The organism is Chromohalobacter nigrandesensis (genome assembly GCF_023061285.1).
In the GTDB taxonomy this organism is placed as follows: Bacteria; Pseudomonadota; Gammaproteobacteria; order Pseudomonadales; family Halomonadaceae; genus Chromohalobacter; species Chromohalobacter nigrandesensis.
Genome location: NZ_JAKGAM010000005.1, coordinates 57,672 through 170,263 on the forward strand (window position 1 = coordinate 57,672; position 112,592 = coordinate 170,263).

Consider the following 112,592-nt stretch of genomic DNA (forward strand, 5'->3'; position numbering starts at 1 on the left):
GGCAAGCGCGTCGAGTGCCGTTTCCCCGACCCGACTGCCAACCCGTACCTGGCCTTCTCTGCGCTGCTGATGGCGGGTATCGACGGCATCAAGAACAAGATCCATCCTGGCGATGCGATGGACAAGAACCTCTATGACCTGCCGCCGGAAGAAGGCAAGGCGATCCCCACCGTGGCCGAGAGTCTCGACCAGGCGCTGGAGGCACTGAACGCCGATCGCGCCTTCTTGACTGAGGGCGACGTGTTCACCGATAGCATGATCGACGCCTACCTCGAGCTCAAGCAGGAAGAAGTCGACCGCCTGCGCATGGCGACGCACCCGGTCGAGTTCGACCTGTACTATAGCTGCTGATCCTGCGCGATAGCGCCTTATCAAGGCAGCATCGCTGACCGAGGCCCCGTCCGATGTGACGGGGCCTTTTACGTAGGGCGTATCGTGATTGAGGCATGTTGTGGTTGAGGCGTGTCGTGGTTGAGAAAGTTCAAGGTGCGCTAGACTGAGCGTTCGGTACTGGCTCGAGGAGAACGGCATGCGCCGAGAGGAAAACGCGTTGGCCTTGTTGAAAGGCGCTTGGGCGCTACTTATGGCCGGGGTGTTGGGCATCTCGGCGGCGCAGGCGACGCCGGTCTATCGCAGCGTCGATGCGCAAGGCAACGTGACCTTTTCCGACCGCCCGGTAGGGGAGCAGGTGAACGTCGGCACGGTGAACACGGTGCCCAGTCAGGCGCGTGAGGAGCGCGATCGCCAGGTAGCGGACGCTGCGATCGAGGCGGAATCGGATGCCGAATCGTCCTTCACCGATTACGAGCGTCTCGCCATCGCGGCCCCCGGCGATGAATCGACCCTGCCCACCGGTGCGGCGGGCGATACCCAGGTACGTGTGGCGATCTCTCCCGAACTGCGTGAGGGGCATAGGCTACGCATCCTCGTCGATGGTGAGGCGAGTGGGGCGGCCCAGCACGCGACCACCTTCTCGGTCACCGAACTAGTGCGCGGGGAGCATACCCTGCGCGTCGAAGTCGTCGATACCGAGGGGCGTGTGCGCCAACGTAGTGCTCCGATTACGCTTTATGTACAACGCGCCAGCCGTTACCTGCCTGCCAATCCCAACAATCCCCGCAACAACGGTGACAACGGTAGCCAGTGAGCCGATTTGGCGCCTGGCGCTGTCTACCTCTCTCTTTTTGCACTATTTTGGTGCGTTAGTGATATATGTACCGATGGCTGCACTGCTCTATACCGGGCGGTATCAGACTGGCGCGCTTTTTGCACTGATAACGTACATGGACGATGGATAATGGATGGCACATGCCGGAACCTCCTTTGCCACACTCTGCGCTCGAACCACCATATTCGGTCGAACCAAAACGACTGCTGGAACACCTGACGACGGCGGTAGTGCTGCTCGATGGTGCCCTGAATGTGCGTTGGATGAATCCGGCCGCCGAGTCGTTGCTGGCGACTAGCCGGGTACGTGTCATGGGCCAGCGACTGGAAAGCCTGGCGGGGGTCGACGGCTGCGTCGAGGCGGTGTTGCTCAAGGCGCGTGATGAGCTGCATCCCTTCACCCAGCGTGAGGCGAGTCTCGCGTTGCCGTCCGGCGAGTCGGCGACGGTGGATTTCACCGTGACGCCGATGTCCGCGGATGAGTTGTTGATCGAGATCGAGCCGCGTGACCGGTTGCTGCGTATTTCCCGCGAGGAGGCGCTGATCGCGCGTCAGGAAACCATCAAGGTACTCACCCGCGGGCTGGCGCACGAGGTCAAGAATCCGCTGGGCGGCATCCGTGGCGCGGCGCAACTGCTCGAGCGCGATCTGCCCGACCCGCAGCTCGCCGAGTTCACGCGGGTCATCGTCGAGGAGGCGGACCGCCTGCGCGACCTGGTCGATCGCATGCTGGGGCCCAACAGCATGAGTCGTCACGAACCGCTCAACATCCACAAGGTACTCGAACGCGTGCGGACCTTGCTGGAGGCCGAGCATCCGCGCACCCGGTATGTCCGCGACTATGACCCCAGCCTGCCGGAGCTGGAAGGCGACGAGGCGCAGTTGATCCAGGCGGTGCTCAATGTCGCCCGCAACGCCGTTCAGGCGATGGAAGAGCATGATATCGACATCCCGTGTCTGACCCTGCGCACTCGGGCGCGGCGGCAGTTCACGTTGGGTGCCGAGCGTCATCGGCTGGTGTGCGAGCTGGGCATCATCGATAACGGCCCCGGCATCCCCGAGACGCTGCGCGAGACGCTGTTCTATCCCATGGTTTCGGGGCGCGCCGAGGGCAGTGGCCTGGGGCTTTCCATCGCGCAGTCGATCCTGCATCAGCATCAGGGTTTGATCGAGTGCGACTCGGCGCCCGGGTGCACCGAATTTCGTTTATTGATTCCGCTTGAGAGCCATCATTGAGGCTCGGGAGGCCCCATGACTGACGTCGCACGCATCATGATCGTCGACGATGACCGCGCTATTCGCTGGGTGCTGGAGCGCGCGCTGGCGCAGCCGGATCTCGAGGTGCAAAGCTTTGAGCGCGCCGATACCGCGCTGGAACAGATCCTGCGTCAACCGCCGGATGTCCTGCTGACCGATATTCGCATGCCGGGGCTCGACGGGCTGGACCTGATGGCGCGCATTCGCGAAAGCCACCCGGACTTGCCGGTGATCGTGATGACCGCGCATTCCGACCTCGATAGCGCCGTGGCCTCGTATCAGGGCGGCGCCTTCGAGTACCTGCCCAAGCCGTTCGATGTCGACGAGGCCTTGGCGTTGGTGCGCCGCGGCGTGGCGCATGCCCGCGAGCGGCGTGCGCCGGCGGCGGTACCGGAAGGCCTGTCGGCGGAGATCATCGGTGAAGCGCCGGCGATGCAGGAGGTCTTCCGCGCCATCGGGCGGCTCTCGCAATCGCATATCACGGTAATGATCAACGGCGAATCGGGGACCGGCAAGGAGCGTGTCGCCCAGGCATTGCATCAGCATAGCCCACGGCATGGCGGCCCCTTTATCGCGCTGAACATGGCGGCGATCCCGAAGGACTTGATGGAATCCGAACTCTTCGGCCATGAAAAAGGCGCCTTCACCGGGGCGACCTCGCAGCGTCACGGGCGTTTCGAGCAGTCCGATGGCGGCACGCTATTCCTCGACGAGATCGGCGATATGCCCGCCGAGACCCAGACCCGCTTGTTGCGCGTACTGGCCGATGGCGAGTTCTACCGGGTCGGCGGTCATATGCCGGTCAAGGTCGACGTGCGTATCATCGCCGCGACCCACCAGCACCTGGAGCGCCTGGTCGAAGACGGCCGCTTCCGCGAGGATCTGTTTCACCGCCTCAACGTGATTCGTATCCATCTACCGCGTCTTGCCGAGCGGCGTGAGGACATTCCACGCCTGGCGCAGCATTTCTTGGCCGAGGCCGCCAAGGAGCTGGCCACCGAGCCCAAGGTGCTGACTCAGGACGCCGAACAGCATCTCACGCAATTGCCATGGCCGGGTAACGTGCGCCAGCTCGAGAATACCTGCCGTTGGCTGACGGTAATGGCGTCGGGCCGTGAGGTGCTGGTCGAGGACCTGCCGCCGGAGCTGCGTGATATTGAGGGTACCGAAAGTGCCGGCGGCGACTGGCGCGGCGCCTTTCGTGAGTGGGCCGACCGTGCTCTGGCGGCGGGGCATACGCATCTGCTTGAGGAGGCAGTGCCGGATTTCGAGCGCATCCTCATCGAGACCGCGCTCAAGCACACCGGTGGCCGCAAGGGCGATGCCGCTGAGCTGCTCGGTTGGGGTCGAAATACTTTGACGCGCAAGCTCAAGGTGTTGCTGCCGGCGTTGGCGGACGAATAGTCCCGGCTGCTCGGCTGGGGCCGCAATACCCGCTCTCGACAAGGGCGGGGCAAACTCAAGGTGTTGCTGCCAGCGCTGGCGGACGACTGAGCGCCACGCGATGGGGCAGATCTGTCGTCTGATCGTCATCGTATCGTCATCCAAGCGTCGCGGGATTGTCATCCGTGGGGGCGAACAATGAAGAGGTGTTCATTGTTCGCAACCAGGTGACAATTCATGTTGACGCAGACGCTTCCCTTGGGTCGCCCCTTTCTGGGGCTGACGCTGACCATTGCCGCGCTTGCCGCAGGCATTTCCACTGCCCAGGCCGATTTCAAGCTCAGCGATCGTTACACTGACAACGATGGCGATCTTGTTGCCGATATTCCTGAAAACGAGGCCCAGCAGCGCGATCCGGATACGCTGGTTTTCGCGTACACGCCGGTGGAAGATCCCGCCGTCTACAAGGATGTGTGGGCTGGCTTCCTCGAGCATATGGAAGACGTTACCGGCAAGAAGGTGCAGTTCTTCCCCGTGCAGTCCAACGCCGCCCAGATCGAGGCGATGCGCGCCGGACGCTTGCACGTCGCCGGTTTCAATACCGGCTCCAACCCGCTGGCGGTGGCCTGCGCGGGCTTTCGACCCTTCGCCATGATGGCCGCCGACGATGGCTCCTTCGGCTACGAGATGGAGATCATCACCTATCCCGGCTCGGGTATCGACGAGGTCGAGGATATCAAGGGTCACACGCTGACACATACCTCCGAGACCTCGAATTCCGGCTACAAGGCACCCACTGCGCTGCTGGCTTCGGAATTCGGTATGAAGCCCGGTGAGGACTACGAGGTCGAATTCTCCGGTAAGCACGATAACTCGGTGCTGGGCGTCGCCAATCAAGACTACGAAGTCGCCACTGTCGCCAACTCGGTCAAGAACCGCATGATCGACCGGGATGTGATCGATGCCGACCAGCTCGAGGTGATCTACCAGTCGGATACCTTCCCGACCACGGGGTACGGCGTGGCGCATGACCTCAAGCCTGAATTGCAGGAGGCCATCAAGGAGGCGTTCTTCAGCTTCGACTGGGAAGACTCCGCGCTGGCCGAGGAATTCGGCAAGAACGGCGAATCGCAGTTCATCCCCATCACCTTCAAGAAAGAATGGTCGGTGATCCGGCAGATCGACGACGCCAACGGTGTGAAGTACCAGTGCTCGTGAGCCGACGGGTGGCGGGCAGCGTTTATAGCGCCGTTCGCTGCTTGGAGCCAAGGGGATGACATGCTAGAACTCCAGCAACTTTCCAAGACCTATGCCACCGGCGATGCGGCGCTGCGCGATGTGTCGTTCATGGTGCCACGCGGTCAGGTGGCGGGCTTGATCGGGCCTTCCGGCGCCGGCAAGTCGACGCTGATTCGCTGCATCAACCGCCTGGTCGATCCCAGTGCGGGCCGTATCTTGCTCGGTGAGACCGACCTCGCTCAGGTGGGGCGCGCTGAGTTGCGTCGCCAACGGCGGCGCATCGGCATGATCTTTCAGGAATATGCCCTGGTCGAGCGCCTCACCGTGATGGAGAACGTGCTCTCCGGGCGCCTGGGTTATGTGCCGTTCTGGCGCAGTTTCACGCGGCGCTTTCCGGGACACGATATCGAGAATGCCTATCGCCTGCTGGATCGTGTGGGGTTGCTCGAAAAGGCCGACAAACGCGCCGACGCCTTGTCGGGCGGCCAGCGCCAGCGGGTGGGCATCGCCCGTGCCTTGGCGCAGGAGCCGGCGTTGCTGTTGGTCGATGAGCCGACCGCGAGCCTGGACCCCAAGACGAGCCGTCAGATCATGCGCTTGATCATCGAGATCTGCGATGAGCGCGAATTGCCGGCCATCGTCAATATTCACGACGTGCCGCTGGCCCAGCAGTTCATGCATCGCATCATCGGCTTGCGCGAGGGGGCGGTGGTCTTCGACGGGGCACCGTCGGCGCTCGATGAAGCGGTACTCGGCGATATCTACGGTGCCGAGGACTGGACGGCGATGCGCCGCGAGCACGAAGAAGACCAGGCTGCCGAGGCGGACGCCACGCGGCGTGTGGCGGAGGTCGTACGATGAGTCTCGAGACGACCTATCCGATGCACTGGCGGCGTCCGCCACGGATGTTGCGCGATCGGCGCTGGCGGCTCGTCGTACAGGGGGCGGCGCTCGTTTATCTGGTGCTGGCGGTGGGCTCGCTGGATATAGAGTGGTCGCGGGTGGTGGAAGGCCTGGCCCGGGGACAGCGTTTCGTGGAGGGGTTCTTGCAACCCGATTTCACCAGCCGCTGGGGCGATATTCGCCAGGGGTTGATCGAAAGCCTGACCATGACGCTGACCGCGACGGTGGTTGGGGTTCTGATCTCGGTGCCCATCGGTATCGGTGGCGCGCGCAACCTGGTGCCGGCGCCGGTATATGGAGTATGTCGCACGATCATTGCCGTCAGCCGCTCGCTGCAGGAGGTCATCATCGCGATCTTCCTGGTGGCGATGTTCGGCTTCGGTCCGCTGGCGGGTTTCATGACGTTATCATTCGCCTCGATCGGCTTCATCGCCAAGCTCCTCGCCGAAGACATCGAAGAATGCGATATGCATCAGATCGAAGCGGTGCGTGCGACGGGGGCGTCATGGTGGCAGGTGCTGCACTATGCCATCCAGCCGCAAGTCATGCCGCGCCTGATCGGCTTGTCGATGTACCGGCTGGACATCAACTTCCGTGAAAGCGCGGTGATCGGCATCGTCGGCGCCGGCGGGATCGGCGCCACGCTCAATACCGCCATCGACCGTTACGAATACGACAGTGCCGGCGCCATCCTGCTGATCGTTATCGTTATCGTCATGCTATCCGAGTATGGCTCCAGCTATTTGAGAAGATTCCTGCAATGAAGCCCTCTCTCGTTAACACCGCCGAACCGGCGACATACGCTCAGATCTGGACATTCCGCACGCCGCGCGCCCGGCTGGCCTTGTGGTTCGGATGGCTGGCGCTGGTCGCGCTATTCGTCTATTGCTGGCAGGTCATGAACGCCGAGACGATGTGGGTGTTCGTGGCCGATGCGCCGACTCAGGCTGCCGATATCGGTTCGCGCATGTGGCCACCGAACTTGGGTTATCTGCCCGAGCTGATGAAGCCCCTGTGGGATACGCTCAATATCGCCACCCTGGGCACGCTGGGCGGGGTGATCATGGCGGTGCCGGTGGCCTTTCTTGCGGCGCGCAATACCACGCCCTCTACGGTCTTGATCAGGCCGCTGGCGTTGTGGGTGATCGTCGCCTCGCGCTCGATCAATTCGCTGATCTGGGCCTTGCTGCTGGTGGCGATTATCGGACCGGGGCTACTCGCCGGTGTGGTGGCGATTGCGCTGCGTTCCATCGGCTTCGTCGGCAAGTTGCTCTACGAGGCTATCGAGGAAACCGACATCCGCCAGGTCGAAGCGGTCAGCGCCACGGGGGCGAGTGCCATGCAGCGGCTCAATTACGCCATCGTGCCGCAGATCATGCCGGCCTTCTGGGGTATCACCATGTTCCGCTGGGATATCAACATCCGCGAGAGCACCATTCTTGGCTTGGTCGGCGCCGGTGGTATCGGTCTCAAGCTGCAGTCGTCGATCAATGTGCTGGCCTGGCCGCAGGTGGCGACGATTCTGCTGCTCATCCTGGGCACGGTGATCGTCAGCGAGTGGATTTCGGCGCGCGTACGCCATGCCATTCTTTGATCGACATGCGGCAAGCCTCGTGCATCTTGGCGAGCGGCGTAATATCCTTCTCCTCCTAAGGTCTAATCGACGTCTTTCCGCCATGTTTGACAGGTAATTCGTCAGCGGAAAGCGTTCCCCTGTGCCAGCCAGGCTGGCCATGTTCAATCCGAATGCCGTCAGCCGTGCGGGGGCTTCTCCCTGTGCGCCGTGCGGCCGTCGCGTGACAATAGGAGTCTCGAGTGGCAACCCCCTCGCAACACGATCTACGTAATGACTTTCGCGCCTTGCTGGCGTCCGATCAGTGCTTTTTTACCGCCTCGGTGTTCGACCCGATGTCGGCGCGCATCGCCGCAGACCTGGGCTTTGAGGTGGGCATTCTGGGGGGCTCGGTGGCCTCGCTGCAGGTGCTGGCGGCACCGGATTTCGCCTTGATCACGCTCAGCGAGTTCGTCGAGCAGGCGACCCGCATCGGCCGTGTGACGCGGCTGCCGGTGATCGCCGACGCCGATCACGGTTACGGCAATGCGCTCAACGTCATGCGCACCATCACCGAGCTGGAGCGTGCCGGGGTAGCGGCGTTGACCATCGAAGATACCCTGCTGCCGGCGCAATACGGGCACAAGTCCACCGACTTGATTTCCCTCGACGAAGGTGTGGGCAAGATGCGTGCGGCCCTGGAGGCACGCATCGACCCGGCGATGGCGATCATCGCGCGCACCAACGCCGGCCAGCTCGACGATGATGCCGCCGTCGAGCGCGTGTGTGCGTATCAGGCGGCGGGCGTGGATGCCATCTGCCTGGTGGGCGTGCGTGATTTCGAGCATCTCGAGCGCCTCGCCGCGCCGCTGGACATTCCACTGATGCTGGTCACCTACGGCAATCCCGAGCTGCGCGATCGTGAGCGCCTGGCTGCGCTCGGCGTGCGCGTGGTGGTCAACGGCCACGCAGCCTACTTCGCCGCCATCAAGGCCACTTACGACTGCCTGCGTGAGCAGCGCGATATCGCCGCCAGCGAGCTGAGCGCGTCGCAGTTGTCCACGCGTTACTCTACGCTGGACGAGTATCGTGCCTGGGCGCGCGATTATATGGATGTCAAGGAATAAGCGTTACGCTGACGAGCCACGAGCCACGAGCCACGAGCCACGAGCCACGAGCCACGAGCTAGAATGCTGTCGAAGCCCGAAGCCCGAAGCCCGAAGCCCGAAGCCCGAAGCCCGACGCCCGACGCCTTGACCACCGATAGCCGGAGAGTGCGATGACCGCCATGCAATGGGAGCGCTTGCTCGACCCGATGCGTCTCAATGACAAGCACGGGGGCTCGCGCGAGGAGATCGGGCGCAGTCCGTTCCACAAGGATCATGACCGTATCGTCTTCGCCGGGTCGTTCCGGCGTCTGGGGCGCAAGACCCAGGTGCATCCGCTGACCGACAACGATCATATCCACACCCGTTTGACGCATTCGCTGGAAGTGGGATGCGTGGGGCGTTCGCTGGGCATGATTGTCGGCGAGCAGTTGCGCGAGCGGTTACCGGCCTGGATCACTCCCGCTGATCTGGGGGTCATCGTGCAGGCGGCTTGCTTGGGGCACGATATCGGCAATCCGCCGTTCGGGCATGCCGGCGAATATGCCATTCGCGACTGGTTCAAGCGCGCCGAGGTGGAGGGCAGCGGGCTATTGGCCGAGCTTTCGCCGGCCGAGCGTGAGGATCTGCTGACCTACGAGGGCAACGCCCAAGGGTTTCGCATCGTCACCCAGATCGAATACAACCAGTTCAATGGCGGCATGCGCCTGACCGCCGCCACGCTGGGCACGATGCTCAAGTATCCGTGGACGGTGGAGCGCGCCTCGCGGGCCGGCAAGTTCGGTTGTTACCAGTCGGAGCGCGAGCAATTAAGCGAGGTCGCCGAGCGTCTGGGCTTGTTGCCGCGTGGCGAAACTGCCTGGTGCCGGCACCCGCTGGCGTATCTCGTCGAAGCCGCCGACGATATCTGCTATGCGCTGCTGGATCTCGAAGATGGCCTGGAGATGGGCATCCTGCGCTACGACGAAGTCGCCGAGGTACTCATTCAGATCGCCGGGGGCGCGCCGTCGGGCTATGACGACATGCACGCCCGGGGCGTGTCCCAGCGTCGGCGTATCGCGGCGTTGCGCGGCGCGGCGATGGAGCGTGCGGTGAACGATGTCGCGGCGGTGTTCGTGCAGCATGAAAGTGCGCTGCTGAACGGCACGTTGGAGGGCGACCTGCTCGAGTTGTGTCATCCCGATCTGGGCTGGGGGGTCGGCACGGCCAAGCAGATCGCCCGTGAGCGTATCTTCCAGAACGAACGCAAGGCCAAGCTGGAAATCGGCGCCTATACGACGCTGGGCATCCTCCTCGAAGCCTTTATCGGCGCGGCGTATGAGTTGCATTACAGCGGCGAATCGTCCTTCAAGCACCAGCGCGTGCTGGCGTTGATCGGTGAGAACACCCCCAAGCCGTCATGGTCGCTCTACGCCAGCTATCGGCGCATGCTCGACTTCATCGGCGGCATGACCGACCACTACGCCGTCGATCTCGCCCAAGAGATGGGCGGCCGCCTGCGCGGCGAGTGAGGCGCTCGCCACCCGCCATACGTTGTAGGTTTACGGCGAGGTGATGGGCGTACGAGGCTGAGGTACCGACGGCGTCGCTGAGATTGGCTGCGGCGTCTCCGCCCTCGGCGGAGGCGGTGACACGATTATGGTTCTGGGAGCGCATGGTGGCACGACGGCACTGGCGCGTGGCACTGCGCGAGGTGCCGCCGCGTGCGGTGCTTCTGCCCGTATGGTTAGGGTATGTCGGTCGCGGGGCCAAGGCCGGAGGCCGCCATCGTCTGGTGGTACTCAGTGGTCTGTCCGGCGAGCCGTTGCCCGTGCTCAAGAGTGCGGTGCTGTGGGAACTGGGACAGTTGGTCGGGGCGCCCAGAAGCGACGCCTCGGCATGAGTTGTTCAGGGGAGTGCGGGGGCGTGTCGCGAGGTTCGCTGCGCTTTATGCGCTGATGTCACCAAGCTTGTGGGTATGAGTGGATGCTCGAGATCGCGGCTGTAATGCCCCCAGTCAGTATGACTGGGGGCGTTGGTGAAGAGACGGTGTTGCTTTAGAACCAGATTTCCATCTGTGTGCCGAAGGTCCACTCACTTCCGGTGAAGGTGTCGTCGTTGCCTAGAGCATCTCCGCTGGCGAAGCCATTGAGCTCTTTGTCCCAATCGCTCCAACTGGCGAACAAACGAATTTCCGGGCGCTGCCAGAAGCCGCCTACCTGGGGCTTGAAAGTCGGTGCGATAGTGAATTTGGTGTAGGCGCCATCGACGGCACTGTTGCCGTTGTAGCCTTGTGGATCGAGATCCATCCACTGGTAACTGCCTTCGTACTGCATCTCGAAGTTCGCTGTCAGCTCGTTGGCCAAGCGCACGTTTAGGCCCGCCCAGTCGTACCGGTCGCCCTCGGCGTAACGGTCCTCGCTGGTCTCGGCAAGGATCGAGGGTGCGATGCGCCACTGGGGCGTCAGGTAGGTGGTGCCGTAGAGACCCAGTCGAGTGGCCTGTGCCTCGTCGGTTAGATCGCCGTCGGCGCCGATAGCCTTGGCTTCGGCACCCAGGCCCTGGCCGTGTATGACCGCAGCCTTGAAATTACCGTCGGCTAGACCGAAGAAGCTGTCGCCGTGATAAGCCACCATCGTATGGAAGCCTGCATCAGCCGCCTTCTGACTTACCTCAATATCGCGCTCATCGTTATCAGTGGCCGACATGCCATTGATCATCCACTGCCAGTTACCGAAGTAGTTATTGGAGGTCAGAATCAGATTGTCGGTGCTGCCGCTATCGTCGCCCGGGTTCTCGCTGTTCACCGGGAAGTCGCTGAAGCTGCGGCCATAGACTGACAGGTTGGAGGTCCAGTCGTCGGCGAATTCCATGTCGTAGATGCCGGCACCGGTACCGGAAAGGAAGACGACGTCGCTATCGAGCCAGTGGATATCGAAGTTGTCGCGATCGAAACGCTTACCGGCCCAGATGGAAGCGTTTTTGAAGGTCCCGGTGAAGCTGGGCAGGTGGCTGAACTCGGCGTAGACCTGACGCACGTTGAGGTCCGACTCTTCGGCGGTCCAGTCGTTGCTGGTATTCACTCCATCGGCAATCATCGTGGTGTACTTGGCCCGGGCGCCATTATCGAAGCGCTGTTTGTAATTGAGCGTGGTCTCGACATAGGTGTCCGGCTCGTTGCCCAGGCGACCCACTGCACCGCCTGTGCCGCCGGCTGGTGTCAGATAGGGGCCGCCCGGTGCGCTCTTGCCATCCTCACCGATTAGCAGACCAGAGCGAGCATAGGCCTCGAACGAAAACCCTTCTTCGCCATCGATATAACGCTCCATCCGTGCCAGACGCTCTTCAATTTCACCATCGCTTTCTATCTCTGCGCCTGAACTCTCTTGGCTTTTCGTGTGATCCGTACGTTGCTCGGTGTCATTGGCCCGCTGTTCGGCAGCGATGGCACGTTGCTCGGCGGCAGCGACGCGATCTTCTAATTCGGCCAGACGGGCTTCCAGTTCTGCGGAGGACATGTCGGCATTGGCAACAGCGGCGGTGCCTAGTGCCGTCAGGGCAACGGCTGCGGCGAGTGAGGTCCGTGTGGACAGGTGTGAAAGAAACATCCTTTGGCTCCCGTTGTGGTTGTTGTCGATGCGACGCTCAACGCTTCGAATCAGTGAGGCCGCAAAGCGGGAACTTAAACGTTTAAGTATTCAGCTTCAAAACCTTCATAGCTAAATTCGACCAATGTCTATCATGCAGCGATAAGGCGTTTTTTTTACACCAAAGTCTAGGTTGTTGGGAGCTGAAGCGGAGGCTAATCTTTTAAAACTTAAACGTTTAAGTTTATTTTCGATTACAACCACGATATCGATATTTCCCGGAAAAGTTACCCCTTATCCGGATAACAACAACCACCTCGGAGGTAAGCGCCATGATACGTCAGTTGATCCCCCTCATCGCCTTGGCCAGCGCCGCCGTTGGCCAGGCTCACGCTGCCGACCTGACCATCTCTTGCGGAGCGGTGGGCGCCGAGTTACAGCTCTGCAAGGAGGGCGTCGCGGCCTGGGAGGAAAAGACCGGCCATAGTGTCGATGTGATCTCTACCCCCAACTCCTCGACCGAGCGCCTGTCGCTTTACCAGCAGATCCTCTCCGCCAACTCCGGCGATATCGATGTGATGCAGATCGACGTGGTGTGGCCGGGCCTTTTGGCCAACCATTTGCTCGACCTCAGCGAGACGCTCGGCGAAGACGTCGCCGAAGGCCACTTTCCGGCTATCGTGGAGAACAACACCGTCGATGGGCGCCTGGTTGCCATGCCCTGGTTCACCGACGCTGGCGTGCTCTACTACCGCGAGGACCTGCTGGAGGAGTACGGCCATGAGCCGCCGGAGACCTGGCAGGAGCTCACCGAGATCGCCCAAGAGATTCAGGCTGCCGAACGGGAAGCCGGCAACGATGGGATGTGGGGCTATGTGTTCCAGGGCCGCGCCTACGAAGGTCTGACCACTAATGCCCTGGAGTGGGTCGCCAGCCATGACGGAGGCACCATCGTCGATGAGGACGGTCAGGTCACGATCAACAACGAGCGTGCGGTGGCGGCATTAGACTTGGCCGCCACGTGGATCGACGACATCACCCCCGAGGGCGTGCTCAACTACACCGAGGAGGAGGCCCGCGGCCTGTTCCAGAGCGGCAATGCCGTGTTCATGCGCAACTGGCCCTACGCGTGGTCGCTGGCCCAGAGCGAGGACAGTGATGTCCGCGACAAGGTCGGTGTGGTCAAGCTGCCCCACGGCCCTGAAGGTAAGAGCGCAGCCACTCTGGGCGGCTGGAACCTGGCGGTCTCCAAGTACAGCGAGAATCGCGAGCTGGCTGCCGATCTGGTGGCGTTCCTGACCGGCAAGGCCGAGCAGAAACGCCGCGCCATCGAGGGCTCTTACAACCCCACCCTCGAGGCGCTGTATGAGGATGAGGAAGTGCTCACGGCGGTACCCTTCTTCGGCACCCTCTACGATACCTTCGCCAACGCCGTGGCGCGCCCCTCGGCAGTGACCGGTGAGAGCTACGGCCGCGTCTCCAACGCCTTCTTCGACACCAGCCACAGCGTGCTCTCCGGCGACACATCCGCCGCCGACGCCCTGGCCCAGCTGGAAAGTCAGTTGCGTCGCCTCAAGCGTCGTTGGAAATAATCCGTGGAGTCCGACATGACGACCACCACCACGCTCCCCCGCGCGCCCGAGAGGGCGCGCCCCTATCGCGGCACGAAGGTCCGCCGGCAACGAGTGCGCGCCGCCTGGACCTTCCTTGCCCCCATGCTCATCACCCTGGCTCTGGTAGCCGGCTGGCCGCTGCTGCGCACCTTCTACTTCAGCCTCACCGACGGCACTCTCTCGACGCTGGGTGATGCCAGCTTCATCGGCCTGGAGAACTACCTGGTCTACGACAACGGCGCCTGGTACGGCCTGCTCACCGACCCGCTGTGGTGGCGCTCGGTGTGGAATACGGTATTCTTTGCCGTGGTATCAGTGTCGCTGGAGGCGGTCTTCGGCGTCATCGTCGCGCTGATCCTCAACGCCGAGTTCCGGGGCCGCATGCTGGTACGCGCCGCAGTGTTGATCCCTTGGGCGATCCCCACCATCGTCTCGGCCAAGATGTGGGCCTGGATGCTCAATGACCAGTTCGGGATCATCAACCACCTGCTGATGGCACTGGGCCTCATCGACTCGCCCATCGCCTGGACCGCCAGCGCCACCTACTCCATGTGGGCGGTGATCATGGTTGACGTGTGGAAGACGATCCCCTTCGTCGCCCTACTCGCCCTGGCCGCGATGCAGATGCTGCCCAGGGACTGCTACGAAGCGGCCGAGGTCGACGGCATCCACCCGATCAAGGTGTTCTTCAAGGTGACCCTGCCGCTGATCACGCCGGCGCTGATGGTGGCGGTGATCTTCCGCATGCTCGACGCCCTGCGCGTGTTCGACGTCATCTACGTGCTGACCTCCAACGCCTCCAACACCATGACCATGTCGATCTACGCTCGCCAGCAGTTGGTCGAGTTCCAGGACGTGGGCTACGGCAGTGCCGCCTCGACCCTGCTGTTCCTGATCATCGCACTGGCCACGGTGGCCTACCTCTACGTGGGCCGCAAGCAACTGCAACTGGGAGGCGACTGACATGACCTCACGTCAATTCAGGAGGCTCGCCACACGGGTCGGCTTCTGGGTGCTGGTGGCTGTGGTGCTGATCTACGCCATCTTTCCCTTCTACTACGCCGTGATCACCTCACTGAAGCCCTCCAGCGAGCTGTTTACCGTGAGCTACTGGCTGGATTCGCTGGACGTCTCCAACTACGTGACGATCTTCAGCCAAGGTAGCTTCGTGCGCGCCATCTTCAACTCCATCCTGGTCTCGATCAGCGTGGTGGCCATCGCCCTGCTACTGGGGGTGACCGCCTCCTACGCCTTGGGCCGGGTACGCTTTCGCGGCCGCACCACGGTGATGCTGGTGATCCTCGGGGTCTCGATGTTTCCTCAAGTGGCGGTGCTCTCCGGCCTGTTCGAAGTGATTCGGGGGCTTGGCCTCTACAACAATCCCGCCGGTCTGATCCTGAGCTACACCATCTTCACCCTGCCTTTCACCGTCTGGGTACTGACCACCTTCATGAAGCAACTACCCATGGAGCTCGAGGAGGCGGCAATCATGGACGGCGCCACCCCCTGGGTAACCATTACCAAGGTCTTCCTGCCGCTGATGTGGCCGGCCATGGCGACCACCGGCCTGCTGGCGTTTATCGCCGCTTGGAACGAATTTCTGTTCGCCCTGACTTTCACCTTGACCGACAGCCAGCGCACCGTGCCGGTGGCCATTGCCTTGATCTCCGGAGGGAGCCAGCACGAACTGCCCTGGGGACCGATCATGGCCGCGTCGGTCACCGTCACCGTACCGCTGGTCATCCTGGTGATGATCTTCCAGCGCCGCATCGTCTCCGGTCTCACCGCCGGCGCCGTCAAAGGATAACTCTCATGTCATCGATGGAATCCAAGATGCAAGAATCAACGTTCTGGTGGCGCGGGGGCGTCATCTATCAGATCTACCCGCGCAGCTTCATGGACAGTAACGGCGATGGCATCGGCGACCTGCCGGGCATCACCGACAAGCTCGACTACGTGGCCTCACTCGGTGTCGATGGCATCTGGCTGTCGCCGTTTTTTACCTCACCGATGGCGGATTTCGGTTACGACATCAGCGACTACCGCGACGTCGATCCGATGTTCGGCACCCTCGAGGACTTCAAGACACTGCTTGAGCGTGCCCATGCATTGGGCCTCAGAGTGATGATCGACCAGGTCATCAGCCACACCTCCGATCAGCACCCCTGGTTCCAGGAGAGCCGCCAGGACCGTACCAACGACAAGGCAGACTGGTTCGTATGGGCCGACCCCAAGCCCGACGGCACGCCGCCCAACAACTGGCTGTCGATCTTCGGTGGCTCGGCCTGGACCTTCGATTCACGCCGCCAGCAGTACTACCTGCACAACTTCCTGGAAAGCCAGCCGGACGTGAATTTCCACAACCCGGCGGCGCGCCAGGCCCAGCTCGACAATATGCGCTTCTGGCTCGAGCTCGGCGTCGACGGTTTCCGCCTGGATACGGTCAACTTCTACTTCCATGATCCCGCACTCACTGACAACCCGCCGGTACCAGCGGGAGAGGCCACGACCCTCGGCGCCCCGGACAGCAACCCCTACACCTGGCAGCGCCACGTCCATGACATCAGCCGCCCGGAGAACCTTGATTTCCTCAAGGACCTGCGCGCGCTGATGGATGAGTTTCCCGGTACCACCACGGTGGGCGAGATCGGCGATGACAACCCGCTTGAGCGCATGGCCGAATACACCGCCGGCGGCGACAAGCTGCATATGGCCTACACTTTCGATCTGCTCAACGAACCGCATTCGCCCGCTTACATCCGTGAGGTGATCGAGCGCTTCCAGCGTCTGGCCGGCGATGCCTGGCCCTGCTGGGCCCTCTCCAACCACGACGTAGTGCGCAGTGCCACCCGCTGGGGCGAGACCGAGGCCCCACTGGCTTATCCCAAGGTGGCCCTGGCCATGCTCTTCTCGCTGCGTGGCAGCGTCTGCCTCTACCAGGGTGAGGAACTGGGTCTACCCGAGGCCGAAGTGCCTTTCGAGCGTATTCAGGACCCCTACGGCAAGGTGCTGTGGCCAGAGTTCAAGGGTCGCGACGGCTGCCGTACGCCGATGCCCTGGCGTGATACCTCCCAGGGCGGTTTTACCACCGAGAACGTCGAGCCCTGGCTGCCGATAGCGTCGCGCCACCGGCCGTTGGCGGTATCGCACCAGCAGGACGACTCGACCTCGGTACTCAACACCACGCGTCGGCTGCTGGCCTTGCGTGCCGCCCATCCGGCATTGATCGAGGGCGACCTCGAACTCGTCGACGTCGGCACTGAGCTGCTCGGCTTTATCCGCCAAGCGGACGAAGAGACGCTCCTCTGCATATTCAACCTCACCGGCGAGGTTCACGAGGCGCGGCTGCCATTGGCGATCCAGGACACCCTCGACGGACACGGTTTCTTCCATGACGCCGACGACGACACGCTGCGGCTGCCGCCCTACCAGGCGGCCTGGTTCGTCGTCTGAAGCGTACTACCACGACAGATCGCCGGTCCACGACGGGCACCTCCCCGAGCGGGGCCGGCAAGGAGCAGAACCATGGCAAGCGTCAAGCTCGACAAGCTCAACAAGGTATTCGGCCACGACCACATCATCAAGGACGTCGACCTGGGCATCGGCGACGGCGAGTTCGTGGTCTTTGTCGGTCCTTCCGGCTGCGGCAAATCCACCCTGCTGCGGTTGATCGCCGGACTGGAGTCAATCACCGATGGCGAACTGCGCATCGGCGAGCAGGTGGTCAATGACCTGCCGCCCCGCGAGCGCGGCGTGGGTATGGTGTTCCAGTCCTATGCGCTCTATCCGCACATGACGGTCTACGAGAATATGGCCTTCGGCCTCAAGCTCGCCAAGACCGCCAACGAAACCATCGAGGAGCGGGTGATGGCCACCGCACGGATCCTGCAACTCGAAGAGCTGCTGCACCGCAAGCCCAAGGAACTCTCTGGGGGGCAACGTCAGCGCGTGGCCATGGGGCGAGCCATGGCACGTGAACCCCGCATCCTGCTGTTCGATGAACCACTTTCGAATCTCGACGCCTCGTTACGGGTCCAGATGCGTAATGAAATCGCTCGTCTCCATCAACGCCTGGGGGCCACCGTGATTTATGTCACTCACGACCAGGTAGAAGCCATGACGTTGGCCGACAAGATCGTGGTACTCAATGCCGGCCAGGTGGAACAGGTAGGAACGCCCCAGGAGCTCTACCAGCGTCCGCTCACCAAGTTCGTCGCTGGCTTTATCGGTTCGCCGACCATGAACTTCCTGCCTGCCGAGATGGTGGCCGGCACGACCGAGGGATGCCGGGTGCACGCGAACGGCATTGGCGAACTGGATCTGCCCCAGGACCCCGGCCGTCACGGTGCTGGTGATGCGCTGACCCTGGGCGTACGTCCCGAACACCTCGGCCTGGCGCCAGCCAGCGGCGACAACAGCTTCGAGATCGTTAACGTCGAGTACCTGGGCAATGAGGTCTATATCTATTTCGAGCCCAAGGACGGCGATACCCTGTTGATCCACCGCAGTGAGGCTCCTAGCTGTTGGGAAATCGGACAACATGCTGCATTGTTGCCGTCAGTTGCCAATGTGCACCTGTTCGATAGTGACGGTTGCGCATTGGCCCTGATAAGCACACGTGACGCCGCTTGAGAATGCTGGCATGGGGCGACTCATTCGGCTGAGTCGCCTTTCGTGCTAGAGAGTGTCGGAGCAGGCAGGTATGCTGCCTGCGTTCGATTCTGACGAGATTTACTGTGACCCCATCGCCACGCCGCATCACCATCAAGGATCTGGCCGCTCGGCTCGAGGTGTCTACCGCCACGGTCTCCAACGCCTTCAACCGCCCCGACCAGCTTTCGCCACAGCTACGTGAACGTATTCTCGGCGAAGCGCGTGCCATGGGGTACACAGGGCCTGATGCTCGAGGTCGCAGCTTGCGTACCGGGCGCTCGCGGATCATTGCGGTGGTGCTTGCCGAGAGTCTCACCTACAACCTCAACGATGCCGTGGCCAGCGAGTTTCTCGCCGGTGTCGCCGAGGTGGTTGACGCGCATGGGCATACCCTGTTGTTACTTCCCGCTCGTCAAGGTGCGCGCCTGGAGTCGGCGAGTATGGCCGATGGCTTCATCGTCTATGGTCTGGTGGCCGATCCGCAGATGCTGGAACAGTTTCCGCGCCAGAAGCCCCTGATGGCGGTGGACTTTGATATCGCCGGGCATGCTTCGGTGCATATCGACAATCAGTTTGCTTGCCTGAACATCGCACGCCATACCTTGCGCCAAAGGCCACGACGACCCGCGATAATCAATCTGCGCCTGACGGCCGAGCCTTGCAACGGTCGTATTATCGACCAGCCGTTGTACAAAGAGTCGCAGACGATTACCCGCTCACGTTTGAACGGCTTCTACGAAGCGTTGGTCGAGCACGGCATTGATCCGGCCACGGTGCCGATGTGGAACATCGAGGAGAACCTCCATGAGGTGTGCACACCCGTCATTGCCGAGATTCTGGATCTACCGGACGATGAACGCCCCGACCTGCTGTTGTGCATGTCGGACCGTATTGCCCTGACTGTATTGACGCAGGCCGAGCAGCGCGGTTTGCGCATTCCCGAGGATCTACGCATTACGGGATTCGATGGTATCGCCGAAGGACAGTATCGAGCGCCGCGGCTAACCACGGTTCGCCAGGATAGCGTTGCCAAGGGACGCTTGGCAGCCTCGATGGTCTTGGGTCTTACCCCCATGAAGGATCATTGCCTCGCGACGCAATTGATCATCGGTGAAACCTCTCCCTAGCGTCTCATCGTATACTTACAGCTAGAGGTTGCCCTTGACCCGCTGATCGAGTGCCTGCACGACGCGTTGGTGCGCGTCGTCATTCATGGGCTTGAGCGGAGTACCGTCGAGCAGGACGGCGAGTCCTTCACCGTTGACGACCATTAGCCCGTTGGGGGCTTTCTCGATCTTTATCTCCCAGCCGGGCAGAACCAGTACGCCTTGCACGGCGATATCGCCCAGAGAGTGGCGGGTCAGCCATTGGCGGCACCAGCTCGCGGCCATCCGTGTGTGTGCCAGGGATTGACGTTCGCGCCAGCCGGGAAAGCGCAGGCGTTGCCCGGCTACCGTTACTTGGGTGCGGGCCTCGCCCATGATATCCAACGGCGGCGTCCGAGCGCTCACCTCGACCACGAAGACGCCATGCGGGGTGACCACGATATGGTCGATGGCGACGCTGTCGGTGGGCACATCGTGGAACACGAAATAGGGGTGCGCTTCTGGGCGGATCAAGCGCTCGAGTTCCTGACCCACGGCCAGCTCGCAGGCCAGGCCCAGTTTGAGGCGGCGAATGCGCTGGACGTCGCGAATCAAGCGAAAGCACAGCACCAACGCCAGCAAGGTGGTCAAAAGCCCGTAAAGTGCCCACTCCAGCCAACTGTGGCGGTTGGCGAACAGCATGCGCCCCATGCCGTAGACCAAAGGCGCCAGGGTGATGATGGGCCCCAGCGCGCCATCCAGGAAGAGCGCGGCATAGGCACGGTCGAGACGATCGCGTAGCGACTGCGCGGGCTCGTGTAGCGTGTGCCCGTCATAGGGCGATACCAGCGCCTCGTCTTCCAGGTGGCGCAGTGCCAGCACCACGAGCGCGGTGGCGCCGAGCGGGGCGAGAAAAATGATCGGTAGTACGTATTCCAGCCAAACCATCACGGTCATCCTGGTCGAGAACGTGTTGCATAAAGGGCCATTCTAGCTAGCTTGCCGACGATCGGCGATGCGTGCTTGTCGCGAGACGGGACGTCAGTTGTATCATTAAGCATCGGCTTTGCCCGGGAGATTACGATGTCCGATTCTTCAGCGTCGTCACTGGCGACCTTTCTTTCACGTCATTCGCGGTTGTTCGTACTCACTGGCGCCGGAATGAGCACCGATAGCGGTATTCCTGACTACCGTGATGAGCAGGGCGCCTGGAAACGCTCGCCACCGATGACCCATCAGACCTTCATGCACAGCGATATCGCACGTCGTCGCTACTGGGCGCGTAGCTTGGTGGGGTTCCAGGCGCTCGCCGAGGCGCGTCCGGGACGTGGGCATTACGCGCTGGCCGCGCTGGAGCGTGCCGGACGCATCGAGCAACTGGTGACGCAGAATGTCGATGGGCTTCACCAGCGCGCCGGATCGCGGCGGGTGATCGATCTGCACGGCCAGGCCGATGTGGTGCGCTGCATGCACTGCGGCGCGACCCAGATGCGCCATGCCGTGCATGCCGCCCTGGCGCGTCTCAATCCGCGTTGGACGGGCCTGGAGGCGAGCGTCGGGCCGGATGGCGATGCCGACCTGGCGCGTGACGACTTCGGCGATTTCGCGTTGCTGTCCTGCGCGCGTTGCGGCGACGGCATCTTCAAGCCCGATGTGGTGTTCTTCGGTGACAGTGTGCCACGCCCCCGCGTGGAGGCGGTCTTCGCTGCCCTCGAGCGTGCCGATGCGATGCTGGTGGTAGGCTCGTCGCTGATGGTTTATTCGGGCTATCGCTTCGCGCGCCGCGCGGCGGAATTGGGCAAGCCGATGGCCTGCATCAACGTGGGACGTACGCGCGCCGACGACTTGTTTAGCCTCAAGGTCGAAGCCTCGGCGGGCGAGACGCTGGATATCGCGCTGCAGAGCATGGCCGCGACGCCTGCCGATGGAGCAACATCTCGAGCCTCGGCCGCTGGGGTCTGGCCCTCGTCAGGCGTTCGTCCTTAAGCCGTGCGTGCACTACTTGGCCTCATTGGCTGTCTTCGCGCGTCGACTCACTAAGGTGAAGCGGGTTCCAGCGTCACGGTCGGTATCTCGCCAGTCTCGCCGTTGAAGACGTCGACACGCTCGCGGTTGAGGTGTGTCAGTCGCCCTTGATCGCGCACCTCGGCCTGCAAGACGTAGCTATGCGCTGCCTCGATGGCGCTGTCGTCATATTGCAGCGTGACCTCGGTCGTAGGAGTGTCGATACGCGTATAGCGGCTTTCCGCCACGGTGGCGTTGTCGTCGCTATCCTTGAGCGTTACATCGAGGGTGGCATCGTCCGACAGCTCGGGCGGTTGAGCGAAGGTAACGCGAGCATCGAGCGTATTGAAATCAGGGCCACTGGCACAGCCCACAAGGCCGATCAGCATCAGACCAATGAGTGCGGCAGTCAGGCCGCGCGGCCTATTAGGCAAGGACATGGGAGTCTCCTCGCGCAGGGAAAGGGAAAACGGCTGACGCAGCGTTCAACCGCCCGCCAATTTGACGCGATAGCCGCGCGCTTCAAGCTCAGCCTTGAGCGTGTCGCGCTGATCGCCTTGAATCTCGATGATGCCATCCTTGATGGCGCCGCCGGTACCACAGCGTTGCTTGAGCACCTTGGCCAGGGGCTTGAGTTCGTCGGCCTTGAGCGGTACGCCTTCGATCAGGGTCACGCCCTTGCCCTTGCGTCCCTTGGTCTCACGGCGCAGGCGGACGGTACCGTCGAGGCTTGCCAGGCGTGCTTCCTCCGTCGCCTCGGCACAGCGACACTCGGCGATCGGCGCCCGGCACTCGGGGCAGGTCTCGCCGTGTTCGGTGGAGTATACCCGTCCGCGTAACTGATCCTGCAGCGATGCCATGCGCGCCTCTCTGAATCGATGTATCGCGATATTTCCATGATAACGCGCCCTGCCGGTGAGCACGATATCCGCCGGACGCTACCCGGTGAAAGTCAGTGGAGTACGGCTTCCAACTGTTCCAGCCGCGCCACGGCACTGGGTAGATCGCGCATGTTATGCAAGGCGATGGCGCCCTCGGGGGTGGACTCGCGTTCGGGGAAGCGGTTGATGTGGATCGTGCGCATCCCTGCCGCCAGACCGGCTGCAACGCCCACATCGGCATCGTCGATGACCACGCAGCGTTCGGGCGCGACCCCCATCTCGCGTGCGGCATGCAGGAACAATTCGGGATCGGGCTTCCAGCGCTCGATGGTGTAGCCGCTGTAGAGGCGGTCCCCGAAATAGGCACGCAGGCCCGTGCTGTCGAGGGCGCGGCGAATCTTGTGCTCGGGGCCGTTGGAAGCCACGCAGCGCGGGTGCTCGGTGAGCCTGTCGAGTGCTTCGCGGATCCCCGGAATCGGTTGCAGTTCGGTACTCATGCGCGTCTGCATGGTGCGGCGCATCTCCGCCTCGGCGGCGTCTCGAGTAGCGTCGTCCAGGGCACCGAAACGGCGCTCCAGCTCGGCGACGATGTTGGCGAATCTGACGCCTCGAAACTCTTCCATGTATTGAGAGGTGGTGAAAGGCAAACCGGCATGCGTCAACACATCGGCCATGACATCGGCGAGAAGGGGTTCGCTATCGACCAGGGTGCCATCGCAATCGAATAGCAGGCATAGCGGATGAGACATGGTGGAGCCTCGAAGGCGTAGTGGATGAAACCATTCATTGTCCCAAATATCGGCAGGCGACGCCCAGTCTTGAAAAGACGTTCCGAGTTTTAGAACGATGTTTTTAAACGTTCTCTAGAACTTTAGTTGCCCCCGGTCATGATGGCAAGGCCGGGGAGGTATTCAAAGCGATTGCCCGCGATTATACGAAGTCCGGTGTCAGCCAGCGCGGGATGGCCAGCACCAGTTGCGGGAAGAAGATCAGCAACACGATTACTGCCAGCATCATCGCCAGGTAGAGCAGCGTCGTGCCCAGTGCCTTAAGCAGCGGGATACCGCCTATCTTCGCCGAAATCATCAGGCATAGGCCGTAGGGAGGCGTAATGAGCCCAAGCCCCAGGGCCATAACGCCGACTACCCCGAACTGCACCGGATGCACACCGGCCTGCATTGCCAGCGGCTGAAATATCGGCGCCAAGATCGCCATCGCTGGTAGCGAATCCATGAAGGTGCCGATAATCAGCATCACCACCGCCATGATGACTAGCAGCGTGGTCGGATCACTAATAGTGACTCCAGCCATAAGCTTGGGCGGAATCTGGTAGAAGCTGATCAGGTAGCCGAATATCGCCGCACCGACCAGACTGAACAGCGACAGCGAGCACAGCCGTACGGTGCTGGTCGAAGCCTCGATTACGTGCTTAAAGGTCAGTTCGCGGTAGACGAAGAAGCCCAGCACCAGGGCGTAGAGCACGGCGATCACGGCAGCCTCTGTGGGCGTGACTAGGCCTAGGGTGATACCGCCGATGATGACGATGGGGATCCCCGCTGCCAGCAAGCCATCTTTGCCCGAACTCATTAACTCGGAGAACGTTGCGCGCTGGCGCACTGGGACGTCATAGCGGCGCACGTAGAGCAGGTTGAGCAGCAATTGTGCGACGCCGATCATTACGCCAGGCAGGATCCCGCCCAGGAAGAGGCCGGCGATCGAGGTATTGGTCAGCGCGCCCCACACGATCATGTTGATCGACGGCGGGATGATGATGCCCATCACCGACGAGGCGGCGGTGACGGCCACCGCGAAATGCGTCGGATAGCCCTCACGCTTCATCGCCGGAATTAGCACTGTGCCCACCCCGGCGCTATCGGCGGTGGACGATCCCGAGACGCCGGCGAACAGCATGCTGACCAGCACGTTGACATGCGCCAAGGCACCCTTGAAGTGGCCCACCAGGCGCATGCACAGGGTAATCAATCGATCGGTTATATGCGCCGAATTCATCAGGTTGCCGGCGAGCAGGAACAGCGGCACAGCAAGCAGCACGAAGGAGTCCATGCCGTTGTACATGCGCTGGAACATCACCCACGTGGTCAGCCGCGGGTCGAGCACGATCATGCTGAAGGCGGTCAGCACCAGCGACATGGCGATCGGGATGCCGGCGACGATCAATACGCCAAGCAGGGCGAACAGCAGCCATGGCAGTACGAAGGTCCATTCCATCGGTATCATGAGCGCCTCCCTCGCGGTTGTTCGCTGGCGAGCGGCGCATCGTCGGCACTCTCTAGCTCATCGAGTTCGTTGGGGGTGTTGAGCGCGGCTTCCATCGAGTTTATGCCGTGGAGGGCGGCATGCAGTAGTCGCTCAAGGCTGAACAGCACGATGAATATGCCGCAGACGGTGAACGCCGAATAGACGTAGATCATCGGCAGCCCGGATGCAGTTGCGCTACGGCGTAGGCCGGAGATGGCGAAGTCTTTGCCGTAGTAGATGAAGATCACGCCTACAGCGAAGCAGGCAATATCGCGGATCAGGCGAGTCACCAGGTCGGCCCGCGTACCGCGCGGAAATGCTTCGAGCACAAAGTGATCGGCATGATAGACGCCGATTGCCGTGCCTAGCATGATTAGCCATTGGAAGGCGAAGCGACTGAATTCCTCGGTCCAGTACAGCCGTGGCAGCATGGGTAGGTTACGGCTGACTATCTGATAGACGATAAACACGATGAAGGCCGCCAACAGCAGCAGCAATACAACGCCCAGCAGGCGTTCGAGTGCACGGTTTAGCCGGGCAAGCCCGGTAAGCAATGTGGGCATGGCGAAACCCTCGGAGACAAGGGCCGGGGTGAGGTATCCACCCCGGCCGGGGGATTACTCGACGTTGACGATCCTGTCATGCAGCTCGGTCAGGCCCATGTCGTCGATCACCTTCTGAAGCGGCTCGGCGACGATCTCTTTCATGCGTTCGCGATCCATGGGGTAGAGCGTGGCGCCTTCTTCCTTTAGCGTCTCGAGCGCTTCGGCATCCTGTTTGAGCTGTACCTTACGTGCGTAGCTTGCTGCTTCTTGGGCGGCGGCCATGACCGCGTCGCGTTGGCTATCGTCGAGGCGATCCCAGGTCATTTGCGAAAGGGTCAGCAAGCGCACGGTGATGTCATGTTCGGACAGCCCGATGTGCGGTGCCACTTCATGGAAACGCATGCGTTCTATCCACTCGGCCTCATTGAGGAGGCCATCGATGGCACCCAGTTGTAGCCCGGTATAGATCTCCTTCCAGGCCATGACGGTGGGTTCGGTGCCTAGGGCCTTCCAGGCCGCGATCAATGGTTCGGTTGGATTGGTGCGAAGCTTCATGCCCTCAAGATCATCGAGGCTTTCCAACGGTCGAGTGCTGACGATCTGGCGCTTGCCGCCCCCGAAGAAGGCCAACACCTTGACGTCAGTTTCTTCCTCGATGCGATCCGCAATATCGCGGCCAACTTCGCCATCGAGAACGTGGCGCCAATGGGCTTCGTCACGGTACATGAAAGGAATCGAGAACACGTTGGCGGTCTGCGAGAAGTCGGTGATCAATCCGGGATTGATGATCGACATATCCAGCGCGCCTGCCATCTGCTGTTCGAACATCTCGGTTTCGTGGCCGAGAACGGAGTTGCCCAGGATGGTGACGGAGACATCTCCGTCGGTCTTGTCTTCGATCAATTCTTTGAAGCGTTCGGCGCCAAGTTGATAAGCGGTGTCTTCGGTACCGCCATGGCCGAAGCGCAAATCCAGTGCCTGGGCGCCACTTGCTATTGTCATGCCAAGTGCGAGGGCAATGGCGCCGATGGCGCGCTTGGTGAAGGGATGGCGGGTTGCGTTTGGATCGATCCAGTACTGAGTCATGATGTCACCTCGTTCATTGTTGTGTCCGCCTTGGGCGGTCTGGCGTGACGTCCGGGTCAGGCGTCGAGAGTGGCGTGTGGATATCGTCGATATTGCGCTTCCCCAGAGGCGGGGATGGGCGCGCATGAGTGCCGTACTTGCAGGCGTGGTTTCAGGACCACCTGTTCGCGAGCGCCGCCAGGATTGGCAATGCGCCGCATGGCTAGGCGCGCCGCTTCCTCGCCGATGGCGAAAGGGTGAGTGGCAACGCTGGTCAAAGGTGGCAGGCTCAGGGCCGCTTCCTCGATATCGTCGGTGCCGATGACCGCACAGTCTTCGCCGGGTACCAGGCCCAGCCGTTGGAGTCCGAGCATGGCCCCCAGGGCCATCAGGTCGTTGTGGCAAATCACGGCCGTGGGACGAGGGCTTTCTTGCATCAGTGTCTGGATGCTCTCGAAACCCGTCCGGCGTGTCACTGGCCCTCGCACGATGCGTTGCGCTTCGCCGAGTCCCTGCGCGTGCATGGCGTCACGATAGCCCTGATGACGGGTGCGTGTAGCGGAGTGCTCGGCTTCGCCGCCGAGAAACACGATGCGCCGATGGCCGAGCGTCACCAGATGATCCACGGCTTGACGCACGCCGAGTTCGAAATCGGTACCAGCGTAGTCGAACGGAGGCGTGCCGATATGGCGCAACACCTGAACGCAAGGCATGTTCCAGTCCGCCAGTTGGGTGAGCAGTGCGGGATCGGTGCCTTCGGCGGGGCATAGCAGCAAGCCGTCGACACGCTGCTCCCGCATGCGTTCCAGAAAGCGCTGCTGCCGCTCGGGGGAGTCTTCGCTGTTGGCCAGGAACGAGACATAGTTCTCGCGATGCAGTACCGAGTCGATACCCGCGACCATGGCACCGAAGAACGGATTGGCAATGTCGTAGACGACCACGCCAAGGGTAAAGGTGCGGCTGGCACGCAGTGCTGCGGCACCACGGTTGTAGACATATCCCAGGGCCTTGATCGAAGCCTGCACCTGCGTGCGGGTGGCCTCCGCTACCAAGGGGCTTTCTCGTAGCACTAGCGAAACCGTTGAACGTGAGACGCCAGCATGGGCTGCGATGTCCTGCAGTGTGACGCTTTGACGCTTGCCACTGCGATCACGTGGGGATGATGTGGTGCCTGGGGATCTGGCCATGGCTGAAGTGCCTCGTTTAGGATCGATCCAAATCTATTGATCAGCCTAGAAGAGTCGCCCCGGCATCCCTATTCACCTTTGGTCCAAATGCAACCAGAGTTTTAGGTGTCGGGACGTATCGTCAGTGTCGAAAACGCCCAAGCCGGATGGCGTGGGCGAGAGAGGGGGCAACTTCTTGGAATGGTGCCAAGAGCGTTGGATACAGGACTGTGTGCTCGGGCTTGCGGATAAGCTTCCTGTTGTGGTCGTTCAAGGACGGTATTAAAGCGATTGTCCGCCGGTGAGTTCGATGCGTTCGCCGTTTAGCCAGCCGAAATCGCTCGACAGCAGGCTCGCGACCGCAGCGCCGATATCATCCGGCTTGGCGGTGCGCCCCAGCGGGGTGATTGCGCGGAAGTGGGCGTTGAGTGCCGGATCGTCGCGGACCGCGCCGCCGGCGAAGTCGGTTTCCACGGCGCCGGGGGCGATGGCGTTGACCGTGATCCGGCGCTCGCCGAGTTCCTTGGCCATGTAGCGCGTAGTCACCTCCAGCGCGCTCTTCATCGCCGAGTAGGCGCAGTGATTGTCCAGCACGAAACGCGTGGCGGCGGTGGAAACGTTCAGGATGCGCCCGCCCCGGGCGATCATCGGCAGCAGGGCTTGGCTGAGCAGGAATGGCCCCTTGAAGTGAGTGCGGTAGAGGGCGTCGAGATCGTCCTCGGTGGTCTCTTCGTAGGGCGCGAGAATGCCCTCGCCCGCGTTATGGACCACGGCGTCCAGCTCCGTGCGGCCGAAGGTGTTTTCCAGCGTGTCCGCGACGTTGTCCTTGAATTCGGCGAAGGCGGCGCTATCGCCGATGTCGAGCTTGAGCATCGCCGCCGTGCCGCCGGCGGCCTCGATTTCGCGGGCGACTGCCAGTGCTTCGTCGCGATGGTGGCGGTAGGTACCGATGACGCCGACGCCGGCGGCCGCGAGGTGCAGCGCCATACTGCGGCCGAGGCCCCGGCCGGCGCCGGTGATGAGGGCAATGCTGGAGGACATGGAGTGGCTCCCGAATCGAAAAGTGCGCAGCGCTGAGGGCCGCTGTCAGTGAGCACTGACTGGGGGCGGGATGCCAGGTTTCAAGCGTGCGCGCCATGAATCGAAAACGCCCGCACCGAGAGGCGCAGGCGTGTGAAGGGAGGTGGCGCGGCATATGGGAGAGGCGTCAGCCGCGTGGTGCGACGTCGTTGTAGGGGCTCGGCGGTTGCTGGCCCTCTAGGGCGGCGATGACGTTGTCGACGGCGCGCTGGGCCATGGCCTCGCGCGTTTCATGCGTGGCCGAGCCGATATGCGGCAGGGTGACGACGTTATCCATCCGCGTGAGCGGTGAGTCGGCAGGCAGCGGTTCCTGGGCGAAGACATCCAGCCCTGCGGCGTGGATCTCACCGCTGGAGAGCGCCTCGATCAGCGCTTGTTCGTCGACTACCTTGCCGCGGGCGATGTTAATCAGGATCGCCGAGGACTTCATGCGCTTGAGCACGTCCGCGTCGATCAAGCCGGTGGTCTCGGCTGTCAGTGGCACATTGACGCAGACGAAGTCGGCCTGTTCGAGCAAGGCGCCGAAGTCGCAGTGCGTCGCGCCGAGCTCTTTTTCCAATGCCGGCTTGGGCGAGGCATGGGTGTAGAGCACTTGCATGCCGAAGCCCAGCGCGCCACGCCGCGCGATAGCCTGACCGATGCGCCCGAAGCCGATCATGCCCAGCGTCTTGCCGTGGACATCGGTGCCGAAGTGAGGCTCGCCGATACTGCTCGTCCATTGGCCTTGCTTGACCATGTTGGCGAGCTCCACCGCGCGGCGGGCGCTGGCCATGATCAGCAGGAAGCCGGTGTCCGCAGTGGTTTCGGTGAGTACATCCGGGGTGTGGCAGAGCAAGATGTGGCGCCGGGTCAGCTCGTCCACGGGGTAGTTGTCGACCCCCACCGAGATGCTCGAGATGGCTTCCAGGTGCGGGGCGCTATCGAGCAGCTCGGAGGTGATCGGCAGGCTGGCGCCCAGCAGGCCGTGCGCGTCGCTCAGCGCTTCACGAAAGGCGGGGTCGTCGGCGCTTGCCAGATGGTCGAAATAATCGACGTGGAAGTGTGCGCGCAATTGGTCGAGATGATGCGGCTTGAGTCGCCCGAAGGCGAGGATGCGCTTGGTCATGCAGGACTCCTGATCGTGAAATACAGCATGGTGGCGTGTCGTCACGCCATTGGGTGTGCGGCTTCCAGGTCGCGCAGTCGGGTCCGGTGCGGCAGGCCTTCCATGTCGCCGACGACCTGAACCTGTTCGGCACCGATGAGATTGCCGCGATGCGCGGCCTGGCGTGGCGAGCACCCGTCGAGCAAGGCGCTGATCACGCCCACCGCGAAGCCGTCGCCGGCACCCACGGTATCGACGACGTGGGCCGCCGCCACGCCCTTCACCATGCCAGCATCGTCCGCCGTGCGCACGTAGCTGCCTTCCGGGCCGAGCTTGACGATGACCCCACTGGCGCCTCGGTCGAGATAATAGCCGGCGATGTCGTGCGCGTTATCGAGACCGGTCAGGCGTTGCCCTTCGGCGAGGCCTGGCAGCACCCAGTCGGCATGCGCAGCCAGCGCATTGAGGGTCTCGCGCATCTCGGCTTCGCTGTTCCACAGCGAGGGCCGCAGGTTGGGATCGAAGCTGATCGTGAGGCCGGTCTCGCGGGCGCGTTCCAGCATGTGAAAGGCGAGCTCGCGCGTGCTCGGCGACAAGGCCGGCGGCAAGCCGGTGGCGTGCAGGTGGCGCACCCCCTGGAAGTCGAGGTCGCCGACGTCGGCCACACCCAGGTGGCTGGCGGCGCTGCCGCGGCGGTAATAGGCCACCTTGGGATCCTCACCGTGTTCGGCGCGTTCCTTGAAGACCAGGCCGGTGGGATGTTCGGCATCGGTACTCAGGTAGCGGCAGTCGAGACCCTCGCTTTCGAGCGTGCGACGGATGAAGGTGCCAAAACCATCGTCACCGACGCGGCTGATCCAGGCGACGTGAAAGGCCAGCCGTGCCAGGCCGATGGCGACATTGGTATCGGCGCCGGCAATGCGTCGCTGGAAGCGCTCGACCTCGGCCAGCTCGCCCGGGGTTTCGGCGATGAACAGCGTCATCGCTTCACCGAAGGTCAGGACGTCCGGCGTAGTGGAATCGGTCATGACAAGATCCTGAGAGGGTGTTTACAAAAGGACTGCGCTCGACAATTCGGCGTTAAAATCGACCTCAAAATACTCATTTACCCCATGTAAACTCCGTGTTTTCGGTCGGTTTTGCCTTGTCTTGACGTCGCTCGCCTGTTTTGTAAACACCCTCTGAAAGAAGCTGATAAAACGGTTGCCGAGGGCATGGTGTCGGCGTTGCGACGGGGCGAGCGATCGTCGATGGGAAAGCTCCATCATAGAAACACTGGGGCATCACGACAATCGAATGTATCTAGACTTTGGTCGGGAGGGAGACGAAAGAGGCGTTAAAGGAAAGCGAAAGGTATGACACTGCGCGGGGCGTTTTGCCCCGCGCATGGGCGTTTATTGCGTTTGCTTGGTGTACTTGTCGACCAGCTGGTTGGCGTCGTCGTAGAGCTGCTGGCCGTCGTAGCCTTCTGCGTCCATGTCCGCGATCCACTCGTCGATGGTCTTGTCGGCGGCCGCTTTCCACTCACCCTGATCTGCTTCGGCGATATGGATCATCTGGCCTTCGTCGCGAGCCGCGATGTCGTCGATGGCGGCTTGCTCCGCCTCGTCCATGACGTGGCCGATTTGCTGGGCTTCCTGGATGCCGGCGTTGTCGTCGATGACCTTCTGCAGTTCGGGCGACAGGCTATCGTATTTGTCCTGGTTCATTGCCAGCACCATCATCGCCGTGTATAGACCATGCTCACCGTCGAAGAAAGTATGGTTCTGGGCGACATCCAGCACGCCCAGGGCGGAGGCGCTCTCGAAGGGCAGTGTCAGGCCGTCGATCACGCCACGCGAGATCGCCTCGGGTATTTGCGGCATGGGCATGCCCACGGACTTGGCGCCGAGCCGGGTGAAATAGCGGTTCATGGTTTTGGAAGGAGCGCGAATGGCCAAGCCGTCGATATCATCGATATCGTGCACGCTGACATCTTTGGTGTGGAGCTTGCCCGGGCTATGGGCGAAGACAGCGATGGGGTGAACGCCTTCGAAATCGTCCTGCATATGTTCCATGGCGAATTCATGTGCCGCCATGCTGGTGGCTTCACCCGTGGTCGGCAGGAAGGGCTGATCGAAGGCTTCGGATTCCGGAAAGCGGTTCGGCGTGTAGCTCAACAGCGTCCAGGCGATGTCGACGACACCGTCCTTGGCCTGATCGTAAAGCGAGTTGGCCGATCCGCCGAGCTGCATGGCGGGGAAAATCTCGACCTTGATGGCGCCATCGGATTGCTCCTCGACGCGTTTCGCCCAGGGTTCCAGATACTGCGTCTGAACCGGGGTGGTGGGCGCCGCGAAGTGGTGAAGACGCAGTGTCACGGTGTCTTGTGCCTGGCCAGTGCCGGCCAGGGTGATGCCGCTGAGGAGAACAAGACCGGCGAGCGTATGTTTTGTTGTCATCATCTTAAGCTCCATGGGGGGTGTTGGCGTGCCAGTGCGCGATGTCTAGAGGCGTGTCCGCCTGCGCAGACATTTATGCTGTGTTTCCCTAGATGGGATAGTGCCGGGGCCCGAGCTGCATGGTCATCCAGCGCAGCTCGGTGAATTCCTCAATGCCAGCCTTGCCGCCGAAGCGCCCGTAACCGCTTGATTTGACGCCGCCGAACGGCATCTGTGGCTCGTCGTGTACGGTGGCGCCGTTGATGTGGCAAATGCCCGATTCGATACGTTGGGCGACACGCATGGCGCGTGCCGTGTCGCGGCTGAAGACCGCTGCAGAGAGGCCGTACTCGCTGTCGTTGGCGACCCGCAGGGCATCTTCTTCGTCCTTGACGCGCATCATGGCCACTACGGGGCCGAACGACTCTTCGGCGTAGAGGCGCATGGCCTCGGTGACACCATCGACCACGGTGGGCTGCATGATCACGCCCTCGGCCTTGCCGCCGCAGGCCAGGCGGGCGCCGTGCTGCTGGGCGTCGTCGAGCAGGCCATTGAGCTTTTCCCCGGCCTCGCGATTGATCAGCGTGCCCAGCGGATTGCCGTCTTCACGAGGATCGCCGGCCTTCAGACTGGCGGCTTTTTTCGCCAGCTTCTCGACGAAGGCATCGGCCACGGCGTCGACGACGATCAGTCGCTCGGTGGACATGCAGATCTGGCCCTGGTTGAAGAAGGCTCCGAAGGCAGCGGCCTCGACAGCGGCGTCCAGATCAGCATCCTCGAGCACCACGAACGGCGCTTTACCACCGAGTTCCAGTAGCACGGGCTTGAGATGGTGCGCGGCCTTCTCAGCGATGATGCGTCCGACCTGCGTGGAACCGGTGAAGTTGATGCGACGCACAGCGGGATGCTCGATCAGCGCCTCGACGACGTCGGCAGCTTGCGGCGGCGCATTGGTCACCACATTGACGATGCCGTCGCCCAGGCCCGCCTCGACGAGCACTTCGCCGATCAGGTGATGGGTCGCCGGGCATTGCTCGGAAGCTTTGAGAATGACCGTGTTGCCGCATGCCAAAGGCGTGGCGATGGCCCGCGTGCCGAGAATGATCGGCGCGTTCCAGGGCGCGATGCCGACGACCACGCCACATGGCACGCGCACGCCCATGGCCAGGCTGTCGGGAACGTTGGAGGGAATCACATCGCCGCCGACTTGCGTCGTCAGCGAGGCGGCCTCACGCAACATGTTGGCGGCGACCATGACGTTGAACCCGGCCCAGCCCGGCGTGGCGCCGGTTTCATCGACCATGCGTGCGATGAAGTCGTCCTGGCGGGCTTCCATGGCGTCGGCGGCCGCGAGCAACTTGGCACGGCGCTCGCCGGGGCCGGTCTGCGACCAGGCGGGAAACGCCTGAGACGCTGCCTCGGCGGCATGCCGGGTATCTTCCACCGAGGCTGCAGCGGCGCGCGTCACGACATGTTCATGCAGTGGGTTGCGACGCTCGAAGGTCGCGTTGTTCTGGGCGGTGCGATGTTTGCCGCCGATGAGTAGCGCAAGATCCATGAGACTCCCCTTGTTGTTGTCGAAGCGATATGACGTTCAGGGCTGGGCGGCATGCTGATATCGCCAGCGGGCGCGGCGGCGTCTTGCGAGTGAACGCCACCGTGCCCTCGCGCCTGTCAGCGGTGGTAGCTTTCCAGCCCGGGCTTGATGCTCTTGTCGTCGAGGAACTGCTTGAGGCCTTGCTCGCGGCCATGTTCCGGATCGAGCTGTTGCGCCTGGTCCAGCTTGGCGTAGAGATATTCCTCGTTTTGCTCCCAGGTCAACTCGCGGGACATCTTGAAGCCGGTCTTGGCGGCACGCAGGACGACGGGGTTCTTGTCGCGCAGCGTGGCTGCCAGCGTCTTGGTGGCCTCGCGTAGTTCGGCCCGCGGTACGCTCTTGTTGACCAGGCCCATGTCTGCCGCCTGAGGACCCGTGAAGGTCTCGCCGGTCATGATGTAATAAAGCGCCTGGCGATGGCCCACGGTATCGGCCATGGCTTTGCTCACCAGGTTGCCCGGAGGAATGCCCCAGTTGATTTCGGAGAGCCCGAACACCGATTCGTCGGCGGCGATCGCCAAATCGCAGGCAACCAACGGCGAAAAGGCGCCGCCGAAGCACCAGCCGTTGACCATGGCGATGGTGGGCTTGGCGTAGTGACGCAGCAGTTTCCATTGCCAGGTGGAAGCGTCGCGGCGGACCTTGACCTGCACGATCTCGGGGCTGGCGTCGATCTCGCGGAAGTATTCCTTGAGGTCCATGCCGGCGGAGAAGGCTTCACCTTCGCCGGTCAGCACGAGCACGTGGGCGTCCTGGTCCAGTTCGATGGTTTCGAGCACATCAATCATTTCACGGTTGAGCGTGGGGCTCATGGCGTTGCGCTTGTCGGGGCGGTTGAGCGCCACCCAAGCAATGCCGTCCTCGACGTCGACCTTCACGGTCTGCCAGCGGTCTGTATAGTCGCTCATCGCATTTTCCTGTCAATTAATTGTCAAGTAAGTTGATATTTACCGTTTCCATCATAGTGCGCTATGCTGCGCTTGCAAAGAGGAAATCCCTATGACCAAAGTTGAACCGCAGGCCTCGCATGACGCGAGCTCCTCTGTTGATGGCGCGCCGGAAACGGTGCGTGTCGCCTATCTGATCGGGCGTCTCGATCGCGCATTGCGTCGCCATATCAGCGAGGCCGTGCATCCGCTGGGCTTGACCATGCAGCAATACACGGCACTTTCCGTCTTGGCGCGACGCAGTCCACAGTCCAATTCGCAGCTGGCCGAGAAGTCCTTGGTATCGCCGCAGGCGGCCAATGAAATGGTCAAGGCCATGGAGACCAAGGGGCTCGTCGAGCGACACCCCGATCCGCACCACGGGCGCATCATCCAGATCCGCATGACCGAGGCCGGACAGCAAACGCTGGCCGAGTGCGACCGTGCGGTCATGGCACTCGAAGGCCACATGCTCGAGAGCCTGAGCGAGGCGCAGCGGAATGCATTTCAGCGTCATCTCAAGTCCTCCCTTAAAGCCTTGGGGGCCGGCCTGGTCGAGCCTGAATAACGGCTCGACCGGCATTGCCTTTCCTGCCACGGGTCAGCGTGTGTATTCGTTGACGAGTTGCGTGGCGCTGTCGTAGAGCGCTTGACCGTCGAGCCCTTTGGCGTCGGCCTCGGCGATCCAGTCATCCACGACCTCTTGACCAACCGCCTGCCAGCGGGCGGTTTCTTCGCTTTCCAGGCGGGTGATCGTGCCCGGTTGCTCGCCACTCTGAATGGCCAGGATTTGGCGGTGGTCGGCACGGTCCATGATCTGACCGATCTGATACGCCTCGCGGCTTCCGGAGTGCGCATCGATGACGGCTTGCAGGTCATCGGGCAGGGCGTCGTATTTGTCCTGGTTCATGGCCACGATCATCATCGTGGTGTAGAGCGCCCGATCACCGCTGAAGATAGTGTGTTCGGTGGTGATATCGGCGAGCCCCATGGCGGTGATAGCTTCGAAGGGAATCACCGTGCCGTCGAGCACGCCGCGTGATAACGCCTCCAATGCCTGGGCCACCGGCATACCGATGGGCTCGGCGCCGAGCTTGGCCAGGTAGCGGTTTACCAGCCGGCTGGGGCCGCGCATCTTGAGGCCCTCGATATCCTCGAGGGATTCGATGCGGGTCTCTTTGGTATGCAGTGCGCCAGGACTATGGGTGTGCACAGCGATAGGGTGCATACCCTCGAGTTCGTCCTGCATGTGTGTCATGGCGTATTCATGTGCGGCCTGACTCGTCGCGGCACCCGAGGTTGGCAGGAAAGGCAGGTCGAAGACTTCCGCCTTGGGGAAACGCCCCGAGTTGTAACCCAGCACGGTCCAGATGATGTCCACCTGGCCGTCCTTGGCTTGATCGTAGAGTGAGGGCGGCGTGCCGCCGAGCTGCATGGAAGGATAGAGCTGCACCTCTATACGTCCATTGGATTCTTCTTCGATGGCCTCTTTCCAGGGGATGAAATACTCCTGGTGCACGGGCGCCGAGGCGGGGAAGAAATGATGCAGCCGCAGAGTGTATTCGGTCTCTTGGGCTTGGGCCTGGCTGGCAGCAGCGATCGAGAGTGCTGCCGCAGTGGTCATTACGAAGCGACGCAGGTGTGAAGTGGCGTGTTGGGTCATGGCGAGGTGCCTCATTGTGGTTGTTGTATGACGCTGGGTGGCAATGGATTAGCCGACGGCGAAAAGGTCGATGACCACGTTGTCTTTGGTGCGTGCCGCGCTGCCCAGAAACAACGTCCGGTTGAGCCACTCCAGCCGCGTGCTGGTGGTGAAAAAGCGCGGCGCGGTGTGGAAGTAGTAGTCCTCGGGCGGCACGGCCTCTCCGTCTCTTAGCCGCTGCATGACGGCTGGCGGGCCGTGGCGAAAGCCCGTGTTTTCTACCTCGATGCGCTCGCCGTCGTCGGTTTCCAGGAAATAGCGTGCGTATAGTTCAGCCACGCCATCCGGACGTATCGTTTGCCAGTCGCCGCCCGCGGCGAGAATACGGCCATTGAGCCCCTCGCCGGTCACGTCGCCGCCGGTGATGGCGATGAAGCGACGCTGGCCGTGTGCGCTCTCGCCCAGTTCCCAGGGCGAGGCGACGTCCACCGTCAGGCGGGCGATGAAATCCAGCGTGGGCGTGCGAAGCGGGTTAGTGGACGACATCATGTGGGCTCCTTGAACGGTGTGGTGACATCAATAAAGCCAGTAGACGAAACCCAATGTGATGGACGGGAAAACCACCAGCATGATGATGCGCAGCACGTCTGCCGCCAGGAATGGCAGGATGCCCTTGAAGGTTTCGGTCAGCGGTACGTGGGGCGCCATGGAGTGGATGATGAAGATATTCAGTCCCACCGGTGGTGTGATCATCCCCACTTCCACGACGACCAATGCCAGGATGCCGAACCAGATCGCCACGTCGCCGGGAGGCATGCCGAAATCCATGCCCGTCACGATGGGGAGGAAAATGGGCACGGTGAGCAAGATCATCGACAAACTGTCCATGAAACAACCCAGGACCAGGTAGCACAGCAGAATGCCCGCCAGGACGATCCAGGGGCTGATTTCCAGGCCCACGATCCAGCCCGCCGTGATTTGCGGCAATTGCGTCAGGGCGAGGAAGCTGTTGAACACGCTGGCCCCGAGGACGATGAAGAAGATCATCGCCGAGGTGACGGCCGTGTCGAGGAGGCTCTCACGCAGCCCTTCCCAGCGCAGCCCGCCGCGGATGACGGCTAGCAGCCCGGTGGCGGCGGCACCGACGGCGGCGGCTTCGGTGGGCGTGAAAATTCCTGTGTAAATGCCGCCGATCACGATGATGAATATCGCTGCACCGGGCCATACCTCGAGCAGCGAACGCCAACGCTCGCCAGACGATGCCTTGGCCTTGCTTGGGGCGCTATCCGGGAAAAAGCGCACGAACAGTGAGATCGCCACCATGTAACTGAGCGCGGCAAGGATGCCGGGGATCAAGGCGGCGGCGAACATCTCGTTGATGTTCTGTTCGGCAAGGATCGCGTAGATGACCAATACCACGGAGGGCGGGATCAGAATGCCCAGCGTCCCGCCTGCGGCCAACGCGCCGGTGGCTAGACTACCGCGATAGCCTTGACGCTCCATTTCCGGTAGCGCGACTTGCGTCATGGTCGCGGCAGTTGCCAGCGAGGAGCCGCAAATGGCGCCGAAGGCACCGCAGGCGCCCACCGTCGACATGGCGAGGCCACCGCGACGATGGCCCAGCCAGTCGTTGGCGGCCTGAAACATGGCGCGTGATAGCCCGGCGCGTGCTGCGAATTGTCCCATCAACAGAAAGAGGGGAATGATTGACAGCGTGTGGCTGGAAAAGTGCTCGTAGGGCAGTGTCTTCAGGGCATTGAGGATACCCATCGGTCCCGTGACCAGCATCGAGCCCACTGCGCCGATAACCAGCATGGCGAGGCCGATGGGTATACGGGCGCCCATCATGGCCAGCAACAAGACGAAGCCGCCTGCGCCCAGAGTAAGAGGCGTCATGAGGCATCTCCTTGTGTCGCGGGGGCGGTATCGTTCGAGAACGTGGACAAGAGCCGGTATAGACAGACTAGCGAGAGCAGGGTGAAACCGACGATGCCGGCGATATACCCCCACCACAGCGGGATACCCAGCAGCATGCTGGTTTCCATGTAACGGTGCTTGTCGAGCAGGCCGTGATAAAGCCGCCATGTCATCAGGCATGAAACGACGAGGAACAAGGCCTCCGTGAGAACGGCGAGAAAGCGCTGCACGCCCAGCGGCGCGCGCATGACCAGCAGATCCACCGTGACGTGGCCACCGCGCAGATGGCAGTACGGCAAGAACAGGAACACGGCGATGGCCGTGCCGATTTCGACGAGTTCGTAGTCGCCGGTGATGGGGCCGACCCAGCTCAGGGCCGACAAGTCGCTGATCAGTGGCAGGCTGGATATCCAGCGTCCAGCAATGCTGATCACCGTCATCAGTGAGAGCGCCGCGACGATCAAGCCACCGATGATCGCGGCGAGCCGACAGGCCGTTTCGAGGCCTCGGCGTAGGCAGGTGATGCTGGCGTTGGATGTCGTCGCTAGGCTGCTCATGATTATATCTTTATAGGTTGCGTGGATCGGCCAAGGCGAGGGATGTCTTGTTTTAGTTGCTTTGTATAATTAATTGTCCTTGAGTGGGTGTGCAAGCCATGTCGCTTCAATTTGCCTAAAATTGCGGCTAAAGGATTAGTCGCCACCTTCCTCGGAGGCATAGACTTTACGCAGCAAGGTCAATAATTGACGCCGCTCTATTTCGCTAAGTGATTGAGTCGCTTCTAAATCACTTTGCTCCGCCAGTCCTTTCAAGCGCTCGACGAGTGCCTCGCCGGTCTTGGTGAGGAAGATGCCGTGCGAGCGACGGTCGCGCTTGCAGCGTACCCGCAATGCCAAGCCACGCTCTTCAAGACCATTAATCAAGCTAACGACTCGCGGCGGATCGATACTCAATGTCTGGGCAAGATTGGATTGCGTCACGCCCGGATAGCCCTCGATGACTACCAGCGAGGAGAACTGTGCCGGGCGAATGTCATGCTCGCGCATGGCCTCGTCGAAGTGCTTGAAGACCTTGAGCTGCGCCCGTCTCAGGGCATAGCCAAGACGTTCCTCGAGCACTAATCCTGTGACCGTGGTTGGGTAGGCTTCCTCGAGGGGTGTTTGCTCCGGGGAGGGCGTTTTCTTGGATGTCGTCATCGGGGGTTCCTTCTTCGATACCATAGTTAATAGTAGAAACTATATTCTGAATGCATTGTTTACGATATCGGTGTGGATAGGCAATACCGTCGACTAATGGGCGCTTGTGTGCACCTAAAGTCTCATGCGGTGCGTCTAGTCAAAAAAATAGTTACCTATTATAACTATGTCTATCACGTTGTTAGTGAAGAACGTATCGCTGAATAACAAGTTTAATCACAGACTAATGGAGCGCCTTTCATGTCGTCCCCTTCCGGTAACCGGTCTTCGCCCCGTTCCGAGAGCGATGCGTTCGCGCAGGCGTATCGACTATACGGTGGTGAGGTGCCGGATTACCCTCGTTGCATGACCCAGCGCCTCGCGCACTGGGCACGCGAGACGCCGTCGACAACGTTTCTGGCCGAACGCGAAGGGGCGCAGCGTGCCTGGCGGAAGCTGACCTTCGGTGAAGCGATGCCGCGGGTGACCCGTCTGGCACAAGCGCTGCTGGATTACGGCTTGTCCCCGGCGCGTCCCGTCGTGGTGCTTTCAGGTAACAGTATCGAGCATGCGTTGCTGGCGTGCGCCGCCATGCATGTAGGCATCCCCTATGTGCCGGTATCACCGTCCTATGCCCTGCTCTCGGAAGATTTCGTCAAGCTTCGCCATGTCGTCGATCTCGTGACCCCAGGGCTCATCTTTGTCGACGACGAAGCTCGCTTTGGCGCAGCTCTGGCGGCCGTTTGCGATGAGCAGGTGACCTGCGTAGCGACGCTGCCGACTCAGCGAGCGCTGGCGTTCGAGACACTGGCGGCGACGCCGGCACGGGCCGAGGTCGATGACGCTCATGCCTGCGTCACGCCGGATAGCGTCGCCAAATTGCTGTTTACGTCAGGCTCGACCGGCATGCCCAAGGCAGTGATCAACACCCAACGCATGCTGTGCAGCAACCAGGCCATGCTCGAGAAACGTCTGGATTTCCTGTCTCGGCACAAGCCGGTGTTGGTGGACTGGCTACCCTGGCATCACACCTTTGGCGGCAACACGATCCTCGGCATGACGATCCATAATGGGGGATCGCTGTACATCGATGACGGCAATCCGACGGCGGATGGCGTGCGACGCACGGTGGATAACCTGCGCGAGGTGTCGCCGACGTTCTACTGCAACGTACCCAAGGGCTTCGAGGCGCTGGTCGAGCATTTACGTGACGATGAGGCGTTACGCACGGCGTTCTTCCGCGATCTCGAGATGATGCACTTCGGTGGGGCCGTGTTGCCCGTTCACGTGCGCGAGGCGCTGGATACCTTCGGCGAGCAGGCATGTGGACGCCCCGTGCCCATGCTGACGGGGCTTGGATCCACCGAGGCATGCCTGGCGTTCTGCACCACGGAGGCCAGTGGTACACCGGGCCTGATCGGTCAGCCCGTGCCGGGGATGTCGCTCAAGCTGGTGGCGACGGATGACAAATGGGAAGCACGTCTCAAGGGGCTCAATGTCACGCCCGGCTATTGGCGCGACGCCGAACGTACCGCCGAAGCATTCGATGACGAAGGTTATTATTGTACCGGGGATGCGATGCGACTCGCCGATCCTGAGTACCCCGAGCGCGGGCTGATCTTCGATGGTCGCTTGAGTGAGAATTTCAAACTGGTGACGGGTACCTGGGTCAATGTGGGTATCTTGCGATTACAGCTCATCGAGCACTTCGCTCCGCTGGTGCAGGACGTGGTGATCGCCGGTGAAGGGCGTGGCTATCTCGCCGGGTTGGTGGTGCTGAACGTCCCGGCGTGCGCACAGCATACAGGTGCTGCGACGTCATCGCTGGGTGACCTGGCGTACGACGCCACCTTGCACCAATGGTTCGCACAACGCCTGGCCTCCTGTCGTCGAGGGCAGTCGAGCTCTACGTGTCTGGAACGCCTGTTGATTCTGGATACGCCGCTTTCGGTCGATCGCGGCGAGTTGACCGACAAGGGGTCGGTCAATCAGCGGCTGGTGCGCGAACGTTATGCCGATCTCGTCGACACACTCTATGCCGACGCTCCTCACGATGCGCGCGTAGTGCTACCTGCCCCCCAAACCCAATAGGGGGCGTTAGACGGGCCGGCCAAGACGCCAAGCGCCGGCCGTGCTCCTGGAATACACCTGATAACGCCACAGTCATTGCGTGGCTTTTCCCTTGCCGGTGGTATAAAAGCTGGTGCTTTTAATCAGTAATATTCTGTCAGTGAGACGTATTTTACGCGGAATTAAGCCCTGTATATTTAGGGAGTTTTGCGTGGCGGTATGGATAATTACTATGGAATTATGCGTGCCATATAGTGGATTTTTTGTATGTTTTAGGGATGCCTTTGGGTAGGGATAGTGTTTTACATAATGAAAAAGGCTGGCGAAACGCCAGCCAAAATCACGATCGATCACTATCAGAACACTAGAACTGGAAGATGGCGCTCGCCTGTAGTCGGCTGGCATCGTCGGAGTTGCCGTTGATTTGCTCGACATCGGCGTTTTGATACTCGAGACCCACTGCCAGACGTTGGGTGACATCCCAGATCACGTTGGCGAAGGTGTAGTCGATGGTCTCGAACTGGGCACTATAGCTATCGGGAAGGTCTTGATCGAGACGCGAGAAGCCGATGGAGCTGAACCAGTCGTCGGTCCAGTTATGGTTGAGAGAAATGCCGAAGGCGCGCGTCTCGACGGCCTCGAGTTCGTTATTGTCGTTGACATAGACATCGGGCGCGTTGCGGTGTCCGGTATTGCCAGGGTTGCCCATGTAGTTACCGATACCTTCGCCGTAGGTTGCACTACCATGCAGGCTGGTCATCGGCGTAAAGGGCAGGTTGAACTGCGCTTGCACCCCATAACCAGTGGTTTCGTCATCCACGGTATTGGTGATGTTGTTGGTGGAGAGCTTGCGTGCGACACCGGAAAGAGCGAACAGGCGTTTGTATTCGTAGCGCACCGTCAAGTCAGGGAGCTGGCTCTCGCCATCGGCAACGCCTGCGTCGTCACGTGCGATAACCGTATCCGGGTCCTCCACGGAGAACGACAGGTTGCCCGCACCAAGTGGCTGGGTATAGCGCAACTGGGCCTGGCGCTCGAAGGCATAACCTTTAGGATCGCCCAGCGCCAGGGTGCGCGTACCGCCCACGAAACTCATGAAGTTCGTCCAGGTGCGGCCCGCCAAAAAGCCATTGAGTTCGCCATAGGCATGGCGCAGGTTGAATTTGCCGTCCGGGATGAAATGCCCTTCGAAATAGGTCGTTAATCGGCCATAGTCGGTCATGGTATGCGTACGGAAGTTAAGACGCGACTCATAGGCGGTGAAGTCGCTGCGTCCATCGGTACGATTCGATGGATCCATGACCGCATAAGGGTCGGTAGCCTTACCAAGGTCATAGTCGAAATCGTAAAGCATATCGAGCTTGACATAACCACCGAAGGCGATATCGGTTTCGGTGCCTGGGATGTTGATGGTCGAGCGATGGTTCCACGGAGGACCGACGCGGCTTGGGTCGCCGGTGACCACGGGTTGGCCCGCTTCCACGACGTCGAAGGCATAGGCGGGAGCCGTCGCCACGCCAGCTATGCCTGAAACGAGTGACACGCAGAGCGCGAGTTTTGTCATCTTGAATGTTGTTATATCGGATCGCATTGGTGAGCTGCCCTTTTTAGGAAGTTATCGAGCTTGGTGCGCATGAATGAGTATGCGTTTCTGAGTCGACGGGAAAATTAATTTTTCACCGTCTCCCTATGCTTTTTTCTGATGAAGCGAGGTCGTACCTCTTTCGTCTATCCCCATGAACTCAGGAGGAAGCCACGCGTATGGAGCGAAGGATTGGCTGTACATTTTGTTCTCCGGCTAATTTTTTATTGCCTGTTATGTTCGCAATACGAACCTTGATTCGTCTTGCGTACATAGAAGCTGAAAAAAAACGCCCTTCCTGTCAATGAGGAAGGGCGCGGTAAGTTATGAAGCTGATATAACGCTTTGTATTAAAGTGGTTTTTACGTTCTTATACTTTGGTTGTGACGCATGTTTTTTGCGATTAAATTAACGTTTCTTTTATTTCTAATGCCTTTTCTTTCAAGCAGGGTAGGATATTTTCCTCAAGCCTTTCGAGAGGCACGCGAGCGGAGTTCGTCGACACGTTCATCGCGCCGATAAGACGTCCTCCCCCGCTGAATATGGGCACGGCGAGTGAGCGAAGCCCCGAGTCGAGCTCCTGGTCGACGATACAATAGCCTTGCTCTCGAGCTTTGATGATCTCGGCTTCAAGCGTTTCAAGGTCGGTAATGCTGTGCGCAGTATGTGCGACGAGCTCGCTTTCTTGCAGGATGCGGTGGCGCTCTTCATCCGGCAATGTGCCCAGTAAAATGCGTCCCATTGAGGTGTAGGCGGTGGGTAGCCGAGTGCCTACCGCAAGCGTGATGGCCATCAGCCGATGCTTGGCTGCGGAGCGCGCCACGTAGATGACATCCTTGCCGTCGAGCACACCTAGAGACGAGGATTCGCCGGTCTCCTGCGTGATGTCTTCCAGATACTTCTGGATGGCGTTGTGGTAGTTGTTCGCCGACAGGAAGGCGTAACCCAGTTGTAGAGCCTTGGGTGAAAGTTCGAAATAACGCTCCTGCTTACGCACGTATCCCAAGGCATGCAAGGTCAGCAGGAAACGCCTGGCCTTGGCGCGGTTCATGTGGGTTTTCGTGGCGACCTCGCTGAGTGTCATGCGAGGGTTGGCCTGATCGAATGCCATGATGACTTCCAGGCCGCTTGCCAGTGCGGTAACGAAATCCCTGTCGTCGGGCGTGAGCGCTCCGTCTTGTGATGCCATGTGCCGTGATGCCTCGTTGTTGATTGTCAGGTATCTTGGAGCAAACCTATCATAAAGTTCGAAATGCGAACATTTGTTCGCCTTGATTCTGGCTGGAGACTCGCATGTACGACACCCTACTTCGCCACCCCTTCATGAGCTCTGCGGGACGTTCGGCGACCCAAGCCCGCGATCTGATAGAGGCCATGGCGGTCGTCGAAATCGCTCTCGCCAGCGAACAGGAAACGCTGGGTATCCTCCCTGCCGGCGCCGCCGATGGCATCGAACGTGTTCTGCGCGCGCATGTGTTTGACCTGGAGTCGATGGCCCAGGAGACCGTTCTGGGTGGCAATGCGGCAATTCCTTTCGTCAAGCAGGCCAAGGCGGCTCTTCCCGATGAACTCAAGGGAAGTTTTCATCGTGGTGCGACCAGCCAGGATATCCTCGATACGGCCTTGATGTTACTCCTCAAGCCGCGCCTCGAGGCATGCTTGACGCACTTGAAACATAGTCGTGAGGCGGGCTGTGTGCTCATGCGTACGCATGCACGCACCCCCATGGTGGGGCGCACGCTGATGCAACAAGCGCTGCCCATCACCTTCGGGGTCAAGGTCGCGCAATGGGCAGAGAATCTGGCCCAAGCCGAACGGCGTCTCAAAGGCGTGGCCGAGACAGGGCTCTACTTGCAATTCGGTGGTGCGGTGGGCGTTCACTCCGGATTGGGTGCGCAAGGGCTGGAGGTGATGGATCGTGTCGCCGCGCGGCTTGGGCTCGCGTCGCCGCTGCTGCCATGGCACACCAACCGCCAGCCGATCCTGGCCCTGGCCGGTGCCATCGATGCGGTGGCGGTGGGCGTCGAGAAAGTGGCGTTGGATGTCTCGTTGCTGACGCAGTCGGAAGTCGCGGAAGTCAGCGAGCCTGCCGTTGCTGGTGCCGGTGGTTCGTCGTCGATGCCCCATAAACGCAACCCGGTGATTTGCGCGCGCTTGCGGGCCGCGGCGCGCCAGATTCACGGGCAAGTGGCGACGCTCAGCCATGCTGGGGCGCAGCCGCTCGAACGGGGGTTGGGCGAATGGCATGCCGAGTGGGCGCCGATGCTGGATGCCGTGCTGCTGATGGAAGGTGCCCTGGAATCTCTGGTCGAGCTTTGGGAAGGCCTGGAAGTACACCCCGAGACGATGCGGCATAACCTGGCGCTGACCGGCGGCGCGATCATGGCCGAGCCCGCGGCCCGCTTTCTCGCCGACGCTCTAGGGGCAGACGCCGCACAGCGTATTGCCAAGGAGGCCGCCGAAACCTCGCGTCGCGAGCGACGTGATTATGCCGATGTGCTGCTGGCTGACGAGGAGGTGGCGAGGCAGGTGGATGCTCAGGATCTGCGGGCATGTGTCGATCCGGGTTTATACATTGGTAGTAGCCCGTGGCAGGTTCAGCGTGTTCTGGATGCGCTGGAAGTCATGTAACTCTCTATATTTAAAGCATTAGTTGTTTTTCTACCGCAAGGGCAACGTGGAGGCGTTGCCCTTTTGTGTGTTTGACCGGCCGTCGCAATCCCGATAATTTTGTTCGTATCACAAACCAGTGTTCACCAAGCGAACAAATTGCGAGGCAATCCGCATGGCCGAATTTCTTAGCCTCCATGACGCCGTGGCGCGCTATGTCGAAGATGGCGCCACCGTGGCCATGGAAGGCTTCACCCACCTGATTCCCTTTGCCGCTGGGCACGAGATCATTCGCCAGGGCAAGCGTGACCTGACGCTGATCCGCATGACGCCGGACTTGGTCTACGATCAATTGATCGGTGCCGGTTGTGCCAAGAAACTGATTTTCTCTTGGGGCGGTAACCCCGGCGTGGGGTCGCTGCATCGCCTGCGTGATGCGGTGGAGAAGGGCTGGCCGCACAAGGTGGAGATCTTCGAGCATAGTCATGCGGCTATGGCGTGTGCGTTCGAGGCCGGCGCGGCGGGGCTGCCGCTGGCGGTGTTGCGCGGTTACGTGGGCAGTGAGCTGCCCAGCGTCAATGATCAGATCAAGTACATCGAGTGTCCGTTCACCGGGGAACGCCTCGCGGCGGTGCCATCGGTGCGTCCCGACGTCTCCCTGGTGCATGCGCAGAAGGCGGATCGCAAGGGCAACGTGCTGGTGGAAGGCATCATCGGCGTGCAGAAGGAAGCGATCCTCGCCGCGGGCAAGAGCATCGTCACCGTCGAGGAAGTGGTCGATGACCTTGAAGCCGGCCCCAATGCCTGCGTGATTCCCGGTTGGGCCATCGACGCTATTGCAGTGGCCGAGAAGGGTGCTTATCCCTCCTACGCGCATGGCTACTATCCGCGCGACAACCGTTTCTACAAGGATTGGGATGCCATTGCTCGCGACCGCGACACCTTCCAGACATGGCTCGATGACAACGTCTATAACGCAGGAGGTCAGGCCTGATGAGTAACGAATACACCTCCGCGGAAATGATGACCGTGACGGCGGCGAAAGCGCTGGAAAACGGCATGACCTGCTTCGTGGGCATCGGCTTGCCCTCCGAGGCCGCTAACCTGGCACGTCTGACGCACGCACCGGACGTGGTGCTGATCTACGAATCCGGCACCCTACAGACCAAGCCCGAGGTGTTGCCGCTGTCCATCGGCGACGGCGAGCTGTGCGAGTCGGCGTTGACCACCGTTTCGGTGCCGGAAATGTTCCGCTACTGGCTACAGGGCGGCAAGGTCGACGTGGGCTTCCTGGGGACCGCGCAGATCGACCGCTACTGCAATCTCAACACCACGCTGATCGGTGACTATCAAGCGCCCAAGGTACGTTTGCCGGGCGGCGGCGGGGCCCCGGAGATCGCCACCAGCGCCGGCGAGGTCTTCATCACGCTCAAGCACTCCAAGCGAACCTTCGTCAACGAGGTGGATTTCATCACCACGCTGGGTTTCGGTCGCGACGGCAAGACGCGTGACGGCGTGCCCAACATTGGCAAGGGCCCGACCCGGGTGATCACCGATCTGTGTGTCATGAAGCCCGATCCCGAGACCAAAGAGTTGGTGGTCGTATCGCTGCATCCCGGCGTTACGCGTGACGACGTGATCGAGGCTACCGGCTGGGAGATTCGCTTCGCCGAGCAGCTCGAGACGACACCGACGCCGGATGCACGCGAGCTGGAAGTGCTGCGGGATCTCAAGGCACGTACCGAACGTAAACACGCCGGCGAGGCGTGAGGAGAATTCGATGAGCGATGTTTGGCTATGTCATCCCACGCGTTCCGCCGTGGGGCGCTTCGGTGGCGTGCTGGCCAGTGTCCGCCCCGACGACCTGGCGGCGACGATCTTCCGCGCCGTGCTGGCCCAGGCCCCGGATCTCGATCCGGCGGCCATCGATGAAGTGATCATGGGCTGCGCCAACCAGGCCGGCGAGGACAATCGCAACGTGGCGCGCATGTCGGCGTTGCTGGCCGGGCTGCCCACCAGCGTGCCCGGCACCACGATGAACCGCCTGTGCGGGTCGGGCATGGACGCCGTGGGTACGGCGTTCCGTGCCATCAAGGCAGGCGAATTCGAACTGGCCCTGGCAGGCGGTGTGGAATCCATGTCGCGCGCGCCCTTCGTGATGGGCAAGGCCGAGAGTGCCTTCGCGCGTGCTCAGGCGATCGAGGACACCACCATCGGCTGGCGCTTCGTCAATCCGCTGATGAAGAGCCACTACGGTGTCGAGTCGATGCCCGAGACCGCCGAGAACGTGGCCGAGCAGTTTCATGTTTCTCGCGAAGATCAGGATGCCTTCGCCGTGCGCTCGCAGCAGAAAACCGAGCGCGCCCAACAGTCGGGGCGTCTGGCGCGGGAAATCACGCCGGTCGAGGTGCCACGTCGCAAGCAGGATCCCCTGATCGTCGATCAGGACGAGCATCCGCGTGCCGGTACCACGCTGGAAAAGTTGGCCAAGTTGCCGACGCCGTTTCGCGAGGGCGGCAGTGTCACCGCCGGCAATGCGTCCGGCGTCAACGATGGCGCAGCGGCGATGCTGGTCGCCAGCGATGCCGCCGTTGCGCGTCACGGGCTTACCCCCATGGCGCGCATTCTGGGCATGGCCACCGCTGGTGTGGAGCCACGGATCATGGGCATGGGCCCGGTGCCGGCCACGCGCAAGCTGCTTGAGCGTCTGGGTATCGGCATCGACGAGGTCGACATCATCGAGCTCAACGAAGCCTTCGCCGCCCAAGGGCTGGCGTGCCTGCGCGAGCTGGGCGTCGCCGACGACGACCCGCGCGTCAATCCCAACGGCGGGGCAATTGCGCTCGGCCATCCGCTGGGGATGTCCGGCGCGCGCTTGCTGCTGACCGCAGTGCATGAATTGCACGCGCAGAACAAGCGCTACGCCCTGTGCACCATGTGTGTCGGTGTGGGGCAAGGTGTGGCCACTTTGATCGAACGCGTTTGAGGAGAACGGCATGGCTTTCTTGACGGTAGCGGAACGCACGATCGCCTATCGCGATAGCGGCGAAAACGCGTTGCCGGCGGTGCTGTTGGCACATCCGCTGGGCATGAGTCAGGACGTCTGGGAAGGCGTGGTGACGGCCCTGCGTGGGCGCTTTCGCTGCGTGACTTGGGATTTTCCCGGTCATGGCGCAAGCACTGGCCTGACAGCGTCGGTAACGCCGGACGACCTGGCCGAGGACGCCTTGGCTCTGGCCGATGCCCTGGGCCTTGCGCGCTTTCACTTCGTGGGCACGTCGGTCGGTGGCGTGGTCGGCCAGCAGTTGCTGGCCCAGTGCCCCGAGCGGCTCGTCAATGTAGTGCTCACCAATACCGGTGCGGTCATCGGCACGCCGGATAACTGGCATGCGCGGGCGGCGCGGGTACGTCAGGAAGGCCTGGCCGCGATGGCCGACGAGATCGTGCCGCGCTGGTTTACCGAGGCGTTCGCGCAGCGTGACACGGCGGCGTATGCGGGTTGGAAGACCCAACTCACGCGCACCGACGCCGAAAGTTACGCGCGGCTCTGCGAAATGCTGGCCGCGACCGATTTTACCGGCCGGTTGCGTGACGTTACCGGTCCCGTGCGTCTGCTGGGCGGCCGCGAGGATCTTTCCACGCCCCCTGAGACCTTGAAAACGCTCGCTTCCCAGTTCGGCGACGCGCGCCTCGAAGTGCTCGAGCACATCGCCCACGTGCCCAGCGTGGAAGTGCCCGAGGCGATCGCCAAGCGCCTGCGCGCCTGGTTGGGCGAGGAGCACGCCGACGAGAACGGCGTGAGCTATGCCGCTGGACTGGACACCCGCAAGCAGGTGCTGGGCGATGAGCACGTGGCACGCGCCAGCGAAAATGCCACCACGCTCGATGCACCGTTCCAGAACATGATCACGCGTATGGCCTGGGGCGAGCTGTGGGGCAACGATGACTTGAGCCGCACCGAGCGCAGCATGATCACCCTGGCGGTACTGGCGGCGCTGGGCCGCGACGGCGAGCTGGAGCTCCACCTGAAAACCGCCCAACGCATTGGCCTCAGTGAAGCGCAACTGCGCCAGACGCTGATGCATGTGGCGATCTACGCTGGCGTGCCGGCCGCTAACCATGCCTTCTCGATGGCCAAGAAACTGGGCTGGGGCAACACCCTATAACGAGAATCCCGCCTGGATAATGCCTTCCTCGGAAGGCGATTGAAGCGAGAGGTCCTTAGCGGACCTCTTTCGAGATAATAAAAGGAATCAATGCCATGAAACGTACGCTAACTTGCATGCTCACCCTCTCCCTAACGGCGGCAGCCGTTTCGACCGCCCATGCGGAAACCACGCTGCGCATGTCGCATTTCTGGCCGGGCGCCTCGTCGATCAATAAAGATGCCTTCGAAGCCTGGGCCGCAGCAGTGGAAGAAGACTCCAATGGCTCACTGACGATCGAGAACTATCCCTCCCAGACCTTGAGTCAAGCCGATGAAACGTATGAAGCGGTTGTCAACGGCATCGCTGATATCGGGATCACTGCGCAGGGCTACACCAACGGTCGCTTTCCGCTGAGCCAGATCGTCGAACTGCCGGGCGTGGCGTCGTCGGCCCCCGAGGGCGCCTGCGTGCTGCAAACGCTCTATGACGATGGTCAGATCGCCGACGAGTACGACGATACCCACGTGCTGTTCATGTTCACCACGGGGCCAGGGTATATCCACACTCGCGATACCGACGTGCAGAAACCCTCGGACCTCGAAGGACTGCGCATGCGTCGCCCCACGGCCGTGGCGGGCAACATCCTCAAGAACATGGGCGCCGAGCCGACCGGCATGCCGGCACCGGAAATCTATACCTCCATGCAGCGCGGTGTACTCGATGGCTTGAGCTTTCCCTGGGAAGGCATGAAGACCTTCCGTCTCAACGAGCTGACCGAGTACCACACGCAGGTACCGTTCTACACACTGATCTTCGTCGCCACGATGAGCCAGGACAAATATGACAGCCTGTCCCCCGAGCAACAAAAGGCCATCGACGAGAACGCCGGCATGAAGTGGGCGGAAAAAGCCGGCAAAGTCTTTGCTGCCGATGACAAGGCCGGCAAAAAGGAAGCCGAAGAAGCCGGGCACACCATCCGTGTCATCGACAATCCGCTCGAGAATTCGGAATGGGAAAAGCCGCTCAAGGCGGGCATCGATCAGTACCTGGGTAATCTTGAGTCGCGCGGTCTCGATCAGGCGCGAGATGTCTATTACGCCGCGCTTGAAGCGCGTAAATCCTGCTCAGCCGAATAAGGCTAGGAGAGAACGGTATGCAGCAAGGGCTCACTCGGCTCAGCCACTGGCTGGGCTCCCTGTGCAGAATCATTGCCGGTATAGCGCTTCTGGCGTTGCTGTCGGTCACCATTCTCGACGTGGGTCTGCGTTACTTGAGTGATCTTACTAGTGGTGTGATATCCCTCAGCGTGTCGGGAAGCGTGGAACTTGTCAGCTACCTGCTGCTGTTCTCTCTGCTCGCGGCCATGGCCGCGAGCGTCGAGAAAAGCCAGGTGGTCGTCGAAGCGCTGACCCATCGTATGAACGATGTTTTCAAGGCGCGCTTGCACGGCTTTTACCTTCTGGGCTTCATGGTGCTTGGGATCATCTTGTGCGTGGGTCTGATCAATTCGGGGCTCGGTGCCATATCTCATGGTGAAGTCACGCAAGACTTGAGAATTTCCATGGGGCCTATTTATTTGTTTGCCGCCTTTCTGAGTGCACTACTCAGCTTGCGAAGCTTGATGCATGTCTTGCTGAGCGGCGTCTTCGGCCAACAGGAGGAAAGCGCCAATGGGTAGTGAAATGATTGGCGGTATCGGTCTGGCCTCGCTGCTGGTGTTGATGATGCTGCGTGTGCCCGTGGCGCTATCGATGTTGATCGTCGGTGTCGTGGGGTTCTCGCAGATCATCAACATGGGCGCCGCCCTGTCGATGGTCAAATCCGTCCCGGTGGAGGTACTGTCTAACTACAGTTTTAGTGCGGTCCCCATGTTCATTTTAATGGGTGTCTTGGCGGCGCACTCCGGCATGGCGGGTAAATTGTTCAATTCTACACGCATGATCTGCGGAGGTTGGAAAGGGGGGCTGGCGATCTCGGCGATTGGTTCCTGCGGAATCTTTTCGGCGATTTCCGGTTCTTCTCTTGCGACGGCAAGCACCATGACGCGTGTCGCGCTGCCCGAGATGGAGCGCTATGGCTACAACCGTGGTCTAGCCACCGGCGCACTGGCCGCCGGCGGAACGCTGGGAATCATGATTCCGCCGAGTATCGCGCTTTTGATCTACGCCATTCTTACCGAACAGTCGGTAGGCGATATGTTCATGGCGGGCCTTATACCCGGTCTGATGGGGCTCGTTTTCTATTCATTGGCGATCACCGTCGTGATGCGGCTCAAACCTTCGCTTGCGGTCGCGGGAGAGCCCACATCCTGGAGCGATAAAATCAAATCCCTGGCAGGATTGTCACCTTTCTTCGGTGTTTTTCTGCTGCTCATATTGGGCATCTACTTCGGTGCTTTCACGCCCACAGAGGGAGCGAGCGTGGGAGCATTCGCGACCTTGTTGTATGCCTTGGCCAAAGGGATGCGAGCCAGGGGGTTATGGCAGGCCGTGCAGGAAACATTGGCACTTTCCTCGGTGGTGTTTTTCATGCTGGTAGGAGCCGAGACGCTGGGCTATTTCATTTCGGTCTCGCGTATCTCCTTCACTATCAGTGAGTTCCTGTTAAGTATGGATCTCACGCCGCTCGTCGTGCTGCTATGCATCCTGCTGCTGTATTTTATCCTCGGGATGTTCATGGATTCGATCGCCATGCTGGTAATCACCGTGCCGGTCGTGTTCCCGATCATTCAGACGGTGGGCATCGATCCGGTATGGTTCGGCATCGTGACCGTTTTGACCGTCGAATTAGGTCTGATAACGCCACCGGTGGGGATGAATGTCTTCGTGATCAAAGCCATGGCACCCCATGTGGGGCTGGGGGAAATCTTCAAGGGAGTGGCGCCTTTCATCGCCGCCGATTTCGTTCGATTGGCGCTACTGATTGCGTTCCCCGTACTTACCCTATTTCTCATCTGATTCCAGGAGTGGAAAACGCTAGCTGTATTGATGGACGAACGATAGCAATAAACAAATAATGAGGTTCTGAAATGAAAACAATATGCTACGCCGCCGGTTTGACCCTCGGACTCGCTGCCTTGCCCAGTCTGGCGCAGGCGGAAACGCTACGCCTGGCTCACGTGTGGCCAGGCGGCTCCAAGATCGACACCGAAATCTTCCAGGCATGGGCCGATAGCGTGGAAGACGCGTCGGACGGTCGCTTGGAAGTGCAGGTGTTCCCGGGCCAGACGCTGGCCAAGTCAGATGCCACCTATGAGGCGGTGGTCGATGGTATCGCCGATATCGGGGCGACGGCCCAAGGCTATACGTCTGGGCGTTTTCCCCTGACCCAGGTTATCGAAGTCCCCGGTGTTTCCAACAGCAGTCGTCAAGGTTCCTGTGTCTTGCAGAAGCTCTATGATCAAGGCGACCTCGATGATGAATACGCCGATTCGCATGTGCTTTTCATGTTCACGACGGGGCCTGGCTACCTGCACGCCAAGGAGAAACTCCTCGAAAAGCCCAGCGACCTGGAGGGTATGCGCCTGCGTCGTCCAACTTCGTTGGTGGGTGACATGATGGAAGATCTCGGTGCGCAGCCCGTCGGTATGCCTGCTCCCGACATTTATACTGCCCTGCAACGTGGTGTTATGGACGGTTTGAGCATCAATTGGGAAGGTGCCAAAACCTTCCGCGTCAACGAGCTCGTCAATTATCACACCGAGGTACCGTTATATGACTTGTCGTTGATCGCGACGATGAATAAGAGTACCTACGAGAACCTCCCCGACGACCTCAAGAAAGTCATCGACGAGCATAGCGGCATGAAATGGTCGATGAAGGCCGGTGGCGTTTACGACGAGTTGAGTAAGGAAGGCCGCCAGGAAGCACTCGATGCGGGCGATGAAATCATCACCATCGATAACCCGTTGCAGGACGACGATTGGGGACCGGTTCTCAAGGACACGATCAATCGTTATGTGAGCGACTTACAGGAAGACGGATTACCAGGGGCCCAAACGTACGACAACGTCATGACCCTCAAGGAATCCTGCGAGTCGTAAGTCACACCGCATGGTCCGTCAGCGTGTGTCTGACGGACCGTCCTTTTCATGCTCCGGGGCGATGGCCTCGATGAGCGTTTGGCGGAACCACTCTTGCGCCGATGAGTCATCGGAATGGCGTGGCCAGTAGAGTGTCACCTCGACATTCGGTACGTCGAAAGGTAGCTCACATATCTGTAGGGCGGCTTCCCGGGCAAAGATTTGTGCGATCTGCTGGGGGAGTATCGCCAGCAATTCTGAATTATCCAGGATACGAGGCAACGCCGAGAAGTGAGGCACGACGACGCTGACTTTGCGGCTGATGTCATGTGCCTTCAATATATCTTCGACGAGCCCGTGGCCCGATGATGGCGAGATGACGATGTGATGTTCTTGTGTAAAGGTCTCCATGTCGAGCGTCTGCTGAACGCGTGGATGCTGCTTGCTTAGCAAGCAGACATAGCGCTCCTTGATGATGGCTTTTCTTCCCAGGTTGGGCGCCGTTATATCCCGGCTACAAACCACGGCATCGACACTTTTATTGTCGAACCATGCGTTGATCTTCTCTATTTCCAGCGGCACGACCTCAAGCTCTACATGTGGCGCTAGCGCCTGCATGCGCTGAAGAATCGCAGGCAGCAGTGTCGTTTCTCCCAAATCGGTCAATGCCAGCCGAAAACGCCGCTGCGAGTGGCGAGGATCGAAATGCTGATTGTCGCTGATGGTGTGCTCGATCTGCGTCAAGGCATGGCGAAAAGACGCGTAGACCTGCGTGGCAAGGAAAGTGGGCTCCATGCCATCGCGCGTTCTGGAAAAGAGAGGGTCATTGAAAAGTTCGCGAAGCCTGGAAAGAGAATAGCTGACGGAGGGTTGGGTGACATTGAGCCGGTGCGCGGCGAGGGTAACGCTACGCGATTCATACAGTGTCACGAATGTCCGTATGAGATTAAGGTCTATAGGGCGCATTCGAATAAGTCCTGTTTATTTTGTATAGAAAGAATAATGATTTGAGTAGTGTTGGCAAGAAAACTATCGTTCTAGAACACGACGTTTCGAGGTAGTTATGCCCACCGTACATTCTGCGACTTATGAACTATTGCGCCGCCAGGGATTGACGACTGCCTTCGGTAATCCCGGCTCTAATGAGTTGCCTTTCTTAAAGAATTTCCCAACTGATTTCCGTTATGTTCTGGGGTTGCATGAAGGCGTCGTCGTCGGCATGGCGGATGGTTTTGCCCTGGCTAGTGGACGTCCGGCCCTGGTGAACCTACATGCTGCTGCTGGGTCCGGCAATGCGATGGGCGCGTTGACCAATGCCTGGTATTCGCATTCCCCCTTGGTGCTGACTGCTGGCCAGCAGGCGCGCTCGATGATCGGTGTCGAGTCGATGCTGGCCAACGTGGATGCGCCGCAATTGCCACGACCGTTGGTCAAGTGGAGTTACGAGCCGAGCTGCCCGGAGGATGTGCCACGTGCCTTGAGTCAGGCGATCCACACCGCCAACTTGCCGGCGCGGGGGCCGGTCTACGTGTCGATTCCGCACGATGACTGGGGGCATGAGGTCAGCGCAGAGACCGCGCTGCTCAGCGAGCGTGAGGTGAGCAGTGCCGCGCTACCCTCCGAGGCGCAACTCGGGGCCCTGGCGGAGCGCTTGAATGCGGCTCGCAATCCGGTGTTGGTGCTGGGGCCGGATGTCGATGCGTATAGTGCCAACGCCTTGGCTGTGACGCTGGCCGAGCGCATCAACGCGCCGGCCTGGGTGGCGCCGTCGGCCTCGCGCTGCCCCTTCCCGACGCGCCATGCGAGCTTTCGTGGCGTCTTGCCGGCGGCTATACAGGGCATTTCGGATCGCCTCGCGGGGCATGACCTGATCGTCGTCATCGGTGCGCCGGTATTCCGCTATCACCAGTACGCGCCAGGGCGTTACCTGCCCGAGGGCGCCAAGTTGATCCATCTTACCTGCGATATGCAGGAAGCCGCGCGCGCCCCCATGGGCGATGCCCTGATCGGTGACATCCACGCCACGCTAGAGGCCTTGATGCCGCGTCTCCAGCAGAGCGATCGGGCGCGTCCCGAAGCGTTGCCGCGGCCCGAACCGCAAGTGGACCCCGAGGGACTACTGACACCGGAGACGGTGTTCGATGTCATGAATGCGTTAGCCCCGGAAGATGCGATCTACGTCAAGGAGTCGACTTCGACGGTGACGGCGTTCTGGGAACGTGTGGAAATGCGCCATCCCAGTAGCTATTTCTTCCCCGCCGCCGGTGGGCTGGGTTTTGGTTTGCCGGCGGCTGTCGGCGTGCAGTTGGCGCGCCCCGAGCGTCGTGTGATCGGCGTGATCGGCGATGGCTCGGCGAATTATGCCATCACCGCGCTGTGGAGCGCCGCGCAATATCGTATCCCGGTGGTCTTCGTGATCCTGAAGAACGGCACCTACGGGGCGCTGCGCTGGTTTTCCCGTTTGCTGGATGCCGAGGACTCACCCGGACTCGACGTGCCCGGGCTCGATTTCTGTGCCTTGGCCAAGGGCTATGGCGTCGAAGCCGTGGCCGTGTCGGCCCGCCACACCTTCGAGACGGCACTGCAAACCGCCCTCGATGATGACAAGCCCCGCGTCATCGAAGTCTCCACGACCACCATCGAACCGTGAAAACACACGTCTTGCCCAACCAGCACGACGCCAGATCATAAGAACTCATTTCCAAACTCCCAGCGATAATGGGCGTCGGGGACAAGGCGAAGTGAGGGTCCTTTGCCATGGATGGCAAAGGTAGCGCTCAAGGAAGGGTTTACAGCGCCCTCGCGAAGTCTTGTCACCGGAAAGCCCTCTTAATCTGCCGGGTTGTGCAAGAAACTCTAAATGCCACACGGCCGTATACATCACACAACGATAACGAGGTCATACAATGAAACACGCCATCTCATGCTGCCTTCTGGGGCTCGGGCTTACCGCTGCGACAAGCGGTGTCCAGGCCGATACCACGCTGCGTCTGGGCCACCTGTGGCCGGCGCAATCCGCCGTCAATCAAGATCTCATCGAGGCCTGGGCGAAGCAGGTCAAGGAAGATTCCGATGGGGCGCTCCAAGTAGAAATCTACCCCTCGCAGACGTTGAGCAAGGCGAACAGCGCCTACGAAGGCGTGGTCAACGGCGTTGCCGATATCACCATCACGCTGCAGGGCTATACGGCGGGGCGCTTCCCGCTTTCCGAGATCGTGCAATTGCCCGGCGTCTCCGCCAGCGCGCCGCAAGGGGCATGCATCCTGCAGTCGCTCTACGACGATAATGACCTGGGTGACGAGTACGCCGATGCGCATCCGCTGTTCTTTTTCACCACCGGGCCGGCGCCCCTGCATACGCGCGAAACCGAGGTGCAGTCACCCGAAGATCTCGCGGGGCTGCGTATCCGGACGCCCAGCGAGGTCTCCAGTGACATGCTGGAAAGCATGGGCGCCGATCCGGTGGGCATGCCGGCACCGGACATCTATACCTCGATGCAGCGTGGCGTGATCGATGGCCTGAGCCTGCCCTGGGAGGCCATGAAGGTCTTTCAGGTCAATGAGCTGGCCAACTACCACTTGGATATTCCCTATTACACGGGGGCCCTGATGGCCATCATGAACCGCGACACATACGAGGCGCTGTCACCCGAGGCGCGTAAGGCGATCGATGCCAACAGCGGCATGCGCTGGGCCGAGAAAGCGGGCAAGGTATTCTACGGGCTCGATACCCAAGGCAAGGAACAGGCGCGCGAGCAGGGCGACACGATCCATCGCGTCGAGGATCCCTTGAATGACCCGCAGTGGTCCGGCCCCTTGAAGCGTGGCACCGAACGTTACCTCGAACGCCTGAAAGAACGTGGCATCGACAATGCTCAGGCGATCTACGATAAGGCCTTGTCCTTGCGTGATGGCAAATGCGCGTTGTAATGCAGCCACACTCGCGTGACACGGCGTCGCCTTACGAGGCGGCGCCGTTGTGTTTCACGGCAATGAGTCGATGGCGATAATCTGCGTCGCCATGGCCGGTACCAAGCGCCTGCTGGTATCCTCTTCTCACTGATGCCGACCTTGGCGGGGTCGCGACATCGCGCTTCATGCGTGCGTTGCACCCCTGCCCGTGATTCGTGAGGACACCGCGATGCTGAGCGCTCGCGTCAAGCTGCGCCATCTCATGGCGTTTCAGGAAGTCGCGCGACTGCAGAGCTTGGCCAAGGCCGCGCAGGCGCTTTCCATCACCCAGCCGGCGATGTCCAAGACGATTCGCGAGCTGGAAGAGATTCTCGAGACGACGCTCTTCGAGCGCAGCCCGCAAGGCGCTACCTTGACCGCCGCCGGTTTGACCCTGCTGCGTCACGCCGGACCGGCGCTGCGCAGCCTGGGCGAGGGGTTCCAGGCGGTACGGGACGCCGCTCAGCAGGAAGCGGTGGTGCGTCTGGGGGCGCTGTCGACCGTCGAGGAAGGCTTGCTTCCTCGGGCGCTGCATCGCCTGCATGCCCAGGCGCCGCAATGGCGCGTTCATGTGGTGACAGGGCCCAGCGCGTACCTGCTCTCGCGCCTACGAATGGGGGAGTTGGACGCGGTGGCCGGACGCATGAGCGAAGCGCGCGAAATTCGCGGCCTGCAGTTCGAGCACCTGTATTATGAGCCGCTGGTGCTGGTGGTGCGCGCCGGACATCCGCTGTTGGCGCACGACACACTGGAAAGCGAAGCGTTGACCGCCCATGCATGGATCGTCCCACCAACGTCGACCACCCTGCGTGATCAGGTCGAGCGCTTCTGGGTCGAGCAAGGCGCCGAGCCGCCGCGTATCGCGTTGGAAACCTTGTCGCTCTCGCTGAGCCGTCGTTACGCCCTGGCCAGCGACGCGCTGTGGGTCGCGCCTCTCGATGCGGTACGCGAGGATCTCCGCGATGGCCGTCTGGTACGCTTGCCCGTGCGCCTGGAATCACGGGGCGGCTCCGTCGGGGTGTGCACCAACATCGCCCTGCCGCGCAACCCCGGTGTCGATGTCTTGAGTGCGTGTCTGCGCGATATCGTCGCCGAGATGGCAGCGCCTTCGGTGTAACGGCGCTCGGTCGCATGCTTATTCCTTGGTCGCATAGACCTTTGGCCGATATATCCTCTGGGTTATGGCGGTGGTCGGCCATTTCAATTGGCAGGCCGGGCCAGGCCCGGACAATGAGGCATGATATCGCGGCGTTCGCTCGTGCCGCGGTCCTTTCGATCAGGAGATCCGCATGCCTCGCAACGATAACAAGCGCTTCGTCGAGCGCGACCGTAACTGGCATCCCCCGGCCTATGCGCCTGGCTACAAGACGACGGTGGCGCGTTCCCCCAACCAGGCCTACGTCAGCATGCAGGCGCCCAGCGTCTCCGAACTCGGCGGCCCGGACTTCTCGCGCCTGCGCATGGGCCCCCACGACAACGACCTGCTGCTCAACTATCGTGAAGATCCCGCGCGCACTGGGCAGGCCGGATTGCCCATCGGTGAACGCATCATCATGTTCGGCCGCGTCGTCGATCAGTTTGGCAAGCCGGTGCCCAACACGCTGGTGGAAATGTGGCAGGCCAACGCCGGTGGGCGCTACCGCCACAAGAAGGACGGCTACCTGGCGCCGCTCGACCCCAATTTCGGCGGCGTGGGGCGTTGTTTGAGCGACGACGAGGGCTGGTATCGCTTCCGTACCGTCAAGCCCGGCCCTTATCCCTGGCCCAATAACATCAATAGCTGGCGCCCGGCGCATATCCACGTCTCGGTGATGGGACCGTCGATTTCCACGCGCTTGATCACGCAGATGTATTTCGAGGGTGACCCGCTGATTCCGCTGTGCCCCATCGTGCATACCCTGCGCGATCCCGAGGCCGTGGAGACGATGACCGGTCGTCTCGACATGGCGCGTAGCCGCTCGATGGATTGCCTGGCCTACCGTTTCGACCTGGTGGTCCGCGGCGAACTGCAAACCTATTTCGAGAATCAGGGGTAAATCATGCAACAGCCGAACTCACAGCCCTGCGCTGAAACCATGCTGCGTGAAACCGCGTCGCAGACGGCCGGCCCCTACGTGCATATCGGCCTGGCCCTGGATATCGCCGGCTTGCCGCCGCGCGAGGAAGAAATCTGGAACCGGCTTGCGTCGCCGGAGGCCGACGGCGAGGCCATCGAGCTCGTGGGGCGCGTCATCGACGGCAACGGCGACCTGGTGCGCGATGCCTTGCTGGAAGCCTGGCAGGCGGACGCGCATGGCGACTACCAGTGCGAATTCGATCTACGCGCGCCCTTCAACAGCTTCGGACGCACTGCGACCACGGCGGAAAACGACGGCGAGTGGTGTTTTTACACCGTCAAGCCGGGCCAGGTCACGCGTCGCGATGGTCGCCTGATGGCGCCGCACGTCACGCTCGCCGTGTTCGCGCGTGGCATCAACATTCAGTTGCATACGCGCCTGTACTTCGAGGACGAAGCCGAGGCCAACGCGGCTTGCCCGGTGCTCAACGCGGTCGAGTCACCCACCCGTCGCCAGACGCTGATCGCCACGCGCGAAGAAGGCGAGGACAAGCCCCGCTACCGCTTCGACATTCGCCTCCAGGGCGAGGGCGAGACGGTGTTCTTCGACTTCTAATAAGGGGCTTCGACTTCTAAGCTCGCCAATACCTTTCTTCACCCTTTGATCGGCAACGCCAACCAGCATGCTTTGACTGGTTGGCGTTGCCGATTTTGCGTCTGTGCGCTGGAGAGCACTCACTTCCATTTGATGTTGCAGCCCATGGAGGGGATTTGCTGGGCCGACGGTGCGCGGTCCGCGAGCACGGCGTCGGCGGCGGCGCGTAGATCCTCCCCGGTGGCGGGCGTTTCCTTGCTGGGCCGGCTGGCATCGAACTGTCCGCGATAAGCCAGGCGATGCTCATGATCGAAGAGGAAGAAGTCCGGCGTGCAGGCCGCCTCGAAGGCGCGCGCCACGTCCTGGCTCTCGTCCACCAGATAATGAAAGGTGTAGCCGCGTGCGTCGATTTCCTCGCGCATACGCTCGGGGCTGTCGTCCGGATGGGCGTGAAAGTCGTTGCTGTTGATGGCGATCACCGTCAGCCCCTTGGCCTGGTACTCGCGGGCGAAGTCGGCGAAGGCATCCGCGATATGCTTGACGAAGGGGCAGTGATTGCAGATGAACGCCACCAGCACCGGGCGTCCGGCGAAGTCTGCGCTGTCGACCTCCTTGCCCTCGGCATTGGGAAGACGAAATGCCGGCAGTGGCGAGCCCAGCTCGATCATGGTGGAAGGCGTCAATGACATGGGGACCTCCTGTGCGCGATGGATATCAAGCACGCCTGGTAACAGGCGCGATGCATGCATTCATTCTAGGCGCGGTTGGCCCCGGAGAGGCAAATATGCCTGAGGGTATCTCCGCCTAGGTATGTCGGGCGGGCGTCAGATTGTGCCGGGCGAGTAGGGCGATGAGCAGCAGCAGCAGGGCGGCGATGCTGAACAATAGCGTGAGATCGCCGAGGCTGAAGAGTAGGGCGCCGAGAAACGGCCCGCTGGCCATGCCCATGAAGCGAAAGAAATTGTAGAGCCCCACGGCGGTGGCGCGGTGGGTGACGAAGACGCGCGTCAGCAGCGCGGTCTGCGCGGGAAGCGAGAGGCCCAGCAGCAGGCCGAAAATAAAGGTGGTGGTGATGAGCATCGCCAGCGAGTGCATCGTCGTGACGAGGAAAACCACGACATCGATGGCCCCCAGTAGTGTGGTGGCTACCAATAGGCTTTCCGTCGACAGACGTTTCTGCACACGGCTGCTCAGGAAACTGCCCAGCACCAGGGCCACGGAAAGCGGCAGGAACATCAGCCCTTTCTGGGCCACGGTGAGCGTATAGCCCCGGTCGAGGATCACCGGCAAATAGACCAGGAAATTATAGTAAATGTAGAACTGCACAAAACCCAGAATGCCGAGGGTCAGCCCCTGTCGATCGCGCGCAATGCGGGCATATTCGGCCATATCGATTTTGCGGGCAGGGCCGGCGGGCTTGGTCTCCCGGAGCAATGCCCAATTGATGATGCCGATCAGCGCTCCGGCGATGGCCAGCGCCAGAAAGACGAAGTGATAGTCGAGCCGACCGGCGATGAAGCCGCCCGCTACGGGCCCGATGACGGGGCCGAGCGCGACCATCATCTGGAAGGTGCCCATCGCCTTGAGGCGCTCCTCGCCTTGGAAAAGATCGCCGATGACGGTGACGGCGACCACCGACCCCGTCGCGATCCCCACCGCCTGGAACACGCGGAAGAAGAGCAGCGAGGTGATGTGATCGGCATAGAAACAGCCGATCGACGCCGCGACGTAAAGCGCGATCCCCGGGAGTAAGACCTTCTTGCGTCCCAGGCTGTCGGTCAGCGGACCGTAGAGGATCTGCATGAAGGCGATGATGAAGGTGAACACCGAGATACTGGCGTTGATGAGCAACTGGCTGGTGGCCAGCGTGTCTTGCAGCTCGGGGAGGATGGGAACGTAGACGGTTTGAGTAAAAGGGCCCAGAAAAGCGGCGAATGACACTGAATACGCAATTGCCTTTTTATGAACCATCGAACGTTCCCGGGATGGTGAAATAAAACGTTAGCTTAGCAAGTATCTGGCGACGGCGTCTCGTCGGTATCCCGGCGGCGGGCCACGGAGTAGGTGACCTGTCGATTGTCGTGATCCATGGCAAAGCCGATGGTCGGGGTGTGGGAAACGCCGAGTCCGCCGATGATACGTGCCATCTTCGCTACCTCGTTCGAACGTGGACGTCAGTCGCTGTTGTTGAGCGCGAGGAGCCCGATCCCGGTGGTCATCGGGGCGTAGTAGAAGCGATGAACTTCCTCGACACGCTCGGTCATCGCGCCGCGCATCACGAACCACATGATGACTTCACCGCCCTCGGCGCCGGCCGCCGTCATCACTTCCTTGTGCGACAGTGCGGCTAGCTCCCGGGGCGCGTCCTGGATGCGTTGCAGCCACTGTTTGTCCCACTCTTCGTTGATATGTCCGAAGCGTTCGCCGTTGAGCTGATGCGAGAGGCCACCGGTGCCGACCACGGCGACGCGGGTATCTTCAGGGTAGGCCTCGACGGCGCGACGAATGGCCTCGCCCAGCTTGTAGCAACGTTGCCCCGTGGGGAGGGGGTGCTGGATGACGTTGACCAGCAGTGGCACCACCTTGACCGGCCATGCCGTATCGTCGTGATCCCATAGCAAGGGCATGGCGGTGAGAAAACCGTGATCCAGCGCCATTTCCTGGCACAGGGTCAGGTCGAACTCATCGGCGACCAGATGGTTGGCTAGATGCTCGGAAAACGCCGCGTCGCCGGGGAAGTCCGGCAGCGGGCGCTTGCCGTAGCCTTCGTCCGCTACCGCGTAGCTGTCGGCGACGCCCAGCGCGAAGGTCGGGTAACAATCGAGGAAGAATTCGGTGCCATGGTCGTTGTAGACGAGGATGACGACATCGGCTTTCACTTCCTCGGCGAGCCAGCGCTTGACGGGTTCATAGCCATCGAAAAGCGGCTGCCACGCGGGGTCGGCTTGTTTTTTCTGGTCGTAGGCGCGCCCGATCGAAGGGACGTGGGAGGAGCCGATACCGGCGACGATCTTGCCCATTAGGTTGCTCCTGGCACGTTGCGGGTGGACATGAATTGCTCGTAGCTTTCGCCACGCATCTGCGCACCGATGGTGTAAAGCCCGTAGCCTAGGGTGGCGCCGAGCTTGAGGAAGAAGAACAGATTGCCGCCGAGTTGGGTCAGGCGTAGCCAGTCACGCTCGCGAATGGCCTGTTTCTGTTCTTCCGACAAGCCATAGCGTTCCATATAGGCTTCTTCGTCGGCCTTGAAGGCCTCGCGGTTCTCGTCGAACTTGAGCGAGTTGCACATCTTGTTGATGGCATACCCTTGCCGCGAAAGCGCAAGGTCGAAAACATAGGTGCCGGGAATGCCCCAGCGCTCTTGTGTATCCGGCATGGCGTGTCCCTCCGTTGTGTGGTGGTGCTTGTTATGGCGCATGGAGATGGCAAAAGCTCAGCCATCACGATGCATGACGAATTGGGCATGGCGTTCGGCGAAGCGCCATGCGCCTTGATCGAGCACGCACAGGTCGTCGAATTCGCCGATCATGGTACGTCCCGCCAGCGGCCAGCCGAAGTGGCCGTCAGGTTCGCTTTGGGTATCGGCGGCGAACACCTGCACATAGGTACTGACCCGTGCTCGCTCAGCGGTTTCCACCTGCACGCGGATGTTGCTGCAGAAATGGCGGGTGATGCGTTGTGCCGGCCGTGCCTGGTAGCTCGCCTCGATGGCCTCGCGGCCTTCGAGCGGTGCGTCGGGCGCGGTGGGACGAAACAGTTTGCCGTCGGGTGTGAATAGCGTCACGAGACCGGCATAGTCCTGGCGATCGGTAGCGTCGGCAGCCGTCAGCACGAGGCGGGTGCAGGCCTGTTCGATGACAACGCGTGCCTCGCGCGATAGCGGGGATGTCATGTAGTTTTCCTCCAGTGCTCGAGGGTCCGGGCGACGGCGTCGGGCTGTTCCATGGGGCTCATATGGCCGGCGGCCTCGATGACCTCGAGGCGGCTTTCGGGAATGAGCTGGGCCATTTTCTCGTGGCGTTCCAGTGGGCTCCAGGCGTCCTGGCGCCCGCATAGCAGTAAGGTTGGGCAGTCGATGAGCGGTAGCTGATCGGTGGCGTCCGGACGGGCCAGCAAGGCGTCGATCTGGGCGGCGAAGATCGCCGGGTCCTTGCGTTCGATCATCGCCAGGATGGCATCGATGAGCGCGTCATCACTCAGCCGTTCGGGATGAACCATGCCCTGTAGCCAGGTTTCGCCCATGGCACGCATGCCTTCTTGCCGTGCCTTATCCAGCAGGGCGTGGCGGTCCTCACGTTCGCGCTCGCCGGCGTCGCCCTCCGCTCGGCCGCGAAAGCCGGTATCCAATAGGGCCAGACCGGCGACCCGAGACGGCGCGCGTCGCTGGATCTCGAGGGCGACGCGGCCGCCCATGGAATGGCCCACTGCAATAAAGCGTTCAGGCGCGTTTTGCAAGGCGATGTCCGCCATGGCGCCGATGGAATCGGCCATGCCGTAATCGGGCGTAGGCAGGGTGGGCGCGACGAGATGCGTGCGCATGTCGGCCCAGACGGCGTCGTCGCACAACAGGCCGGGGAGCAGTAACAGAGGCGTGGCGTTCATGAGGCGGCTCCGGAGGTGGACGATGGCTCAGGCATACCCTCCCAGACGGCGCGCGGCACATGCAGGTACCCTTCGAAGAGTAGCCGTGCGGTGCGCAAAAGGCCGGCACGTACGACGTCGCCTTGCGCATCTTGCGTCAGTTCGACGGTGAACTCGCCGGTGGGATGCTCGATCGATAAACGTTGCGTCGGTCCTTCGCCTAGCCGTGCTAGGCCTTCGCACACCGTGCCCGGGATGAGACAACCGCTGGCCACGCTGACCGCGCCGAGCACGCCGATGGCCTCGTGGCAGCGATGCGGGATGAACGAGCGCGTGGCGAGGCTGCCGCCGTGACGCGGGGCGGCGATGAGCGTCATCTTGGGCACGGTGTGCTCACTGACATCGCCCAGGTTCATGCGCGGCCCTGCCGCCAGGCGAATACGCTCGATCCGCGTGCGCAGTACGTCGTTGGCTTCCAGCTCGGTGGGGCTTTCGTGCCCGCTGACGCCGAGGTCCTCGGCACGCAGCAGCACCACCGGCATGCCGTTATCGAGACAAGTGACGTCGACGCCCTCGAGCGTGTCGCGTGGGTTGCCGGTGGGCAGCAGCGCGCCACAGCTCGAGCCGGCGGTATCTCGGAATTCGATGATCAGGGGCGCGGCCCGGCCCGGTACGCCGGAGATTTCGGCATCGCCGGCGTATTCGACGCGGCCATCTGGAGTGGGGACATGGATGATCGCCACCTGGCCGGTATTGACCATGTGCACGCGCACCGGCGTCGTGCCGTCTTGCGCCGTCACCCAGCCACGCTCGATGGCGAAGGGCCCTACGCCGGCGAGGATATTACCGCAGTTCTGGCCATAATCGACGCGTGGCGCATCGACGACGACCTGGGCGAACAGGTAGTCGACATCCACGTCGTCGCGAGTCGGGTGGTCGATGATCGCAACCTTGCTGGTCAGCGAGGTTGCGCCACCAAGGCCATCGATCTGACGCGCATCGGGCGAGCCCATCGCCGCGAGTAGCACGGCGTCACGTTGCGCGGCGTCGCTGGGGAGGTCCTCGGCGAGGAAATACAGCCCCTTCGAGGTGCCGCCGCGCATCTGCAGGCACGGGATGCGCGTCTGGCTCATGATGAGCGCTCCATGGCGCGGGCCAGCGCTTGCGGGTCGTCGTAATAGGTCAGCCCTTTGTCGGCGAGGCGCTGGCGCATGTCGTAGATGTCGAGGCCCAGTTCGCCGTTGGCGAGGCGCACGCGCTTGTCTTCCTCCGCGGCGGCGCGCTTGCGACTGGCGGCGGTGACGCCTTCGGCCTCATCGCGACGCACGACGACCACGCCGTCGTCATCGGCGACGACGATATCGCCGGGGTTGATCCACTGACCGGCACAGACGACAGGAATATTCACCGAGCCGAGTGTCTCCTTGACGGTGCCTTGGGCATGCACGGCACGCGACCAGACGGCGAAGCCCATCTCGCGCAGGGTGCGTGTGTCGCGCACGCCACCGTCGAGCACCAGGCCGCGCACGCCGCGTGCCTGTAGCGAGGTGGCGAGCAGGTCGCCGAAATAACCGTCGATGCAGGGCGAGCGTGTGGCCACTACGAGGATGTCGCCGGGCTGGCATTGCTCCACGGCGACATGAAACATCCAGTTGTCGCCGGGCGAGACCAAAGCGGTCACGGCCGACCCGCTGATGCCATGATCCTGCTGGATGGGGCGGATGGCGGGATCGAGCAGGCCTTTGCGTCCCTGGGCCTCGTGCACCGTCGCCACGCCTTGTTCACCCAAGGCGTCGATGTGTTCGCGTGTGGCCCGGGGGAAGTCGCGAACGACGATGCCGGGCGTTTCTAGGGCGGTCGTTATGAGAGAGGTCGTCATGCCAGATTCTCCGTGACGCGGGGGAAAATGCTTTGATAGCCCTCGGCATATTGAATGTTCTTCTGCGCGGTGATGCCGATGTTGCGCTTGGCCTGCACGCCGCGCTGCAGGGCGACGCGGGTGTAGTATTCCCACAAGTGTTCCTGCCCGGCCATGCACTGGATCGCGCGATACTTGTCATCCCATGCTTCGGTGATATCGAGCAGCACATCGGGGCGCCACTGACACTGTTCCGGCTGGTGCGGCTCGAAGCAATACACCGGTGGCGCGCCGACGATGGTCTCGCCGGGGTTGTGACCTTCCGCCTGGGCGATAATGCGTGCCTCCTGGGCAAGATCGGTGGCGAGCGGATGATCGTAGTTGTAGGGGTCCTTGAGCGAGTGCGTGAGCACGAACTCGGGCTGTACGCGGCGATAAACTTCGACGAGCCGGAATAGCGTCTCCTTGTCGGCGCGCATGGGGTAATCGCCGATGTCGAAGAACTCGACGCTGGCGCCCAGGGCCTCGGCCGCCGCTTGGGCCTCCTCGCGGCGTGCCGCCTTGACCTTGTCCTCGGTCATGTTGCCCTGCCGCCAGAGCTTGGCGGATTCGCCGCGCTCGCCGAATGACAGGCAGACGATATGCATGGCGTAGCCTTGCCGGGCATGCAGAGCGATGGCGCCGCCTGCCCGCCATACGAAGTCCGCCGAATGTGCGCTGACCACCAGGCCAGCAGGAGAAGGAGCGCCAGTCATTTGCCAAAACCTACCGTTGAAGACGATGGTTTTATCCTGTCACCTCGCCTGAAACGCGAATAATGTTATTCACCGGCGTCAATATGCGTTTTGCTTATGCGGCAGACTCTTGGTGGCGCTTGGCATGCTCCCTTTATGGCATATCGCGATGTCTTGCTGTGGGGCATGCTAGGTGCGAGCAAGCCATGCCAAGGAATCCTTCATGACCGAACTGCATCGCGAGGCGTTCGATTACATACCCAATATGCGGCGTTTGCGGGCAGTCATCGCAGTCGCCGAGGCGGGTAGCGTGATGCGCGCAGCCGAGACGCTGCATTTGTCACAACCTGCGGTGACCCGGGCAGTGCGTGACCTGGAGAAAGAGCTCGGCCTGGCGCTGTTCGAGCGCCATCGCAGTGGCATGTTGTGTACCACGGCGGGCAAGATCGTCCTGCATCGTTTTCGGCGTGCCTTGCAGCAACTCGGCGATGCCGAAGCCGCGCTGGCACGCATGCAACCGGCGGGGCATTCCGAGCGGCTCACGCAACGCCTGTCGCATCGTCAATTGACGGTACTGGTGGCCATTGCCGATCTACATAACGAGCCTCAGGCGGCCCAGCGGCTGGGGCTGACGCAGCCGGCGGTCAGCGGCAATCTGCGCGATCTGGAAAACTTGCTTGGCGTGTCGCTATTCCTGCGCACGCAACGTGGCATGCTGGCAACGGACTGCGGCGCGCTGTTGATTCGATATGCCAAGGTGGCGCTGCGTGAACTGGCGTTGGTCAGTGACGATCTCTCGGCCTGGCAGGGTGAGGTGCGCGGGCGCGTGGTGATCGGCACCTTGCCGCTGTCGAGTTCGTTGCTCGTTCCTCAGGCCGTGGATGCGCTGCTGCGCGAATTGCCGGGGTTGCATGTCACGATTCTCGAGGGCACCTATGACGCGTTGTTCGAGTCGTTGCGCCATGGCGATATCGACATCCTTATCGGTGCGCTGCGCCAAGCGGGCACGAGCGAGGACACCGTCCAGCAGCGGCTTTTCCACGATCGTCTTGCCGTCGCGGTACGTCGCGGTCATCCCTTGATGCAATATGCCTCGCTATCGCTGAGCGATCTGCTCGATGCGCGATGGATTGCGCCGCGCCAAGGCACGCCGGCACGCGTAAGCTTCGAGCAGGAATTTCGCAGTGCCGGTTTGGCGCCACCCGATGTGGTGGTCGAGTCCGGCAACCTCAGTACCATCCGCACGCTATTGCTGGATAGCGACCGCGTGACCCTGGTCTCTCCCCATCAGGTGTTTTTCGAGGTTCAAAGCGGTCAATTGGCGCTACTTCCCATCAAGTTGACGGGCACTTTGCGTCCGATCGGTATAACGACCCGCGTCGATGACTCCCCAACGCATGCCTTGAAAGTGCTTCAGCGTATTTTGCTGGAACTCGGCGAGCGCATGGCAAGCCCAAGCCTGCCGTCTTATGCGTGAGCAGGATAGCAAAAACGTATACCCAAGCACGTGATTTGAATTTGTTGCTGTGACTGAGGCCCGGGTACGGTGCTTTAAGGCTCCGTTTCCTTATGTTTTTTGTGCGAAAACGGAGGTAAAACAAGACTAAAGTTCAATAAAAGTCGGGAGACGCCGGAATGAAAACGTTAAGAAACTGTACCTTGATAACGCTTACGGCTGGCGTGGCGATGGCCGTCAGCGCAGGCGCCAATGCTGCTGAAACATTGAAGCTTGCGCACTTCGTTTCACCCGCTCACGTGGTCAACAGTTCCATCGTCTATCCCTTCAAGGAAGGCGTCGAGGAGCAGACGGATGGCGAGCTGGAAGTCAGGGTATATCCCGGCGGGGAGCTGGGGTCGGGGCCCAAGGAACAATACCCGCGGGTGCTTCAGGGTGTAGCGGATATTGTCTGGGGATTGCCGGGTTATACTTCGTCACAATTCAAGAAGTCGATGGTCGTGGAAATGCCGGGGGCGATTCCCGACGGGATGCATGGTTATGACATGCTCTGGAATGCCTATGAAGATCAGTTGAAGAGTGAGTTTCCCGGTACTAAACCGCTGGCGCTCTGGGTAAGCGAGCCGAATATTTTTATCATGCAAGATGAAGAAATTCGCACGCCGGAAGATCTTGAAGGACTGAAGATTCGTGTCTCGGGAGAAATGACGGCGGCGTTGATCGATGCCTACGGCGGTACGCCCGTGCAAATGCCCGCTGGCGAGATTTACAACTCCCTGCAAACCGGCCTCATCGATGGTCTGGTGACCGGCGCCAGTGCCGTCAATGACTTCAAACTCGATGAAGTGGCCAACGTCTATTCGGTGGGAGCCCCTTTGGGCCACATCATGTTTTATCTGGCCATGAATCAGAATAAATATGACAGCCTTTCCGCCGAATTCCAGCAAGCGATCGATGACAATAGTGGCGAAAAACTCTCACGTAGCGGGGAGCAAGGCTGGAATGCGCGTGCCAACGAAACCTTGAAGGCCATTCGCGAAGATGCCGACAACAAGGTGATCGAGCTTAGCCCGGAGGAAATCGCAACGTTCGAGAGCTTAGCCGATACCTTCCGCAAGCAGCGCCTCGCGGAAAAGGGGACTGAGGACGTGCTAGACGCCATGCGAGGGGAGTGAATTCCCTATGAATCACTTTCTCAATCAGGTGACCTGGACGCTTGATAAGTTCGTGAATCTATCCAGTGTCATCGGTACCCTTGCCCTGATTTTTGCGGTTCTAGTGACCTTGGTCGATGTCACGGGGCGTTTTTTTGGCGCCCCCCTTCTGGGAGGCCAAGATCTATCGCAAATGACCATGGTTATCATCGTATTCGGTGGCATGGCGCTTTGCGATCGGCAGGGTGGCAACATCGCTGTGGATATCTTCGAGGATAAGTTTCCTGCTCGCATGAATCATTGGCTGGATATGATGGGCTGGGCGCTGGGATGCGCCACCTTCACGGCGATTGGTTACACGATGCTCAGCGCGGCGGAGATGTCGAAGATGCTCAATTTGAGTACCAATATCATTGCGATACCCAAGGCTCCGTTTCAATACATCGTGGTCTTTTTTGCCTTTCTGACGGCACTGTCCATGCTGGCGCGCATAGTCTCGACGCTATTGGCGTCTTCCCACCGCCGCGCGGCTCCGCAAGAGGAAGAGGATTTATGAGTACCGAGTTGGTAGGTGCCTTAGGCATCTTGGCGCTTTTTACGCTTCTGGTACTGCGAATTCCCGTAGCCTTTTCGATATTCATCGTGGGGTTCGGTGGTATTGTCGCGCTCGACAGCCTCAATTCCGCCTTGAGCCTGTTGGCCAGCGAAACTTTTACCATCGCCTCGAACGCCGAGTTGATCGTCATCCCCTTGTTCATCTTGATGGGTAATATCGCCACCGAGGCGGGAATGAGCCGCAAGCTGTATGACGCCGCTTATGCGCTCATCGGCTCGGTGCGGGGTGGCCTGGCGTCGGCCACGGTGGTGGGTTGCGCGGGATTTGCCGCTTTGTGTGGTTCATCCGTCGCCTCGGCGTTGACCATGGGGCGTGTCTCGCTCGGCGAGATGGAGCGTTATAACTATAGTGCCAAGTTGGCGACGGGATCGGTGGCTGCGGGCGGCACTCTCGGCATTCTCATTCCGCCTTCGACTGGCTTCGTGATCTACGCCATCCTGACGCAGCAATCCATCGGCCGTCTGTTTCTGGCGGGAGTGTTGCCCGGCATCATGCTGTGCTTATTGTTCGTCATCTTGATCATGGTCTTGGCTACCATCAAACCGAGTCTCGCGCCCTCGGGGCCCAAGACCTCATGGCGGGAAAAACAGCAGGGATTATTGGGCGCGACGCCGATTCTGATCATCATCCTGTTGACCATCGGCGGCATCTATAGCGGGATCTTTTCTCCTGTCGAGGCGGCGGCCGTGGGCGCTGGATTGACGATCCTCTTCGGCGCGGGCATGCGCAAGCTGACGCTGGCTTCCTTCTGGCGGGCGGCACAAAGCTCGATCACCACCACGGCCACCGTGATGCTGATTCTGATTGCCGCGCATATGCTCAACCCTTTTCTGGCCTTGAGCCATATCCCGCAAGCGCTGGGCGATTTCCTGATGCACTTGGATATCGGGCCTTATGGGGTTCTGCTCTTGATACTGGCGTGCTACCTGGTGCTGGGGTGCTTCCTGGAAGGCTTCGCCATGCTGGTGTTGACTATGCCGATCTTCTTTCCCGTGATTACCCAACTGGGCTTCGACCCGATCTGGTTCGGCGTGCTTGTGGTGCTGACGCTGGAAATGGGGCTCATCAGTCCGCCAGTGGGCGTGAACGTTTTTATCGTCAAATCCGTGGCACCCAATGTGCCGTTACGTGACATCTTCAAGGGTGTCATGCCGTTCTGGCTGGTGATGATTGCGGCCATTGGGTTGCTGATCGTCTTCCCCGAGATCGTGCTATTTCTCCCCGACACGATGATGAATTGAAGGCAAAAGATATAAAAGGGCGGGATCATGATGGTCCCACCCTTATCGTTGAAACGCTTATTTTACGCGTCGCCCTGATGTATCAGCCGCGTTCCGTCATTGCCAGGCGATGCATGATCCGTCTGGCCATCAAGCCGGGCTTGTCGGGAGCGAAACTCAGCTCGAATTGTTGGGCTTCCTTGTCGCTGAGGACGACATCCATGATCCATTCCAGTGCCTCGACATCTTCATAGTACGCTTGCGTGCTGGCGTCTCTCAGGAAGTCGTCGATATCTGTGTCGTCAATGCGATAGTCCCGGGAATTGAACCACCAGTAGTGGATGGAGTGATTGGACTCGGGCGTAAAGCAATGCGTGATGTAATAGCCATACACCGATGGTTTGCCGGCGTCGGGTTGGGGGTCGAAAATCTTGGCATGGGCGGTATGCACGGCGGGCGAAGCGAAGCGCGCCTCAGAGGTGCGGTCGATATTCTTGTGCATGATATCGGCCGGTTTACCGTAAATTCCCGGGGGCGGTGCGTTGTCCAGGCGGCGGGTGATCGCTACCTGATCACCCTCGGTGGAAGCTTCCATGCTGGCGCGTGCGTATTCAGGTGTCCCCACAGTGCCCGGATGCAAGAAAGGGAAGTGGGTCTGGTCGATGAGGTTTTCATGCATCGACACATAGTCGGCTTTGATATGAAAGTCGCCGGTGACGGTGCCCCACTCGGGGGAGGCTAGCCAGGGTAGTTCGGGAATCAATGCCTCGTCGGCCAGGTTGGGGTCTCCCATCCAGATCCAGGTCAAGGGACCACGATCGGCGACGGGGTAGGTTTGAACACAGGCATTGGCAGGTACATGAGAGATCGCGGGCAGGTGCGCACATAGCCCGTCGGGTTCGAACTCCATGCCGTGATAACCACACACCAACCTGTCGCCCTCTACGCGGCCTTTCACCAAGGGAAAGGCACGGTGTGGACAACGGTTGTGCATGGCCACCGGCTGGCCACTTCGGGTGCGGTACATGACCACGTCCGTGTCGAGAAGGCGGCGTGAGATAGGCGTGCGACATACTTCATCGCGGCGTGCACATACATACCAACAGTTCCGGATCAGCGGTGTGGCATGATTGGCGAACTGGCCCCCTTCTTCCATGGGCATGGCGTCGAAAATGGCTTCATCATTGAGCGGTGTCGCTTGGCTAGCACGGGTCATGACAGTTAGCTCCTTTATCTTTTTTATCTTTCAGATATCGAGTTCAATCGAGCCCGAACGTGGACGAGAGCAGCACAAGGCAATTTGCCGGTTACTACGTTTCTGGTCGGGAGTGAGAAAACGGTCGCGATGCTCGATGTCCGTGTCGACGTTTCTGACCGGGGTGATGCATAGGCCACACTCTCCGCGGCGGCAGTCCGAAAAGGTCTCGGCACCGGCCGCTTCGAGTGCTTCCAGCAAGGTATGGCCGGGTGAGACGGGAATCTGCGTACCGCTTCGGGTTTGCACCGTGATGGCACGGTCCTCGGCCTTGTGGGCGGCATTGAATATCTCGTGACGCACGCGCTCCGGCGCCCATCCCAAGCGTTGCGCGGCTTGGCGGGTGCCCTCGATCAATGCCGGCGGGCCGCACACATACGCGGTGGTATCGGGGGGCTGTTGAGCGAGCAATGCGTCGAGATCGGGTCTACCGCAGAGCGCCGTGGCGTCATGCACGGTGATAGCGTCGCCACCCAGCGCCTCGACCTCCTCGACATAGGCCATGGCGTCACGACTGCGCCCGACATAGAGCATGTGGACATCGCGCTGACGCATCACGCAGGAGCGCAGCATGGGGAGGATCGCGGTAATGCCGATACCGCCTGCGATAAGCAAGACAGGGCCATCATCGGAAGTCAGGCGAAAGGGGCTGAGCGCGGGAGAGATCAATACGTTAGTGCCAGCGCTGAAGTGTCGATGAATGTAATCGGACCCCCGGCGGCGGTTTTCTCGTTGAACCGCGATGCGCCAGAAAGCTTCATGATCATCGGCCGGGCCGAGTGGACCAATGAGCGAATAATGGCGCAGGAATCGACCGTCTTGCCCTCCGAAACGTATCTCGACATGCGCACCGGCTCGGGACGCCGGCAAGGGTGAGCCGTCGGCCAAACCGAGAGTAATTTCACTTATATATTCGGTCAGTTCTCGCCGCTCGAGCACCACCGCAGTTTTATATTTGCCAGACATGTTGTTTCCTCACTCGGCTGCCAAGATAGTCAGGTCTTTCTGACGTTAGGTGAAAGCGTCATGGTCGTCTCATGCGAAGATGAAATAGCGCTTTGCGTTTTTGATATAGTGAAAATCCAGGCCGCCAGGAGGCGCGAGAATGTCGCACGATGATGTGTCACCCCGTCTTTCCATCCGTGAGGTGCGTGCCATCCTGGCGGTCGCTGAACAGCGGGGGCTTTCCCGGGCTTCCCAGGCGCTCAATATCAGTCAAAGCAGTCTTTCGCGAACCATTCATCGTGCCGAATCGACGTTGTCCATAAGCTTGTTTCAGCGGGGATGGAGTGGTGCGGAACCGACGCCCGAGGGCGAGGTCGTGCGTCAACATTGTGCTCGCCTAGTGGCGGAGATGGGACGTGAACGTGAGGCATTGCTTGGTGCAGGGCTGACCACATTGCCACTGCCTTTCGATGTGACATGGTTGGATCTAGATTGCGTATCGGCTGTGGTGCAGACGGGAAAGGCTACCGCGGCGGCCGGGGTGCTCAGTACCTCTCAGTCGCATGTCAGTCGTACGTTGGGCGCCTTGTCCGTGAGGCTTGGGGTTTCGCTGTTTCAACGTACGGGCGGCGGTCTGAGGGCTGAACCCGTGGCGGAAAGATTGTCGGCGTTGCGCGACCGGCTGCGTGCCCTGATGCTACCGCTCAATGAGCGACTCGATCGCCTGGCCGGGGAGGTGACCGGACGCGTGGCGGTCGGGATGACGCCGTTCTGTGAGCAGGAGAGGATCACTCAAGTCTTCGGCGAATTACTGGTGGCGTATCCCCAATTGCATTTGTCCGCGTTGACCGGTAGCTATGTGATGCTCACGGATGCGCTTCGTCGTGGAGAAATCGATCTAGTCGTCGGCTTGTTACGGGAAGTTGGTGAGGACGATGAGCTAGTCGAAGTACCGCTTTCCGAAGAAGAAATCACGGTGCTGGCGCGCTCGGATCATCCTTGCGCCCAACAGTCTGTATCGATGGAAGACTTGGCACTCCAGACGTGGATCGTGGCACCGGCGGGGACGCCGATACGTGCCTATTTCGAGTCTCTTTTCCTGAACATGGGGCAAACGCCTCCCGTTCAGCCATGTGAAATCGTGACGTTTCATTTGGCCGAAAGCATGGTTCGCGAAAGTCAGAGTTTGGCGCTATTGCTCTACTCACCACGTAAAGTCAGGGCGCTGCCGGAGGGACTGGTTCGTGTGACGGTGACGTTGCCGGATAATCGCCGCCGCATTGGTGTGACCTATCGGCGTGGCGGAGGGTTGAGCTTTGCTCAGCAGCAGTTCGTCGACGGTTTGGCACGGCGGTTCGCGGCTGATAGCGCCGAGGGAGACGACGCGAGCTAGAGGCATGACAGGGAAGCCGAAGGCATCCCCTGTCGCCTGCTTGCTGCCCTCAGGCGCCGACCGCTAATTTCAGTATACCGGTTGCATCGAGGTCATCGGAGAGTGTGTCGCCGGCCCAGGCAACGAACTGATCGGGGCGCACAAGAATGAGCGTTGCACCGTAGTCGGCCGTTTCGTCTCCTGTTCCTGGTGCAGTGCTTTCAATGACCGTCAATGGGATATTCAACCGCGCCGCTTCATCGGCAAAACGCGCGGCAGCGTTCGATTGCCCGAGTGCGATGAGCGAGAACCCCGTGCCGAGCCGATCATGAGTCGTTCCACCCTCGGGCAAGGCGCGTGGCGCGAGGTGGTAGCCTGCTCGGGCGGTAAAGCTATGCGCTCCTTTCGCGCTGGCGGTGCCGTCCCGAGGGCCGGCCACGATGCGAGATCCACGGTAGTTGGGTTGGAAATCGCCGACCTCGTTGACGGCACCGTGGGCGCGGGCGGACCAGACGGCCTCGAATTCGGCCCGATTCGTGGCCGGATCGTAGGTTGCCAAGAAATCACGGTCGGTCTCGATGGACTTCTCGATGAAGTCCTTGGCGGTGGACCAGAAGACCGGCCGGCGTTCGGCATCGTAGGAGGTCAGCAACTCGGGGCCGCCCCAGCCCTGGAGGAGCGCGGTAAGTTTCCAGCCGAGGTTGCGGGCATCCTCGAAGCCGGTGTTGATGCCGTAACCGCCATAAGGCGGGTGGTTATGCGCCGCGTCCCCGGCGATGAAGGTGCGCCCACTGCCGTAACTGTCGGCGATGGCGACACGACAATCCCAGAACCCGCGATGGCGGATATCCATGTCGATGGACTGGCCGACAGCGCGCTCGATGTATCCCTGGAAGTCGAAGGTCTCCGGGTCGGCGCCTGCTGGCACGGGTGCGTGAAAGAAAAATTCTCCTTCCAAATCGACGCGCCCGAAGAACATCCAATAGCCCTGGAGATCCGGATGCAGGACATTGAAAAAGCTTTTGCCGGGATGCTTGTCCAGCAGGGCGCGATGCAGCGTATCGGACTGAAAGACCAGCAGGACCATCAAGCGATCATGATCGAAAACGGTTTGTGTCAGGCCGGCGGATTCGCGCACCACCGAGCGGCTGCCATCCGCGCCGACCGCATAGGCGGCGCGGAATACGCTGTCCGTGCCGGAAGCGCGGTCGCGAACAGTGACGTTAACGCCTTCGTCTTCCTCGCGCACATCACGCACTTCCCGGCGGGTCAGCAGCGTCACGCTGTCCAGAGAGGCCGCCCGGGCGCGCAGGACGTCCTCGGTGGCGTACTGCGGCAGCCGCTCGTTGTCGGCGCCGTAATAGGCGTGGACGAGTTCGCGCTTCATCCAGTCATAGTGATAGTCCCCCAGCAGTGTGCCGTAGCTGGTCAAGCCGCCAATACCGAAGTTGGCCGGCACGGTGCGGGCTGCGCGCAGTTCTGATTCGGCGCCCCAGGCGCGGAAATGTTCCATCGTGCGTTGCGTCAGGTTCTGCCCTTTGGGTACGCGTTGTGGAGTAGGGTGCTTTTCGATCACCAGAACGGTGATGCCGCACTGACCCAACTCTATCGCCAGCCCCATGCCGACGGGCCCACCGCCTGAGATGATGACATCCGCATCTTGTTTGTTTTTCATTGGTTCTGAGCTTCCTCTTGAATTGGGAGATTTGATGGGGCCTCGCCGGTACGGCGGGCCTGTCGCAGCGATACGGTGATGCTGTTGGCGGCGGCTGGGACTGCCTGCGTGGTAAGGGCCTGTAATTCGCGTGGGCAGTCTTCCTGGCGCATGGTCATGCACAGCGCGCCGGTGGGTTCTGCGGCCTCGTCGAAAATCGGCGAGGCGACACCGACGACACCGGGAGTGACCTCACCGAACGCGATGGCGTAGCCGTTCCGACGAACCATGCGCAGCGCTGAGACTTGCTCGGAGATATAGGCTTTACGGGCTTCCTCGGGGCTTTCAGGCGCGAAGGATTCGATGATCTTGCGCGCCTTGCGGGATTGCAGGTGGGCGAGGATTGTGCGTGCAATGGCACCCCGGTTCATGGGCATGACGCGGCCGCGTGGGTAGCTGCTGAGCGGGGCCTCAAGCGACGTTTCCGAGTGCATGCAGAGAAGCCGATTGCGGTACCAACGCACGAGAAAGGCGGTACAGGCGAACTGCTCGGTTAGCCGCTCGACGACGGGCCGCCCGATACCGACAAGGCGGTCGGACAACCGAAGGAGATGATCCATCTCGACGATCTTGGGGCCGAGCGTATAGATGCCATGCCCATTGGAGGCGAGCATGCCTGAATCGGTGAGGACCTTGAGATAGCGGTAGAGCGTCGGACGTGGATAACCGAGCACGGTCATCATGTCGTCCGACGACCATTCCGGACGTGTTTCGGTGAAAATGTCGAGGATCGACATCAGCCGTATGAGGCTTGAAGAGGCGCTTCCTTCGGCCACCAATCAACTCCTTCCAGATAGACTCGGGGTTAGCCGAGTGCGAAATATGAGAACCACGCCTGCGAAGATGGCGAGCAGGTTGACCAGATAGCCACCCCAACCCAGCGAAACCGGTAAGATGCCCGCCAACGCAATCATGCCCAGAAGCACTCGTTCCACGATGCCGAGGTGCCGGGTGAGATAACCGTAAATGGCGCCGGTCGCGAACCAGACTCCCACCAGGGCCCCGATGAGTTGCCATATGATGTCGATAGGATCGGCCTGCATGACCAGCCCCGGTTCAAATACCATGACGAAGGGGATCAGGTAGGCCACCCAGCCCATGCGAAACGCTTGCCAACCGGTCTTCATCACTTCGGCCCCGGCCATGGTTGCAGCGGTAAAGCTTGCCAAGGCGACGGGGGGCGTGATCATCGACAGCATGCCGAAGTAGAGCAAGAACATGTGCGCAGCGATGGGTTCGATCCCGGCACGCACGAGTGCGGGGCCGATCAGGCTGGCCAGAAGCACGTAGACCCCGACGGTGGGCATTCCCATGCCCAGCACGACACTGACAAGTGCTGAAATAAGCAGCAGCAACATCAGGCTACCTTCCGCCATCGCCACCAGGTTCAGGGTCAGGGAGAACGCCAGGCCCGAGATGTTCAGGACGCCAATGACCATCCCGGCGGCAGAAGCGATGATGACGATCTCGATCATGCCCTTGCCCGCGTCGGGAAAGGCGCGCAGCAGGTCGCCCAGGCGGCTGCGTTTACCACGATAGGGCAGGAACAGCGCTAAAACGGCCAATGCCAGAGCGGCCGCGAGCGCGGCAAGTTCCGGGCGCCAGTTCAGGCCGAAGAGACCGAAGATGAGGATGACGAAGGGGGCGACGAACTGCCAACCGTCCGCTAAGACGTGCCGCAGCGGGCGAATTTCCACGTCGTCGGGCAATGACATGCCGTTCGATGCGGCGTGGGCATCGATGTAGAAGAAGATCGCCAGGTAATAGAGTAGTGAAGGGATTACCGCAGCCAAGATTACGGTGGCGAAAGAGATCTGGAGAAACTCGGCCATCAAGAAGGCAGCTGCCCCCATGATCGGCGGTGCAAGCTGCCCGCCGGTAGACGACAGGGCTTCGATGGCGGCGGCCATGTGGGGTTTGTATCCTGCTCGGCGCATTAGCGGCAGGGTGACGCCGCCCGACGCCGCCACATTGGCGACGGCGCTGCCCGAGACGCTGCCGAACAGAAAAGATGAAACCACTGCAATCTTTGCGGCTCCACCTCTGGAGCGCCCGACCAACGCCAGAGCCAAGTCGTTGAAGAACGCGCTACCGCCGGAACTGACGAGGAGCTGGCCGAGGAAGATGAACGAAAACACCATGCTGGCCGTCACCATCAGTGGTAAGCCGATCAGACCGTTGGTATCCATGACCACATAGATTGCAAGTCGGTCCCATAGGATTTGTCGCGTCATCCCGAAGGGGAGCAGGTAACCGACGAGGCCATAGGCTAAGAACAGGGCAACGATGATGGTCAGTCCTGGCCCGGTCAGCCGGCGCACGGCCTCGATCGTCAGCAAGCCGATGACCAGGCTGACGATCAGACCGTCCACAGGCCGATAGACCAATTCATTGACGATCGTGGGATAGCTCAGGGCGATATAGCCGGCGGCACAAAAGCCTGCCAGTGCCAGGAGCGGATCGAGGAAACGAAGCCGTCCGGTGAAGCGGGGAGCCACGAGGAAGGTCATGCCGAGCGCGAAGGCGAGGATCGCGGCCAGATACTGTTCGGTATAAAGGCTGAGCCCCAGTAACTGTGGGACATCGAGCGCTTGAAGAATGGCACAGAGGGTCATGATCGTGGCCAGCGTCATCGTCAGCAGGCCATAGGAAGTAGGTTGCCGCGGAGTGCCTGGAGACGAGGTAGTCATGGCTGTATCCATCAATCGGAAATTGGCGAGGTTAAGATCGCGCGGTGTGGGCACGGACATGGTTAAAATCTCCCACGGACAAGCCAGGTGCCATGCCCGTGGGTATGCGCGTCTTAGTTGTCAGTTCTTTCTTCGGTGTCCAATACGCTGAGTGCGCCGGGGTGGTAGGGCACGTCGATATCGACATACATGGCGTCGGGATCCATGTCCTGAAATGCACCGAAGGAGTCGACAAGCGCCTGCTTGTTGTCGCGGAGGATCGTGACGATACGCGCGACTTCTTCATCAGGGACGTGGGTCCCTACCACTAGCATGTAGTCATAGGCCATCATCGGCATGGGGCCATCAATGCCCGTTAGGCCTTCACGTGGCTCGATGGTATCCACGTAGGCTTGGGGAATGACGTCTTGAAGGCGCGCTTCCGCCTCGTCGCTTTCAGGCAAAGGGAGGAAATGGATGCCACCCACAGAGGCGTCAGCTTCCGTCACCTTGCCGGACCCTGCGGCGAAGAAGGCGCCATCGGCTTGGCCTGTTACGAAAGCGTTAACCCCGCGCACGATATTAGGCACCATGACTTGTTCGATGTCGGACGGCTCGAGCCCGCCAGCGGCGAGTATCGCGTCTAGCACGCGATTCATCGTGGCTTGGCTGGTGAAGCCATAGGTGACGGAATGTCCGGCCAGGTCAGCAACCGTCTGTATACCGCTATCGTCCCGAACGAAGACTCCTACCCGAAACGGATAGAGTCGCGCGGCAGGCGCAATATTTTCTAGAGCGTGGCCTTCGAAGTATCCATTTCCAGAAACCGCGTCGCTGACCTCGATGGCATTGGCAATGCCGAGGTCAAGTTCCCCCATGTCGATCAGAGGTAGGTAAGAGCTGGTACCCGCACTGGGTTGCACCAGTGCGTCAATGCCGTTTTCCGATAGAACGCGTGCAATCGCGGCGCCCATGGAATACCCGCTGGTGCCCTGGCCCATCGTACCGATGCCCAGTTGCTGTGCCTGCGTCGCCGACGCGAACAGGAGAAGCGCCGCAAAAGCGACAGTTTTTGTTTTGAAATAACTCATGTTGCCTCCTAAGACCTTCGCAAACGGCTTATGCCATGCTAGGACTTTTGATTGTGTAATAATCTCGTATTTTGAGACATTATCAATTTGTTTATGAGACCAAGAGTTAATTCTTCAGAAAAAGGTGATGTTCGGGCGGGGAAGCCAGCGTGAGCCTGAGTATCGCTCAATCATCTGGACTGTCGGTTCAAGATGACGGCGCCCCAAGATCTGCCGTTGGGGCGCCCGATAGTGTCTGTAGGTAGGAGGGTAATTGGCGTCACAGCACCCCTTTAGCTTTAGCCATATGGATGGCGATAGTATCCATCAGCGGTGGCGACAAGCAGTCATAGGGCTCCAGGCCCAGTTCCTTGAGTCGGCTACGTACCTGGTTCATGTTGTCCGGATCGGCTCCCGACTCGATGATCGAGGAGACAAAGGCGGCGAACTCCGGCGCTGCCCAGCCGGTATCGTTGGAGAGTTCCGTGTGGATGAAGTCCAGACCATGGAAAGGATGGCCGGTATCCTCGATGCGTCCGAACATATGGGCCCCGCACTGGGTACAGGCATGTCGCTGGATGGCTGCGGAGGTATCGACGACTTCCAGTTTGTCTTCATTTTCGGTGACACTGAGGCTGTCGCGGGGTACCACGGCTACCATCGAGAACAGGGCCCCTTCGGGCTTCCAGCACTTGGTACATCCACACACATGATTATGGGCGCATTGTGCTTTAACGGTTACCTCGACGGGGTTGTCGGTACAGCGGCAATGCAGTGAGGCGCCTTGGAAACTGTCGCTGCCGGCGCGCACACCGTTGTCAACGGCGGGATGGATCTTGATATTGCTCATGGAGGGGCTCCTCAGAAAGTGGTCATTGCACTAGTTGTGGTGGTGTGGAGTCTGGCTCGCTCTCGCCATTCTTGGTAGGGCGTCGAGATTGCTTCCTGTTTGCTATTCTCCAGATTCATGGGGTTCCATTTCTCTTGCTTTCAGCACTGCGTTCACCTCTGTCGTCTTGGGAGAGTCTGCACCTGCTGGTCATTTCCCCGTCAGTAATGCAGCACGGTACGAATGCTCTTGCCGGCGTGCAGCAACTCGAACGCCTCGTTGATCTCCTCGAACGCCATGTCCTGGGTGACGAATTCGTCGATCTTGAGCTTGCCATTCATGTAGTCGTCGACGTAGCTCGGCAATTCGCTGCGACCCTTGACGCCACCGAAGGCGGAGCCCTTCCAGACGCGCCCGGTGACCAACTGGAACGGGCGTGTGGAAATCTCTTCCCCAGCGCCGGCGACACCGATGATGATCGATTCGCCCCAGCCCTTGTGACAGCACTCCAGTGCGCTGCGCATGACGTTGACGTTGCCGATGCATTCGAAGGAATAATCGACGCCGCCATCGGTCAGGTCGACGATGACCTGCTGGATGGGGTCCGAGTAGTCCTTGGGATTGACGAAGTCGGTAGCGCCGAACTGACGCGCCAGGTCGAACTTGTCAGGATTGACGTCGATGGCGATGATACGGCTCGCCTTGGCCATCTGCGCGCCCTGGATGACCGCTAACCCGATGGCGCCCAGGCCGAATACGGCGACAGTGGCGCCCGGTTCGACCTTGGCCGTGTTCATCACCGCACCGATGCCGGTGGTGACGCCGCAGCCCAGCAGACAGATCTTGTCCAGCGGCGCCTCGGAGGAGACTTTGGCCAGCGAGACTTCCGGCAGCACGGTATATTCGCTGAACGTCGAGCAGCCCATGTAATGATGCAGCGACTGACCGTCCTTGGAGAAGCGCGAGGTGCCGTCGGGCATCACGCCCTTGCCTTGGGTCGCGCGGACCGCGCTGCACAGGTTGGTCTTGCCGGAGAGGCAGAACTTGCACTGACCGCACTCGGCGGTATACAGCGGGATGACGTGATCGCCGGGCTTGAGGCTGGTGACACCCTCGCCGACTTCCTGGACGACACCTGCCCCTTCGTGGCCCAGCACCGCGGGGAAGTTGCCTTCCGGATCGGCCCCGGAGAGGGTGAAAGCATCAGTATGGCAGACGCTGGTCGCCTTGATCTGAACCAGTACCTCGCCGACCTTGGGCCCTTCGACGTCGATCTCGGCAATCTCCAGCGGTTTGCCGGCTTCCCAGGCGATGGCGGCGCGTGATTTCATATCGGCTCCAATTTATAAATGCGAGGATAAAGTTTTAGGAAAAGATAAATATCTAGATTGATTACCTAATGGCGTGCTGCCTTTTAGGCCTAAAACTTTGTTGCGAATTTAAGGGAAGTATTCGTGAATGACTTCTAATTATATGCATATCAGTCTAGTTGTTAATGAGAAGCTTAAGATCGAAGTCAGGGTCTTCTATCTGCTCTTTAGTGGCGGATGCAGACCCTTCAATGAGTTTCCTGGCTAGTAAATGGTCGGCAGGTGAGTTGACCGACTCTACAGCCAGCAATCTATCGCCCCGCAGGCAGAATACTGAAAATCCTCTTTTGCCTGCTTGCTGGCGACGAACTGTCTGGTCATGACCCGCCGAAAGGCCGGCAATTTGCAGCTTGGTATCGAACTGGTCGCTCCAGAACCAGGGGACCTTGGTGTAGGCGATGCTCTGGCCCGTCAGTCTTTGAGCCAGGGTGCGCGCCTGGTCTACTGCGTTCTGCACCGATTCGAGCCGCACCCTGGCTGCGTCTGAAAAAGCGCTGGGGTAGCTGGCACAATCGCCGATGGCGGATATTGCCGGATCCGAGGTGGCTAGGTATTCATCGACCACGATGCCGTTGTCGACCTGCAGCCCGGACGCACGCGCCAGGGAGTCATTGGGGACGACGCCGACACCGGTCATGACAAGATCCGCATCGATTCGATCCTCATTCTCCAGCTCCACGCCACATACGTGGCCAGATGCATCTCCGAGAACTTCATTCACTTGAGCGTCGCAGCGAAATACCACGCCTTGCTCGCGATGCAATGCTGCCAAATAGTCAGCTGTGTCATTCGACAAGGCACGTGAGAAAGGACGAGATGCGGCTTCGACGACGGTCACTGTTATGCCCAGTTGCGCCGCTACTGCGGCGAACTCCATGCCGATGAAGCCCGCCCCTATAACGACGGCCTTTCGGCAACCGCTTAGGCGGTCACGTACCTGTTGAGCATCGGCCAGGCTTCTGAGTTCGCACACGCCTTCAAGCTCGATGCCAGGTAACGGTAAGCGGCGATTGCTCGCCCCGGTCGCCAGGACGAGATGATCGTAACTGAGGACCTCGTTGGAAGAGAGTCGAACCTGGCGCTGCTCTCGTTCAACTGAGTCGACGCATACGCCTTCGTAATATTCGATCTTCTTCTCCTGGAAGAAAGTCGACGGGCGAAACTGCAGATTGTCCGGTTCGACTTTTCCCAGGAGATAAGCTTTCGAAAGCGGGGGACGCTGGTAAGGGACACATGCCTCCTCGCCCACCAGTACGATACGCCCCGCATACTCCAGGTCTCGCAGCGAGACGGCGAGTTGTAGTCCCGCCTGTCCGGCCCCTACGATGACGCAGCATGGTTGCACGCTCATACCTGCGTCTCCGGTAGGTGCACTACTAGACCATCCATCTCGTCGGACACCACCAACTGGCAACTCAGGCGACTGCTTTCACGACGTTCGCTTGCTGCACATTCCAGCATTTCATCTTCGATTTCCTGCACGTCGGGTACGTGCTCGACAAACTCGGGATCCACATAGACATGGCAGGTGGCGCACATGGCAGACCCACCACACTCAGCCACGATGCCCGATATACCCTCGGCCATGGCGGCCTGCATGACACTGGTACCACTCTTGACCTCGACGGTCTGCCGTTCCCCGTTGGGGTGTACATAAGTGATGCTCGGCATGTGTACCTCCCTTACGCTGCGGTGACGGAAACAGGAATGTGTGCCCACCCACGCGTGGTATTGTTTAACTTCACTGTAGGTTCACTAGTCAGTTCAAGTGTCTTGACTCGCTTGAGTAGCGCCGACAGCAGGACTTCCGCCTCCAGGCGGGCAACCATCTGGCCGACACATCCATGAATCCCAGAACCAAAGGCAACATGGCCGGTAGCTTTACGCTGAATGTCGAAGTCATGCGGGTTTTCCCAGCGCCGAGGATCGCGATTGGCTGCACTCAAGAACATTAATACCTTTTCACCCTCGCCTAACTTGACACCTTCGACCTCTACCTCTCGAGTCGTCGTACGGAAGAAAGTCTGTACTGGTGAATCGTAACGAAGCGTTTCATCGAACACGTTGCGAACCAGGCTTGGGTTATTGCGCAAGATTTGCCACTGCTCAGGGTTAGCTGCCAAGCTACGTAAGGCGCACCCAATACCATTGACGGTAGTATCGAGTCCTGCGGTCAGCAGCGAACGCACTAGCATGCCTGCTTCATGTTCAGTGATTTCGCCCTGATCCGCGTGGGCGAAAATTTGCGCCCCGAAGCCATGCTCACTCAAGGCTTCACGACGACATTTATCGATAATCCATTCCGAGACTTCTGGCGCCTCGGCCATAGAAGCCTCGAACAGCGAGTTCCGTGGCCCAAAGGCGTTGAACGCAATATTGCCGTAACGCAACAGGTATTCCCGTTCATGGGCTGTCAGCCCCACGGCATCGGGAAAGACCTTGGTGGGAAACGCCTCGGCAAGATCCGTGGCAGCATCGAATTCGCCCCTCTGGATAACCTCATCGACTATCTTTTCTGCTGCAGTCTCAAAGTCGGAGCGCAGCTTTCGGACCGCTACTGGCGAGAGTACTTTCGTCATTATCGAGCGGGCGCGTGTATGCTCCGGCGGATCCTTTTCCAGCAGGATACTGGGCTCGCGCCAAGGTTTCTCCTTGCGAAAGTTGCTGATGCCCACTCCGGCCGAAGAGCAGAAGGTTTCCCAGTCATTCAACGTCGCATGCACGTTCTCGTAGCGTCCCAGCCCCCATAAACGGTACTGCTCCAGCCAGACGACTGGACCGGCTTCGCGCAGTTCTTCATGGAAATCAAATGGATCAGCCAGTATCCCAAGGTCGAAGGGGTCCTTGTCGACTACCGGTACTTTAGAATCGGTTTTAGCCTCAACCATGGCATGTCTCCTCGTATCACCTGTTGTCTGTGACAGCGCCTACCAGCTGCTGTGAATGTCAGCTTAGACACGAGTGTTGACTAGTCAACATTATCCCTTGGTATAATTCACTACTACCCTCCCCACGAGTCGGGTGATTTAATCTATATGAATCAGTGAGTTATAAATCCGCTGTGCTATTTATGATTTATATAATATTACGATAAAAAACCATGAGCCCAGATGTCGGCGGGGAAGTAATTCCTAAATGGGTGTATATTCTCATGATTTTTAAGGTTTTTTGGCTGAAAAGGATGGCCTGCAAATACACTTAAAACTTTTGTCTATGTTGACGAGTCAACATGTCGAGCCTAGCTTGTTCGTAAAGCAAACTAGCGTTCACCTGGCGAACACTTGGAGTTAAAAATAATGCATTCGTTCAGAGTGAAGTGAGCCAGCCTAACCTTATAATAAGAGGTGGCAATGATCGTGTTGAGCAATATAATCGTCGACGGATTGATATATGGCATACTGCTATTCATGATTGCAGTAGGCCTTTCCATTACGATGGGGCTAATGCGTTTTGTTAATTTGGCACATGGTGTGTTTGCCATGCTTGGTGGATATGTTGCCATAACGTTAATAAGTAGCGTGGGAATGCCATGGGTAGTTGGTGTCATGCTTGCAGTTGTAGTGGTGAGCTTGGTTTCGATCCCATTGGAGCGATTTTTGATTAGCCGAGTTTATGGGCGCACCGCTCTAGATCAAGTGTTGCTGACGATTGGAGTGACCTTTATTGCGATAGCATTAGCTAGTCTCATATTCGGCACCCGCATGAGCGCAATGCCCTTACCTGCACTTCTAAGCGGTTCGATGGATGTTGGTTTTAGGACCATGCCCGCGCAACGTATTTTGGTTCTTATTTCAGGCATACTCGTTTTCCTATCCCTCTGGCTGGTGATCGAAAAGACAACTTTCGGTATCCGGCTACGCGCCGCTGTCGACCATCCTGCTACGGCTAGCGCGGTTGGTATCAACACTCGACTCGTTGCTACGGTCGCCTTCGCGCTGGGGGCAGGTATGGCAGCTCTGGGTGGCATCGTAGGGTCTTCGTTGTTGCCTATCGAACCTTATTATCCTCTCAAATATATGGTGTTGTTTTTATCAGTGGTCGCTGTCGGAGGGCTAGGTAGCTTGGTCGGTACGCTGGCGAGCGCTCTAACCTTGGGCATGGTTGATACTGCCACTAAGTATCTAGCCCCTGAGTACTCTAGTATTCTTTTCTTTATTGCCATAATAATTATTATCAGCATGCGACCTAATGGCATGTTTGGGAGGGGAGTTAATGTTTGAGTCCAAAGTTGTTGCGAGTAACGCTGTTAAGCGCCATGTAAAAGTCCCGCTTTTGCCAGAGATTTGTATTCTCGTAGCGGGTGTTGTCTGTTTCTATATCTTTCCTTCTAATCTGGGGTTTCTTACTGAAATTGTTGTTATGGCACTTTTCGTGCTGTCTCTTGATCTACTGCTGGGGTATACGGGGATTGCCACGTTAGGTCAAGCAGCTATGTTTGGGGCGGGGGCATACTGTGCGGGACTATTTGCTATGTACGTACATCCTGACCCCCTCATTGGGCTGCTGGTTGCCGGCATTATTGGGGCAGGTATAGCTCTGGTAAGTGGGTCGTTCATGCTTCGGACTCATGGCCTATCGTTCATTATCCTGACGATCGCTGTGGCTGAGCTGCTCTTCGCAGCTGCTAATCAAGCTCAAGACATTACAGGAGGGGATAATGGACTTTATGGCTTTGCTGTTGCGCCATTATTCGGGATTTTCGAGTTCGATTTTTATGGGCGAACCGGTTTTTTTTATTCCCTGAGTATTTTAGCCTTGGCTTTCTTACTTATGCGGCAACTGGTTCGCTCACCCTTTGGTCTTGCCGCTAAGGGTTTGCGCGAAGATCAAGAACGTATGCGGGCATTGGGCTATCCCGTTTACCGTCATCTGATGATAATTTATGCCATTGCCGGGTCTATGGCGGGTGTCGCTGGCGGCTTATCGGCACAAACAGTGCAGGTTGTTGGTTTGCAGAGCCTCAGCTTCACACTTTCCGCCGAAGCTTTAGTCATGTTGATTCTCGGGGGCACGGGGCGTCTCTATGGAGCTCTCATCGGCACAGTAATTTTTATGGTGGTTCACCATATGGCGGCTGCTTTGGATCCCTCAACTTGGATGCTGTTTATCGGGCTGCTACTTGTTACCACCGTGCTTTTTCTACCCAAAGGGCTCATGCAGTTATTCGATATATTTATGGCGTGGATTAAAGTCGGGAGGCGTAGTGAATAATTCAATAACGTCAGACCCCTTGGCGCTTCCGCGCCTTGAAGTTTCAGGTCTTAAAAAAGCCTTTGGGGGCTTGGTTGTTGCCCAGAATATTGATCTAGTGCTCAAGGCCGGCGCGCGCACGGCACTGATTGGCCCCAACGGTGCAGGGAAGTCCACGTTCGTTAACCTGGTTACCGGCGTTCTTCAGCCAAGCTCCGGCTCCATCAAACTGGATGGCGAAGAGATTTCTAATCTACCACAGTCGGCACGTGTACGCAGAGGATTAGTTCGTTCCTTTCAGGTGACGCGATTGTTCAAGGATCTGACCGTTGCTGACAACTTGCGTTTAGCAATACTCCAACTCAGACGCCAGTCATTCACTTTCTTGCGTCGCATTGAACATGTCGAGGGACTTGATGCTGAGGTCGAACGTATTCTGGATATTCTAGGATTGGGCGATAGGGCTAGTAGCGAGGTTCGAGGCCTTGCATATGGCGAACAGAGACTGGTCGAGATTGCCTTGGTCTTGGCGCTCAAGCCGCGTGTTCTTCTACTGGACGAGCCCGCGGCCGGCGTTCCGCAGAGTGAGAGCGGTATCATTTTGCAAGCTGTCGAGGACTTGCCAGCAGATCTTGCTGTCTTGTTGATCGAGCATGATATGAACTTAGTTTTTAGATTTGCGACTCAAATCGCTGTATTGGTGAGCGGCGAGTTATTGGTAGAGGGCACACCAGAGGAAATTTCGAATAACAAAGAAGTGCGCGATATTTACCTGGGAGCGGGAGTATAAGATGACAATAAAGCAATCAACAGGGCTCACGGTTGAAAGTCTAAGAGCGGGTTATGACGGAACATGCATCATCGAAGATGTCACATTTGCCATACAGCGTGGCGAGCGATTGGGAATTTTGGGGCGCAACGGTGCTGGCAAGACGACTACCTTAGCCACCCTCATGGGGTTAACACAGTACCAGGGCGGTCTGCTTTACTTCGAGGGCCAAGATATCAGCCGCATGACGACATTCCAGCGGGCCCGAGCTGGACTAGGTTATGTTCCGCAAACACGGGACATCTTCACTTCGCTCAGTGTAGAGGAAAACCTTGTTGCTGGACTCGCGGGTCAGCCCAAAGAGCGCGTTGATGACGCATACAGTTGGTTTCCTCGTCTCAAGGAACGCCGATGTAACTATGGCAATCAACTCTCTGGGGGGGAACAGCAAATGCTGGCGGTGGCGCGCGCTTTGATGAGTGCTCCTTCGTTACTGTTACTTGACGAACCTCTGGAAGGGTTGGCACCGCTACTTGCTGAAGAATTAATGGGAAAAATCCGTACTTTAATTGATCATACCGGCATCGGTTGCATTTTGGTCGAGCAGCATGTCGATGTGGTTCTAAACTTCTCGACGCAGGTCTTGGTTCTGGAGCGAGGTGTTCCAGTATATCAAGGGACACCAGACGAGCTACGCAATAGACCGGATGTGCTCGAGGGTGCCATCGGCTTGGCCAAGACGGCCTAAGCTAACTAATAATAATACTTATCTCTTATCGCAGAAGGTAGATACCAATGCTAAAACTTAAGCTACTGCTCGCCACCTCTCTTGCAGCGACTACCTTAACCATGACGGCGCAGGCAGACGATCCAGTCAAGGTTGGGATAGTCGCTCCGCTCTCGGGGCCTTTTTCCGATTATGGCCAGCAATTCCGGCAAGCTATTGATGCCTACCAGGCTCAGCATGGCAAGTCCGTAGGTGGCCACAGTGTAGAGTTCATCTACAAGGATAATGGTGGGCCAGACCCCGGTCGAACACGGAGCGTAGCCCAGGAATTGATCGTGCAGGAGCAGGTCGATTACCTAGGAGGATTTGTGTTTACTCCTAACGCCTTGGCAGTTGCGCCCTTGATTAATAAGGCAAAAACTCCTGCCGTTATTTTCAACGCCGCTACATCCGCAATCACCCAGCAATCCGACTACTTTGTTAGAACATCTTACACTACTCCTCAGGTTAGTGTTCCTGTAGCCGTTTACGCTAAGGAAGAAGGTATTGATAAAGTAGTAACTTTGGTGACTGACTATGGCCCCGGCATCGATGCTGAGCAGGCGTTCGCTAAGCAGTTCGAAAAGGATGGTGGTGAGATTCTTCGGTCTGTCAGGATGCCGATGAATACGACCGATTTCGGCCCTTTTGTCCAAGGCGCAAAGTCGGAAGCGCCTGATGCTATATATGTGTTTCTTCCCGGTGGGCCACCTACGTATGGATTTGTGAAAGCCTATGCCGATAATGGTCTAATGGAAGAAGGCATTCGATTCCTAGGCACGGCAGAAACGCAAGAGCTTGATTTGCAAACTTTAGGAAGTTCTGCACTCGGCTTGCATACTGGTTTTCATTATTCGCAGGCCCATGACTCGCCCGAAAACCAAGCGTTTCTTGACTCTCTCCACTCGCTTTATCCAGACGCGATCGCCAACTGGGCTTCTGTGGGGGCTTATGATGGTGCGCATGTCATCTACAAGATGATTGAAGCCACAGGCGGTGAGAAAAAGCCGGAAGCTGCTGTCGACGCCGTTAAAGGCTTATCTTGGATCAGTCCACGGGGGCCTATGATGATTGATTCAGATTATCGTAGCCCGATTCAAAATGTATACATGCGAAAAGTGGTAAAGGGTGAGTCTGGTGAGCTCGTTAATAAAGAGTTTAAAGTATATGAAGAGCAGCCTGATTATGGGAGGTTTGAAGAATAAGAATTTTATAACCCTAGGCGGGAGTCTTTCTCGCCTAGGCTATCAGGTTGTTTAGGATGTTGCCGACCTGCCGACCTGCCGACCTGCCGACCTGCCGACCTGCCGACCTGCCGACCTGCCGACCTGCCGACCTGCCGACCTGCCGACCTGCCGACCTGCCGACCTGCCGACCTGCCGACCTGCCTGCCTACCTGCCTACCTTAAATTGATAATGCCGGAATTTCCTGCTAAAAGTGATGCGCCTTACTCCTTTATTCATGCTTGGCGAGACTTTTTTATGAGTCACCGTGTGCTAGATTTGGATCGTTACGTTCCGGCTTTGATTACGTTTGTTTCTAACAAGCTTTCAGCAGGGGCGTCATCTGTTTATCGAAAGAACTTTAACCTCGGGGTAACGGACTGGCGTATCATTGCCATGTTGGCAGTGGAGCCGAATATAACGGCGAGTCGAGTTGCGCAAGTAATCGGGCTGAATAAGGCAGCTGTCAGCCGTTCCCTTAAGTCGTTGCGAGATAGAAGTCTAGTTTCAGTGGTTTATGACAATAAAAATGAGCGGCGTAAGTTGGTTGCTTTAACACAGGAAGGCCTTAAAACCCATGATGATGTCATGAGCGTTGCGTTAGCGAGAGAGTCGCTTTTGCTTGAGCCATTAACAGACGACGAGGTCGATGTTTTTATTGGTATTTTGCAAAAGTTACACAAGCAGGTTGATGTGGTAAATGCGATGGATCCGTCAGAAGAAGAATCAAATGAAGTGTTTGGGTTGCCGGATGATAAGTTAAAACGACACACTATTGAAGTGAAGGATAGGGCTTGATTGTTATGTAATGTTTTTCATTTTGTGTCGAAGTTTTCGGTAAAGCTGTGGGCTTATTGTTTCAAGGGTTGTGGTCTATTAGAGGGTTTTTGGCTCTTTGAAATACACTAAGTGGCTAAATCTACTTGCTACCACCTAGGAATCATCACTGAGCGCCACTCAGTGAGTTTAATCACTGAGTGGCACTCAAGTCTTACAAGTCCAGTACTAACGTCTTGCTTTTGGCGCGGGAGCAGCACGGCGTGAACTGGTCGTTGGCGGCGTGTTCGTCGTCGTCGAGGTAAAGGTCGCGATGATCCGGCTCCCCCTCCAGAACGCGTGTCAGGCAGGTGCCACAGACGCCTTGTTCGCAGGAGACCATGATTTCGACGCCGTTTTCGCTCAGTACCTCGTAGACGCTCTTGTCCTTGGGTACCGAGAAGGTCGCGCCGCTGCTGGCGATCTTCACGTCGAAGCTTTCGTCGTCTTCGGAGGTCGTCTCCACACCACTGAAATACTCGGTATGCAATTGTGACGACGGCCAGCCCTGCGCCTTGCAGGTCGACATGACGTGCTCGATGAAACCACCGGGACCACAGACGTAGATGTGTGTGTCGTCGTCTGGCTCGCCAGTGATGTTCGCGACATCCAACTTGCCGGCTTCAGGGGTGTCGTCGCAGTAGAAATGCACGTGATCGGCGTATGCCGACTGCTCGAGGCGGTTGGCGAAGGCCATGCGCGTCCGTGAGCGGGCGCAATAGTGCATCTCGAACTCCGCCTTGGTGTGCGACAGGCGCTCGGCCATGCACAGGATCGGTGTGACACCGATGCCCCCGGCGAACAGCACCGAACGCTTGGCAGGTTCGAGAGGGAAGTGGTTCTTGGGCGCGCTGATCTGCAGCAGATCGCCTTCCTCGATCTCATCGTGCATGGCGACGGAGCCGCCGCGAGAGCTGGGTTCGCGCAATACACCGATGAAGTAGCGATCGCGCTCCTCGGGGTGGCCGCACAGCGAATATTGGCGAATCACGCCTTCCTTGACGCGCACGTCGACATGCGCGCCGGCACTGAAAGCTGGCAACGGGCGCCCGTGAGGGTCGGCCAACTCGTAGCTGACGATGTCCTCGGCTTCCAGGTGCTTTTGAGTGACTCTGACGAACAGAGACAGCGTACTATCGTTCATGGGATGACCTACTGCCGGGTAAACGGCGAACCGGGAAAGGATCGGCGCGCGCCGATCCTTTCGTTATGCAAGATCCATCAACTGGCGGTGGCGGCCTGCTGTTGCGGCTGCGCGTTCTCTGCTTCTGCCTTGAGGATTCGGTCGATGACGCGACGTGCCTGGACGCCGCCACCGTCGATGTTGAGCATCAGCAAGCGCCGTTCCGGATAACGGAGCAGATTGCGTTGTTGGGATTCGAGCATCTCCAGGTCTTCGGAGAAGATCTGCCCCTGGCCTTCGCGGATCTTCTCGGTCAGGGCTTCGTCCTGCGGATTGAAGTTGCGTGCCATGCCCCAGAAGTACCAGATCGAGGTCTCGGTTTCCGGCGTGATGAAGTCGACCACGATGCTCGACGCCTTGGCATCGGCCGGAGCGTCGTAGCCGCCCTTGCCAGCGTGCGCGACCCCGACCTCGATCAGGATGTGGCTGGGCGGCGTAAATCGGCAGATCTGCCAGCGGTCCACGGGCACGTCGTCGGCGAGGTTATTGCCGCGCAGCGCGGATTGCCAGAACGGCGGTGCGGTGATGTTTTCCATGTGACGAATGGTCAGCACTTCATCGCCGTTGACCTTGGTTTCCGGCGCGGATTCTTCGATTTCGGGCTGGCCGATGCTGGAGGCATGCACGTAGGTCTCATGGGTCAGGTCCATGAGATTGTCGATCATCAGTCGATAATCGCAGTTGATGTGGTACAGGCCGCCGCCATAGGCCCACTCAGGGTCGTTGGCCCAATGCAGCTCGGGGATTTGGTCGGGGTCGGCTTGCTCGGCATCGCCGGGCCAGACCCAGATAAAGCCATGCCGCTCGACGACGGGATAGGCATGAATGCTGGGGAAGCCTCGCACACGTTGTCCGGGCATGCTGGAGCATTTGCCTTCGCAGCCCATCTCCAGGCCGTGGTAACCGCATACCAGTTGACCGTCACGCACGAAGCCCAGGGACAACGGGGCGCCACGGTGAGGACAGAAGTCTTCCACGGCGGCGATTTGGCCACCTTCAGCGCGGAAGAAGACGATTTGTTCGTTGCAGATAGTGCGGCCCAGCGGCTTGTCTTCGACTTCATCCGGCATGCAGGCCACGTACCAAGTATTCTTGGGGAACATGGTAATATCTCTCCTCATTATGGGTAGGGAATCGTTATTCTTTGGATCCAAAGTAAAGGTTTTTGACCTACCTGACGTCAAGTTATCCTTTAGTTGGATCCAGAGAGCGAGCCATCGATAGGAGCGCGTAGATGCCGGAAAAATCGGAAAAAAATGGTCGCCTTAATGTCATCGCCAGTCTGCGCAAGCTCATCAGCGAAGGGGTCTACGCCCCTGGCGAACGCCTCAAGGAGCTGCATGTCGCCGAGCGGCTTCAGGTCTCGCGCATGCCGGTGCGCCTGGCCTTTCGTACGCTCGAGCAAGAGGGGCTGCTGCAGAAGACCGGCACGCGTGGCTATGTGGTGCGCCAATTCTCGGAAGAAGACGTGCTCTGTGCGGTGGAAGTGCGCGGTGCGCTCGAGGGGCTGGCGGCGCGACGCCTGGCGGAGCAGGGGGTGACCGAAGAGGTCGGCGCGCAGCTACGGGACTGCTTGTCGCGGGGCGAGGCGTTGCTGGAAAAAGGGCATCTGGTCAAGGCGGATATCGAGGTCTGGGCGACACTCAATCAGGAATTTCACCGTGCCATCGTCGGCGCGACCGGCAGCCGCGTCATCCACGATGCGATTGCCCGTAACGACCATCTGCCCTTCGCCTCGGCCGACTCGATCATCATTGATGATGCGGTACTGGACCGGGAGTACGGAAAACTGCGCATGGCGCACGCTCAACATCAGTTGGTATTCCAGGCCTTGTCGCGTGGTGAAGGGGCGCGGGCCGAGATGCTGATGCGCGAGCATGCCTATATCGGATTGCGTTACGGCACGCTCTTCGGTTTGGGGGAAGTGGGGCGTGCGTCGGAGACGACATGACGTGTTTGGATCCAAAGCGCTGGTGAGGCTATGGCTGACGTTGGCGGAATTCCTTCGGTGAGCAGGCGACGTGGCGTTTGAAAAAGCGCGTGAAATAGGCCGGTTCCTTGAAGCCCAGCCTTTCAGCGACCTGACCGATGGTCATGTTGGTGTAGGTCAAGTGACGCTTCGCCTCGAGAAGCACCCGCTCGTGCAGCAACTGCTGGGCGCTGCGTCCCGCCAGCCGTTGGCAGATCGCGCTGAGGTGTGCGCTGCTGATGCCTAGATGCGCGGCGAGTTCGGGAATGCTGGGCTGCTGGTGGTAGTGCGCTTCGATGAGCTGTTGAAAGCGGGCGAGGTGTGCCTCGCCGCGTTCATGATGACGCGAACGGCGGGCCTGGCGACGCGTGGCACGCCGTGAGGCAAGAACCAGCAAACTGTTGAGCAAGGCCTCGAGCAAGGCATCGCGCCCTTCGGCCGGCTGGCGGTACTCGGCATCGAGCTGGGCAACGAGCGTGGCGATGGGGGCGCGTTCGGCCTGTTCGGCCAATGGATAAAACCCCGCACGCGCCAGCACCTGGCCCTGGGGATGCAACGTATCGGCGATATGGGTCGCCAGCGGCATCGCCAGGGTGATGATGTGGCCATCGACATCGTGCGAGAAGCGAAACGCATGCACCGTCATCGCGGGGACGACGATCAGCAGCGGCCCCTGGACGCGCTGCACGTCGTCATCGAAGGTCAAGCGGACTTCACCATGGGCGATATGCAGGACATGCACCAGATCCGCATGGCGGTGCGGACGTATGTGCCAGTCGTGCAGACGGCTGCGTTCGGCGATGGACTCACAGTGCAGCAGGTCCGGCGTCGGCCATTGATGCGTCTCGCCATAGAGTTGAAAGACCGGGATGGCACCTTGTTGCCGTGTCGTCATGCCCTTTTCCTGTTCGACGAAGGTCGATACTTCGACCAAAGTTACGTACTGATCTTGGGAAAGTATAAAATCATCCGGGGATTTTGTCTTATTCGTGGCTTTTTATCGGTGAAAAATGCAACCCGATGACTGAGCAACGCTCAGCGCCGAATAAGAGGAGATCACCATGAAAACCCAAGTCGCGATCATCGGTGCCGGCCCCTCGGGGCTGCTGTTGGGGCAATTGCTGCAGCGCGTGGGGATCGACAACGTCATCCTCGAGCGGCGCAGCGGCGAATACGTCTTGAGCCGCATTCGTGCCGGTGTGCTCGAGCAGGGCATGGTCGATCTGCTGCGCGAAGCCGGTGTCGACCGCCGCATGGACAAAGAAGGCTTGCCGCACGATGGCGTCGAGCTGGCCTTCGACAATCGCCGAGTGCGTGTCGACCTGGCGGGGCATACCGGCGGCAAGCAGGTTATGGTCTACGGCCAGACCGAAGTGACGCGTGACCTGATGGAAGCGCGCGAGGCCGAGGGCGGTCAGACCCTCTATGAAGTGGATAACGTGCAGCCCTACGATCTCGATAGTGGCGCACCCTACGTGACCTTCGAGAAGGACGGCGAAACGCGGCGGCTCGATTGCGACTATATCGCGGGCTGTGACGGCTATCACGGCGTCTCGCGCCAGTCGATTCCCGAAGACCGGCTGAAGACCTTCGAACGCGTCTATCCGTTTGGCTGGCTGGGATTGCTCTCCGATACGCCGCCGGTCTCCGACGAGTTGATCTATGCCCGCCACGAGCGGGGATTCGCCCTATGCAGCATGCGCTCCCAGACACGTAGCCGCTATTACGTGCAGGTACCGCTGGAAGAAAAGGTCGAGGACTGGTCGGACGAACGCTTCTGGGACGAACTCCGGCGTCGTCTCCCCGAGGACGTTGCCGCCAACCTGGTGACGGGGCCCTCTCTGGAAAAGAGCATCGCGCCGTTGCGCAGCTTCGTGGTCGAGCCCATGCAATACGGCCGCCTGTTCCTGGTCGGCGATGCTGCGCATATCGTGCCGCCGACGGGCGCCAAGGGACTCAACCTGGCGGCCAGCGACGTCAATACGCTGTACCGGTTGATGCTCAAGGTGTATCACGAAGGCCGCACCGATTTGGTGCCGCGTTACTCCCAGACCTGCCTCAAGCGCGTCTGGAAGGCCGAGCGCTTTTCGTGGTGGATGACCTCGATCCTCCACAAGTTCTCCGAGGAAGAAGACTTTGGTTCTCGCATGCAGCAAGCCGAATTGGACTATGTCACTGGCTCCGAGGCAGGCTTGACCACCATCGCCGAGAACTACGTGGGCTTGCCCTACGAGCCGCTGGAATCTTGAGCGGGTGTTGCGGCGAAGTCGCCATGTATCGAGACCATTGGGTATTACTATTAGTCTGCGTATTAAATGCCCGGCTAGTCTCGCATGACAGCGACGCGACCCAGCGAGGTTGCGTCTTCGTACGTCGATTGAGGTGAGAGACATGACACAAGCACCGTTGTTTGCCGGCCAGGATACCCAGCCGATTGCGGGAGAATGGCGGCAAGGCCGCGCCGAGCGTCGTCTGAGCGTGACCAATCCGTATTCCGGGGAGACATTGCTCGAGTTGGCCATGGCCGATCGGCAGGACCTGGACGATGCTTACCGCCAAGCCCAGGTGGCCCAGGCCGAATGGGCGGCGATGGGTCCCAACGCCCGCGGCGATGTCATGCGCCGGGCGGTGACGATTTTCGATGAGCGCCGTGACGAGATCATCGATTGGATCATCCGTGAATCCGGCAGTACCCGCATCAAGGCGCAGATCGAATGGGGCGCGGCGCGGGCGATCACTCAGGAAGCGGCCAGCATGCCGACGCGGGCGCACGGGCGTATTCTGCCCTCGGACATCCCCGGCAAGGAAAGCCGTGTCTATCGGGCGCCGTTGGGCGTGGTGGGCGTCATCAGCCCCTGGAACTTTCCGCTCAACCTGAGCGCTCGCTCGGTCTCGCCAGCGTTGGCGTTAGGTAACGCGGTGGTCATCAAGCCGGCGAGCGACACGCCCATTACCGGGGGACTGCTCTTGGCGCGCATCTTTGAAGAAGCCGGGCTGCCGGCAGGGGTGTTGAGCGTCCTCGTCGGCGCCGGTTCCGAGATCGGCGACGCCTTCGTCGAGCATCCCGTGCCGTCGCTGATCACCTTCACTGGGTCGACGCCGGTGGGCCTCAACATCGGGCGCCTGGCCAGCGGCGGCAAGCATCTCAAGCATGTCGCGTTGGAGCTGGGCGGTAACAGCCCCTTCGTGGTGCTGGCGGATGCCGATGTCGAGCAAGCGGTCGATGCGGCGGTGATGGGCAAGTTCCTGCACCAGGGCCAGATCTGCATGGCGATCAATCGCATCATCGTCGAAGCACCGCTGCTGGAGGCGTTCACGGCGCGCTTCGTCGAACGCGTCAAGGCGCTGCGCTACGGTGATCCCGCCGATGCCGAGACCGCCGTGGGACCGATCATCAATGCCAAGCAGTTGGATGGACTCCAGACCAAGATCGCCAAGGCGCAGGCCGAAGGGGCTAAACTGCTGACCGGCGGCGAGGCACAAGGCAACGTGCTGCCCCCGCATGTGTTCGGCGATGTCACGGCAGAAATGGAAATCGCCGAGGAAGAAATCTTCGGGCCGTTGGTGGGTATTCAGTCAGCGCGCGATGAAGCGCATGCGCTGGAACTGGCCAATCGCACCGAGTTTGGCCTCTCCAGCGCGGTCTTTACCCAGAACCTGGAACGCGGCGTACGCTTTGCGCAGAACATCAAGGCGGGCATGACCCACGTCAACGATATTCCTGTGAACGACGAACCGCATGCGCCGTTCGGCGGTGAAAAGAACTCCGGCCTGGGCCGTTTCAACGGTGACTGGGCGATCGATGAATTCACCACCGAACACTGGATCACGCTACAGCACGAGCCGCGCCAGTATCCGTTCTAGTTTGCATGCGGTAATGACGACACCACCGGGCCGTATCGTGGCCCGGTAATCATGCGCCTCCACCACAGGATGGCGAGGGGCATTCACCAAACTGTTGTGGGGAACCTTCCATGCAAATCAAAGCGGCCGTTACCCGAGGCAAGGGCGAACCTTTCTCTGTGGAAACCTTGGCATTGACCGAGCCGGGAGCCAAGGAGCTGCGCTTGCGGATCGTGGCCACGGGTGTATGCCACACGGATGCCGTGGCGCGCGAGATGGGGCTGACGCCATTCCCTGTGGTGCTAGGCCACGAGGGTGCGGGCATCGTCGAGGCCGTGGGCAGCGAAGTCACGGCGTTTGCGCCGGGGGATCATGTCGTCCTGTCTTTCGCCCATTGCGGTGGATGCGAGCACTGTCTGACCGGGTATCCGAGTGCTTGTATGCGCATGAATGAATTGAACTTCGGTGGTCGTGCCGAGAATGGGGCTTGCTATCTGCACCATGGGGACGAAGAGGTCTCCACCTTCTTTGGACAGTCGTCGTTCGGTTCTCACGCGGTGGTTCATGAGCGCAACGTGGTCAAGGTGGATCCGGATCTCGATTTGGGTGTGCTGGCACCACTGGGCTGTGGTATCCAGACGGGGAGCGGCACGGTCTTCAACCGCCTCAAACCCGCGTTTGGCAGCAGCCTGGTGGTCTACGGCTGCGGTGCGGTTGGGCTGAGCGCCATCATGGCGGCGCGTATCGCCGGTTGTTCACGGATCATCGCCGTCGACGTACACGATAACCGCCTGACCCTCGCCAAGGAGTTGGGGGCCACGCACGCTTTCAACGGCAGCCAGGTGGACGTGGTAGAAGAGATTCGCGCCGTGACCGGCGCGGGCGCGCACTACGCTGTCGAAACGACCGGCGTGCCGCAGGTCGTGCGTCAGGGGCTGCATGCGTTGCGTCCCCTGGGGCAGCTGGCCATTGTTGGCGTGACCCCGGAAGTCACGTTGGATGTTCACAATGACCTGATGGCGGAAGGTAAGACCATGATGGGCGTTATCGAGGGAGATTCGGTGCCCAAGGTGTTTATCCCCCAGCTCATCGAATACTACCGCCAGGGGCAATTTCCCTTCGATAAGCTCATTACGTTTTATGAGTTCGACGCATTGGAAGACGCGTTTTCGGATTCCAAGTCCGGCAAGACCATCAAGCCTGTGGTGCGGATGAATTCATAGATTCATACGCGTCTTGGAAGAGCTGGATCACGCTACAGCACGAGCCGCGCCAGTATCCGTTCTAGTTTGTGATGTGGTCGTGGTGAGGTATTGAGGTCGAGCGTGGAAACAAGCGGCCCGCTTCGTTGCAACGGGGCGGGCCGCCTCAACACGCCTACGACGCTTGAATGTCGCGTTAGCCAAACAGCTTTTTCAGCGTATGCGGCTGGCTACGCAGATACTGCTTCGGGGCGTGGACGCTGGCGCCGAGCTTGGCGGCGGCGTGCCACGGCCAGCGCGGATCAAAGAGCATGCCGCGGGCCAGGGCAACAGCGTCCGCCTCACCGCTGAACACGATGCCTTCGGCCTGTTCCGGCTCGGTGATCAGTCCCACCGCGATCACCGACATGGCGACCTCCTGCTTCATGCGACGAGCGAACGGCACCTGATAGTTGGGGCCGACATCGAGCGTTTGGCGCGGATCGAGACCGCCGCCGGAGCAGTCGATGAAGCTGCAGCCACGGGCGTCGAGTGCCTTGGCCAATTCGACGCTCTGCTCCAGATCCCAGCCGCCTTCGACCCAGTCGCTTCCGGAGATGCGGATACCCACTGGCTTGTCGTCCGGGAACACCTCACGCACGGCATCGAAGATCTCCAGCACGATTCGCATGCGGTTTTCCAGACTACCGCCGTACGCGTCGTCGCGCTGATTCGAAAGCGGCGACAAGAACTCATGCAATAGATAGCCATGTGCCGCGTGCAGTTCGATCAGCTCGAAGCCGAGACGCTCGGCGCGCTGGGCCGAGGCGACGAAGTTCGCCTTGAGCTGCTCGATATCAGCAAGGCTCATCGCTTGTGGCGGACGTTGCCCGTCCTGATACGCGATGGCGGAAGGCGCCACGGTCTGCCAGCCGCCTTCATCGAGGCTGAGTTGCGCGCCGCCGTCCCAGGGCGCCTGGCAGGACGCCTTGCGACCCGCGTGACCCAACTGGATGCCGACCGGCATCGGCGAATGGGCACGAATCGACTCGAGTACACGCGCCATTGCCTGCTCGTTATCGTCCGAATAAAGCCCCACATCGCCGGAGGTGATGCGTCCTTCCGGCGCGACGGCGGAGGCCTCGACGATCAACAGCCCTGCGCCGGAGAGCGCCAGGTTACCGAGATGGATCGTGTGCCAGTCGGTCATGCTGCCGTTAGCGTCGGCGGAGTATTGGCACATCGGTGAAATGACGATGCGATTGGCCAATTCGAGATCGCCGAGCGTTAGCGGCGAGAAAAGCTTAGAGGATGCCATGAAAACGTTCCTGAAGCGAATGATGGCAAGAATGTAGCTTGCTAACAATTATTTGGCAATGGCTATCTACGTCGTTTGGGCGAGAGCATCCGCACGCGGGCTTTAGGGCGTGATTTCTTTTCTACCCCTTTCTGCGCCGGTGTTGCGTTGTGCGTAGTGCTTTGAGATGTAGTGCTTTGAGATGTAGTGCTTCGAGATGAGGCTTCGGCTGGCGAAGTGATCCAGGCGAATACCGGCAAAGAGAGATGCCAGTAGATGGCACTCAGGCGCAGCGCCAAGATCACCAGAATAGGCAGAGCGATAGTGGCGTGGGGATGGATGGGTTGGTTGTACAGGATGACGTAGGTCCAAGCACCTGCAATAGAGGCGGTCGCATAAATTTCCTGGCGCAGCACCATGGGTACTCGTCTTGCGAGCACATCACGTAGCATTCCGCCCGCGACACCGGTTAGGAGCCCCATTAAGACCGCTACGGTACCTCCATGGCCCAAGGCTAATGCCTTGTGAGCGCCTATGATGGTGAAGATGGCGAGTCCGAAGGCGTCGAGTACGGGCAAAACGATGCGCGATAACCGATGAATGTAATGAAAGCCGACGATCGATATCACGACGGTGATGATGATCACCCATAAATAGGTGGGATCGGTAACCCAGAACACCGGGCGGATGCCAAGTAATAGATCGCGCAAGGTACCACCGCCGATGCCGGTCATCGCGGCCAGTACCAGCATGCCGAAGGGATCCATTCGCGAGCGACAAGCAAGAATGACCCCCGAGAGTGCGAAGACGATCACACCGGCTAAATCCAGCCAATAAATCCACTCTATCACCTTGGTACTCCTTGGCGGTTTCTTCTTTTATCTCCTGGAGACAGTGAGAAAATTTTAAAAAACATCAGGCATTGTCGACCGTGTCTAGCAACCCGATCGACATATTCATGGGTAACGCCCGCTGCGCCGGTTTTCGACCAAGACCTCTAGAATAGCGTTGGTTTCTTGCATGATCGGCGTCAGTGGTTCGCCTTTTCGTCGGCTGCATATGATGGGAATGGTGATATCGGTGTCGGCGAGATAGACATACGAAATGCCATCGCGTTGAAGGCGGCGAACTTGTTCGGGAACCAGGGTGATACCGAAGCCCGAGGCAATGAGCCCTAACGCCGTTTGGAGTTCGTTGGTTTCTTGCACGACATTGACTTTCATGCCTCGTCGACGAAACAACCCCAACACGATATCCGCCAGGCTTGGGCGTGGTGAGGCTGGGAAAAGTACCATCGGGTAGTTTGATAATTCCGCTATGGTGGGCTGGGTACCTTCTAATATATGGCCCGTGGGGACAGCGGCCACCATTGGCTCCTCGAACAATACTTCCTGCTCTATCTCGGGGTCGTCGATTCGCAGACGACCGAAGCCGATATCAATACGTCCCGCTTTGAGCGCCTGGATCTGCTGAACCGTGGTGAGCTCTGCAAGTGTCAGCTCGACATCATCATTTTGTCTAAGTTGCCGCACGAGGGAGGGAAGTTGCCCATAAAACACGGAAGGCACGAAACCAACCCCGAATAACGCGCGCTTGCTGCGTACCATGCGCCTTGTGGCATGGATAGTCGTATCTAACTTATCAAGTATTTGTAGGGAATGCTCATAAAAGAATTGTCCGGCCGGTGTCAGGCTTAATCCTCGTGCCTGACGGACAAATAGTTGAGCGCCCATTTCTTCTTCTAACTGTTTGATTTTCCTTGTTAAAGGTGGTTGAGCCATATGCAGCTTTTGTGCCGCTTTAGTGAGGTTGAGATCTTCGGCAACAGCACAAAAGCAGCGCAAGTGATGTAGCTCCATGATACCTCCTGAGTATGGCTAGTCACTCAAACAATATTGGTTGGGGCTAGGCCAAACAAGCAAGACTTTGGGGCAAGACAAAATATCCGTGGTGGAGCCCCCATGTCCGTTGTCATTGAACATATTGAAACTCAACTCGTCGACCTGCCGACGATTCGGCCGCACAAGCTGTCGATGGCCACTATGGGATGCCAAACGCTGGTCATCGTGCGCATGCGCCACAGCGACGAGGTGGAAGGATTGGGTGAAGGCACCACCATCGGTGGCCTAAGCTATGGCCCCGAGAGCCCTGAGAGTATCAAGTGCAATATCGATACCTACCTAGCGCCGCTGCTCATTGGGCAGCCGTCGACCAATATCAATGCACTTCGGGCGCGTATGACTCGTCATATACGCGGCAATGCCATCGCCAAGTCGGCGCTGGAAACCGCATTGCTGGACGCTCAGGGAAAGCGCTTGGGGGTAAGTATTTCCACCTTGCTTGGTGGGACAAATCATGACCATTTGCCAGTGCTATGGACGTTAGCCAGCGGCGATACGCAGAAAGATATCGAGGAAGCTTTTCAGCGCCTCGGTGATCGTCGCCATTGCGATTTCAAACTGAAAATTGGTGCCAACCCGGTCGACCAGGACGTGAATCACGTTGCCATGATCAAGGAGGAGCTGGGGGAGCAGGCCAGCATTCGAGTCGATATCAATCAGGCGTGGGATGAGTCCACTGCAGTACGTGGCATCGCTAAGCTACAACACGCCGGCATCGATCTGATTGAGCAACCGGTCGACGCCCGTGACAAGGCCGCAATGATCCGTCTATCCAGACGTTTCAATGTGCCGATGATGGCCGATGAGGCGGTGCAGGATACGCGTGACGGTCTTGATCTGGTGTGCGGTGGTTTTAGTGGGGCTTTTGCACTGAAGATCGCCAAGTCGGGTGGGCCGCTGGCGGCGCTGGAGTTGGCTCACCTGGCCCAGGCCGCCGGCATGGAGCTCTATGGCGGCACCATGCTCGAGGGCACGATCGGCACGGCCGCCGCGCTACATGCCTGGTCGACGCTTCCCGAGATGGCCTGGGGCACCGAGATGTTCGGCCCACTATTGCTCGAAGACGATATCGTCGCCGAGTCGCTTTCCTATCACGAGTTCGGCGTCGAACTGCCGGCCGGCCCTGGTCTCGGCATTACTCTCGACGAAGACAAGCTTACCCACTATTCGCGCAAGTAATCCGCGACGTCAAAGATCGAAGAGGAGCGCGCCATGCTATTTCAAGTGCAAATGACCGTGAAATTGCCTACGGATATGCCGTCGAATCAGGCTGCCGAGATCAAGGCGAAGGAAAAGGCTTACGCCCAAGAACTGCAACATGCCGGTAAGTGGCGCCATCTGTGGAGAGTGGCCGGTAGCTACGAGAACGTCAGCGTATTCGATGTCGAGGACAACGCTGAGCTTCAGGAAATTATTAGTGGCTTGCCGCTGTTTCCCTATATGGAAATCCACGTCAAACCGTTGTGTCGGCATCCATCGTCCGTTCAAGACGGTGACGCCTGAGTAGCCAAGGCTCTAACGAGCTTCATCACGCCAACTCATAGAAAGCCAAGACTATAACAAGTGAGGCAATGACCATGACTGTCAAGATCTACGATACCCAAGCAGTACAGGATTTCCTGAACACTATCAGCGGCTTCGATCAAGAAGGAGGCAGCGAGCGCGCCAAGCAGATCATGCACCGCTTTCTCTCCGATCTGTTCAAGTTGATCGACGATTTCGACGTCACTCAGGAAGAGTACTGGACTGCTGTCAACTTGCTCAACGCTTTGGGTAGTCAGACCCAGTTTGGCTTGCTCTCACCGGGCTTGGGCTTCGACCATTATCTGGATATGCGTCAGGACGCTATCGATGCCGAGGCCAAGCGGATTGGTAGCACGCCGCGCACCATCGAGGGGCCGCTCTACGTCGCCGGTGCCCCCGAGGCCGAAGGTTTCGCGCGCATGGATGACGGCAGCGATCTTGATGCCGAGGTGATGTGGCTGACCGGCCAGGTACGTGACATCGACGGCACCCCGATTCCTGGCGCCAAGGTCGAGATCTGGCACTGCAACTCCAAGGGCAATTACTCGTTCTTCGACCCGACCCAGAGCGAGTACAACATGCGTCGCACCATCTACGCCGACAGCGAAGGCCGCTACACCGCGCGCAGCATTGTCCCCTCTGGCTACGGCGTGCCGGAAGGCGCTCCCACCGACGTGGTACTCAAGGCCTTGGGTCGTCACGGCGAGCGCCCGGCGCACATCCACTACTTCATCTCTGCACCTGACTATCAGCACCTCACGACCCAGATCAATCTGGCTGGCGACCCCTATACCTTTGACGACTTCGCCTTCGCCACTCGCGAGGAGTTGGTCGTTGAGGGGCGGCATATCGAGGATGCGGCGGAAGCTGAAAAGCGTGGCCTGGAGGGACCGTTTATCGAAGTGGTCTTCGATATCGAATTGGCCCAGACCGATGCATCCGAGCTGCAAGTTCGCCATAAGCGTGCCCGTGCCAAGGAAGATGAGCAGGATGCTGCCAGTCAGTTGGCCAGCACTGCCAAGGTCTGATGGGCCTCATCGCGACGCTTTAGCGCGACCCGCTGAAAGCGTACCCATAAAGCAATCGAGGAATTGGCTATGACCTCACAACTTGATCGTCTCGAAGAGCGCGTTCGTGGTGCCGTCGTCGATGATGCCGACCAGGGTATCTTCCGCGTTCACCGCAGCATCTTCACCGACCCGGACTACTTCGAACTGGAGATGAAGCACATCTTCGAAGGCAACTGGCTGTTCCTGGGCCATGAAAGTCAGATCGCCGAGTCAGGTGACTACATGACCGTGACCCTGGGCCGCCAGCCGGTGATCATTACCCGTGACAAACAGGGCGAATTGCATGCCCTGATCAATGCCTGCGCGCATCGTGGCGCGACCCTGTGCCGCAAGAAACGCGGCAACAAGGGCACTTTCACTTGCCCTTTTCATGGCTGGAGCTTCAAAAACGACGGGACCTTGCTCAAGGCCAAGAATGAGAAGGCCGGTGCCTATCCCGATGGCTTTAAGCAGGACGGCTCTCATGACCTCAAGCGCCTCGCACGTTTCGAAAACTATCGAGGCTTCCTATTCGGTAGCCTGAGTTCGGATGTCCAGCCGCTCGCCGACCACCTAGGCGAAACCACCAAGGTCATCGACAACATCGTCGACCAAGCGCCGGAAGGGCTCGAGATCCTGCGTGGTACCTCGTCTTACACCTTTAGCGGCAACTGGAAGTTGGGAGCCGAGAATGGCGCCGACGGCTACCACGTCAGTACGGTGCATTGGAACTACGCCTCGACGATGGATCGCCGTAATTACGATGCTGGCGGCACCAAAGCAGTGGATGCCGATGGTTGGTCGAAGAGTCGGGGCGGTTTCTACTCCTACGAGAATGGTCACATGATGCTATGGACGCGCTTGCTCAATCCCGAGGTGCGTCCAGTCTACTCTCAGAAAGACTGGATCGAGGAGCAGTTCGGCGAGGCGCGTGCCGACTCCATCGTCAATCAGACCCGTAACCTGTGCTTGTATCCCAACGTCTACCTGATGGACCAGTTTTCTACTCAAATCCGTGTCATTCGGCCGTTAGCCGTGGACAAGAGCGAAGTGACTATTTATTGCTTCGCGCCGAAGGGAGAGTCGGCCGAGAACCGCGCGCTGCGTATTCGCCAGTACGAGGACTTCTTCAACGTTAGTGGCATGGGTACCCCTGATGACCTGGAGGAATTTCGGGCTTGTCAGAACGGTTATGCCGGTCTCGATGCCGAGTGGAATGATCTTTCCCGAGGTGCCAAACAGTGGGTCGAAGGTGCCGATGAAAATGCCAAAGCCATCGACATGAAGCCGCTATTGAGTGGGGCATCGCCCGAGGACGAAGGGCTTTACGTGCTGCATCACAAGCACTGGGTCGATGAGCTGCTGCGTGCCATCGACAAGGAACGCAGCCAGTTCATCGCCACGGCATCCGCTGAGGAGGAGACTTCCGCATGAACTATCTCGATATTCAGGCTTTCGTCTACCGCGAGGCGCGTCTGCTCGACGATCGTCAATGGGATGAGTGGCTCGCGTGCTACAGCAAGAGCGCCGTGTTCTGGATGCCGGCCTGGGATGACGATGACCAGTTGACCCGCGATCCGCAGGCCGAGATCTCGCTGATTTACTACCCCAATCGTGAGGGACTGGAGGATCGCGTCTACCGGATCAAGACCGAACGTTCCGGGGCGACCAGTCTTCCCGAGCCGCGTACCACCCACCAGATCTCCAACTTGGAAATACTTAGCCAGGAGGGTGGCAAGGTAGAACTGCGCTTCAACTGGCACACATTGAGTCATCGTTACCAGCAGACCAACGCTTATTTCGGCACGTCCTTCTACACATTGGACGTGTCTGGGGACGCCCCGCTGATCGAGCGGAAGACGGTAATCCTCAACAACGATTACATCCACCAGGTCATTGACGTCTATCACGTCTGAGTACCGACCCGGTGGGAGGAGAACGACCATGAGCTACACTATTGCGCTTAATTTCGAGGACGGTGTCTCCCGATTCATTACCTGCAAGGCAGAGGAGACGGTGCTCGATGCTGCGTACCGCCAAAAGATCAATCTACCGATGGATTGTTCCGACGGCGTCTGCGGGACCTGCAAGGGCCATTGCGAGCAAGGCGCTTTCGACATGGGTGACGACTATCTGGAGGAGGCCCTTTCCGAAGAGGAAGAAGCTGAGGGCAAGGTACTGACCTGTCAGATGGTGCCGTCTTCCGATTGCGTCATCCAGGTACCGGTGGCCTCGACTCTTTGCAAGACCCAGGTCGGCGAGGTCACTGGCCGGATGGCCCATGTCGAGTCGCTCTCCGAAGATAGTATCGAACTGATGATCGATCTGGATGAGGATGCTGAACTGGTTTTCCTACCCGGCCAGTACATCAATATTCAGGTGCCGGGCAGCGAAGAAACGCGTTCCTACTCGTTTAGCTCGCGTCCCGGTGACAAGCGGGCTTCTTTCCTGATTCGCAACGTACCAGATGGTTTGATGAGCGGTTATCTCACCCGTACGGCGACGTCCGGTGATCCTCTAACCCTGACCGGGCCGTTGGGTAGCTTTTATCTACGTGACGTGAAGCGCCCCTTGCTGATGTTGGCCGGTGGCACGGGATTGGCGCCATTGCTTTCCATGCTCGAAGTGCTGGAAGAGAAGGGCTGCGACCAACCGGTCCACCTGATCTACGGCGTCAGCCGTGACGAGCATCTCGTCAAACTCGATAAGCTCGACGCCTACGCCCAGCAGCTGCCCCATTTCAGTTACACCACCGTGGTTGCCGACGAGGCCAGCGAACATCCACGCAAGGGCTACGTGACACACCACATGGATGCGGATGTCCTGTATGAGGGTGATGTGGACGTCTACCTGTGTGGACCGCCGCCGATGGTCGATGCCGTGCTCAAGTATTTCCGCGAGCAGAATATTGAGCCGGTGAGCTTTCACTACGAGAAGTTCACTCCTAATCAGACCTCTGAGGAGGCAGCATGATGCGCTTTAAAGATCAGGTGGTGGTGATCACCGGGGCGGCCCAGGGCATTGGCCAACGGGTCGCCGAACGCGCCGCCGAGGAGGGCGCGCGGTTGGTGCTGGTCGACCGTGCCGAGCTTATCCATGAGGTGGTGGCTGGGCTGACCGAGCAGGGTATGGAAGCCATCGCCGTGCAGGCCGATCTCGAGACCTGGGAAGGTGCCGAGGACGTGATGGCTCGTACGGTCGAATATTTCGGCCGGATCGACGTGCTGATCAACAACGTCGGCGGGGCGATCAATTTCAAGCCTTTCACCGAGTTCGCCGAGTCCGAGATCGCTGCTGAAATCACACGCTCGCTGATGCCAACGCTGTGGTGCTGTCGGGCGGCACTGCCGACGATGGTCGAGCAGGGTGGCGGTGTGATCGTCAACGTCTCCTCGGCGGCGACCCGTGGCATCCACCGTATTCCTTACTCGGCCGCCAAGGGGGGCGTCAACGCCATGACCGCCTCGCTGGCCTTCGAATATGCCGAGCACGGCATTCGCGTGGTGGCCACTGCACCGGGCGGTACCGAGGCACCGCCGCGCAAAATCTCGCGGGGCACGCCAGAGCCGCGCAACGAGACGGAGCAGGCTTGGTTCCAAGCGCATATCGATCAGACCAAACAGAGCTGCCTGATGGAGCGTTACGGCACATTGGATGAAATGGCTGCCCCGATTCTTTTTTTGGCATCAAGCGACGCCAACTATATCACGGGTAGCGTTTTGCCGGTGGCGGGTGGTGATCAGGGCTAGTCTTTGTCGGCTCAATTTCAAACATAACAATATTTTGGAGCACACCATGAAGCATATCGAGAAGGGCGTAAGCCTGCGGCGCGCGCCTCGCGATTTCCTTCGCGATCTCAATTTAGAAAATGCTAGTACTGGTCTGGTAGCCGGTATCTTGGGCCTCAGCGTTGGAGTCGTGCATATTAGTGCTGGCACGGCTGCGGGTCTAGATTCTTCCTTCATCATGATCTGGGTCATTAGCTACCTGATGATCAACGGCCTGTTTGGGCTATTCATGCCCGCCTATTATCGGCTGCCGCTTCCCATGGCCAACTCCATTCCGGGGGCACTTCTATTCGCGGCAATTATTCCGGTGGTCGGGCTCGAGGCTGCTCTTGGGGCTACCCTGATCGCTGGTGCTATCGCGCTGGTGGCAGGTCTGACAGGAGTGATGTCGCTGGTCATGCGGTTGATACCCATGCCTATCGTGATGGGCATGGTTGCGGGCATCTTACTAAGCTTCGGCCTCAACATGGTGGATCCACTCGAGCACGCCATGCTACCTGCCTCCATTATGATCCTGGCTTTTTTCGTCTCGTCGCGCTTTCTGCGTAAGGTCCCGCCATTGATTGTGGCCATGTTGGCCGGTATGGCCTATCTGATGACGACAGGAGTTGATTTTTCGGGTGTCGAATTCTCGATGCGCTTTCCCGAATTCGTAGTGCCTGAGTTCACACTAGGAGCCTTCTTGGCCTATGGCCTACCTTTGGCCATCATTCTGGTGGGAATGGAAACGCCTGCTGGTATCGGTTTGGTCAAAGGGATGGGCTATAAGAGTGCACCAGCCAACGCCATCACTGCCGTGGGCGGGCTCGGAACCATGGTGTCGGCTTTCTTCAATCTCCATAGCACTTGTATAGCGGCTCCCATGACGGGGGTCTGTGCTTCTCCCGAGGCTGGCCGCCATGATGGGCGTTGGGTAGCAGCAGTAATCGCTGGGGCGATTTTCGTGGTTTGTGCGCCTTTTTATGGCTTTGTCGTGAGCTTGATCGAGGCCACTCCAGGCTACTTTATCGCGATTATTGCGGGCCTAGCCTTGGTGCGTGTCATCACATCCGCCATGTCGATTGCTTTCGCTGGCAAGAAGCATGAAATGGGGGCGTTATTTGCCTTCCTTATTGCTGCCTCTGGGCTCCAGATTCTGGAGATTGGCGCTTCTTTCTGGGCCCTCGTACTCGGTGTGTTGGTGTCGCTGATTTTCGAGACCAAGGACTTCGAGTTTGTGCGCCCTAAAACCAATGAATCCGCAGTGTGACTCTTGGTTGAGCCTTCCCGCCTTCAAGATCCCTAAACTATCCGGCTGATATTTTCCTTGGCCCGCGTCCGAGAGGGTGACGCGGGCCCTTTTTTGCTTCTGTTGATTTTTGGAATCCCACGTTATTCCGCGAACAAGGATCAATGTAATGAATTTACATAAAGATTGGTCAATACCCGCTATTACTGCCGGCTTTGTGGCGGTGCTGGTATCTTATTCTGGGCCGCTGGCCATCTTCTTTCAGGCCGCCGAGAGCGCTGAAATATCGAGTGCCATGATGACCTCCTGGGTGTGGGCGATCTCGATCGGTGCCGCTATCTCCAGCATCGGGCTAAGCCTTTGGCTCAAGGTGCCGGTGGTGACGGCCTGGTCGGCGCCGGGAACGGCATTATTGGTGGGCCTGTTCCCTGAACTATCGCTGGGGGAGGCGGTAGGCGCTTACCTGACCGCTGCGGTGGTAATCTTCATGATCGGTGTGACTGGTTCCTTCGATCGGATCATCCAACTGATCCCGCCGGGTATCGCCAGCGCGATGATGGCCGGCATTCTGTTCCAATTTGGCGTGGGGGTCTTCGAGTCGCTGGCTGCGGTGCCTGCATTGGTAATCGGTATGCTGCTGGCTTATCTGGTATTCAAGCGCCTCACGCCGCGCTATTGCTTGGTAGTGTTGCTGGTTGTCGGCGTTGGTTTAGCTATGACGTTGGAAGGTGCAAGCCTCGAAGGCGTAACGTTGGAGTTGGCCTCCCCCCAGTTCATCCAGCCCGAGTGGACTTGGCATGGCACTCTGAGCCTGGCTATCCCGCTGGTACTGGTTAGCCTGAGCGGGCAGTTCTTGCCGGGTATGGCGATACTCCGCACCTCTGGCTACGATACCCCGGCTCGGCCAATTGTCACCGTCGCTAGTCTGACGTCTTTCGTCACGGCTTTCTTCGGTGGTATTACCACCGTGGTCGCCGCCATTACGGCGGCAATCTGCACCAGTAAGGATGCCCACGAAGATCCGAATAAGCGCTACGTGGCGGGTGTGGCCAATGGCGTCTTCTACCTGATCGGCGGCACTTTCGCTGGCACCATCGTGTTGCTGTTCACCTCGCTACCAGGCGAGTTCGTAGCTGTTCTGGCTGGTTTGGCGCTGATCGGAGCCATTACGAGTAACGTGAGTGCCTTCGCTGCTCACAAGGATTATTTGGAGGCTTCGGTTATCACCTTTCTGGCGACTGCCTCGGGCGTTAGCTTCTTAGGACTGGGCTCGGCTTTCTGGGGCGTGATGATTGGTGGCGTCGCCTATAACGTTCTGCACCGTCGTTTCGACACTCGAGAAGAATCGTCTCGAATATCCGATAGCTCGCGTTGAAGCTATCCGGTATGGGGCTGGGTGGGCGATGCGGACAGACGAATGCCGCTAACTCAGGTTTCCGCAAACATCTCGTGAATCAGTCGTCGCAACCATTGATTGCCGGCATCTTGATGGAAGCGGCGATGCCAAAAAAGGTTGATAGGCACGTCGGGTAGTGTCAGCGGATGGGGGATGGCACATAGCCCAAAGCGGGAGGCTGTGGCCTCGGCCAGTTTGTCGGTGACGGTTACTACCAAGTCAGTACCGTTGATGATGTAGGGAACGGCGACGAAGTGCGGCAGCCTGAGCCGTATCGGCGGGCTGGCACCACTCCTAACCAACAGTTC

At 59.7% G+C, this 112,592-nt stretch carries 109 protein-coding genes (2 of these 109 cut by a window edge); 58 read left to right on the forward strand and 51 right to left on the reverse strand.

Annotated features, from left to right (window positions below; genetic code table 11):
- The 11 genes from glnA to L1073_RS08345 all read left to right on the forward strand — a co-directional run.
- Positions 1-351 carry the final stretch of a glutamate--ammonia ligase gene (gene glnA / locus L1073_RS08295; protein WP_246898357.1) on the forward strand. The gene continues 1,059 nt to the left of window position 1, outside the view, so the window shows 351 of its 1,410 coding nt (coding positions 1,060-1,410); the start codon falls outside the window, past its left edge; the stop codon is at positions 349-351.
- Between the two features lie 178 nt (positions 352-529).
- Positions 530-1,147, forward strand: coding sequence for a DUF4124 domain-containing protein (locus tag L1073_RS08300; RefSeq protein WP_246898359.1), 618 nt, complete (start codon positions 530-532; stop codon positions 1,145-1,147).
- 161 nt (positions 1,148-1,308) lie between these two features.
- Positions 1,309-2,403: a nitrogen regulation protein NR(II) gene (gene glnL, locus L1073_RS08305; RefSeq protein WP_246898361.1), complete on the forward strand. Its 1,095-nt coding sequence runs from the start codon at positions 1,309-1,311 to the stop codon at positions 2,401-2,403.
- Between the two features lie 15 nt (positions 2,404-2,418).
- Complete coding sequence (gene ntrC / locus L1073_RS08310; RefSeq protein ID WP_246898363.1) at positions 2,419-3,828, forward strand: nitrogen regulation protein NR(I); 1,410 nt, start codon at positions 2,419-2,421, stop codon at positions 3,826-3,828.
- Between the two features lie 216 nt (positions 3,829-4,044).
- Positions 4,045-5,025, forward strand: a complete 981-nt coding sequence (gene phnD, locus L1073_RS08315) for a phosphate/phosphite/phosphonate ABC transporter substrate-binding protein (RefSeq protein ID WP_246898365.1) — start codon at positions 4,045-4,047, stop codon at positions 5,023-5,025.
- Between the two features lie 60 nt (positions 5,026-5,085).
- Positions 5,086-5,907: a phosphonate ABC transporter ATP-binding protein gene (gene phnC, locus L1073_RS08320; RefSeq protein WP_246898367.1), complete on the forward strand. Its 822-nt coding sequence runs from the start codon at positions 5,086-5,088 to the stop codon at positions 5,905-5,907.
- Positions 5,904-6,713, forward strand: a complete 810-nt coding sequence (phnE, locus tag L1073_RS08325; RefSeq protein WP_246898368.1) for a phosphonate ABC transporter, permease protein PhnE — start codon at positions 5,904-5,906, stop codon at positions 6,711-6,713. The genes phnC and phnE (L1073_RS08325) overlap by 4 nt, the downstream gene beginning before the upstream one ends.
- Complete coding sequence (gene phnE / locus L1073_RS08330; RefSeq protein WP_246898370.1) at positions 6,710-7,543, forward strand: phosphonate ABC transporter, permease protein PhnE; 834 nt, start codon at positions 6,710-6,712, stop codon at positions 7,541-7,543. The genes phnE (L1073_RS08325) and phnE (L1073_RS08330) overlap by 4 nt, the downstream gene beginning before the upstream one ends.
- Before the next feature lie 221 nt (positions 7,544-7,764).
- Positions 7,765-8,628: an isocitrate lyase/PEP mutase family protein gene (locus L1073_RS08335; RefSeq protein WP_246898372.1), complete on the forward strand. Its 864-nt coding sequence runs from the start codon at positions 7,765-7,767 to the stop codon at positions 8,626-8,628.
- Positions 8,629-8,780: 152 nt separating this feature from the next.
- Positions 8,781-10,118, forward strand: a complete 1,338-nt coding sequence (locus tag L1073_RS08340; RefSeq protein ID WP_246898374.1) for a deoxyguanosinetriphosphate triphosphohydrolase — start codon at positions 8,781-8,783, stop codon at positions 10,116-10,118.
- A 116-nt stretch (positions 10,119-10,234) separates the two neighbouring features.
- Positions 10,235-10,489 (forward strand): hypothetical protein, encoded by a 255-nt coding sequence (locus tag L1073_RS08345; RefSeq protein WP_246898376.1) that lies wholly within the window; start codon positions 10,235-10,237, stop codon positions 10,487-10,489.
- Between the two features lie 154 nt (positions 10,490-10,643).
- On the opposite strand, the gene L1073_RS08350 is transcribed toward L1073_RS08345, so the two are convergent.
- Positions 10,644-12,194 (reverse strand): carbohydrate porin, encoded by a 1,551-nt coding sequence (locus tag L1073_RS08350; protein WP_246898378.1) that lies wholly within the window; start codon positions 12,192-12,194, stop codon positions 10,644-10,646.
- Positions 12,195-12,505: 311 nt separating this feature from the next.
- Between L1073_RS08350 and L1073_RS08355 the strand changes: the two genes are divergently transcribed.
- From L1073_RS08355 to L1073_RS08380, 6 genes are all read left to right on the forward strand, one after another.
- The gene (locus tag L1073_RS08355) at positions 12,506-13,765 is read left to right on the forward strand and encodes an ABC transporter substrate-binding protein (RefSeq protein ID WP_246898380.1); all 1,260 of its coding nucleotides are present in this window, start codon (positions 12,506-12,508) and stop codon (positions 13,763-13,765) included.
- Between the two features lie 15 nt (positions 13,766-13,780).
- Positions 13,781-14,749 carry a carbohydrate ABC transporter permease gene (locus tag L1073_RS08360; RefSeq protein WP_246898381.1) on the forward strand — a complete coding sequence of 323 codons (969 nt, stop codon included), beginning with the start codon at positions 13,781-13,783 and terminating at the stop codon, positions 14,747-14,749.
- Position 14,750: 1 nt separating this feature from the next.
- Positions 14,751-15,593 carry a carbohydrate ABC transporter permease gene (locus L1073_RS08365; RefSeq protein WP_246898383.1) on the forward strand — a complete coding sequence of 281 codons (843 nt, stop codon included), beginning with the start codon at positions 14,751-14,753 and terminating at the stop codon, positions 15,591-15,593.
- 26 nt (positions 15,594-15,619) lie between these two features.
- Entirely contained in the window at positions 15,620-17,239 is a 1,620-nt protein-coding gene (locus L1073_RS08370) for an alpha-glucosidase (protein ID WP_246898649.1), read from the forward strand.
- Positions 17,240-17,311: 72 nt separating this feature from the next.
- A complete protein-coding gene (locus L1073_RS08375; RefSeq protein ID WP_246898385.1) occupies positions 17,312-18,418 on the forward strand; it encodes an ABC transporter ATP-binding protein in 1,107 nt (368 codons plus the stop codon).
- A gap of 104 nt (positions 18,419-18,522) precedes the next feature.
- Positions 18,523-19,566, forward strand: a complete 1,044-nt coding sequence (locus tag L1073_RS08380) for a LacI family DNA-binding transcriptional regulator (RefSeq protein ID WP_246898387.1) — start codon at positions 18,523-18,525, stop codon at positions 19,564-19,566.
- Positions 19,567-19,587: 21 nt separating this feature from the next.
- Here the strand turns inward: L1073_RS08380 and L1073_RS08385 are convergent, their stop codons facing one another.
- On the reverse strand, positions 19,588-20,472 hold the full coding sequence (locus tag L1073_RS08385; RefSeq protein ID WP_246898650.1) for a nuclease-related domain-containing protein: 885 nt from the start codon (positions 20,470-20,472) through the stop codon (positions 19,588-19,590).
- Positions 20,473-20,607: 135 nt separating this feature from the next.
- Between L1073_RS08385 and L1073_RS08390 the strand changes: the two genes are divergently transcribed.
- The gene (locus L1073_RS08390) at positions 20,608-21,510 is read left to right on the forward strand and encodes an NAD-dependent protein deacetylase (RefSeq protein WP_246898389.1); all 903 of its coding nucleotides are present in this window, start codon (positions 20,608-20,610) and stop codon (positions 21,508-21,510) included.
- Between the two features lie 50 nt (positions 21,511-21,560).
- On the opposite strand, the gene L1073_RS08395 is transcribed toward L1073_RS08390, so the two are convergent.
- The 13 genes from L1073_RS08395 to L1073_RS08455 form a co-directional block, all read right to left on the reverse strand.
- On the reverse strand, positions 21,561-21,968 hold the full coding sequence (locus L1073_RS08395; RefSeq protein WP_246898390.1) for a YbaY family lipoprotein: 408 nt from the start codon (positions 21,966-21,968) through the stop codon (positions 21,561-21,563).
- 45 nt (positions 21,969-22,013) lie between these two features.
- Positions 22,014-22,388 (reverse strand): translation initiation factor Sui1, encoded by a 375-nt coding sequence (locus L1073_RS08400; protein WP_246898392.1) that lies wholly within the window; start codon positions 22,386-22,388, stop codon positions 22,014-22,016.
- Positions 22,389-22,480: 92 nt separating this feature from the next.
- The gene (locus tag L1073_RS08405) at positions 22,481-23,158 is read right to left on the reverse strand and encodes an HAD family hydrolase (RefSeq protein ID WP_246898394.1); all 678 of its coding nucleotides are present in this window, start codon (positions 23,156-23,158) and stop codon (positions 22,481-22,483) included.
- 181 nt (positions 23,159-23,339) lie between these two features.
- Entirely contained in the window at positions 23,340-24,647 is a 1,308-nt protein-coding gene (locus tag L1073_RS08410; protein WP_246898396.1) for a TRAP transporter large permease, read from the reverse strand.
- Positions 24,644-25,231 (reverse strand): TRAP transporter small permease, encoded by a 588-nt coding sequence (locus L1073_RS08415; RefSeq protein WP_246898397.1) that lies wholly within the window; start codon positions 25,229-25,231, stop codon positions 24,644-24,646. Before L1073_RS08415 ends, L1073_RS08410 begins: the two co-directional genes overlap by 4 nt.
- A 54-nt stretch (positions 25,232-25,285) precedes the next feature.
- Positions 25,286-26,299 (reverse strand): TRAP transporter substrate-binding protein, encoded by a 1,014-nt coding sequence (locus L1073_RS08420; RefSeq protein WP_246898399.1) that lies wholly within the window; start codon positions 26,297-26,299, stop codon positions 25,286-25,288.
- 56 nt (positions 26,300-26,355) lie between these two features.
- Entirely contained in the window at positions 26,356-27,465 is a 1,110-nt protein-coding gene (locus L1073_RS08425; RefSeq protein ID WP_246898401.1) for a LacI family DNA-binding transcriptional regulator, read from the reverse strand.
- Between the two features lie 261 nt (positions 27,466-27,726).
- Positions 27,727-28,485, reverse strand: coding sequence for an SDR family NAD(P)-dependent oxidoreductase (locus L1073_RS08430; RefSeq protein WP_246898402.1), 759 nt, complete (start codon positions 28,483-28,485; stop codon positions 27,727-27,729).
- 166 nt (positions 28,486-28,651) lie between these two features.
- Entirely contained in the window at positions 28,652-29,629 is a 978-nt protein-coding gene (locus tag L1073_RS08435) for a 2-hydroxyacid dehydrogenase (RefSeq protein ID WP_246898404.1), read from the reverse strand.
- Between the two features lie 41 nt (positions 29,630-29,670).
- Positions 29,671-30,636 (reverse strand): sugar kinase, encoded by a 966-nt coding sequence (locus L1073_RS08440; protein WP_246898406.1) that lies wholly within the window; start codon positions 30,634-30,636, stop codon positions 29,671-29,673.
- 366 nt (positions 30,637-31,002) lie between these two features.
- Positions 31,003-32,052, reverse strand: coding sequence for a TRAP transporter substrate-binding protein (locus tag L1073_RS08445; protein WP_246898408.1), 1,050 nt, complete (start codon positions 32,050-32,052; stop codon positions 31,003-31,005).
- A gap of 85 nt (positions 32,053-32,137) precedes the next feature.
- The gene (locus L1073_RS08450) at positions 32,138-33,586 is read right to left on the reverse strand and encodes an aldehyde dehydrogenase (protein WP_246898409.1); all 1,449 of its coding nucleotides are present in this window, start codon (positions 33,584-33,586) and stop codon (positions 32,138-32,140) included.
- 116 nt (positions 33,587-33,702) lie between these two features.
- Positions 33,703-34,533 carry a p-hydroxycinnamoyl CoA hydratase/lyase gene (locus L1073_RS08455; RefSeq protein WP_246898411.1) on the reverse strand — a complete coding sequence of 277 codons (831 nt, stop codon included), beginning with the start codon at positions 34,531-34,533 and terminating at the stop codon, positions 33,703-33,705.
- A 91-nt stretch (positions 34,534-34,624) separates the two neighbouring features.
- On the opposite strand from L1073_RS08455, the gene L1073_RS08460 reads away from it, so the two are divergent.
- Positions 34,625-35,119: a MarR family winged helix-turn-helix transcriptional regulator gene (locus L1073_RS08460; RefSeq protein WP_246898412.1), complete on the forward strand. Its 495-nt coding sequence runs from the start codon at positions 34,625-34,627 to the stop codon at positions 35,117-35,119.
- A 33-nt stretch (positions 35,120-35,152) separates the two neighbouring features.
- Here L1073_RS08460 and L1073_RS08465 read toward each other — a convergent pair whose 3' ends face one another.
- The 5 genes from L1073_RS08465 to L1073_RS08485 all read right to left on the reverse strand — a co-directional run bounded on the left by L1073_RS08465 (position 35,153) and on the right by L1073_RS08485 (position 39,306).
- On the reverse strand, positions 35,153-36,214 hold the full coding sequence (locus L1073_RS08465; RefSeq protein WP_246898413.1) for a TRAP transporter substrate-binding protein: 1,062 nt from the start codon (positions 36,212-36,214) through the stop codon (positions 35,153-35,155).
- A 48-nt stretch (positions 36,215-36,262) separates the two neighbouring features.
- Positions 36,263-36,742, reverse strand: coding sequence for a DUF3237 domain-containing protein (locus L1073_RS08470; protein ID WP_246898415.1), 480 nt, complete (start codon positions 36,740-36,742; stop codon positions 36,263-36,265).
- 27 nt (positions 36,743-36,769) lie between these two features.
- Positions 36,770-38,089: a TRAP transporter large permease gene (locus tag L1073_RS08475; RefSeq protein WP_246898417.1), complete on the reverse strand. Its 1,320-nt coding sequence runs from the start codon at positions 38,087-38,089 to the stop codon at positions 36,770-36,772.
- Positions 38,086-38,667: a TRAP transporter small permease gene (locus L1073_RS08480; protein ID WP_246898419.1), complete on the reverse strand. Its 582-nt coding sequence runs from the start codon at positions 38,665-38,667 to the stop codon at positions 38,086-38,088. Before L1073_RS08480 ends, L1073_RS08475 begins: the two co-directional genes overlap by 4 nt.
- A 135-nt stretch (positions 38,668-38,802) precedes the next feature.
- A complete protein-coding gene (locus L1073_RS08485) occupies positions 38,803-39,306 on the reverse strand; it encodes a MarR family winged helix-turn-helix transcriptional regulator (RefSeq protein WP_246898420.1) in 504 nt (167 codons plus the stop codon).
- A gap of 240 nt (positions 39,307-39,546) precedes the next feature.
- Between L1073_RS08485 and L1073_RS08490 the strand changes: the two genes are divergently transcribed.
- Positions 39,547-41,376 carry a feruloyl-CoA synthase gene (locus L1073_RS08490; RefSeq protein ID WP_246898422.1) on the forward strand — a complete coding sequence of 610 codons (1,830 nt, stop codon included), beginning with the start codon at positions 39,547-39,549 and terminating at the stop codon, positions 41,374-41,376.
- 343 nt (positions 41,377-41,719) lie between these two features.
- Here L1073_RS08490 and L1073_RS08495 read toward each other — a convergent pair whose 3' ends face one another.
- Together L1073_RS08495 and L1073_RS08500 are read right to left on the reverse strand one after the other, a co-directional pair.
- A complete protein-coding gene (locus tag L1073_RS08495; RefSeq protein WP_246898423.1) occupies positions 41,720-42,871 on the reverse strand; it encodes a DcaP family trimeric outer membrane transporter in 1,152 nt (383 codons plus the stop codon).
- Between the two features lie 469 nt (positions 42,872-43,340).
- Entirely contained in the window at positions 43,341-44,126 is a 786-nt protein-coding gene (locus L1073_RS08500; protein ID WP_246898425.1) for an IclR family transcriptional regulator domain-containing protein, read from the reverse strand.
- Between the two features lie 104 nt (positions 44,127-44,230).
- Between L1073_RS08500 and L1073_RS08505 the strand changes: the two genes are divergently transcribed.
- The 9 genes from L1073_RS08505 (at position 44,231) to L1073_RS08545 (ending at position 53,737) form a co-directional block, all read left to right on the forward strand.
- Entirely contained in the window at positions 44,231-45,568 is a 1,338-nt protein-coding gene (locus L1073_RS08505) for a class-II fumarase/aspartase family protein (protein ID WP_246898427.1), read from the forward strand.
- Positions 45,569-45,722: 154 nt separating this feature from the next.
- A complete protein-coding gene (locus L1073_RS08510) occupies positions 45,723-46,541 on the forward strand; it encodes a CoA transferase subunit A (protein WP_246898428.1) in 819 nt (272 codons plus the stop codon).
- Positions 46,541-47,317: a CoA-transferase subunit beta gene (locus tag L1073_RS08515; protein ID WP_246898430.1), complete on the forward strand. Its 777-nt coding sequence runs from the start codon at positions 46,541-46,543 to the stop codon at positions 47,315-47,317. Before L1073_RS08510 ends, L1073_RS08515 begins: the two co-directional genes overlap by 1 nt.
- A gap of 10 nt (positions 47,318-47,327) precedes the next feature.
- Positions 47,328-48,533, forward strand: a complete 1,206-nt coding sequence (gene pcaF / locus L1073_RS08520) for a 3-oxoadipyl-CoA thiolase (protein WP_246898432.1) — start codon at positions 47,328-47,330, stop codon at positions 48,531-48,533.
- 10 nt (positions 48,534-48,543) lie between these two features.
- The gene (gene pcaDC, locus L1073_RS08525) at positions 48,544-49,713 is read left to right on the forward strand and encodes a bifunctional 3-oxoadipate enol-lactonase/4-carboxymuconolactone decarboxylase PcaDC (RefSeq protein WP_246898433.1); all 1,170 of its coding nucleotides are present in this window, start codon (positions 48,544-48,546) and stop codon (positions 49,711-49,713) included.
- 95 nt (positions 49,714-49,808) lie between these two features.
- Positions 49,809-50,831, forward strand: coding sequence for a TRAP transporter substrate-binding protein (locus tag L1073_RS08530; protein WP_246898435.1), 1,023 nt, complete (start codon positions 49,809-49,811; stop codon positions 50,829-50,831).
- A 17-nt stretch (positions 50,832-50,848) separates the two neighbouring features.
- Positions 50,849-51,373 (forward strand): TRAP transporter small permease, encoded by a 525-nt coding sequence (locus L1073_RS08535; RefSeq protein WP_246898437.1) that lies wholly within the window; start codon positions 50,849-50,851, stop codon positions 51,371-51,373.
- Positions 51,366-52,652, forward strand: coding sequence for a TRAP transporter large permease (locus L1073_RS08540; RefSeq protein WP_246898439.1), 1,287 nt, complete (start codon positions 51,366-51,368; stop codon positions 52,650-52,652). The genes L1073_RS08535 and L1073_RS08540 overlap by 8 nt, the downstream gene beginning before the upstream one ends.
- Positions 52,653-52,723: 71 nt before the next feature.
- Positions 52,724-53,737 (forward strand): TRAP transporter substrate-binding protein, encoded by a 1,014-nt coding sequence (locus L1073_RS08545; RefSeq protein ID WP_246898441.1) that lies wholly within the window; start codon positions 52,724-52,726, stop codon positions 53,735-53,737.
- 18 nt (positions 53,738-53,755) lie between these two features.
- Here the strand turns inward: L1073_RS08545 and L1073_RS08550 are convergent, their stop codons facing one another.
- Positions 53,756-54,682 (reverse strand): LysR family transcriptional regulator, encoded by a 927-nt coding sequence (locus L1073_RS08550; RefSeq protein ID WP_246898443.1) that lies wholly within the window; start codon positions 54,680-54,682, stop codon positions 53,756-53,758.
- Between the two features lie 97 nt (positions 54,683-54,779).
- On the opposite strand from L1073_RS08550, the gene mdlC reads away from it, so the two are divergent.
- From mdlC to pcaG, 5 genes are all read left to right on the forward strand, one after another.
- Positions 54,780-56,366 (forward strand): benzoylformate decarboxylase, encoded by a 1,587-nt coding sequence (gene mdlC, locus L1073_RS08555; protein WP_246898444.1) that lies wholly within the window; start codon positions 54,780-54,782, stop codon positions 56,364-56,366.
- A gap of 256 nt (positions 56,367-56,622) precedes the next feature.
- Positions 56,623-57,645, forward strand: coding sequence for a TRAP transporter substrate-binding protein (locus L1073_RS08560; protein WP_246898446.1), 1,023 nt, complete (start codon positions 56,623-56,625; stop codon positions 57,643-57,645).
- A gap of 211 nt (positions 57,646-57,856) precedes the next feature.
- Complete coding sequence (pcaQ, locus tag L1073_RS08565) at positions 57,857-58,783, forward strand: pca operon transcription factor PcaQ (protein ID WP_246898447.1); 927 nt, start codon at positions 57,857-57,859, stop codon at positions 58,781-58,783.
- Positions 58,784-58,955: 172 nt separating this feature from the next.
- Positions 58,956-59,702 (forward strand): protocatechuate 3,4-dioxygenase subunit beta, encoded by a 747-nt coding sequence (pcaH, locus tag L1073_RS08570; RefSeq protein WP_246898449.1) that lies wholly within the window; start codon positions 58,956-58,958, stop codon positions 59,700-59,702.
- A 3-nt stretch (positions 59,703-59,705) separates the two neighbouring features.
- Positions 59,706-60,338 carry a protocatechuate 3,4-dioxygenase subunit alpha gene (gene pcaG / locus L1073_RS08575; protein ID WP_246898450.1) on the forward strand — a complete coding sequence of 211 codons (633 nt, stop codon included), beginning with the start codon at positions 59,706-59,708 and terminating at the stop codon, positions 60,336-60,338.
- Positions 60,339-60,457: 119 nt separating this feature from the next.
- Here the strand turns inward: pcaG and L1073_RS08580 are convergent, their stop codons facing one another.
- The 10 genes from L1073_RS08580 to galB all read right to left on the reverse strand — a co-directional run bounded on the left by L1073_RS08580 (position 60,458) and on the right by galB (position 67,511).
- Positions 60,458-61,006 (reverse strand): thioredoxin family protein, encoded by a 549-nt coding sequence (locus L1073_RS08580; RefSeq protein ID WP_246898452.1) that lies wholly within the window; start codon positions 61,004-61,006, stop codon positions 60,458-60,460.
- Between the two features lie 115 nt (positions 61,007-61,121).
- Complete coding sequence (locus tag L1073_RS08585; RefSeq protein ID WP_246898454.1) at positions 61,122-62,288, reverse strand: MFS transporter; 1,167 nt, start codon at positions 62,286-62,288, stop codon at positions 61,122-61,124.
- A 35-nt stretch (positions 62,289-62,323) separates the two neighbouring features.
- Positions 62,324-62,464: a hypothetical protein gene (locus L1073_RS08590; RefSeq protein WP_246898456.1), complete on the reverse strand. Its 141-nt coding sequence runs from the start codon at positions 62,462-62,464 to the stop codon at positions 62,324-62,326.
- A gap of 27 nt (positions 62,465-62,491) precedes the next feature.
- On the reverse strand, positions 62,492-63,337 hold the full coding sequence (locus L1073_RS08595; protein WP_246898458.1) for a class III extradiol dioxygenase family protein: 846 nt from the start codon (positions 63,335-63,337) through the stop codon (positions 62,492-62,494).
- Entirely contained in the window at positions 63,337-63,693 is a 357-nt protein-coding gene (locus L1073_RS08600; protein WP_246898460.1) for a protocatechuate 3,4-dioxygenase, read from the reverse strand. Before L1073_RS08600 ends, L1073_RS08595 begins: the two co-directional genes overlap by 1 nt.
- Positions 63,694-63,750: 57 nt before the next feature.
- Entirely contained in the window at positions 63,751-64,209 is a 459-nt protein-coding gene (locus tag L1073_RS08605) for a nuclear transport factor 2 family protein (RefSeq protein WP_246898462.1), read from the reverse strand.
- Positions 64,206-64,919, reverse strand: a complete 714-nt coding sequence (locus L1073_RS08610) for an alpha/beta fold hydrolase (RefSeq protein ID WP_246898464.1) — start codon at positions 64,917-64,919, stop codon at positions 64,206-64,208. The genes L1073_RS08605 and L1073_RS08610 overlap by 4 nt, the downstream gene beginning before the upstream one ends.
- Positions 64,916-66,031, reverse strand: coding sequence for a 4-oxalomesaconate tautomerase (locus L1073_RS08615; protein ID WP_246898466.1), 1,116 nt, complete (start codon positions 66,029-66,031; stop codon positions 64,916-64,918). The genes L1073_RS08610 and L1073_RS08615 overlap by 4 nt, the downstream gene beginning before the upstream one ends.
- Positions 66,028-66,777, reverse strand: a complete 750-nt coding sequence (locus L1073_RS08620) for a 4-carboxy-4-hydroxy-2-oxoadipate aldolase/oxaloacetate decarboxylase (protein WP_246898468.1) — start codon at positions 66,775-66,777, stop codon at positions 66,028-66,030. Before L1073_RS08620 ends, L1073_RS08615 begins: the two co-directional genes overlap by 4 nt.
- Positions 66,774-67,511 carry a 4-oxalmesaconate hydratase gene (galB, locus tag L1073_RS08625; protein ID WP_246898471.1) on the reverse strand — a complete coding sequence of 246 codons (738 nt, stop codon included), beginning with the start codon at positions 67,509-67,511 and terminating at the stop codon, positions 66,774-66,776. The genes L1073_RS08620 and galB overlap by 4 nt, the downstream gene beginning before the upstream one ends.
- Positions 67,512-67,713: 202 nt before the next feature.
- On the opposite strand from galB, the gene L1073_RS08630 reads away from it, so the two are divergent.
- The 4 genes from L1073_RS08630 to L1073_RS08645 all read left to right on the forward strand — a co-directional run bounded on the left by L1073_RS08630 (position 67,714) and on the right by L1073_RS08645 (position 71,957).
- Complete coding sequence (locus L1073_RS08630) at positions 67,714-68,967, forward strand: LysR family transcriptional regulator (RefSeq protein ID WP_246898472.1); 1,254 nt, start codon at positions 67,714-67,716, stop codon at positions 68,965-68,967.
- 209 nt (positions 68,968-69,176) lie between these two features.
- Positions 69,177-70,121: a TRAP transporter substrate-binding protein gene (locus L1073_RS08635; protein ID WP_246898475.1), complete on the forward strand. Its 945-nt coding sequence runs from the start codon at positions 69,177-69,179 to the stop codon at positions 70,119-70,121.
- Between the two features lie 7 nt (positions 70,122-70,128).
- Entirely contained in the window at positions 70,129-70,656 is a 528-nt protein-coding gene (locus L1073_RS08640) for a TRAP transporter small permease (protein WP_246898477.1), read from the forward strand.
- Positions 70,653-71,957 (forward strand): TRAP transporter large permease, encoded by a 1,305-nt coding sequence (locus tag L1073_RS08645; protein WP_246898479.1) that lies wholly within the window; start codon positions 70,653-70,655, stop codon positions 71,955-71,957. The genes L1073_RS08640 and L1073_RS08645 overlap by 4 nt, the downstream gene beginning before the upstream one ends.
- Before the next feature lie 82 nt (positions 71,958-72,039).
- Here the strand turns inward: L1073_RS08645 and L1073_RS08650 are convergent, their stop codons facing one another.
- Both L1073_RS08650 and L1073_RS08655 read right to left on the reverse strand, forming a co-directional pair.
- Positions 72,040-73,152 (reverse strand): Rieske 2Fe-2S domain-containing protein, encoded by a 1,113-nt coding sequence (locus L1073_RS08650; protein ID WP_246898481.1) that lies wholly within the window; start codon positions 73,150-73,152, stop codon positions 72,040-72,042.
- 30 nt (positions 73,153-73,182) lie between these two features.
- Positions 73,183-74,157: a PDR/VanB family oxidoreductase gene (locus L1073_RS08655; RefSeq protein ID WP_246898483.1), complete on the reverse strand. Its 975-nt coding sequence runs from the start codon at positions 74,155-74,157 to the stop codon at positions 73,183-73,185.
- Positions 74,158-74,296: 139 nt separating this feature from the next.
- On the opposite strand from L1073_RS08655, the gene L1073_RS08660 reads away from it, so the two are divergent.
- Positions 74,297-75,529, forward strand: a complete 1,233-nt coding sequence (locus tag L1073_RS08660) for a LysR family transcriptional regulator (protein WP_246898484.1) — start codon at positions 74,297-74,299, stop codon at positions 75,527-75,529.
- Positions 75,530-75,578: 49 nt separating this feature from the next.
- On the opposite strand, the gene L1073_RS08665 is transcribed toward L1073_RS08660, so the two are convergent.
- From L1073_RS08665 to L1073_RS08705, 9 genes are all read right to left on the reverse strand, one after another.
- Positions 75,579-77,183 (reverse strand): FAD-dependent monooxygenase, encoded by a 1,605-nt coding sequence (locus tag L1073_RS08665; protein WP_246898486.1) that lies wholly within the window; start codon positions 77,181-77,183, stop codon positions 75,579-75,581.
- The gene (locus L1073_RS08670) at positions 77,180-77,998 is read right to left on the reverse strand and encodes an IclR family transcriptional regulator (protein WP_246898652.1); all 819 of its coding nucleotides are present in this window, start codon (positions 77,996-77,998) and stop codon (positions 77,180-77,182) included. The genes L1073_RS08665 and L1073_RS08670 overlap by 4 nt, the downstream gene beginning before the upstream one ends.
- A 3-nt stretch (positions 77,999-78,001) precedes the next feature.
- On the reverse strand, positions 78,002-79,972 hold the full coding sequence (locus tag L1073_RS08675; protein ID WP_246898488.1) for a TRAP transporter permease: 1,971 nt from the start codon (positions 79,970-79,972) through the stop codon (positions 78,002-78,004).
- Positions 79,973-80,025: 53 nt separating this feature from the next.
- The gene (locus L1073_RS08680) at positions 80,026-80,982 is read right to left on the reverse strand and encodes a TAXI family TRAP transporter solute-binding subunit (RefSeq protein ID WP_246898489.1); all 957 of its coding nucleotides are present in this window, start codon (positions 80,980-80,982) and stop codon (positions 80,026-80,028) included.
- A gap of 259 nt (positions 80,983-81,241) precedes the next feature.
- Complete coding sequence (gene gfa / locus L1073_RS08685) at positions 81,242-81,811, reverse strand: S-(hydroxymethyl)glutathione synthase (RefSeq protein WP_246898491.1); 570 nt, start codon at positions 81,809-81,811, stop codon at positions 81,242-81,244.
- Positions 81,812-82,011: 200 nt separating this feature from the next.
- Positions 82,012-83,121: an S-(hydroxymethyl)glutathione dehydrogenase/class III alcohol dehydrogenase gene (locus L1073_RS08690; RefSeq protein ID WP_246898492.1), complete on the reverse strand. Its 1,110-nt coding sequence runs from the start codon at positions 83,119-83,121 to the stop codon at positions 82,012-82,014.
- 154 nt (positions 83,122-83,275) lie between these two features.
- Entirely contained in the window at positions 83,276-84,511 is a 1,236-nt protein-coding gene (locus L1073_RS08695; RefSeq protein WP_246898494.1) for an NAD(P)/FAD-dependent oxidoreductase, read from the reverse strand.
- Complete coding sequence (locus L1073_RS08700; RefSeq protein ID WP_246898495.1) at positions 84,508-84,831, reverse strand: 2Fe-2S iron-sulfur cluster-binding protein; 324 nt, start codon at positions 84,829-84,831, stop codon at positions 84,508-84,510. Before L1073_RS08700 ends, L1073_RS08695 begins: the two co-directional genes overlap by 4 nt.
- An 11-nt stretch (positions 84,832-84,842) precedes the next feature.
- Positions 84,843-86,048, reverse strand: a complete 1,206-nt coding sequence (locus L1073_RS08705) for a cytochrome P450 (RefSeq protein WP_246898496.1) — start codon at positions 86,046-86,048, stop codon at positions 84,843-84,845.
- Positions 86,049-86,510: 462 nt separating this feature from the next.
- On the opposite strand from L1073_RS08705, the gene L1073_RS08710 reads away from it, so the two are divergent.
- The 6 genes from L1073_RS08710 (at position 86,511) to L1073_RS08735 (ending at position 91,907) form a co-directional block, all read left to right on the forward strand.
- Positions 86,511-87,380 carry a branched-chain amino acid ABC transporter permease gene (locus L1073_RS08710; RefSeq protein ID WP_246898498.1) on the forward strand — a complete coding sequence of 290 codons (870 nt, stop codon included), beginning with the start codon at positions 86,511-86,513 and terminating at the stop codon, positions 87,378-87,380.
- Positions 87,373-88,371: a branched-chain amino acid ABC transporter permease gene (locus tag L1073_RS08715; RefSeq protein WP_246898500.1), complete on the forward strand. Its 999-nt coding sequence runs from the start codon at positions 87,373-87,375 to the stop codon at positions 88,369-88,371. Before L1073_RS08710 ends, L1073_RS08715 begins: the two co-directional genes overlap by 8 nt.
- The gene (locus L1073_RS08720) at positions 88,364-89,140 is read left to right on the forward strand and encodes an ABC transporter ATP-binding protein (RefSeq protein ID WP_246898502.1); all 777 of its coding nucleotides are present in this window, start codon (positions 88,364-88,366) and stop codon (positions 89,138-89,140) included. Before L1073_RS08715 ends, L1073_RS08720 begins: the two co-directional genes overlap by 8 nt.
- Before the next feature lies 1 nt (position 89,141).
- Positions 89,142-89,867: an ABC transporter ATP-binding protein gene (locus L1073_RS08725; RefSeq protein ID WP_246898503.1), complete on the forward strand. Its 726-nt coding sequence runs from the start codon at positions 89,142-89,144 to the stop codon at positions 89,865-89,867.
- A 47-nt stretch (positions 89,868-89,914) separates the two neighbouring features.
- Positions 89,915-91,090 carry an ABC transporter substrate-binding protein gene (locus L1073_RS08730; protein WP_246898504.1) on the forward strand — a complete coding sequence of 392 codons (1,176 nt, stop codon included), beginning with the start codon at positions 89,915-89,917 and terminating at the stop codon, positions 91,088-91,090.
- A gap of 277 nt (positions 91,091-91,367) precedes the next feature.
- On the forward strand, positions 91,368-91,907 hold the full coding sequence (locus tag L1073_RS08735) for a MarR family winged helix-turn-helix transcriptional regulator (protein WP_246898506.1): 540 nt from the start codon (positions 91,368-91,370) through the stop codon (positions 91,905-91,907).
- 193 nt (positions 91,908-92,100) lie between these two features.
- Here the strand turns inward: L1073_RS08735 and L1073_RS08740 are convergent, their stop codons facing one another.
- Positions 92,101-93,069, reverse strand: coding sequence for a PDR/VanB family oxidoreductase (locus L1073_RS08740; RefSeq protein WP_246898507.1), 969 nt, complete (start codon positions 93,067-93,069; stop codon positions 92,101-92,103).
- Positions 93,070-93,146: 77 nt separating this feature from the next.
- On the reverse strand, positions 93,147-94,211 hold the full coding sequence (locus tag L1073_RS08745) for an aromatic ring-hydroxylating dioxygenase subunit alpha (protein ID WP_246898508.1): 1,065 nt from the start codon (positions 94,209-94,211) through the stop codon (positions 93,147-93,149).
- A 131-nt stretch (positions 94,212-94,342) separates the two neighbouring features.
- Here L1073_RS08745 and L1073_RS08750 point away from each other — a divergent pair, with 131 nt between their 5' ends.
- Positions 94,343-95,059, forward strand: a complete 717-nt coding sequence (locus L1073_RS08750; protein ID WP_246898510.1) for a GntR family transcriptional regulator — start codon at positions 94,343-94,345, stop codon at positions 95,057-95,059.
- Between the two features lie 28 nt (positions 95,060-95,087).
- On the opposite strand, the gene L1073_RS08755 is transcribed toward L1073_RS08750, so the two are convergent.
- Entirely contained in the window at positions 95,088-95,972 is an 885-nt protein-coding gene (locus L1073_RS08755; RefSeq protein WP_246898512.1) for a helix-turn-helix domain-containing protein, read from the reverse strand.
- A 166-nt stretch (positions 95,973-96,138) separates the two neighbouring features.
- On the opposite strand from L1073_RS08755, the gene pobA reads away from it, so the two are divergent.
- From pobA to L1073_RS08770, 3 genes are all read left to right on the forward strand, one after another.
- A complete protein-coding gene (pobA, locus tag L1073_RS08760) occupies positions 96,139-97,326 on the forward strand; it encodes a 4-hydroxybenzoate 3-monooxygenase (RefSeq protein WP_246898514.1) in 1,188 nt (395 codons plus the stop codon).
- Between the two features lie 142 nt (positions 97,327-97,468).
- The gene (locus L1073_RS08765; protein ID WP_246898516.1) at positions 97,469-98,941 is read left to right on the forward strand and encodes an aldehyde dehydrogenase family protein; all 1,473 of its coding nucleotides are present in this window, start codon (positions 97,469-97,471) and stop codon (positions 98,939-98,941) included.
- Positions 98,942-99,051: 110 nt separating this feature from the next.
- A complete protein-coding gene (locus L1073_RS08770; RefSeq protein ID WP_246898518.1) occupies positions 99,052-100,143 on the forward strand; it encodes an NAD(P)-dependent alcohol dehydrogenase in 1,092 nt (363 codons plus the stop codon).
- Between the two features lie 175 nt (positions 100,144-100,318).
- Here the strand turns inward: L1073_RS08770 and L1073_RS08775 are convergent, their stop codons facing one another.
- The 3 genes from L1073_RS08775 to L1073_RS08785 all read right to left on the reverse strand — a co-directional run bounded on the left by L1073_RS08775 (position 100,319) and on the right by L1073_RS08785 (position 103,257).
- A complete protein-coding gene (locus tag L1073_RS08775) occupies positions 100,319-101,419 on the reverse strand; it encodes an NADH:flavin oxidoreductase/NADH oxidase (protein ID WP_246898520.1) in 1,101 nt (366 codons plus the stop codon).
- A gap of 62 nt (positions 101,420-101,481) precedes the next feature.
- Complete coding sequence (locus tag L1073_RS08780; protein WP_246898521.1) at positions 101,482-102,249, reverse strand: trimeric intracellular cation channel family protein; 768 nt, start codon at positions 102,247-102,249, stop codon at positions 101,482-101,484.
- A gap of 105 nt (positions 102,250-102,354) precedes the next feature.
- Complete coding sequence (locus L1073_RS08785) at positions 102,355-103,257, reverse strand: LysR family transcriptional regulator (protein ID WP_246898523.1); 903 nt, start codon at positions 103,255-103,257, stop codon at positions 102,355-102,357.
- Between the two features lie 102 nt (positions 103,258-103,359).
- Here L1073_RS08785 and L1073_RS08790 point away from each other — a divergent pair, with 102 nt between their 5' ends.
- From L1073_RS08790 to L1073_RS08830, 9 genes are all read left to right on the forward strand, one after another.
- A complete protein-coding gene (locus tag L1073_RS08790) occupies positions 103,360-104,478 on the forward strand; it encodes a muconate cycloisomerase family protein (RefSeq protein WP_246898525.1) in 1,119 nt (372 codons plus the stop codon).
- A gap of 33 nt (positions 104,479-104,511) precedes the next feature.
- A complete protein-coding gene (gene catC, locus L1073_RS08795; protein ID WP_246898527.1) occupies positions 104,512-104,802 on the forward strand; it encodes a muconolactone Delta-isomerase in 291 nt (96 codons plus the stop codon).
- A 74-nt stretch (positions 104,803-104,876) separates the two neighbouring features.
- Positions 104,877-105,851 carry a catechol 1,2-dioxygenase gene (gene catA, locus L1073_RS08800; protein ID WP_246898528.1) on the forward strand — a complete coding sequence of 325 codons (975 nt, stop codon included), beginning with the start codon at positions 104,877-104,879 and terminating at the stop codon, positions 105,849-105,851.
- 69 nt (positions 105,852-105,920) lie between these two features.
- Positions 105,921-107,306, forward strand: coding sequence for a Rieske 2Fe-2S domain-containing protein (locus L1073_RS08805; protein ID WP_246898530.1), 1,386 nt, complete (start codon positions 105,921-105,923; stop codon positions 107,304-107,306).
- Positions 107,303-107,788, forward strand: a complete 486-nt coding sequence (gene benB / locus L1073_RS08810; protein WP_246898531.1) for a benzoate 1,2-dioxygenase small subunit — start codon at positions 107,303-107,305, stop codon at positions 107,786-107,788. Before L1073_RS08805 ends, benB begins: the two co-directional genes overlap by 4 nt.
- Positions 107,789-107,816: 28 nt before the next feature.
- The gene (gene benC / locus L1073_RS08815) at positions 107,817-108,845 is read left to right on the forward strand and encodes a benzoate 1,2-dioxygenase electron transfer component BenC (protein WP_246898533.1); all 1,029 of its coding nucleotides are present in this window, start codon (positions 107,817-107,819) and stop codon (positions 108,843-108,845) included.
- A complete protein-coding gene (gene benD / locus L1073_RS08820; protein WP_246898534.1) occupies positions 108,842-109,621 on the forward strand; it encodes a benzoate diol dehydrogenase BenD in 780 nt (259 codons plus the stop codon). Before benC ends, benD begins: the two co-directional genes overlap by 4 nt.
- Before the next feature lie 46 nt (positions 109,622-109,667).
- Complete coding sequence (locus tag L1073_RS08825; RefSeq protein ID WP_246898536.1) at positions 109,668-110,909, forward strand: benzoate/H(+) symporter BenE family transporter; 1,242 nt, start codon at positions 109,668-109,670, stop codon at positions 110,907-110,909.
- A gap of 148 nt (positions 110,910-111,057) precedes the next feature.
- Positions 111,058-112,263: a benzoate/H(+) symporter BenE family transporter gene (locus tag L1073_RS08830; RefSeq protein ID WP_246898537.1), complete on the forward strand. Its 1,206-nt coding sequence runs from the start codon at positions 111,058-111,060 to the stop codon at positions 112,261-112,263.
- 53 nt (positions 112,264-112,316) lie between these two features.
- Here the strand turns inward: L1073_RS08830 and L1073_RS08835 are convergent, their stop codons facing one another.
- Positions 112,317-112,592, reverse strand: partial view of a LysR family transcriptional regulator gene (locus L1073_RS08835; protein WP_246898538.1) — the final stretch only. Its footprint extends 633 nt past the window's final position; only the last 276 of its 909 coding nucleotides appear in the window; the start codon falls outside the window, past its right edge; it ends in the stop codon at positions 112,317-112,319.

What these genes read in the sequence shown, in the direction of transcription:
- L1073_RS08300 (WP_246898359.1), top strand. Translation starts at nt 530, where the DNA reads ATGCGCCGAGAGGAAAACGCGTTGGCCTTGTTGAAAGGCGCTTGGGCG.
- glnL (WP_246898361.1), top strand. Translation starts at nt 1,309, where the DNA reads ATGCCGGAACCTCCTTTGCCACACTCTGCGCTCGAACCACCATATTCG.
- ntrC (WP_246898363.1), top strand. Translation starts at nt 2,419, where the DNA reads ATGACTGACGTCGCACGCATCATGATCGTCGACGATGACCGCGCTATT.
- phnD (WP_246898365.1), top strand. Translation starts at nt 4,045, where the DNA reads ATGTTGACGCAGACGCTTCCCTTGGGTCGCCCCTTTCTGGGGCTGACG.
- phnC (WP_246898367.1), top strand. Translation starts at nt 5,086, where the DNA reads ATGCTAGAACTCCAGCAACTTTCCAAGACCTATGCCACCGGCGATGCG.
- phnE (WP_246898368.1), top strand. Translation starts at nt 5,904, where the DNA reads ATGAGTCTCGAGACGACCTATCCGATGCACTGGCGGCGTCCGCCACGG.
- phnE (WP_246898370.1), top strand. Translation starts at nt 6,710, where the DNA reads ATGAAGCCCTCTCTCGTTAACACCGCCGAACCGGCGACATACGCTCAG.
- L1073_RS08340 (WP_246898374.1), top strand. Translation starts at nt 8,781, where the DNA reads ATGACCGCCATGCAATGGGAGCGCTTGCTCGACCCGATGCGTCTCAAT.
- L1073_RS08350 (WP_246898378.1), bottom strand. Translation starts at nt 12,194, where the DNA reads ATGTTTCTTTCACACCTGTCCACACGGACCTCACTCGCCGCAGCCGTT.
- L1073_RS08355 (WP_246898380.1), top strand. Translation starts at nt 12,506, where the DNA reads ATGATACGTCAGTTGATCCCCCTCATCGCCTTGGCCAGCGCCGCCGTT.
- L1073_RS08360 (WP_246898381.1), top strand. Translation starts at nt 13,781, where the DNA reads ATGACGACCACCACCACGCTCCCCCGCGCGCCCGAGAGGGCGCGCCCC.
- L1073_RS08365 (WP_246898383.1), top strand. Translation starts at nt 14,751, where the DNA reads ATGACCTCACGTCAATTCAGGAGGCTCGCCACACGGGTCGGCTTCTGG.
- L1073_RS08370 (WP_246898649.1), top strand. Translation starts at nt 15,620, where the DNA reads ATGCAAGAATCAACGTTCTGGTGGCGCGGGGGCGTCATCTATCAGATC.
- L1073_RS08375 (WP_246898385.1), top strand. Translation starts at nt 17,312, where the DNA reads ATGGCAAGCGTCAAGCTCGACAAGCTCAACAAGGTATTCGGCCACGAC.
- L1073_RS08385 (WP_246898650.1), bottom strand. Translation starts at nt 20,472, where the DNA reads ATGGTTTGGCTGGAATACGTACTACCGATCATTTTTCTCGCCCCGCTC.
- L1073_RS08390 (WP_246898389.1), top strand. Translation starts at nt 20,608, where the DNA reads ATGTCCGATTCTTCAGCGTCGTCACTGGCGACCTTTCTTTCACGTCAT.
- L1073_RS08395 (WP_246898390.1), bottom strand. Translation starts at nt 21,968, where the DNA reads ATGTCCTTGCCTAATAGGCCGCGCGGCCTGACTGCCGCACTCATTGGT.
- L1073_RS08400 (WP_246898392.1), bottom strand. Translation starts at nt 22,388, where the DNA reads ATGGCATCGCTGCAGGATCAGTTACGCGGACGGGTATACTCCACCGAA.
- L1073_RS08405 (WP_246898394.1), bottom strand. Translation starts at nt 23,158, where the DNA reads ATGTCTCATCCGCTATGCCTGCTATTCGATTGCGATGGCACCCTGGTC.
- L1073_RS08410 (WP_246898396.1), bottom strand. Translation starts at nt 24,647, where the DNA reads ATGATACCGATGGAATGGACCTTCGTACTGCCATGGCTGCTGTTCGCC.
- L1073_RS08415 (WP_246898397.1), bottom strand. Translation starts at nt 25,231, where the DNA reads ATGCCCACATTGCTTACCGGGCTTGCCCGGCTAAACCGTGCACTCGAA.
- L1073_RS08420 (WP_246898399.1), bottom strand. Translation starts at nt 26,299, where the DNA reads ATGACTCAGTACTGGATCGATCCAAACGCAACCCGCCATCCCTTCACC.
- L1073_RS08425 (WP_246898401.1), bottom strand. Translation starts at nt 27,465, where the DNA reads ATGGCCAGATCCCCAGGCACCACATCATCCCCACGTGATCGCAGTGGC.
- L1073_RS08430 (WP_246898402.1), bottom strand. Translation starts at nt 28,485, where the DNA reads ATGTCCTCCAGCATTGCCCTCATCACCGGCGCCGGCCGGGGCCTCGGC.
- L1073_RS08435 (WP_246898404.1), bottom strand. Translation starts at nt 29,629, where the DNA reads ATGACCAAGCGCATCCTCGCCTTCGGGCGACTCAAGCCGCATCATCTC.
- L1073_RS08440 (WP_246898406.1), bottom strand. Translation starts at nt 30,636, where the DNA reads ATGACCGATTCCACTACGCCGGACGTCCTGACCTTCGGTGAAGCGATG.
- L1073_RS08445 (WP_246898408.1), bottom strand. Translation starts at nt 32,052, where the DNA reads ATGATGACAACAAAACATACGCTCGCCGGTCTTGTTCTCCTCAGCGGC.
- L1073_RS08450 (WP_246898409.1), bottom strand. Translation starts at nt 33,586, where the DNA reads ATGGATCTTGCGCTACTCATCGGCGGCAAACATCGCACCGCCCAGAAC.
- L1073_RS08455 (WP_246898411.1), bottom strand. Translation starts at nt 34,533, where the DNA reads ATGAGCGACTATACAGACCGCTGGCAGACCGTGAAGGTCGACGTCGAG.
- L1073_RS08460 (WP_246898412.1), top strand. Translation starts at nt 34,625, where the DNA reads ATGACCAAAGTTGAACCGCAGGCCTCGCATGACGCGAGCTCCTCTGTT.
- L1073_RS08465 (WP_246898413.1), bottom strand. Translation starts at nt 36,214, where the DNA reads ATGACCCAACACGCCACTTCACACCTGCGTCGCTTCGTAATGACCACT.
- L1073_RS08470 (WP_246898415.1), bottom strand. Translation starts at nt 36,742, where the DNA reads ATGATGTCGTCCACTAACCCGCTTCGCACGCCCACGCTGGATTTCATC.
- L1073_RS08475 (WP_246898417.1), bottom strand. Translation starts at nt 38,089, where the DNA reads ATGACGCCTCTTACTCTGGGCGCAGGCGGCTTCGTCTTGTTGCTGGCC.
- L1073_RS08480 (WP_246898419.1), bottom strand. Translation starts at nt 38,667, where the DNA reads ATGAGCAGCCTAGCGACGACATCCAACGCCAGCATCACCTGCCTACGC.
- L1073_RS08485 (WP_246898420.1), bottom strand. Translation starts at nt 39,306, where the DNA reads ATGACGACATCCAAGAAAACGCCCTCCCCGGAGCAAACACCCCTCGAG.
- L1073_RS08490 (WP_246898422.1), top strand. Translation starts at nt 39,547, where the DNA reads ATGTCGTCCCCTTCCGGTAACCGGTCTTCGCCCCGTTCCGAGAGCGAT.
- L1073_RS08500 (WP_246898425.1), bottom strand. Translation starts at nt 44,126, where the DNA reads ATGGCATCACAAGACGGAGCGCTCACGCCCGACGACAGGGATTTCGTT.
- L1073_RS08505 (WP_246898427.1), top strand. Translation starts at nt 44,231, where the DNA reads ATGTACGACACCCTACTTCGCCACCCCTTCATGAGCTCTGCGGGACGT.
- L1073_RS08510 (WP_246898428.1), top strand. Translation starts at nt 45,723, where the DNA reads ATGGCCGAATTTCTTAGCCTCCATGACGCCGTGGCGCGCTATGTCGAA.
- L1073_RS08515 (WP_246898430.1), top strand. Translation starts at nt 46,541, where the DNA reads ATGAGTAACGAATACACCTCCGCGGAAATGATGACCGTGACGGCGGCG.
- pcaF (WP_246898432.1), top strand. Translation starts at nt 47,328, where the DNA reads ATGAGCGATGTTTGGCTATGTCATCCCACGCGTTCCGCCGTGGGGCGC.
- pcaDC (WP_246898433.1), top strand. Translation starts at nt 48,544, where the DNA reads ATGGCTTTCTTGACGGTAGCGGAACGCACGATCGCCTATCGCGATAGC.
- L1073_RS08530 (WP_246898435.1), top strand. Translation starts at nt 49,809, where the DNA reads ATGAAACGTACGCTAACTTGCATGCTCACCCTCTCCCTAACGGCGGCA.
- L1073_RS08535 (WP_246898437.1), top strand. Translation starts at nt 50,849, where the DNA reads ATGCAGCAAGGGCTCACTCGGCTCAGCCACTGGCTGGGCTCCCTGTGC.
- L1073_RS08540 (WP_246898439.1), top strand. Translation starts at nt 51,366, where the DNA reads ATGGGTAGTGAAATGATTGGCGGTATCGGTCTGGCCTCGCTGCTGGTG.
- L1073_RS08545 (WP_246898441.1), top strand. Translation starts at nt 52,724, where the DNA reads ATGAAAACAATATGCTACGCCGCCGGTTTGACCCTCGGACTCGCTGCC.
- L1073_RS08550 (WP_246898443.1), bottom strand. Translation starts at nt 54,682, where the DNA reads ATGCGCCCTATAGACCTTAATCTCATACGGACATTCGTGACACTGTAT.
- mdlC (WP_246898444.1), top strand. Translation starts at nt 54,780, where the DNA reads ATGCCCACCGTACATTCTGCGACTTATGAACTATTGCGCCGCCAGGGA.
- L1073_RS08560 (WP_246898446.1), top strand. Translation starts at nt 56,623, where the DNA reads ATGAAACACGCCATCTCATGCTGCCTTCTGGGGCTCGGGCTTACCGCT.
- pcaQ (WP_246898447.1), top strand. Translation starts at nt 57,857, where the DNA reads ATGCTGAGCGCTCGCGTCAAGCTGCGCCATCTCATGGCGTTTCAGGAA.
- pcaH (WP_246898449.1), top strand. Translation starts at nt 58,956, where the DNA reads ATGCCTCGCAACGATAACAAGCGCTTCGTCGAGCGCGACCGTAACTGG.
- pcaG (WP_246898450.1), top strand. Translation starts at nt 59,706, where the DNA reads ATGCAACAGCCGAACTCACAGCCCTGCGCTGAAACCATGCTGCGTGAA.
- L1073_RS08580 (WP_246898452.1), bottom strand. Translation starts at nt 61,006, where the DNA reads ATGTCATTGACGCCTTCCACCATGATCGAGCTGGGCTCGCCACTGCCG.
- L1073_RS08585 (WP_246898454.1), bottom strand. Translation starts at nt 62,288, where the DNA reads ATGGTTCATAAAAAGGCAATTGCGTATTCAGTGTCATTCGCCGCTTTT.
- L1073_RS08590 (WP_246898456.1), bottom strand. Translation starts at nt 62,464, where the DNA reads ATGGCACGTATCATCGGCGGACTCGGCGTTTCCCACACCCCGACCATC.
- L1073_RS08595 (WP_246898458.1), bottom strand. Translation starts at nt 63,337, where the DNA reads ATGGGCAAGATCGTCGCCGGTATCGGCTCCTCCCACGTCCCTTCGATC.
- L1073_RS08600 (WP_246898460.1), bottom strand. Translation starts at nt 63,693, where the DNA reads ATGCCGGATACACAAGAGCGCTGGGGCATTCCCGGCACCTATGTTTTC.
- L1073_RS08605 (WP_246898462.1), bottom strand. Translation starts at nt 64,209, where the DNA reads ATGACATCCCCGCTATCGCGCGAGGCACGCGTTGTCATCGAACAGGCC.
- L1073_RS08610 (WP_246898464.1), bottom strand. Translation starts at nt 64,919, where the DNA reads ATGAACGCCACGCCTCTGTTACTGCTCCCCGGCCTGTTGTGCGACGAC.
- L1073_RS08615 (WP_246898466.1), bottom strand. Translation starts at nt 66,031, where the DNA reads ATGAGCCAGACGCGCATCCCGTGCCTGCAGATGCGCGGCGGCACCTCG.
- L1073_RS08620 (WP_246898468.1), bottom strand. Translation starts at nt 66,777, where the DNA reads ATGACGACCTCTCTCATAACGACCGCCCTAGAAACGCCCGGCATCGTC.
- galB (WP_246898471.1), bottom strand. Translation starts at nt 67,511, where the DNA reads ATGACTGGCGCTCCTTCTCCTGCTGGCCTGGTGGTCAGCGCACATTCG.
- L1073_RS08630 (WP_246898472.1), top strand. Translation starts at nt 67,714, where the DNA reads ATGACCGAACTGCATCGCGAGGCGTTCGATTACATACCCAATATGCGG.
- L1073_RS08635 (WP_246898475.1), top strand. Translation starts at nt 69,177, where the DNA reads ATGGCCGTCAGCGCAGGCGCCAATGCTGCTGAAACATTGAAGCTTGCG.
- L1073_RS08640 (WP_246898477.1), top strand. Translation starts at nt 70,129, where the DNA reads ATGAATCACTTTCTCAATCAGGTGACCTGGACGCTTGATAAGTTCGTG.
- L1073_RS08645 (WP_246898479.1), top strand. Translation starts at nt 70,653, where the DNA reads ATGAGTACCGAGTTGGTAGGTGCCTTAGGCATCTTGGCGCTTTTTACG.
- L1073_RS08650 (WP_246898481.1), bottom strand. Translation starts at nt 73,152, where the DNA reads ATGACCCGTGCTAGCCAAGCGACACCGCTCAATGATGAAGCCATTTTC.
- L1073_RS08655 (WP_246898483.1), bottom strand. Translation starts at nt 74,157, where the DNA reads ATGTCTGGCAAATATAAAACTGCGGTGGTGCTCGAGCGGCGAGAACTG.
- L1073_RS08660 (WP_246898484.1), top strand. Translation starts at nt 74,297, where the DNA reads ATGTCGCACGATGATGTGTCACCCCGTCTTTCCATCCGTGAGGTGCGT.
- L1073_RS08665 (WP_246898486.1), bottom strand. Translation starts at nt 77,183, where the DNA reads ATGAAAAACAAACAAGATGCGGATGTCATCATCTCAGGCGGTGGGCCC.
- L1073_RS08675 (WP_246898488.1), bottom strand. Translation starts at nt 79,972, where the DNA reads ATGTCCGTGCCCACACCGCGCGATCTTAACCTCGCCAATTTCCGATTG.
- L1073_RS08680 (WP_246898489.1), bottom strand. Translation starts at nt 80,982, where the DNA reads ATGAGTTATTTCAAAACAAAAACTGTCGCTTTTGCGGCGCTTCTCCTG.
- gfa (WP_246898491.1), bottom strand. Translation starts at nt 81,811, where the DNA reads ATGAGCAATATCAAGATCCATCCCGCCGTTGACAACGGTGTGCGCGCC.
- L1073_RS08690 (WP_246898492.1), bottom strand. Translation starts at nt 83,121, where the DNA reads ATGAAATCACGCGCCGCCATCGCCTGGGAAGCCGGCAAACCGCTGGAG.
- L1073_RS08695 (WP_246898494.1), bottom strand. Translation starts at nt 84,511, where the DNA reads ATGAGCGTGCAACCATGCTGCGTCATCGTAGGGGCCGGACAGGCGGGA.
- L1073_RS08700 (WP_246898495.1), bottom strand. Translation starts at nt 84,831, where the DNA reads ATGCCGAGCATCACTTATGTACACCCCAACGGGGAACGGCAGACCGTC.
- L1073_RS08705 (WP_246898496.1), bottom strand. Translation starts at nt 86,048, where the DNA reads ATGGTTGAGGCTAAAACCGATTCTAAAGTACCGGTAGTCGACAAGGAC.
- L1073_RS08710 (WP_246898498.1), top strand. Translation starts at nt 86,511, where the DNA reads ATGATCGTGTTGAGCAATATAATCGTCGACGGATTGATATATGGCATA.
- L1073_RS08715 (WP_246898500.1), top strand. Translation starts at nt 87,373, where the DNA reads ATGTTTGAGTCCAAAGTTGTTGCGAGTAACGCTGTTAAGCGCCATGTA.
- L1073_RS08725 (WP_246898503.1), top strand. Translation starts at nt 89,142, where the DNA reads ATGACAATAAAGCAATCAACAGGGCTCACGGTTGAAAGTCTAAGAGCG.
- L1073_RS08730 (WP_246898504.1), top strand. Translation starts at nt 89,915, where the DNA reads ATGCTAAAACTTAAGCTACTGCTCGCCACCTCTCTTGCAGCGACTACC.
- L1073_RS08735 (WP_246898506.1), top strand. Translation starts at nt 91,368, where the DNA reads ATGAGTCACCGTGTGCTAGATTTGGATCGTTACGTTCCGGCTTTGATT.
- L1073_RS08740 (WP_246898507.1), bottom strand. Translation starts at nt 93,069, where the DNA reads ATGAACGATAGTACGCTGTCTCTGTTCGTCAGAGTCACTCAAAAGCAC.
- L1073_RS08745 (WP_246898508.1), bottom strand. Translation starts at nt 94,211, where the DNA reads ATGTTCCCCAAGAATACTTGGTACGTGGCCTGCATGCCGGATGAAGTC.
- L1073_RS08750 (WP_246898510.1), top strand. Translation starts at nt 94,343, where the DNA reads ATGCCGGAAAAATCGGAAAAAAATGGTCGCCTTAATGTCATCGCCAGT.
- L1073_RS08755 (WP_246898512.1), bottom strand. Translation starts at nt 95,972, where the DNA reads ATGACGACACGGCAACAAGGTGCCATCCCGGTCTTTCAACTCTATGGC.
- pobA (WP_246898514.1), top strand. Translation starts at nt 96,139, where the DNA reads ATGAAAACCCAAGTCGCGATCATCGGTGCCGGCCCCTCGGGGCTGCTG.
- L1073_RS08765 (WP_246898516.1), top strand. Translation starts at nt 97,469, where the DNA reads ATGACACAAGCACCGTTGTTTGCCGGCCAGGATACCCAGCCGATTGCG.
- L1073_RS08770 (WP_246898518.1), top strand. Translation starts at nt 99,052, where the DNA reads ATGCAAATCAAAGCGGCCGTTACCCGAGGCAAGGGCGAACCTTTCTCT.
- L1073_RS08775 (WP_246898520.1), bottom strand. Translation starts at nt 101,419, where the DNA reads ATGGCATCCTCTAAGCTTTTCTCGCCGCTAACGCTCGGCGATCTCGAA.
- L1073_RS08785 (WP_246898523.1), bottom strand. Translation starts at nt 103,257, where the DNA reads ATGGAGCTACATCACTTGCGCTGCTTTTGTGCTGTTGCCGAAGATCTC.
- L1073_RS08790 (WP_246898525.1), top strand. Translation starts at nt 103,360, where the DNA reads ATGTCCGTTGTCATTGAACATATTGAAACTCAACTCGTCGACCTGCCG.
- catC (WP_246898527.1), top strand. Translation starts at nt 104,512, where the DNA reads ATGCTATTTCAAGTGCAAATGACCGTGAAATTGCCTACGGATATGCCG.
- catA (WP_246898528.1), top strand. Translation starts at nt 104,877, where the DNA reads ATGACTGTCAAGATCTACGATACCCAAGCAGTACAGGATTTCCTGAAC.
- L1073_RS08805 (WP_246898530.1), top strand. Translation starts at nt 105,921, where the DNA reads ATGACCTCACAACTTGATCGTCTCGAAGAGCGCGTTCGTGGTGCCGTC.
- benB (WP_246898531.1), top strand. Translation starts at nt 107,303, where the DNA reads ATGAACTATCTCGATATTCAGGCTTTCGTCTACCGCGAGGCGCGTCTG.
- benC (WP_246898533.1), top strand. Translation starts at nt 107,817, where the DNA reads ATGAGCTACACTATTGCGCTTAATTTCGAGGACGGTGTCTCCCGATTC.
- benD (WP_246898534.1), top strand. Translation starts at nt 108,842, where the DNA reads ATGATGCGCTTTAAAGATCAGGTGGTGGTGATCACCGGGGCGGCCCAG.
- L1073_RS08825 (WP_246898536.1), top strand. Translation starts at nt 109,668, where the DNA reads ATGAAGCATATCGAGAAGGGCGTAAGCCTGCGGCGCGCGCCTCGCGAT.
- L1073_RS08830 (WP_246898537.1), top strand. Translation starts at nt 111,058, where the DNA reads ATGAATTTACATAAAGATTGGTCAATACCCGCTATTACTGCCGGCTTT.